This is a genomic window from Achromobacter sp. HNDS-1, assembly GCF_040084795.1.
GTDB lineage: Bacteria > Pseudomonadota > Gammaproteobacteria > Burkholderiales > Burkholderiaceae_B > Achromobacter > Achromobacter ruhlandii.
On the sequence record NZ_CP157584.1, the window covers coordinates 1,922,227 to 2,033,284 of the forward strand.

109 protein-coding genes, 6 tRNA genes and 1 pseudogene (2 of these 116 running past the window's edge) are annotated in these 111,058 nt (G+C 69.0%); 70 read left to right on the top strand and 46 right to left on the bottom strand.

Going from position 1 to position 111,058, the window contains the following annotated elements; all coding sequences use genetic code 11:
- Positions 1-161: the 5' end (the start) of a phosphonate C-P lyase system protein PhnH gene (phnH, locus tag ABFG95_RS08815; RefSeq protein ID WP_059272366.1), read on the bottom strand. It extends 457 nt beyond the left edge of the window; only the first 161 of its 618 coding nucleotides appear in the window; it begins with the start codon at positions 159-161; its stop codon lies off the left edge, out of view.
- 1 nt (position 162) lies between these two features.
- Entirely contained in the window at positions 163-633 is a 471-nt protein-coding gene (gene phnG / locus ABFG95_RS08820) for a phosphonate C-P lyase system protein PhnG (protein WP_348995769.1), read from the bottom strand.
- A gap of 184 nt (positions 634-817) precedes the next feature.
- Here phnG and phnF point away from each other — a divergent pair, with 184 nt between their 5' ends.
- From phnF to phnN, 4 genes are all read left to right on the top strand, one after another.
- Entirely contained in the window at positions 818-1,540 is a 723-nt protein-coding gene (gene phnF / locus ABFG95_RS08825) for a phosphonate metabolism transcriptional regulator PhnF (RefSeq protein ID WP_049075519.1), read from the top strand.
- Positions 1,541-1,638: 98 nt separating this feature from the next.
- Positions 1,639-2,835: an alpha-D-ribose 1-methylphosphonate 5-triphosphate diphosphatase gene (locus ABFG95_RS08830; RefSeq protein WP_059272368.1), complete on the top strand. Its 1,197-nt coding sequence runs from the start codon at positions 1,639-1,641 to the stop codon at positions 2,833-2,835.
- Between the two features lie 2 nt (positions 2,836-2,837).
- Positions 2,838-3,581 (top strand): DUF1045 domain-containing protein, encoded by a 744-nt coding sequence (locus tag ABFG95_RS08835; protein ID WP_278993452.1) that lies wholly within the window; start codon positions 2,838-2,840, stop codon positions 3,579-3,581.
- A complete protein-coding gene (gene phnN, locus ABFG95_RS08840) occupies positions 3,578-4,156 on the top strand; it encodes a phosphonate metabolism protein/1,5-bisphosphokinase (PRPP-forming) PhnN (protein WP_348995770.1) in 579 nt (192 codons plus the stop codon). The genes ABFG95_RS08835 and phnN overlap by 4 nt, the downstream gene beginning before the upstream one ends.
- Before the next feature lie 61 nt (positions 4,157-4,217).
- On the opposite strand, the gene ABFG95_RS08845 is transcribed toward phnN, so the two are convergent.
- Entirely contained in the window at positions 4,218-5,177 is a 960-nt protein-coding gene (locus ABFG95_RS08845; protein WP_054417153.1) for a LysR substrate-binding domain-containing protein, read from the bottom strand.
- A 106-nt stretch (positions 5,178-5,283) separates the two neighbouring features.
- On the opposite strand from ABFG95_RS08845, the gene ABFG95_RS08850 reads away from it, so the two are divergent.
- From ABFG95_RS08850 to ABFG95_RS08860, 3 genes are read left to right on the top strand one after another with little or no spacing between them, the layout of a single operon-like run.
- Positions 5,284-7,116 carry a gamma-glutamyltransferase family protein gene (locus ABFG95_RS08850; protein ID WP_348995771.1) on the top strand — a complete coding sequence of 611 codons (1,833 nt, stop codon included), beginning with the start codon at positions 5,284-5,286 and terminating at the stop codon, positions 7,114-7,116.
- Between the two features lie 56 nt (positions 7,117-7,172).
- Positions 7,173-8,144: a tripartite tricarboxylate transporter substrate binding protein gene (locus ABFG95_RS08855; RefSeq protein ID WP_059272371.1), complete on the top strand. Its 972-nt coding sequence runs from the start codon at positions 7,173-7,175 to the stop codon at positions 8,142-8,144.
- A complete protein-coding gene (locus ABFG95_RS08860) occupies positions 8,141-8,632 on the top strand; it encodes a GAF domain-containing protein (RefSeq protein ID WP_348995772.1) in 492 nt (163 codons plus the stop codon). The genes ABFG95_RS08855 and ABFG95_RS08860 overlap by 4 nt, the downstream gene beginning before the upstream one ends.
- A 31-nt stretch (positions 8,633-8,663) precedes the next feature.
- Here the strand turns inward: ABFG95_RS08860 and phnE are convergent, their stop codons facing one another.
- The 3 genes from phnE to phnC form a co-directional block, all read right to left on the bottom strand.
- Complete coding sequence (gene phnE / locus ABFG95_RS08865; protein WP_020926712.1) at positions 8,664-9,458, bottom strand: phosphonate ABC transporter, permease protein PhnE; 795 nt, start codon at positions 9,456-9,458, stop codon at positions 8,664-8,666.
- Positions 9,459-9,535: 77 nt separating this feature from the next.
- On the bottom strand, positions 9,536-10,516 hold the full coding sequence (gene phnD / locus ABFG95_RS08870; protein WP_049075533.1) for a phosphonate ABC transporter substrate-binding protein: 981 nt from the start codon (positions 10,514-10,516) through the stop codon (positions 9,536-9,538).
- Positions 10,517-10,545: 29 nt separating this feature from the next.
- Positions 10,546-11,388, bottom strand: a complete 843-nt coding sequence (gene phnC, locus ABFG95_RS08875) for a phosphonate ABC transporter ATP-binding protein (protein WP_063585256.1) — start codon at positions 11,386-11,388, stop codon at positions 10,546-10,548.
- 197 nt (positions 11,389-11,585) lie between these two features.
- On the opposite strand from phnC, the gene ABFG95_RS08880 reads away from it, so the two are divergent.
- The 5 genes from ABFG95_RS08880 to ABFG95_RS08900 all read left to right on the top strand — a co-directional run bounded on the left by ABFG95_RS08880 (position 11,586) and on the right by ABFG95_RS08900 (position 14,323).
- Positions 11,586-12,017 carry a GFA family protein gene (locus ABFG95_RS08880; protein ID WP_049075536.1) on the top strand — a complete coding sequence of 144 codons (432 nt, stop codon included), beginning with the start codon at positions 11,586-11,588 and terminating at the stop codon, positions 12,015-12,017.
- A 65-nt stretch (positions 12,018-12,082) separates the two neighbouring features.
- Positions 12,083-12,448 carry a metalloregulator ArsR/SmtB family transcription factor gene (locus ABFG95_RS08885; protein ID WP_348995773.1) on the top strand — a complete coding sequence of 122 codons (366 nt, stop codon included), beginning with the start codon at positions 12,083-12,085 and terminating at the stop codon, positions 12,446-12,448.
- On the top strand, positions 12,441-12,980 hold the full coding sequence (locus ABFG95_RS08890; RefSeq protein WP_049075540.1) for an SRPBCC family protein: 540 nt from the start codon (positions 12,441-12,443) through the stop codon (positions 12,978-12,980). The genes ABFG95_RS08885 and ABFG95_RS08890 overlap by 8 nt, the downstream gene beginning before the upstream one ends.
- Before the next feature lie 614 nt (positions 12,981-13,594).
- On the top strand, positions 13,595-13,858 hold the full coding sequence (gene infA, locus ABFG95_RS08895) for a translation initiation factor IF-1 (RefSeq protein ID WP_049075541.1): 264 nt from the start codon (positions 13,595-13,597) through the stop codon (positions 13,856-13,858).
- A gap of 162 nt (positions 13,859-14,020) precedes the next feature.
- Positions 14,021-14,323, top strand: coding sequence for a hypothetical protein (locus ABFG95_RS08900; RefSeq protein ID WP_049075544.1), 303 nt, complete (start codon positions 14,021-14,023; stop codon positions 14,321-14,323).
- 13 nt (positions 14,324-14,336) lie between these two features.
- Here the strand turns inward: ABFG95_RS08900 and ABFG95_RS08905 are convergent, their stop codons facing one another.
- Genes ABFG95_RS08905 through mog form a run of 3 tightly spaced genes read right to left on the bottom strand, consistent with a single transcriptional unit; the run spans position 14,337 to position 16,255 of the window.
- Positions 14,337-15,221 (bottom strand): peptidoglycan DD-metalloendopeptidase family protein, encoded by an 885-nt coding sequence (locus tag ABFG95_RS08905; RefSeq protein ID WP_348995774.1) that lies wholly within the window; start codon positions 15,219-15,221, stop codon positions 14,337-14,339.
- On the bottom strand, positions 15,221-15,568 hold the full coding sequence (locus ABFG95_RS08910; protein WP_049075546.1) for a hypothetical protein: 348 nt from the start codon (positions 15,566-15,568) through the stop codon (positions 15,221-15,223). Before ABFG95_RS08910 ends, ABFG95_RS08905 begins: the two co-directional genes overlap by 1 nt.
- 39 nt (positions 15,569-15,607) lie before the next feature.
- Entirely contained in the window at positions 15,608-16,255 is a 648-nt protein-coding gene (gene mog / locus ABFG95_RS08915) for a molybdopterin adenylyltransferase (protein WP_054417215.1), read from the bottom strand.
- 201 nt (positions 16,256-16,456) lie between these two features.
- Here mog and ABFG95_RS08920 point away from each other — a divergent pair, with 201 nt between their 5' ends.
- The 4 genes from ABFG95_RS08920 (at position 16,457) to ABFG95_RS08935 (ending at position 20,109) form a co-directional block, all read left to right on the top strand.
- Positions 16,457-17,581: a D-alanyl-lipoteichoic acid biosynthesis protein DltD gene (locus tag ABFG95_RS08920; RefSeq protein WP_348995775.1), complete on the top strand. Its 1,125-nt coding sequence runs from the start codon at positions 16,457-16,459 to the stop codon at positions 17,579-17,581.
- 37 nt (positions 17,582-17,618) lie between these two features.
- Positions 17,619-17,744 (top strand): hypothetical protein, encoded by a 126-nt coding sequence (locus ABFG95_RS08925; protein ID WP_020926707.1) that lies wholly within the window; start codon positions 17,619-17,621, stop codon positions 17,742-17,744.
- Positions 17,745-17,887: 143 nt separating this feature from the next.
- A complete protein-coding gene (locus tag ABFG95_RS08930; protein ID WP_049075550.1) occupies positions 17,888-19,363 on the top strand; it encodes an inorganic phosphate transporter in 1,476 nt (491 codons plus the stop codon).
- A gap of 98 nt (positions 19,364-19,461) precedes the next feature.
- Positions 19,462-20,109: a DsbA family protein gene (locus ABFG95_RS08935; protein WP_348995776.1), complete on the top strand. Its 648-nt coding sequence runs from the start codon at positions 19,462-19,464 to the stop codon at positions 20,107-20,109.
- On the opposite strand, the gene ABFG95_RS08940 is transcribed toward ABFG95_RS08935, so the two are convergent.
- From ABFG95_RS08940 to ABFG95_RS08950, 3 genes are all read right to left on the bottom strand, one after another.
- Positions 20,110-20,724: a glutathione S-transferase family protein gene (locus ABFG95_RS08940; RefSeq protein ID WP_049075555.1), complete on the bottom strand. Its 615-nt coding sequence runs from the start codon at positions 20,722-20,724 to the stop codon at positions 20,110-20,112.
- 95 nt (positions 20,725-20,819) lie between these two features.
- On the bottom strand, positions 20,820-21,134 hold the full coding sequence (locus ABFG95_RS08945; protein WP_049075556.1) for a chaperone modulator CbpM: 315 nt from the start codon (positions 21,132-21,134) through the stop codon (positions 20,820-20,822).
- A gap of 2 nt (positions 21,135-21,136) precedes the next feature.
- A complete protein-coding gene (locus ABFG95_RS08950; protein WP_049078012.1) occupies positions 21,137-22,084 on the bottom strand; it encodes a DnaJ C-terminal domain-containing protein in 948 nt (315 codons plus the stop codon).
- Positions 22,085-22,273: 189 nt separating this feature from the next.
- On the opposite strand from ABFG95_RS08950, the gene ABFG95_RS08955 reads away from it, so the two are divergent.
- The 8 genes and pseudogenes from ABFG95_RS08955 (at position 22,274) to fabI (ending at position 30,021) form a co-directional block, all read left to right on the top strand.
- Positions 22,274-22,759 carry a GNAT family N-acetyltransferase gene (locus ABFG95_RS08955; protein WP_049078014.1) on the top strand — a complete coding sequence of 162 codons (486 nt, stop codon included), beginning with the start codon at positions 22,274-22,276 and terminating at the stop codon, positions 22,757-22,759.
- A 62-nt stretch (positions 22,760-22,821) separates the two neighbouring features.
- On the top strand, positions 22,822-23,151 hold the full coding sequence (locus ABFG95_RS08960; protein WP_049075557.1) for a DHCW motif cupin fold protein: 330 nt from the start codon (positions 22,822-22,824) through the stop codon (positions 23,149-23,151).
- Between the two features lie 172 nt (positions 23,152-23,323).
- Positions 23,324-23,959, top strand: a complete 636-nt coding sequence (yfcF, locus tag ABFG95_RS08965) for a glutathione transferase (RefSeq protein WP_081330442.1) — start codon at positions 23,324-23,326, stop codon at positions 23,957-23,959.
- A gap of 20 nt (positions 23,960-23,979) precedes the next feature.
- On the top strand, positions 23,980-24,381 hold the full coding sequence (locus tag ABFG95_RS08970) for a VOC family protein (RefSeq protein WP_063585260.1): 402 nt from the start codon (positions 23,980-23,982) through the stop codon (positions 24,379-24,381).
- 186 nt (positions 24,382-24,567) lie between these two features.
- Positions 24,568-27,048, top strand: coding sequence for a DUF3141 domain-containing protein (locus tag ABFG95_RS08975; RefSeq protein WP_348995777.1), 2,481 nt, complete (start codon positions 24,568-24,570; stop codon positions 27,046-27,048).
- A pseudogene (locus ABFG95_RS08980) lies at positions 27,039-27,989 on the top strand (phosphate acetyltransferase); the annotation flags it as partial. The gene ABFG95_RS08975 and the pseudogene ABFG95_RS08980, both read left to right, overlap by 10 nt.
- A gap of 77 nt (positions 27,990-28,066) precedes the next feature.
- Positions 28,067-29,251: an acetate kinase gene (locus ABFG95_RS08985; protein WP_068952082.1), complete on the top strand. Its 1,185-nt coding sequence runs from the start codon at positions 28,067-28,069 to the stop codon at positions 29,249-29,251.
- Positions 29,248-30,021, top strand: coding sequence for an enoyl-ACP reductase FabI (gene fabI, locus ABFG95_RS08990; protein ID WP_175203779.1), 774 nt, complete (start codon positions 29,248-29,250; stop codon positions 30,019-30,021). The genes ABFG95_RS08985 and fabI overlap by 4 nt, the downstream gene beginning before the upstream one ends.
- 103 nt (positions 30,022-30,124) lie before the next feature.
- Here fabI and ABFG95_RS08995 read toward each other — a convergent pair whose 3' ends face one another.
- Positions 30,125-31,816: a SulP family inorganic anion transporter gene (locus tag ABFG95_RS08995; RefSeq protein ID WP_080977469.1), complete on the bottom strand. Its 1,692-nt coding sequence runs from the start codon at positions 31,814-31,816 to the stop codon at positions 30,125-30,127.
- A gap of 304 nt (positions 31,817-32,120) precedes the next feature.
- Here ABFG95_RS08995 and ABFG95_RS09000 point away from each other — a divergent pair, with 304 nt between their 5' ends.
- Positions 32,121-33,101 (top strand): tripartite tricarboxylate transporter substrate binding protein, encoded by a 981-nt coding sequence (locus ABFG95_RS09000; RefSeq protein WP_278992812.1) that lies wholly within the window; start codon positions 32,121-32,123, stop codon positions 33,099-33,101.
- A 170-nt stretch (positions 33,102-33,271) separates the two neighbouring features.
- On the opposite strand, the gene ABFG95_RS09005 is transcribed toward ABFG95_RS09000, so the two are convergent.
- The 3 genes from ABFG95_RS09005 to tkt all read right to left on the bottom strand — a co-directional run bounded on the left by ABFG95_RS09005 (position 33,272) and on the right by tkt (position 37,626).
- The gene (locus tag ABFG95_RS09005; RefSeq protein ID WP_049075572.1) at positions 33,272-34,465 is read right to left on the bottom strand and encodes a phosphoglycerate kinase; all 1,194 of its coding nucleotides are present in this window, start codon (positions 34,463-34,465) and stop codon (positions 33,272-33,274) included.
- 98 nt (positions 34,466-34,563) lie between these two features.
- Positions 34,564-35,574, bottom strand: a complete 1,011-nt coding sequence (gap, locus tag ABFG95_RS09010; RefSeq protein WP_348995778.1) for a type I glyceraldehyde-3-phosphate dehydrogenase — start codon at positions 35,572-35,574, stop codon at positions 34,564-34,566.
- Between the two features lie 15 nt (positions 35,575-35,589).
- A complete protein-coding gene (gene tkt, locus ABFG95_RS09015) occupies positions 35,590-37,626 on the bottom strand; it encodes a transketolase (protein ID WP_278992038.1) in 2,037 nt (678 codons plus the stop codon).
- Between the two features lie 261 nt (positions 37,627-37,887).
- On the opposite strand from tkt, the gene ABFG95_RS09020 reads away from it, so the two are divergent.
- Both ABFG95_RS09020 and ABFG95_RS09025 read left to right on the top strand, forming a co-directional pair.
- On the top strand, positions 37,888-38,361 hold the full coding sequence (locus ABFG95_RS09020) for a hypothetical protein (RefSeq protein WP_278992036.1): 474 nt from the start codon (positions 37,888-37,890) through the stop codon (positions 38,359-38,361).
- Between the two features lie 104 nt (positions 38,362-38,465).
- Complete coding sequence (locus ABFG95_RS09025; protein ID WP_278992034.1) at positions 38,466-39,197, top strand: 16S rRNA (uracil(1498)-N(3))-methyltransferase; 732 nt, start codon at positions 38,466-38,468, stop codon at positions 39,195-39,197.
- Between the two features lie 73 nt (positions 39,198-39,270).
- Here the strand turns inward: ABFG95_RS09025 and ABFG95_RS09030 are convergent, their stop codons facing one another.
- The 4 genes from ABFG95_RS09030 to ABFG95_RS09045 all read right to left on the bottom strand — a co-directional run bounded on the left by ABFG95_RS09030 (position 39,271) and on the right by ABFG95_RS09045 (position 44,286).
- Entirely contained in the window at positions 39,271-39,738 is a 468-nt protein-coding gene (locus ABFG95_RS09030) for a barstar family protein (protein WP_006385613.1), read from the bottom strand.
- Positions 39,735-40,970 (bottom strand): patatin-like phospholipase family protein, encoded by a 1,236-nt coding sequence (locus ABFG95_RS09035; protein WP_278992031.1) that lies wholly within the window; start codon positions 40,968-40,970, stop codon positions 39,735-39,737. The genes ABFG95_RS09030 and ABFG95_RS09035 overlap by 4 nt, the downstream gene beginning before the upstream one ends.
- Complete coding sequence (locus ABFG95_RS09040) at positions 40,951-43,239, bottom strand: NADP-dependent malic enzyme (protein ID WP_059272390.1); 2,289 nt, start codon at positions 43,237-43,239, stop codon at positions 40,951-40,953. The genes ABFG95_RS09035 and ABFG95_RS09040 overlap by 20 nt, the downstream gene beginning before the upstream one ends.
- A 141-nt stretch (positions 43,240-43,380) precedes the next feature.
- Positions 43,381-44,286: an FAD-binding protein gene (locus ABFG95_RS09045; RefSeq protein WP_278992029.1), complete on the bottom strand. Its 906-nt coding sequence runs from the start codon at positions 44,284-44,286 to the stop codon at positions 43,381-43,383.
- A 44-nt stretch (positions 44,287-44,330) separates the two neighbouring features.
- On the opposite strand from ABFG95_RS09045, the gene ABFG95_RS09050 reads away from it, so the two are divergent.
- Entirely contained in the window at positions 44,331-45,491 is a 1,161-nt protein-coding gene (locus ABFG95_RS09050) for a pyridoxal phosphate-dependent aminotransferase (protein WP_175145831.1), read from the top strand.
- A 218-nt stretch (positions 45,492-45,709) separates the two neighbouring features.
- On the top strand, positions 45,710-46,102 hold the full coding sequence (locus ABFG95_RS09055; RefSeq protein WP_175145832.1) for a hypothetical protein: 393 nt from the start codon (positions 45,710-45,712) through the stop codon (positions 46,100-46,102).
- Positions 46,103-46,131: 29 nt separating this feature from the next.
- Here ABFG95_RS09055 and ABFG95_RS09060 read toward each other — a convergent pair whose 3' ends face one another.
- On the bottom strand, positions 46,132-46,950 hold the full coding sequence (locus ABFG95_RS09060; protein WP_175145833.1) for a lytic transglycosylase domain-containing protein: 819 nt from the start codon (positions 46,948-46,950) through the stop codon (positions 46,132-46,134).
- Positions 46,951-47,033: 83 nt separating this feature from the next.
- Here ABFG95_RS09060 and ubiD point away from each other — a divergent pair, with 83 nt between their 5' ends.
- Entirely contained in the window at positions 47,034-48,578 is a 1,545-nt protein-coding gene (gene ubiD, locus ABFG95_RS09065; RefSeq protein WP_049075588.1) for a 4-hydroxy-3-polyprenylbenzoate decarboxylase, read from the top strand.
- A gap of 102 nt (positions 48,579-48,680) precedes the next feature.
- On the opposite strand, the gene ABFG95_RS09070 is transcribed toward ubiD, so the two are convergent.
- The 7 genes from ABFG95_RS09070 to ABFG95_RS09100 all read right to left on the bottom strand — a co-directional run bounded on the left by ABFG95_RS09070 (position 48,681) and on the right by ABFG95_RS09100 (position 53,877).
- Positions 48,681-49,028, bottom strand: a complete 348-nt coding sequence (locus tag ABFG95_RS09070) for a hypothetical protein (RefSeq protein ID WP_049075590.1) — start codon at positions 49,026-49,028, stop codon at positions 48,681-48,683.
- Complete coding sequence (locus ABFG95_RS09075; RefSeq protein ID WP_049075592.1) at positions 49,025-49,441, bottom strand: phage holin family protein; 417 nt, start codon at positions 49,439-49,441, stop codon at positions 49,025-49,027. The genes ABFG95_RS09070 and ABFG95_RS09075 overlap by 4 nt, the downstream gene beginning before the upstream one ends.
- A gap of 68 nt (positions 49,442-49,509) precedes the next feature.
- Positions 49,510-49,827 (bottom strand): DUF883 family protein, encoded by a 318-nt coding sequence (locus tag ABFG95_RS09080; protein ID WP_049075594.1) that lies wholly within the window; start codon positions 49,825-49,827, stop codon positions 49,510-49,512.
- Between the two features lie 83 nt (positions 49,828-49,910).
- Positions 49,911-50,636, bottom strand: a complete 726-nt coding sequence (locus ABFG95_RS09085; protein WP_049078020.1) for a hypothetical protein — start codon at positions 50,634-50,636, stop codon at positions 49,911-49,913.
- 170 nt (positions 50,637-50,806) lie between these two features.
- On the bottom strand, positions 50,807-51,679 hold the full coding sequence (locus tag ABFG95_RS09090) for an ABC transporter ATP-binding protein (RefSeq protein ID WP_049075596.1): 873 nt from the start codon (positions 51,677-51,679) through the stop codon (positions 50,807-50,809).
- A gap of 4 nt (positions 51,680-51,683) precedes the next feature.
- Entirely contained in the window at positions 51,684-52,553 is an 870-nt protein-coding gene (gene ntrB, locus ABFG95_RS09095) for a nitrate ABC transporter permease (protein WP_054518824.1), read from the bottom strand.
- A 28-nt stretch (positions 52,554-52,581) separates the two neighbouring features.
- Positions 52,582-53,877 carry a CmpA/NrtA family ABC transporter substrate-binding protein gene (locus ABFG95_RS09100; RefSeq protein WP_104010679.1) on the bottom strand — a complete coding sequence of 432 codons (1,296 nt, stop codon included), beginning with the start codon at positions 53,875-53,877 and terminating at the stop codon, positions 52,582-52,584.
- Between the two features lie 609 nt (positions 53,878-54,486).
- On the opposite strand from ABFG95_RS09100, the gene cysG reads away from it, so the two are divergent.
- Positions 54,487-55,902, top strand: coding sequence for a siroheme synthase CysG (cysG, locus tag ABFG95_RS09105; RefSeq protein ID WP_063582298.1), 1,416 nt, complete (start codon positions 54,487-54,489; stop codon positions 55,900-55,902).
- 50 nt (positions 55,903-55,952) lie between these two features.
- Here cysG and upp read toward each other — a convergent pair whose 3' ends face one another.
- The 5 genes from upp to ABFG95_RS09130 all read right to left on the bottom strand — a co-directional run bounded on the left by upp (position 55,953) and on the right by ABFG95_RS09130 (position 61,034).
- Positions 55,953-56,591: a uracil phosphoribosyltransferase gene (upp, locus tag ABFG95_RS09110; protein ID WP_020926674.1), complete on the bottom strand. Its 639-nt coding sequence runs from the start codon at positions 56,589-56,591 to the stop codon at positions 55,953-55,955.
- A 123-nt stretch (positions 56,592-56,714) separates the two neighbouring features.
- Positions 56,715-58,163, bottom strand: a complete 1,449-nt coding sequence (gene dacB / locus ABFG95_RS09115) for a D-alanyl-D-alanine carboxypeptidase/D-alanyl-D-alanine-endopeptidase (RefSeq protein ID WP_049075599.1) — start codon at positions 58,161-58,163, stop codon at positions 56,715-56,717.
- Positions 58,164-58,273: 110 nt separating this feature from the next.
- Entirely contained in the window at positions 58,274-59,428 is a 1,155-nt protein-coding gene (locus ABFG95_RS09120) for an ABC transporter substrate-binding protein (RefSeq protein WP_348995779.1), read from the bottom strand.
- A gap of 65 nt (positions 59,429-59,493) precedes the next feature.
- Entirely contained in the window at positions 59,494-59,997 is a 504-nt protein-coding gene (locus ABFG95_RS09125) for a flavin reductase family protein (RefSeq protein ID WP_348995780.1), read from the bottom strand.
- Positions 59,998-60,020: 23 nt separating this feature from the next.
- The gene (locus ABFG95_RS09130; RefSeq protein WP_068980567.1) at positions 60,021-61,034 is read right to left on the bottom strand and encodes an LLM class flavin-dependent oxidoreductase; all 1,014 of its coding nucleotides are present in this window, start codon (positions 61,032-61,034) and stop codon (positions 60,021-60,023) included.
- Positions 61,035-61,154: 120 nt separating this feature from the next.
- On the opposite strand from ABFG95_RS09130, the gene ABFG95_RS09135 reads away from it, so the two are divergent.
- From ABFG95_RS09135 to ABFG95_RS09170, 8 genes are all read left to right on the top strand, one after another.
- Positions 61,155-61,988, top strand: a complete 834-nt coding sequence (locus tag ABFG95_RS09135) for an IclR family transcriptional regulator (protein WP_049075607.1) — start codon at positions 61,155-61,157, stop codon at positions 61,986-61,988.
- Between the two features lie 234 nt (positions 61,989-62,222).
- Positions 62,223-63,278, top strand: a complete 1,056-nt coding sequence (gene queA, locus ABFG95_RS09140; RefSeq protein ID WP_054417125.1) for a tRNA preQ1(34) S-adenosylmethionine ribosyltransferase-isomerase QueA — start codon at positions 62,223-62,225, stop codon at positions 63,276-63,278.
- Positions 63,275-64,411, top strand: coding sequence for a tRNA guanosine(34) transglycosylase Tgt (tgt, locus tag ABFG95_RS09145; protein WP_175167508.1), 1,137 nt, complete (start codon positions 63,275-63,277; stop codon positions 64,409-64,411). The genes queA and tgt overlap by 4 nt, the downstream gene beginning before the upstream one ends.
- 229 nt (positions 64,412-64,640) lie before the next feature.
- Positions 64,641-64,982: a preprotein translocase subunit YajC gene (gene yajC, locus ABFG95_RS09150; protein ID WP_006390891.1), complete on the top strand. Its 342-nt coding sequence runs from the start codon at positions 64,641-64,643 to the stop codon at positions 64,980-64,982.
- A 114-nt stretch (positions 64,983-65,096) separates the two neighbouring features.
- Positions 65,097-66,977 carry a protein translocase subunit SecD gene (gene secD, locus ABFG95_RS09155; RefSeq protein ID WP_063569226.1) on the top strand — a complete coding sequence of 627 codons (1,881 nt, stop codon included), beginning with the start codon at positions 65,097-65,099 and terminating at the stop codon, positions 66,975-66,977.
- Between the two features lie 51 nt (positions 66,978-67,028).
- Complete coding sequence (gene secF / locus ABFG95_RS09160) at positions 67,029-67,964, top strand: protein translocase subunit SecF (protein ID WP_049075617.1); 936 nt, start codon at positions 67,029-67,031, stop codon at positions 67,962-67,964.
- A gap of 129 nt (positions 67,965-68,093) precedes the next feature.
- Positions 68,094-68,771: a VOC family protein gene (locus tag ABFG95_RS09165; protein ID WP_278992013.1), complete on the top strand. Its 678-nt coding sequence runs from the start codon at positions 68,094-68,096 to the stop codon at positions 68,769-68,771.
- Positions 68,772-68,807: 36 nt separating this feature from the next.
- The gene (locus ABFG95_RS09170) at positions 68,808-69,521 is read left to right on the top strand and encodes an alanyl-tRNA editing protein (protein WP_049075621.1); all 714 of its coding nucleotides are present in this window, start codon (positions 68,808-68,810) and stop codon (positions 69,519-69,521) included.
- A 78-nt stretch (positions 69,522-69,599) separates the two neighbouring features.
- On the opposite strand, the gene ABFG95_RS09175 is transcribed toward ABFG95_RS09170, so the two are convergent.
- Complete coding sequence (locus tag ABFG95_RS09175) at positions 69,600-70,361, bottom strand: phosphatase PAP2 family protein (RefSeq protein ID WP_080977472.1); 762 nt, start codon at positions 70,359-70,361, stop codon at positions 69,600-69,602.
- Between the two features lie 165 nt (positions 70,362-70,526).
- On the opposite strand from ABFG95_RS09175, the gene miaB reads away from it, so the two are divergent.
- The 5 genes from miaB (at position 70,527) to lnt (ending at position 76,119) form a co-directional block, all read left to right on the top strand.
- Positions 70,527-71,960, top strand: a complete 1,434-nt coding sequence (miaB, locus tag ABFG95_RS09180; protein WP_054500977.1) for a tRNA (N6-isopentenyl adenosine(37)-C2)-methylthiotransferase MiaB — start codon at positions 70,527-70,529, stop codon at positions 71,958-71,960.
- Positions 71,957-72,982: a PhoH family protein gene (locus tag ABFG95_RS09185; RefSeq protein WP_049075624.1), complete on the top strand. Its 1,026-nt coding sequence runs from the start codon at positions 71,957-71,959 to the stop codon at positions 72,980-72,982. Before miaB ends, ABFG95_RS09185 begins: the two co-directional genes overlap by 4 nt.
- Positions 72,972-73,445 (top strand): rRNA maturation RNase YbeY, encoded by a 474-nt coding sequence (gene ybeY, locus ABFG95_RS09190; RefSeq protein WP_068959424.1) that lies wholly within the window; start codon positions 72,972-72,974, stop codon positions 73,443-73,445. The genes ABFG95_RS09185 and ybeY overlap by 11 nt, the downstream gene beginning before the upstream one ends.
- A gap of 155 nt (positions 73,446-73,600) precedes the next feature.
- Positions 73,601-74,491: a transporter associated domain-containing protein gene (locus tag ABFG95_RS09195; protein ID WP_049075628.1), complete on the top strand. Its 891-nt coding sequence runs from the start codon at positions 73,601-73,603 to the stop codon at positions 74,489-74,491.
- Positions 74,488-76,119, top strand: coding sequence for an apolipoprotein N-acyltransferase (gene lnt, locus ABFG95_RS09200; RefSeq protein ID WP_059272403.1), 1,632 nt, complete (start codon positions 74,488-74,490; stop codon positions 76,117-76,119). The genes ABFG95_RS09195 and lnt overlap by 4 nt, the downstream gene beginning before the upstream one ends.
- Before the next feature lie 84 nt (positions 76,120-76,203).
- Here lnt and ABFG95_RS09205 read toward each other — a convergent pair whose 3' ends face one another.
- A complete protein-coding gene (locus tag ABFG95_RS09205; RefSeq protein ID WP_278992008.1) occupies positions 76,204-77,259 on the bottom strand; it encodes an aldo/keto reductase in 1,056 nt (351 codons plus the stop codon).
- Between the two features lie 428 nt (positions 77,260-77,687).
- On the opposite strand from ABFG95_RS09205, the gene ABFG95_RS09210 reads away from it, so the two are divergent.
- From ABFG95_RS09210 to ABFG95_RS09250, 9 genes are all read left to right on the top strand, one after another.
- Positions 77,688-77,763, top strand: a tRNA-Ala gene (locus ABFG95_RS09210).
- Positions 77,764-77,832: 69 nt separating this feature from the next.
- Positions 77,833-77,908 (top strand) — tRNA-Glu (locus ABFG95_RS09215).
- A gap of 60 nt (positions 77,909-77,968) precedes the next feature.
- Positions 77,969-78,045: transfer RNA gene (locus ABFG95_RS09220), tRNA-Asp, on the top strand.
- Between the two features lie 103 nt (positions 78,046-78,148).
- Positions 78,149-78,224 (top strand) — tRNA-Ala (locus ABFG95_RS09225).
- 45 nt (positions 78,225-78,269) lie between these two features.
- Positions 78,270-78,345, top strand: a tRNA-Glu gene (locus ABFG95_RS09230).
- Between the two features lie 76 nt (positions 78,346-78,421).
- Positions 78,422-78,498 (top strand) — tRNA-Asp (locus ABFG95_RS09235).
- 228 nt (positions 78,499-78,726) lie between these two features.
- Positions 78,727-80,217, top strand: coding sequence for a helix-turn-helix transcriptional regulator (locus tag ABFG95_RS09240; protein WP_049075632.1), 1,491 nt, complete (start codon positions 78,727-78,729; stop codon positions 80,215-80,217).
- Positions 80,218-80,467: 250 nt separating this feature from the next.
- Entirely contained in the window at positions 80,468-81,493 is a 1,026-nt protein-coding gene (gene bioB, locus ABFG95_RS09245; RefSeq protein WP_348995781.1) for a biotin synthase BioB, read from the top strand.
- Entirely contained in the window at positions 81,490-82,368 is an 879-nt protein-coding gene (locus ABFG95_RS09250) for an EamA/RhaT family transporter (RefSeq protein ID WP_175183325.1), read from the top strand. Before bioB ends, ABFG95_RS09250 begins: the two co-directional genes overlap by 4 nt.
- A 16-nt stretch (positions 82,369-82,384) precedes the next feature.
- Here the strand turns inward: ABFG95_RS09250 and ABFG95_RS09255 are convergent, their stop codons facing one another.
- Both ABFG95_RS09255 and ABFG95_RS09260 read right to left on the bottom strand, forming a co-directional pair.
- The gene (locus tag ABFG95_RS09255) at positions 82,385-83,815 is read right to left on the bottom strand and encodes an MFS transporter (RefSeq protein ID WP_059272405.1); all 1,431 of its coding nucleotides are present in this window, start codon (positions 83,813-83,815) and stop codon (positions 82,385-82,387) included.
- Positions 83,816-83,904: 89 nt separating this feature from the next.
- Positions 83,905-84,408: a peroxiredoxin gene (locus tag ABFG95_RS09260; protein ID WP_049075637.1), complete on the bottom strand. Its 504-nt coding sequence runs from the start codon at positions 84,406-84,408 to the stop codon at positions 83,905-83,907.
- A gap of 230 nt (positions 84,409-84,638) precedes the next feature.
- Between ABFG95_RS09260 and ABFG95_RS09265 the strand changes: the two genes are divergently transcribed.
- On the top strand, positions 84,639-85,064 hold the full coding sequence (locus tag ABFG95_RS09265) for a hypothetical protein (protein WP_278992004.1): 426 nt from the start codon (positions 84,639-84,641) through the stop codon (positions 85,062-85,064).
- An 877-nt stretch (positions 85,065-85,941) separates the two neighbouring features.
- Here the strand turns inward: ABFG95_RS09265 and ABFG95_RS09270 are convergent.
- Positions 85,942-86,826 carry a dienelactone hydrolase family protein gene (locus tag ABFG95_RS09270; protein ID WP_059272407.1) on the bottom strand — a complete coding sequence of 295 codons (885 nt, stop codon included), beginning with the start codon at positions 86,824-86,826 and terminating at the stop codon, positions 85,942-85,944.
- Between the two features lie 62 nt (positions 86,827-86,888).
- Positions 86,889-90,659 carry a DUF748 domain-containing protein gene (locus ABFG95_RS09275; protein WP_348995782.1) on the bottom strand — a complete coding sequence of 1,257 codons (3,771 nt, stop codon included), beginning with the start codon at positions 90,657-90,659 and terminating at the stop codon, positions 86,889-86,891.
- A gap of 328 nt (positions 90,660-90,987) precedes the next feature.
- On the opposite strand from ABFG95_RS09275, the gene moaC reads away from it, so the two are divergent.
- Genes moaC through glp form a run of 5 tightly spaced genes read left to right on the top strand, consistent with a single transcriptional unit; the run spans position 90,988 to position 93,928 of the window.
- Complete coding sequence (moaC, locus tag ABFG95_RS09280) at positions 90,988-91,476, top strand: cyclic pyranopterin monophosphate synthase MoaC (RefSeq protein WP_049075645.1); 489 nt, start codon at positions 90,988-90,990, stop codon at positions 91,474-91,476.
- On the top strand, positions 91,457-91,708 hold the full coding sequence (locus ABFG95_RS09285) for a MoaD/ThiS family protein (protein ID WP_020926652.1): 252 nt from the start codon (positions 91,457-91,459) through the stop codon (positions 91,706-91,708). Before moaC ends, ABFG95_RS09285 begins: the two co-directional genes overlap by 20 nt.
- A 5-nt stretch (positions 91,709-91,713) precedes the next feature.
- A complete protein-coding gene (locus tag ABFG95_RS09290; RefSeq protein WP_054417111.1) occupies positions 91,714-92,196 on the top strand; it encodes a molybdenum cofactor biosynthesis protein MoaE in 483 nt (160 codons plus the stop codon).
- Positions 92,193-92,717, top strand: coding sequence for a molybdenum cofactor biosynthesis protein B (gene moaB / locus ABFG95_RS09295; RefSeq protein ID WP_049075648.1), 525 nt, complete (start codon positions 92,193-92,195; stop codon positions 92,715-92,717). The genes ABFG95_RS09290 and moaB overlap by 4 nt, the downstream gene beginning before the upstream one ends.
- Positions 92,718-92,722: 5 nt before the next feature.
- On the top strand, positions 92,723-93,928 hold the full coding sequence (glp, locus tag ABFG95_RS09300) for a gephyrin-like molybdotransferase Glp (protein ID WP_049075650.1): 1,206 nt from the start codon (positions 92,723-92,725) through the stop codon (positions 93,926-93,928).
- Here glp and mobA read toward each other — a convergent pair.
- Genes mobA through ABFG95_RS09315 form a run of 3 tightly spaced genes read right to left on the bottom strand, consistent with a single transcriptional unit; the run spans position 93,913 to position 96,735 of the window.
- Positions 93,913-94,536: a molybdenum cofactor guanylyltransferase MobA gene (gene mobA / locus ABFG95_RS09305; protein WP_082889689.1), complete on the bottom strand. Its 624-nt coding sequence runs from the start codon at positions 94,534-94,536 to the stop codon at positions 93,913-93,915. The two genes, glp and mobA, sit on opposite strands and share 16 nt — an antisense overlap.
- On the bottom strand, positions 94,529-95,623 hold the full coding sequence (gene moaA, locus ABFG95_RS09310) for a GTP 3',8-cyclase MoaA (protein WP_054500964.1): 1,095 nt from the start codon (positions 95,621-95,623) through the stop codon (positions 94,529-94,531). Before moaA ends, mobA begins: the two co-directional genes overlap by 8 nt.
- 35 nt (positions 95,624-95,658) lie before the next feature.
- Positions 95,659-96,735: a substrate-binding domain-containing protein gene (locus ABFG95_RS09315; protein ID WP_348995783.1), complete on the bottom strand. Its 1,077-nt coding sequence runs from the start codon at positions 96,733-96,735 to the stop codon at positions 95,659-95,661.
- A 157-nt stretch (positions 96,736-96,892) separates the two neighbouring features.
- Between ABFG95_RS09315 and ABFG95_RS09320 the strand changes: the two genes are divergently transcribed.
- From ABFG95_RS09320 to ABFG95_RS09350, 7 genes are all read left to right on the top strand, one after another.
- Positions 96,893-97,450: a formate dehydrogenase subunit gamma gene (locus ABFG95_RS09320; protein ID WP_348995784.1), complete on the top strand. Its 558-nt coding sequence runs from the start codon at positions 96,893-96,895 to the stop codon at positions 97,448-97,450.
- A complete protein-coding gene (locus ABFG95_RS09325) occupies positions 97,447-99,018 on the top strand; it encodes an NADH-quinone oxidoreductase subunit NuoF (protein ID WP_343719781.1) in 1,572 nt (523 codons plus the stop codon). The genes ABFG95_RS09320 and ABFG95_RS09325 overlap by 4 nt, the downstream gene beginning before the upstream one ends.
- A 13-nt stretch (positions 99,019-99,031) precedes the next feature.
- Positions 99,032-101,908 carry a formate dehydrogenase subunit alpha gene (gene fdhF, locus ABFG95_RS09330; protein WP_348995785.1) on the top strand — a complete coding sequence of 959 codons (2,877 nt, stop codon included), beginning with the start codon at positions 99,032-99,034 and terminating at the stop codon, positions 101,906-101,908.
- Positions 101,909-101,932: 24 nt separating this feature from the next.
- Complete coding sequence (fdhD, locus tag ABFG95_RS09335; RefSeq protein ID WP_278992819.1) at positions 101,933-102,769, top strand: formate dehydrogenase accessory sulfurtransferase FdhD; 837 nt, start codon at positions 101,933-101,935, stop codon at positions 102,767-102,769.
- A 5-nt stretch (positions 102,770-102,774) separates the two neighbouring features.
- On the top strand, positions 102,775-103,032 hold the full coding sequence (locus tag ABFG95_RS09340; protein ID WP_006390923.1) for a formate dehydrogenase subunit delta: 258 nt from the start codon (positions 102,775-102,777) through the stop codon (positions 103,030-103,032).
- 146 nt (positions 103,033-103,178) lie between these two features.
- Positions 103,179-104,846, top strand: a complete 1,668-nt coding sequence (locus ABFG95_RS09345) for an OFA family MFS transporter (RefSeq protein ID WP_238907932.1) — start codon at positions 103,179-103,181, stop codon at positions 104,844-104,846.
- 155 nt (positions 104,847-105,001) lie between these two features.
- On the top strand, positions 105,002-106,132 hold the full coding sequence (locus ABFG95_RS09350; RefSeq protein WP_278992820.1) for a class I SAM-dependent methyltransferase: 1,131 nt from the start codon (positions 105,002-105,004) through the stop codon (positions 106,130-106,132).
- 57 nt (positions 106,133-106,189) lie between these two features.
- Here the strand turns inward: ABFG95_RS09350 and ABFG95_RS09355 are convergent, their stop codons facing one another.
- From ABFG95_RS09355 to ABFG95_RS09365, 3 genes are read right to left on the bottom strand one after another with little or no spacing between them, the layout of a single operon-like run.
- Positions 106,190-106,879, bottom strand: a complete 690-nt coding sequence (locus tag ABFG95_RS09355; RefSeq protein ID WP_278992821.1) for a DUF1345 domain-containing protein — start codon at positions 106,877-106,879, stop codon at positions 106,190-106,192.
- A gap of 32 nt (positions 106,880-106,911) precedes the next feature.
- Positions 106,912-107,436 carry a chromate transporter gene (locus tag ABFG95_RS09360; protein ID WP_175147260.1) on the bottom strand — a complete coding sequence of 175 codons (525 nt, stop codon included), beginning with the start codon at positions 107,434-107,436 and terminating at the stop codon, positions 106,912-106,914.
- Entirely contained in the window at positions 107,433-108,011 is a 579-nt protein-coding gene (locus tag ABFG95_RS09365; RefSeq protein WP_054417100.1) for a chromate transporter, read from the bottom strand. Before ABFG95_RS09365 ends, ABFG95_RS09360 begins: the two co-directional genes overlap by 4 nt.
- Positions 108,012-108,139: 128 nt before the next feature.
- On the opposite strand from ABFG95_RS09365, the gene ABFG95_RS09370 reads away from it, so the two are divergent.
- From ABFG95_RS09370 to ABFG95_RS09385, 4 genes are all read left to right on the top strand, one after another.
- On the top strand, positions 108,140-109,066 hold the full coding sequence (locus tag ABFG95_RS09370; RefSeq protein ID WP_059272416.1) for a LysR family transcriptional regulator: 927 nt from the start codon (positions 108,140-108,142) through the stop codon (positions 109,064-109,066).
- 38 nt (positions 109,067-109,104) lie between these two features.
- A complete protein-coding gene (gene murI, locus ABFG95_RS09375) occupies positions 109,105-109,908 on the top strand; it encodes a glutamate racemase (protein ID WP_059272417.1) in 804 nt (267 codons plus the stop codon).
- Positions 109,909-110,042: 134 nt separating this feature from the next.
- On the top strand, positions 110,043-110,468 hold the full coding sequence (locus tag ABFG95_RS09380) for a universal stress protein (RefSeq protein ID WP_063568619.1): 426 nt from the start codon (positions 110,043-110,045) through the stop codon (positions 110,466-110,468).
- A gap of 10 nt (positions 110,469-110,478) precedes the next feature.
- Positions 110,479-110,907, top strand: coding sequence for a universal stress protein (locus ABFG95_RS09385; RefSeq protein ID WP_049075675.1), 429 nt, complete (start codon positions 110,479-110,481; stop codon positions 110,905-110,907).
- Between the two features lie 90 nt (positions 110,908-110,997).
- Here the strand turns inward: ABFG95_RS09385 and ABFG95_RS09390 are convergent, their stop codons facing one another.
- Positions 110,998-111,058, bottom strand: partial view of a sensor histidine kinase gene (locus ABFG95_RS09390; protein ID WP_054417096.1) — the 3' end only. The gene runs 1,322 nt beyond the window's last position; the window shows 61 of its 1,383 coding nt (coding positions 1,323-1,383); its start codon lies beyond the right edge, outside the window; the stop codon is at positions 110,998-111,000.

A 111,058-nucleotide genomic window follows, 5' to 3' on the forward strand; every position in this document is an offset into this window, starting at 1 on the left:
GCCGGCACGCCGCTGGCGGCGGCCACTTCGTACACGCGGCCCGGATGCGCCATGGCGTTGAGCGCGGTGCGGAAGGTGGCCTGCGCGTCGTTCACCGGGTCCGCGAAGCCCGGCAGCAGCTTGCGGCTCGCGGCGGCCGCGCCAAGAAGTTCTTGATGCATGTCAGTCCTCGCCTCGCACCATCGTGAAGAATTCGACCTTGGTCTGCGCGGCGACGCGCGCCTGGCGCTCGACGCGCTCGGCGCGCTCGCGCGCCAGCGGCTGGATCAGCTGCGCCTGCACCGTGTCGTGCCAATCGGGCAGTTGCAGCAGCGCGTCGGCCACCGCGGCCTGCTCGGCATGGCGCAGCGAACGGCCCTGCACGTAGGCGATGCCGACCACGCCGTTGTCCAGGCTGACGGCGCAACGTGTCACCGTCATTTCGCCCAGGTTGAAACGCGCGCCAGTGCCGCCGCCCCGGGCCCGCACCATGGCCATGCCGGTCTGCGCCGGGCGCAGCATCTGATGCGGGGGCACCCCGCCGAGCGAGCCGAAGGCCCCTTCCAGCATGGCGGGGGCGGCCAGTGCCAACACCCGCATCCAGGCGGCCCGTTGCGCCTGGATTTCCCCCGGCGCGGTTTGTGGATGGTCCATTTTTTCCTCTAAACGTCTAGACGACTGGATGGAGTATGATCGCGTTCGGAAGCAAGTTCAACAGCCTGGCGTGAATTTTTGATGACAGTTGCGGCGGGGACGCATTGCCTATCCCGCGTCCGCCGCTTGGTGCACAATCACAGCCATTCTTGATGAAGCTGATATGACAGCACGAGCACATCCCATGGTCGAAAGAGGTTCCGGTATCGCCGTGTGGCGACAGATTGGCGAATCGCTGGCGGACGACATCCGCAACAAGCTGTACATGGCGGGCGAACAGTTGCCCTCCGAACCGGAGCTGGCCGCCAAGTTCTCCGTCAATCGCCACACCATCCGGCGCGCCATGGGCGAGTTGGAACAGAGCGGGCTGGTGCGCATCGAGCAGGGGCGCGGCACCTTCGTGCAGGAACACGCCATCGACTACGCCATCGGCAAGCGCACGCGCTTTTCCGAGAACCTGCGCAGCCAGGGCATGCTGGGGCACCTCGAAGCCCTGGGCAGCCAGACACTGCGCGCCGCCGACATCGCCAAACACCTGGGCCTGGCGCGCAATGCCCCGCTGCTGCGGGTGCAGATGGTGGGCAAGGCCGAGAACCGCCCCATCAGCACCTCCGAGCACTACTTCGATGAAAAGCGCTTCCCCGACTTCATCGAGCGCCTGAACGCGCTGCGCTCGGTCTCGAAGGTCTACGCCCACTATGACATCGGCGACTACACCCGAAAATGGTCGCGCATCACCGCCACCCTGCCGTCGCCGGAAGTGGCGCGCATCCTGGGGCAGCCCAAGACGCGCCCGATCCTGCAAGTGGAAGCCCTGAACGTGGACCAGGCCGGCGCGCCGTTGCAATACAGCATCACCCGTTTCGTCGGCGACCTGGTCCAGCTCATGGTGGCCGACGACAGTTGAGGACGATGCGCGGCGGCCGCGCGCGGCCGCTTGCGCCGCCCTGTGATTCCACTCATCTAGACATCTGGTTGTAATGCTACGCCGCTAACTTTCCATTCATGAACCCAGCACACGCCCCCTCGCCCCTGGCCGGTGTCACAGGCCAACGTATCCTGACCCCGCGCGGCATCGAACACGCCAGCCTGCGATTCCATGGAGGACTGATCGACGACGCCAGCAACGCGGCCGCGCGCGGCGCGGCCTGGTTCGACGCCGGCAATCTGCTGGTGCTGCCCGGCATCGTCGACCTGCATGGCGACGCCTTCGAACGCGCCATCATGCCGCGCCCCAGCGTCACTTTCCCCTACGACGGCGCCTTGTTCGACGTCGACCGCCAATTGCTGGCCAACGGCATCACCACCGAATTCCACGGCGTCACCCTGTCCTGGGAAGGCGGCCTGCGCGGCGAGGCCTACGCCGAACGCATGTTCGCGGCGCTCGAGCGCATGGGACCCATCATGGGCGCGCGCCACTATGTACACCTGCGGTTCGAGACCCACCACGTGGGCGGGGTCGAGACCGCGCAGCAATGGATCCGCGACGGCCGCGTACGCTTCCTGGCGCTCAACGACCACCTGCCCAGCATGGCGCGCCGCCTGGGCGACGACCGCAAGCTGCTGCAGTACGCCGACCGCGCCGAATGCGACCTGGACACCTTCCAGGAACGCATCCGCCGCGCCATGGGCGCGGCCGACTCCGTGGCCGACGCCATGCGCGAGCTGACCGCCAGCGCGCAGGCCGCCGGACTGCGGGTCGCCTCGCACGACGACCCCGACGCCGCCACCCGCCGCTATTACCACCAGCTCGGTTGCGGCGTGGCGGAGTTCCCGCTGACGCGCGACGCCGCCAGCGTGGCCCGCGACCTGGGCAACTCGGTCGTCTTCGGCGCGCCCAACGTGGTGCGCGGCGGCAGCCACACCAACGCCCCCAGCGCCACTGAAATGATCCGCGCCGGCCTGTGCGACATCCTGACCTCCGACTACTACTATCCCGCGCCGCTGGCCGCCGTGCTGCGTCTGGCCAACGACGGCGTGCTGCCGCTGGAACAAGCCTGGAACCTGGTGTCGCTGAACCCGGCCCGCGCCGCCGGCCTGCGGGATCGCGGCGCGCTGGCGCCCGGACTGATCGCCGACGCCATCGTGGTCGACGATCACGTGCCCGGCCTGCCGCGCGTCTGCGCCGCCATCGTCGGCGGCGAGCTGCGCTACGCCACCCGTGCCTTCGGCGACGACCACAATCAGCGCATGGCGGCCTGATCATGCCGTCGGCCCACCGCTATGCGCTATACCTGGCCCCCACCGGCCCCTGGCGTGAACTCGGCAGCCGCTGGCTGGGCCGCTGCGCCGACACCGGCGCGGCCCTGCCGCCGCTGCCCGGCCAGCCCGAGGCCGCGCGCGACTGGACCGAGGCGCCGCGCCATTACGGCCTGCACGCCACCCTGAAGCCGCCGTTCCGTCTGCGCGCCGGCGCCACGCCGCGGGACGTCGACGCCGCCGCGCGCCAACTCGCCGCCGGCGACAGCGCCTTCGCCATCCAGCTCGAATGCGAGCCGCTGCGCGGCTTCCTGGCCTGGCGCATCGCCGCCACCGACGCGGAGGGCCGCGCCCGCATCAACGCCCTGGCCGCCGCCGCCGTGCGCGGCCTGGACGACCTGCGCGCGCCCGCCACCGCCGACGAACTGGCCCGGCGCCAGGCGCACGCGCTGTCGTCCGAACAGCAAGCCATGCTGGCGCGCTGGGGCTACCCCTATGTGTTCGACACCTTCACCTTCCACATCACGCTGACCGGCAAGCTCGACGGCGCCGCGCTGGAGCAGGCGCGGGCCGGCATCGCGGCGTTCGCCGATCCGCTGCGCGGCCAGCCCATGGCGGTGCCCGGCGTCAGCGTCTATGTCCAGCCGCAAGCGGGCGCCGACTTCATCGTCGCGCGCCACTATCCCTTCGATGGCGGCCACGTCGACGCGGCGGGCGCGGCCTACCTGCAAGGACCGGCGACGGCATGAACCCGCCCGTTCCCGCCAGCGGCGAACGCCTGGTCTACCTGATGGGCGCCTCCGGCAGCGGCAAGGACACCCTGCTGCGGCGGCTGCGCGCCGGACTGCGCGACAACGAACCGGTGCTGGTGGCGCACCGCTACATCACGCGCGACAGCGGCGCCACCGAAGACGCACTGTGCCTGAGCGCCGAGGAATTCGCGCGCCGCGCGGCACTGGGCTGTTTCGCCCTGCACTGGGCCAGCCATGGCCTGCGCTACGGCATCGGCATCGAGGTCGACGCCTGGCTGGAGGGCGGCGCGGCCGTCATCATCAATGGTTCGCGCGCGCACCTGGCCGAGGCGCACCGGCGCTATCCGGCGCTGACCGCGGTCGAGATCACGGTCGACCCCGCGCAACTGGCGCGGCGGCTGGCGGCGCGCGGCCGCGAAACGCCCGAACAGATCGCCCTGCGCCTGCAACGCGCCGCGCAGGACTTCCCCGTCCCCGAGGGCTGCCGCCTGCTGCGTGTCGGCAACAACGGCGCGCCGGAAGCCGCCACCGCCGAACTGCTGGATATCGCCCGCGGCCGCCTGATCGCGTAGCCCGCGCCGGCATCGCCGCGAAACGCCCGCCGCGACGCCACGGCCGCTCCAGCCGGGCGCCTTACGCCCGCGGTCGAGCGTCCGGCCCCAGGTCGGCGCACAGCTCCAGCAGGATGTCGGAAAAGCATTCCTCCGCCGCCAGCGCCTGCTCGCGCCGGCGGCGGATCAGGTTGATCGGCGGCAACTCCCAGCCAAAGTCCCACGGCACCATGCCCAGCTTGCCGCGCTGGCACAGCTCGCGCGCGATGTCCTCGGGCACCACCGACATGAGCGCGGGGTTGGCGCTCAGCATGCCCTCGATCACATCGGTGGAATAGGCTTCCAGCACCGGCGCCGGCGAACGCAGGCCGGCGCGGATGAAGTGCTCGACGATCAGCTGGCGCGTCGGCGTGTTGACCGCCGGCAGCACCCAATCCATCCGCGCCACCGCCGGCCAATCCGCCTCGCGCCGCGCCAGGCGCTGCGCCAATCGGCTGTGCGCGATCAGGCGCGGCCGCTGGCGGTACAGCACGCGATGGGTCAGGTCATCCTGCGCCAGGGTCGAAGTCGCCCGGCTGATGATGCAATCGAGCTCGTGCCGCCGCAGCATCGGCACCAGGTGGTCGGTGGTGGCGCGGTGCAGCGTCAGGGTCACGCCGTGGCGCTGGTGCAGCCGGCCGATGGCGGCGGTCAGCAGCGCGCTGGACACGTACGGCACCACACCGACATGCAGATGCGCCGCGCGGCCGTCGTGCAGCGCCTCGACCTCGCGCGCCCACAGGTCCAGGTCGCCCTGCATGCGGCGGGCCCGCACCAGCGCCAGTTCGCCCAGCGGCGTGGGCTGCATGCCGCGCCCGGTGCGCAGGAATAGCGGCGCGCCGAAGATGTCCTCGAGCTCGGCCAGCGCCTTGGTGGCGGCGGGCTGGCTGATGCCGGTGGCGGCCGCCACGCGGGTCAGCGTGCCGTGCTTGGCGATATTCGCCAGCAACACCAGATGGCGGTGGCGCAGGCGGTTGGCGAGTCGGGCGGCGTCCCAGGTCAAGGCGGTCTACTCATAACTGATTGGTTATTCAATTATGCCAACAATGGGTACATCAGTTATTTCACAATCCTATACTGCGCCGTATCCCCATCCCGCCCGACCGCCCATGTCCGACTTCACCACCCGCCCCGAAATCCGCGGCACTTTCGGCGTCGCCTCATCCACCCACTGGCTGGCGTCGCAGGTCGCCATGGGCGTGCTGGAGCGCGGCGGCAACGCCTTCGACGCCGCCGTGGCCGGCGGCTTCACGCTGCAGATCGTCGAGCCGCACCTGAACGGCCCCGGCGGCGAAGTGCCGATCCTGCTGTGGAGCGAACGCGAAGGCCGCATGCGCGCGCTGTGCGGCCAGGGGCCCGCGCCGGCGCTGGCAACGCCGGCCTACTTCCGCGGACTCGGCGTAGACCTGGTGCCCGGCATCGGCCTGCTGCCCGCCACCGTGCCCGGCGCTTTCGGCGCCTGGTTGACGATGCTGCGCGACTACGGCACCTGGGAACTGGCCGACGTGCTGCGCCCGGCCATCGACTACGCCCGCAACGGCTTCCCGCTGGTGCCGCGCATCTCGCAGGCCATCCTGGCGGTGCAGGCCCTGTTCCGCGACGAATGGACCAGCTCGGCCGCCGTCTGGCTGCCCGACGGCAAGGTGCCCGCGCCCGGCGCGCTGCTGCGCACGCCGGCCATCGCCGCCACCTACACCCGCATCCTGGACGAGGCGCACGCGGCGGCGACCGACCGCAATGGCCGCATCGACGCCGCGCTGGCCGTCTGGTATCGCGGCTTCGTCGCCGACGAGATTGACGCCTACTACACCCATGAAGCCGTACGCGACACCACCGGCCAGCGCAATCGCGGCCTGCTGCGCAAGGCCGACCTGGCCGACTGGCGCGCCCGCTACGACGATCCGGTCACGCTGCAATACGGCCGCTACACGGTGGCCAAGTGCGGCGTCTGGTCCCAAGGCCCGGTGCACCTGCAGCAGCTGGCGCTGCTGCGCCACCTGCAAATGGACGGACTGGACCCGGCCTCGCCGCAATTCGTGCACCGCATCGCCGAGGCCGCCAAGCTGGCCTTCGCCGACCGCGCCGCCTGGTACGGCGATCCCGATTTCGTCGACGTGCCGTTGGCCGCGCTGTTGAGCGACGACTACGCCCGCGCGCGCGCCGCCGCCATCGGCCCGCGCGCCGCCACCACGCTGCAGCCCGGCTCCCCCGGGGGCCGCGCGCCGCGCCTGCCCGACCTGGAAGCCGCCGCCCGCACCCTGGCCGCGTCCGACACCCGCTTCGGCGTGGGCGAGCCGACCTTCGCGGCGCTGCCGCCGGTGGCGGAATGGGCCGCTCGCGAGATCTTCGTCGGCGACACCTGCCAGATCGACGTCATCGACCGCGACGGCAACATGGTCGCGGCCACGCCGTCCGGCGGCTGGCTGTCGTCAAGTCCGGTGGTGCCGGCGCTGGGCTTCCCGCTCACCACGCGATTGCAGATGACCTGGCTGGACGAGGGCGTGCCCGGCCAGCTGCAACCCGGCAAGCGGCCCTGCACCACGCTGTCGCCCGGCCTGGCGCTGCGCGACGGCCTGCCCTACATGGCCTTCGGCACGCCCGGCGGCGACCAGCAGGACCAGTGGACCGTGTCCTTCTTCCTGCGCCACGCCATGGGCCTGAACCTGCAGGCGGCGATCGACGCGCCGTCCTGGCACATCGACCATTTCCCGGGCTCGTTCTGGCCGCGTTCGCTGACGCTGAACCGCCTGACCGTCGAAGGCCGCCTGCCCGAGGCCACGCGGCAGGCGCTGCGCGAGGCCGGCCACGACGTGCGCGTCGGCCCCGACTGGTCCGAAGGCCGCATCAGCGCCTGCACCCGCGAACCGGCGGCCGGCGGCGGCCTGCTGCTGCGCGCCGCCGCCAACCCGCGCGGCATGCAGGGCTACGCGGTCGGCCGATGAACCATTTTTCCATCCAGCCGGCGCACAGACCGGCCACATCACAAGGGGTAAACACCATGAAGACCATCCGACGACTGTTGCGCGCCTGCGCCCTGACCCTGGCCTGCGCCGCGCCCGTGCTGGCGCACGCCGCCTGGCCCGAAAAGCCGATCACGCTGATCGTGCCGTGGGCCGCCGGCGGCTCCACCGACATCCTGGCGCGCGTGCTGTCCGAAGGCCTGACGCAGTCGCTGGGCCAGCCCGTCATCGTCGAGAACCGCTCGGGCGCCTCGGGCAACATCGGCAGCACCTTCGTGGCGCGCGCCAAGCCCGACGGTTATACGCTGCTGGTCGGCTCGATGAGCACCCACACCATGAACCAGGCGCTGTACGGCAACATGCCGTTCGACGGCGTCAAGGACTTCACGCCCATCGCCGAATTGGCGCTGGTCACCAATACGATGGTGGTGCATCCCTCGGTGCCGGCCAGCAACGTCAAGGAATTCATCGACTACGTCAAGGCCAATCCTGACAAGGTGGCCTACGCCTCGGCCGGCCAGGGCTCGACCAATCACCTGAGCGCCGCGCTGTTCGAGAAGGCCGCCGGCGTGAAGATGATGCACATCCCCTACCGCGGCGGCGCGCCGGCTGTGCTGGATACGGTGGCCGGCCGCACCCAGGTGCTGTTCAGCGCCGGCACCCAGACCCTGCCGCACGTGCAGACCGGCAAGCTCAAGCTGCTGGCCGTCACCGAGGAACAGCGTTCGCCGCTGCTGCCCGAGGTGCCGACCGTGGCCGAGACCCTGCCCGGCTATGAACTGTCGGTCTGGTACGGCGCCTTCGGCCCGGCCGGCATGCCGCCCGAACTGACCACGCGCCTGAACCAGGAGATCAACAAGATCCTCAAGCGGCCCGACGTGGTCAAGAAGATGGGCGACATGGGCGTGCTGCTGCTGGACACCACCCCGGAGCAGTTCGGCCAGGTGCTGGCGCGCGACGCCGACAAGTACGGCAAGCTGATCAAGGAACTGGGAATCACCGCCGAATGAGCCTCACGTCCGACCCCCTCGAACGCCTGGCGCTGGCCTATGACGGGGCCTCGGCCCCGGCCGCTTTCGCCGCGCTCGACGCGCATGCCCACGCCACGCTGGCGCACACGCTTTGCACCATCAACCGCCATGATGCCGAACGCATGCGGGTGGTGCGGCTGTACAGTTCGAACCCCGCCGCCTATCCGCCCGGCGGGAGCAAGGACAAGCGCGGCACGGCCTGGGGCCGCCACGTGCTGCTCGAACGCCAGGTCTTCATCGGCGAGGGCGTCGACGCGATCCGCGAATTCTTCGACGACCATGACGCGATCCAGGCGCTCGGCCTGCGATCGGTGATCAACGTGCCGGTGGTGTTCGACGGCGCCTGCCTGGGCACCGTCAACTTCCTGATGCCGCGCGCGGCGCTGACGCCGGCCGACATCGCCGCCGCCCGGCTGGCGGGCCTGCTGGCCCTGCCGGCCTTCCTGGCGCTGACGCCGGCCGGTTGAAATGCGGGGCGCGCCTCGGCGCGCCCCGGGCTCAGATCAGCGCGCGGCGGATGCGGGCCGAGGCCATGTCGATCACCACCACGAAGCCGACGATGATGATCATCACCGCGCAGGTCTCGGCGTAGCGGAAGCTGCGGATGATTTCCCACAGCACGGTGCCGATGCCGCCGGCGCCGACAATGCCCACCACCGAGGCCGAGCGCACGTTCGACTCGAAGCGGTACAGCGAGTACGAGATCCACAGCGGCAGCACCTGCGGGATCACGCCGTAGACGATCTCTTCGAGCGCATTGGCGCCGGTGGCGCGCACGCCTTCCACCGGACGCGGGTCGATGGCCTCGACCGCCTCGGAGAACAGCTTGGCCAGCACGCCGGTGGTGTGCACCCACAGCGCCAGCACGCCGGCGAAGGGCCCCAGGCCCACCGCCACGATGAACAACATCGCGAACACCATTTCATTGATGGCGCGGCAGGCGTCCATCAGGCGCCGCATCGGCTGGTAGACCCAGGCCGGCACCATGTTCGACGAGCACAGCAACCCCAGCGGCACCGCCACCACGATCGCCAGGAACGTGCCCCACACGGCGATCTGCACCGTCACGATCATCTCGTCCAGGTACATGCGCCAGTCGCGGAAATTGGGCGGAAAGAAGTCGGCAGCGAACTGGGCCATATTGCCCGAGTCCCGCAGCAGGTCCAGCGGCCGCATGTCGGCGCCACGCCACGACATGACCAGCAGCGCCAGCACAAAGGCCCATACGAGCAGGACCGGCAGCGACGAGCGCGGGGCGGCGGGGGAACGGGAAGAAGGCACGGCCAGGGTCATGGGGATTCCGGAATAGAAAAATCGGATGGACGCGGCGCCGGCGCTTGAGGGGCAAGCGCCAGCGCCGCGTGGCATCGTTACTGCTTGGCGGTCGGTTGGCCCAGGCTGGCCAGCTTGGCGTCCAGGTCGGCCAACTGCTTCTGCTTCTCGGCCTGGCCGATGGTGGCATCGGCCTCGATCTTGGCCTTTTCACGCGCCAGTTCGATCTGGCGGATCGGCACCAGCTGCTGGTTGTCCGAGGCACGGAAGCCCTGATAGGTCAGCGCCTTCAGGTTGGCCATTTCGCGCGCGGCGTCCTTGCCCTTGCCGTAGTTGACGAAGAAGTCGCGGATCTTGGCCTTCATGTCGGCCGGCAGATCGGTGCGCATGACCAGCGGGTCGGCCGGGATCAGCGGCGACTTCCACAGGATGCGCACGCTGTCGTTGGCGTCCTTGCCGGTGCTCAGGCGATAGCGCTCCAGCGCCTCGGTGTTGTTGACGGCCACGTCGACCTGCTTGTTGATGACCGACAGCAGATTGGTTTCGTGGTTGCTGACGCGCACGGCCTTGAAGAAGGTCTTGGGTTCGATCTTGTTGGCGGCCCACAGGTAGTAGCCCGGCACGGCGGTGCCCGAGGTCGAGTTGGGGTCGCCGGCGCCGTAGGTCAGCTGGCCGCGGCGCTTGAGCAGGTCGTCCAGGGACTTGATGTCGCTGTCCTTGTTGACGATCAGCAGCGACCAGTAGCCCGGGTTGCCATCCTTGTCGATGACGGACGCGAACACTTCGCCGCTGGCGCGGTCCACCGCCTCGATGGCCGACTTGTTGCCGTACCAGGCCAGCTGCACCTTGTTGAAGCGCATGCCTTCGATGATGCCGGCGTAGTCCGAAGCGAAGAACGGTTTGACCGGCACGCCGATGGCGCGGCTCAGGTCGTCGATGACCGGCTGCCAGACCGACTTCAGGTTGGTCGACGATTCCGTCGAGATGATGCCGAAGTTCAGCGTCTTGGCGTCTTGCGCATGGACTTGCGTGGACAAGGCGGCAGCGGCGATCAGGGCAACAAAGGTTCTGCGTAGCATGGAAAGCTCCGGGTAGGGAACGGGTAAGGTCAGGCCGCGTAGGCCTGTTGGGAAAGCGGCGCCAGGCCCGGCAGGGGCTGGGCTTGGGGCGTGTATTCGGGAAGCAGCTCGCTCAGTTCCGAGCCGTACAGGTCGCGCAGCATGGCCGGCGTCAGCTCGGCCGAGGGGCCGTCGTAGACCACCTTGCCGTGGCGCAGCGCCACCACGCGCGGGCAGTAGCGCAACGCCACATCAACCTGGTGCAGCGACACCACCACGGCCACCTTGCGGCTGCGGTTGATGTGCGCCAGCGTGTCCATCACGCGGCGCGAGGATTCCGGATCGAGCGAGGCGATCGGTTCATCGGCCAGGATCACGCGGGCGTTCTGCACCAGCGTGCGGGCGATGGCGGCGCGCTGCTGCTGGCCGCCGGACAGCGTCGAGGCGCGCTGAAATGCGTAGTCGTCTATACCAACCTGGGCAAGCGCGTCGAGCCCCTGGCGCACTTCGGCCCGCAGGAACACGCGCGTCAGGCTGCGCCACATCGGCACCCTCGGCAGCAGGCCGGTCAGCACGTTGGTGATGACCGGCAGGCGGCCCACCAGGTTGAATTGCTGGAACACGAAGCCGATGCCGGCGCGGGCCGCGCGCACATTCCGCGACAGGCGGCCATGGCGCTGGATCAACTGGCCGTTGACCGTGACGCTGCCCTGCCCGGCATCGCCGACCACGAAGCCGGCCAGGTGGCGCAGCAGGGTGGACTTGCCGGAGCCCGAGGCGCCCAGCAGCGCCACCATCTCGCCGTCGGCCACGCGCAGGTCGACGTTATCCAGCGCCCGGGCGCCGGGATGGAAGGACTTGCTCAGCCCCTGTACTTCGATGGCGTAGGTCATCGTTGAATCCCCTTGGAATGGTTCATTCGCGCATTCTGTTTTCGCGGCATGACAGCGCGATGACCCGGGAATCGAATCATTTGGCGGAAAATAGGGGCCATGGCAACCGACTGAAAGACATCCGTCACATAAGGCCGCGCCACCGTCGCGGGTGGCGGGTATATTCAAACAATCCCCCCTTTCGACAGGCGGTCATCATGCTCAACGGTTCCTGCCTTTGCGGCCGTGTTGCCTACCAGATCACCGGCCCGCTCACCGACGCGCTCAATTGCCATTGCGCCATGTGCCGCAAGTCGCATGGCGCCGCGTTCCGCAGCCGCGCCACCGTGCAGGCCAGCGACTTCGCCTGGACCAAGGGGGAAAGCCACGTCACCTGGTATTGCTCGTCGCCGGGCAACTACCGTGGCTTCTGCGAGGCCTGCGGCACGCCGCTGCTCAGCCGCTTCGACCAGACGCCCGACATCTACGGCCTGCCCCTGGGCGCCCTGGACGATGACCCCGGCATCAAGCCAGGCGCGCACTGTCATGTGGCGAACAAGGCGCCCTGGTTCGACATCACCGACACCCTGCCGCAATACCCGGACGCGTTCGAAGGCGCCGAAACGTCCCTGCCGCACGCGGTCACCTGAACGGTTACACAGAAATTCAACCAGACAGTTGAATTGAAACGGCAAGGCGGGATATATTCAACCTCATGGTTGAATCACTGCCTCCCCCGTCCCTGGATGCCGTCTTTCGCGCGCTGGCCGATCCCACGCGCCGCGACATGCTGCAGCGCCTGGCCGGCGGAGACCGGACCATCGGTGAACTGGCCGCGCCCCTGCGCATGAGTTTCGCCGGCGCCTCCAAGCACGTGCAGGCGCTGGAACGGGCCGGCCTGCTGCGGCGGACCGTCAACGGCCGCAGCCACGTGTGCAGCCTGAATCCGGCCCCGATGGCCGAAGCCATGCAATGGCTGCGCTTCTATGAACATTTCTGGTCGGGCCGGCTGGATGCGCTTGAAGCCGCGCTGGCCGCCCATGCGCCCCCGACCGCCTCCCAGGAGAGCCAACATGAGTGATTACGGTGTCGTCACCAGCCCCGCGTCCCTTTGCTTTACCCGCATCCTGCCCGCCAGCGTGGAACGGGTCTGGGCCTTCCTGACCGAACCCGACAAGCGCGGGCAATGGCTGGCAAGCGGCGACATGGAACTGCGCGAAGGCGGCGGCGTCACGCTGCGCTTCGTGCACGCCGACCTGTCGTCCGTGGCCGAGCCCACGCCCGAGCCCTACAAGCCCTATGAAAACGGTGTCACCACCCATGGCCTCATCACCCGTTGCGAGCCGCCGCGGCTGCTGGCGTTCACCTGGGGGGGCTCGCAGGGCCAGCCTTCGGAGGTGACGTTCGAGCTGTCGCCGGAAGGCGACGGCACCCGCCTGGTGCTGACCCATCGCAAGCTGGCCTCGCGCGCCGACATGATCGATGTCGCGGGCGGCTGGCATGCGCACCTGGGCGTGCTGTCCGCGCGCCTGGCGGGCCGCGAGCCGGGCCCGTTCTGGTCGGCGCTGCTGCGTTGGGAGAAGGACTACCAGGCGCGCATCCCCGCGCAATAAGGGACCATGCCCTCCGCCCCGCGCCCGCCGGCGCGGGGAAAGCGCCAGCCGCTACTGCCACGGCCGGATCCGCCGCCGGGCAGTCGTTCAATAGCAACTATCACGCCATCCCGGCAGATAAAAACTGGCTAATCATTGCGCTTTGCAGTAACATAAGTCCGTGATTTTTCCGCAAAAACCGGGCTTCGTTCACGACATTGAGTGCCAACCTTCGGTGGCAGTCTGAGTACCTGCCCGCAGTCGCGGGCCATGCCGGACTTTCGCCCGGCATTCCTGCAACGCTGCAACCGGTTTTCTTGGGTGAAACCTGCCCTTGCCCCGTGGCGCAACCGCGTCGCCCGGTATCGCAGCAGACACTCCAACCCGCTTCTTCCGGCGACGCGCCACAAGCGCCGATCCGCGACCAAGCTGCGCATCACGCGCACACAGCCCTCGCGGCGCGAGTATCCGTCATTTCAGACATCCACTTGGGATGCCGTGGCCCATACCCGCGCTTGCCCGGACGTTTTACGTTCAACCGCTGGACCTGGCCAACAGAGTCCGACGCGCTCGCCATCCCCGGGTGGCGCGCCATGCCGACGGCATGGCGGCGCGTATTGATCAAGGAGTAGAGAATGGCTAAAGAAGAACTCATCGAACTGGACGGCATCGTCGACGAAGTGCTGCCCGATAGCCGCTACCGCGTCACCCTGGACAACGGCATCGAAGTGGGCGCCTACGCCTCCGGCCGCATCCGCAAGCACCGCATCCGCATCCTGGCCGGTGACCGCGTCACCCTGGAAATGTCGCCGTACGACCTGACCAAGGGCCGCATCAACTTCCGCCACAAGGACGAACGCGGTCCCGCCCCGAGCCGTCCCCCGCAGCACCGCCGCTGATCGGCGACGGCCGGCGCCCGCCGGCCTGTCGCCCCCCACGGCGGGCGCCTCGCGGGCTTAAACTCGCGCGCGCCATGCCGTAGTAATGCGCAAGACCCCGGTTCGTGAAAGAATGGCGCTCCTCCGGCGCCACGCCCGGCGGAACACGCATGACGCAGCAAGATGGATCTGACACAGGAACTGAAAGACGCGGCCGACCAGCTTTCCCTGACGCGAAGACGCTTCGCCAAGGGGGAGGAAGGCCTGCGCCTGCTGCATCAATCGCGTGAAGCGTTCATCAACAGCCTGCGCAACACCGGCCTGACCTACGCGGAAGCCAAGATCAAGTACGACAACTGCCTGGACGAACAGGAAGTGCAGTTGCACGACATGCTGGAAAAGATGCGCTACGCCGAGCGCATGCACCAGTACATCCTGCACCGCATCGCGCTGCAGCAGCCGGCCCAGGCCGCCACGCCCGCCTGAGGGCCGTGCCCGCTCAGGGTTTGAACGCGCCGATGAAGATGGCGGGATCGACCCGCGCATCGTTCAGGCTGACATTCCAGTGCAGGTGCGGACCGGTGGCCCGGCCCGTGGCGCCAACCTTGCCCACCACCCCGCCCCGGGCGACCGTGTCGCCCACCTTCACGTCGATCGCCGACATGTGGCAGAACATGCTGACGAAGCCCTGTCCATGGTCCAGGAACACGGTTTTGCCGTTGAAGAAATAATCCCCCACCAGCGACACCACGCCCGCGGCCGGCGCCTTGATCGGCGTGCCAGCCGGCACCGCGAAATCCAGGCCGGAGTGCGGATTGCGCTCTTCGCCGTTGAAGAAGCGGCGCAGCCCGAACGGACTGGACAGCCGGCCGCCGCTGACGGGCCGGTCCAGCAACAGATTGCTGGGCGTGACGCCGGCGCGATAGGCGCGGTTGGCGGCGCTCTGTTCGGCCATTTCGCGCTCGATGCGCTTCATGTCGTCGGGATCGGGGTTGACCTGGCGCGGGTTTTTCAGCGTGATGTGTTGCGCCACGTACTCCTTGGCGCGCACGGTGAACGGCAACTGGCGCGTGCCCGCGCCATCGCGCACGGCTATTTCCTGCTGGCCGGGCTTGACCGCCAGCGGAATGCCGACCACGGCGATCCATTGCCTGCCATCCTCGCGCACCACCAGCACGCGGCGGTCGCGGTAGGTGACCTCGGGCGCCGTCGCGGCGTCGCCCAGCGCCAGCACGGCAACGCCGCCCGGCACCGGCGCATTGAGCTTGCGGCTGACGAAGCCGCCCGGCTGCGGGGCCGGCGCCTGCTTGGCGCGCGCCGGCAGGGCCAGGCACACGGCCGCCGCGGCCAGGCCCAGCCGCAGTATGTCTCGGCGTTGCGGCATCACTGTTGCAGACACAGGTTGGCGGGTTCGATCAGGCTCTGGTCGCGCCGCGCAATACGAGTCGACAGGCGGGCCTCGGTCTTGCCCTTCCAGGTGGTGGTGGTCAGCACCGCCTCGACGCCCAGGCTGTCCGACTGGATCAGCTCGAAGCCATTGCGCACCGGCTTGCGCTCGAAATTCACGTTCAGGCTTTTCCAGGCGTCGGCCACGCAGTTGGTGTAGTCCTCGGCCGTGCGCTGGGTCGACCCGTAGAACACCGGATCACGGTCGCGGACGTCTTTGACGTTGGCGCAAGCCGACACGGCGAGCACGACGGTGGCAAGGGACAAGGCGGTGCGGACCTTCATATCTGGACTCTCTGGCAATCAATGGAAAGAGGCGGCCAACTATACCGCAGCGTCCGGCGACGGTTGCGGCCGGCGCGCCGACTTGGGGCGGAAAGCGGCGATGACCTCGGGACGGGTCTCGGCATACGGACCGCCGATCAGGTCGATGCAATAGGGAATGGCGGCGAAGATGCCCGGCACCAGCACCGAGCCGTCGTCGGCGCGCAGGCCTTCGAGAGTCTCGCGGATCGCCTTGGGCTGGCCCGGCAGGTTGACGATCAGCGCGGCATGCGATGGCCGTTCGCGGATGACGGCGACCTGCCGCGACAGGATCGCCGTGGGCACGAAGCGCAGGCTGATCTGGCGCATCTGCTCGCCGAAGCCCGGCATTTCCTTGGTGCCCACCGCCAGCGTGGCCTCGGGCGTCACGTCGCGCCGCGACGGGCCGGTGCCGCCGGTGGTCAGGACCAGGTCGCAGGCGCAGGTGTCGACCAGCTCGATGAGCGTCTCGGAAATGCGCGCGGCCTCGTCCGGGATCAGCCGGTCCACCGCCTGCCAGGGCGAGGCCAGCGCCCCGTCCAGCCATTCACGCAGGGCGGGCAGCCCCTGATCCTGGTAGGCGCCGGCCGAGGCGCGGTCGGAGATCGACACCAGGCCGATGATCAGTTCGTCGGGATGGCGGCGGGCGATGCGGGCGGGAGCGGTCATGGGATACGGGCGCAAAGGAAGTCGGACAAGGGATGCTATCGCATTCTCCGCCGGCCGGCCTGGCGGCGGCCGGCCCCGCTCTTGTGGCAAAAAGGGGAATCCCCGGGTTTGCGCGCTTGTCGCGCTCATGGCGGCTGGCTAACATCCGCTCACATTCTCTTCTTCCACCCCGACCCGCGCGCCGCGCCTTCCTGGTTTCTCATGTTCACACGCACCCTCGGGCAGCATGCGCTGGCGGCGGCGCTGGCCCTGGCGGTCGCGCTGGCCGCGGGCTGGGGCGCCTGGCATACGCTGGCGCTGCGCACCGGCCCGGCGCCGGCCGCGGCCACCGGCGTCTATATCCACAACCTCGGCAACACCCTGCAGGACCAGACCCGCAACCTGTCGCGCCTGAGCCAGGCGCTGCGCACCGGCGACCGCCTGGTGGTGCTGGGCTCGTCCGAGCTGACCAGCACCGATCTGCGCTTCGTGCCCTACCGCTTCCTGGCCGACGAACTGCGCATGCCGGTCATGGCCTACGGCCATTCGGGCTTCCAGTCGCTCGGCATGCAACTGGTGCTGGCGGCGCTGGCGGATGACCTGTCACCGGCCTCGCGCGTGGTGGTCATGGTGTCGCCCGGCTGGTTCGATGGCGACGGCGGCCTGGGGCCGGATGAATTCCGCGAACACGCCAACCCGCTGCTGCCGCGCCTGGTGCGCCAGCCCGAAGGCCGCGAACAACTGGCGCGCTGGCTGCGCGACAAGGGCGACGCCCGGGTGGCGTGGTCGATGGCGGCCGAACAGGCCTATGTGTTCCGCCAGCGGCTGGTCGACCTGTGGACGCCTGCCCATGCGGCGCCCGCGCCCGAGGCGGAAGCCGAGGGCCCGACGGCCGCGGCCCGGGTGGTCGACTGGGACGCCCTGGCGCGCGAGGCGCAGGAGGCCGAGCAGACGCAGATGACGCGCAACCGCTACGCCGTGCGCGACGAATTCTTCGATAAGTACCTGCAGGCGGTGCCGGCCGGCGGCAAGACCGCCTTCCTGCCGCGGCCGCTGACCGGCAAGGACGAATTGCGCGAGCTGGAGGCGCTGATGCGGCTGCTGCGCAACCACGGTGTCGACGCGCTGTTCGTGATGCAGCCGCTGCACCCGCTGGTGTTCAAGGACCTGGACCGCTTCGGCCCCATCCAGCGCCAGGTCGACGCGCTGTGCGCGCGCTACGCCATGGCCTGCATGAACATGTACGACGCGCCCTACGAAATCGGCACCCTGCGCGACGTGCAGCACCTGGGCGAACTGGGCTGGCTGCGGGTCAACCAGCGCATCGCCGAGGTCTTTCGCCCATGAGCCCGGCTCCCCTATCCCCGAACAAGGACACCGCGCGATGAGAAAAACCCTGTGGCTGTGCCTGCTCTACCTGGGCCTGCTGGCGGTCATGATGATCCAGGCCGACACCTCGGCCAACCTGGGCAAACCGCTGGAAATCGAGTTCCAGTACCAGAAGTTCTAGCTTGCCGCGCCGGCGGCGCTGGCCGCCGGGGGCGGGCGGTCGGTTTGCCGGACACGGGGAACGGCGAAAGTTGCCTGAAGCAACCGGGGACAGGTCACAAATCTGTAATAATCTGGGCCTCCGCCGGAACCTCCCCCGCCTCCATGTCCACCCTCTTTCATGGCCTCGACCTCTGGGTTGGCCTCAGCCTTGCACTGGCCCTGACGTTCGTCCTGGCTTTCGAATTCATCAATGGCTTCCACGACACGGCGAACGCCGTCGCGACGGTCATCTACACCAAGGCCATGCCCCCGCACCTGGCGGTGGTGCTCTCCGGCATTTTCAACTTCCTCGGCGTGCTGCTGGGCGGCGTGGGCGTGGCCTACGCCATCGTCCACCTGCTGCCGGTGGAACTGCTGATCAACGTCGATACCGGACGCGGGCTGGCCATGGTGTTCGCCATGCTGGCCGCGGCCATCGCCTGGAACCTGGGCACCTGGTATTTCGGCATCCCCGCCTCCAGCTCGCACACGCTGATCGGCTCGATACTGGGCGTGGGCCTGGCCAATGCGCTGATCACCGACCTGCCGCTGGCCGACGGCGTGAACTGGGGCAAGGCGATCGACATCGGCGCCTCCCTGGTGGTGTCGCCGGTGGCCGGCTTCCTGGTGGCCGGCGGCCTGCTGCTGGCGCTCAAGCGCTGGCTGCCGCTGTCGAAAATGCACAAGACGCCCGAGCAGCGCCGCGCCATCGACAACAAGAAGCACCCGCCGTTCTGGAACCGCCTGGTGCTTGTGCTGTCGGCCATGGGCGTGAGCTTCGTGCACGGGTCGAACGACGGCCAGAAAGGCATCGGCCTGATCATGCTGGTGCTGATCGGCATCGTGCCCGCCAACTTCGTGCTCGACACCAATAGCACCACCTACCAGATCGAGCGCACGCGCGACGCCGCCACCCACCTGAGCGCGTTCTACCAGCGCAACGAAGCCATGCTGGGCGACTTCCTGGCGCTCAAGCGCGCCGGCTCCGCCTCGGACCTGCCGCGCAATTTCCGCTGCGATCCGGAATTGACCCTGCCCACCATCGACGCGCTGCAGGCCGACCTGCACGGCGTCAGCAACTACGCCGACCTGCCCGCCGCCAAGCGCATCGATGTGCGCCGCTACCTGCTGTGCCTGGACGACACCGCCAAGAAGGTGGCCCGCATCGAGGGCCTGCCGGCACGCGAGCGCACCGACCTGCAACGCCTGCGCGCCGACCTGACCGCCACCACCGAGTACGCGCCCTTCTGGGTGATCGTGGCGGTGGCCCTGGCGCTGGGCGCCGGCACCATGGTCGGCTGGCGCCGCGTGGTGCTGACGGTGGGCGAAAAAATCGGCAAGCAGGGCATGACCTACGCCCAGGGCATGTCGGCGCAGCTGACCGCTGTCGGCGCCATCGGCCTGGCCAACGTCTTCAGCCTGCCGGTGTCCACCACCCACGTGCTGTCGTCCGGCGTGGCAGGCACCATGATCGCCAACAAGAGCGGCCTGCAGGGCGGCACGGTGCGCAACATCCTGCTGGCCTGGATCCTGACCCTGCCCGCCTCGATGCTGCTGGCGGCCGGCCTGTTCTGGGTCGGCGTGCAGATCGCCGGCTGACCCTGGTCCGGCCGGGCGGACCATCTGCCCGGCCGGCGCAACACTGTGGCTACCGCGCGGGGCTATGCCCGGCGCGCAGGCGCCTCTACGATGGCGCCATGGCTACCCCTTCCCCCATCCTGCATTACATCTACGACCCGCTCTGCGGCTGGTGCTATGGCGCCGCGCCGCTGGTGCAGGCCGCCCGCGGCATCAGCGGCCTGACGATCGAGGCCCATGGCGGCGGCATGATGACCGGCGGCAACCGCCAGCCCGTCACCGAGGCGTTGCGCCGTTACGTCATGCCGCACGACGAACGCATCGCCAGCCTCACTGGCCAGGTGTTCGGCCCGGACTATTTCGACGGCCTGCTGCGCGACAGCGGCGCGGTGTTCGACTCGGCGCCGCCGACCACCGCCATCCTGGCCGCGCAGGCGCTGGCGGGCCGCGGCCTGGACCTGCTGCACCGGCTGCAGCAGGCCCATTACATCGAAGGCCGGCGCATCGCCGATCCCGCCGAGCTGCGCCGCCTGGCGGTGGAGATCGGGCTGGACGAGGCGGCCTTCCAGGCCGCCTATGCCGCCACCGAGGGCGCGGCCACCGAGCGCCACATCGCGCAGAGCCGCGAATGGCTCGCGCGGGTTCGGGGCTCGGGCTTCCCGACGCTGGCGCTGGAACGGAACGGCGTCTTTGAGCTGCTGGAACCCGCCCGCTTCCTGGGCCGCCCGTTGCAATGGCAGGCGGACCTGCGCCAGCGCCTGACGTGATCAGGCCTCGCCGATGTCGCCGTCGCGCTGCAGCGCGCGGTGCATTGCCGGACGCGCCGCCAGCCGTTCGGCATAGGCCGAGAACACCGGATTCTCGGCGATCAGCTTCACCTGCATCATGAACTGCAGGGCGCCGCCCAGCACGATGTCGACGGCGCTGAAATGCTCGCCCAGGAAATACGCGCGCGACTGCAGCACGCGGGTCACGACCTGCTCGACCTCGTCGGCCGAGCCCCATCCCATCGAGCCCTGCTGGTGCGCCGTCTTGAAGGCGCGTTCCGTCATGGCCGGCTCGAACACGCCGGTGGAATAGGCCAGCCAGGTCAGGTAGGGGCCGCGCTGCGGATCGCCCACCACGGGGCCCAGGCCCGCCTGCGGATACAGGTCGGTCAGGTAGAGCGCGATGGCGGGGGTCTCGAACACAGGCACCCCATCGTGCACCAGCGCCGGCACCTTGCCATGCGGATGGATGTCGATGTAATCGGGCGGGATGTGGCCGGAACCGTCGCGGCGGCGGATCGACACCATCTCGGTGTCGTAGGGCACGCCCAGCTCTTCCAGCAGCCAGAGGATGCGGAACGAGCGCGAGCGCGGCGCGTGATAGAGGGTCAGCATGGGCGGTCTCCTGGGGCCGGGGCGCGGCCCTGGCGATCATTGTGCCGCAGGCCGCCCCACCGGGGCCAGCACTGTCCCCGACCGCCGCGCGTGTCCTATTCGTCGGCGCCCAGCGCGCGCAGTTGCGCTTTCAGGCGGCGCACTTCCTGGCTCAGGTCCAGGATCAGGGCAACCGCGTCCAGGCCGGCGCCGAAGTCTCGCTCCAGGCGGCGCGCGTGCAGCGCGCGCTGCAGGTCGACACTGTAGAAGCGCCACTCGGCCGGGCGCTGACCGCTGGCGTCGACAATGCCGACCTCGACCAATTGCGCGACCCATTCGACCTCGGCGCCGCAGGCGCGGGCCAGTTCGTCGGCGCTGAGCGGTTGCGACTTGCCCACCACGGTGGCGCTGCTGATGACGACTTTCTTCATGATCAGACCCCCAGGTGGCGCCGCGGGTTGAACGGCAGATCTTGCTGCATCTTGCGGTAGGCCTCCTTGGCCGCTTCGGTGTCGGCCGGCGGCAACGCCAGTTCAAGCACCAGGTACAGGTCGCCGGGCGGATCGCCCGGGATGCCGCGGCCGCGCAGCCGCAGCTTGCGGCCGTTGCCGGACCCGGCGGGCACCGACACCTCGACCGTGCCGCCCGGCGTCGGCGCATTGACCTTGGCGCCCAGCGCCGCTTCCCAGGGCGCTACCGGCAGCGTCATGTACAGGTCGCGGCCTTCGGCGCGGTAGCGGGGATGCGGCTTGAAGCGCACCTCCAGGTAGAGGTCGCCGTTCTCGCCGCCGCCGTAACCCGGCATGCCCTGCCCGGCCAGGCGGATGAACTGGCCTTCGCGCACGCCCGGCGGAATCCGCACGCTGAGCGTGCGGGTCTGCATCTGCGGGCGACCGTGGTCGTCGACCTGCATGGAGCGCAGGCTGATGTCGCGGGTGGCGCCTTTCAGCGCGTCTTCCAGGTCGACCTCGATCGCGGCGTGATGGTCGTCGCCGCGCGCGCGGAATTCCTGCTCGTGGCCCGAGGCCGGCCCGCGGCGGCCGCGGCCGCCGAACAGCGACGAGAAGAACTCGCTGAACTGGGCCTCTTCGCCCGACGCCGGGCCGCGGTGGAACTCGAAGCCCTCATCCCAGCCCGGCGGCGGCTGGAACCCTCCGCCCGGCGACACGCCGGCCGCAAGATTGTCATAGGCCTCGCGCTTTTCCTTGTCGCGCAGCACATCGTAGGCTTCGTTGACGTCGCGCATGCGCGCCTCGGCGTCGCTTTCCTTGCTGACGTCGGGGTGGTATTTGCGGGCGAGCTTGCGGTAGGAGCGCCGGATTTCGTCTTCGGAGGCGCCGCGCTCCACACCAAGAATGCTGTAGTAGTCCTTGAACTCCATTTCCCAGCCCATGGTAAGGGTTGCAGCCAAAGGCGGCTCGCGCCGGATTCGGCCCTGAATGGAAAGAAGATAGGGGTTGCGGTGCGATTTTTCAATGCGTTTCGTCAGTCGCGCGGCTTCGCGCATAATGGACGGTTGCCGCGTCCGCCGCCAGGCGGGGCAGGCATCGCCAACGAACAGGAACCGATCGTGCTGGAAATCATCGACGTCGACTTCAACAACCCGGAACACGGCCAGCAGGTGCTGGCCATGCTCAACGAATACGCCAACGGCCCCATGGGCGGCAACACGCCGCTGCCCGAGCACGCCCAGCGCAACCTGATCGCGGAACTGGCCAAGCGGCCGACGGCGCGCGCCCTGCTGGCGCGGATCGACGGCGCGGTGGCGGGCGTGGCCGTCTATATGGAAGGCTTCTCGACCTTCGCCTGCCGCCCGCTGGTGAATCTGCATGACCTGGCCGTGTCGCCGCGGTTCCAGGGCCAGGGCGTGGGCAAGCAGCTGCTGGCCGCGCTGGAAGACCGCGCCCGCCAGCTGGACTGCTGCAAGATCACGCTGGAAGTGCTGGAGGGCAACGCCGTGGCCCAGGGCCTGTATCGCAAGCTGGGCTACGAAGGGTATTCGCTGGACGAGGAGACCGGCCGCGCCATGTTCTGGCAGAAGAAGCTGGCCGCCTGAGCCGCGCCGGCGAGCGTTTCGCGGCGCGCTGGGGCGCGCCGCCCCCAAGGGAACAAGACACCATGAAGATGAGCAACATCCCCTTCGGCACCACCGACTGGTCCGAGGTCGAAACCACCGAACATCCCGGCGACACCGGCATGGCCTACTGGCGCACCCGCCAGTTCGGCGACCTGCGCGTGCGCATGGTCGAGTACACGCCCGGCTACCTGGCGGACCACTGGTGCAGCAAGGGTCACATCCTGCTCTGCCTGGAAGGCGAGCTGCACACAGAGCTGGAAGACGGCCGCACCTTCGTGCTAACGCCGGGCATGAGCTACCAGGTGGCCGACCAGGCCGAACCGCACCGCTCGTCCACCGCCACCGGCGCCAGGCTGTTCATCGTCGACTGACGCGCCGGCGCGACACGCGAAATTTCGATTGCGTTACGCTTTGCGCTACGCACCCCATTTTCATCGCCAGCCGCCCCAGGATGACGGCGCCCGATGACACGCTCCCCGCGAGGAGCGGCCCGCCGAAGACGCGGCGTGGGGGCATTGTCCAACCGCCTGACCGGAGATGCACTTGGGCGCCCCGTTTACGCTGTACGTAGATTCCCAGTTCCTCAGCCCCTACGCCATGTCGGCCTATGTGGCGCTGGCCGAGAAACAACTGCCCTTCGAGGTGCGCCTGATCGACCTGGACGCGGGCGAACAGCGCATGCAACCGTACCAATGCCGCGCCTTGACCGCGCGCGTGCCGGCCCTGACCCACGGTGACTTCAACCTGACCGAATCCACCGCCATCGCCGAGTACCTGGAAGACCTGCATCCGGCGCCGGGCTGTACCGCGCTGTACCCGGCCGAGCCGCGCGAGCGCGCCCGCGCCCGCCAACTGCAGGCCTGGCTGCGCAGCGACCTGGGCGCCCTGCGCCAGGAGCGGCCGACCGAATCGGTGTTCTACGGCGATGCCGGCCAACCGCTGTCCGACGCCGGCCATGCGGCCGCGGCCAAGCTGATCCACGTGGCCGGCGCCCTGATCGGCGCGGGCCAGGCCACCCTGTTCGACGACTGGTGCATCGCCGACCTGGATCTGGCGGTGGCGCTGCGGCGCCTGTGGCAGGACGGCCTGCCCGATCCGCTGCGCGACTACGTCCAGACCCAGTGGCAGCGGCCCTCGGTCCGCAAATGGCTGGAACACAACGCGGACGCCCGCGCCTGACACCTCGCCTTGGAGCCGCCATGCAATTGCTGGATCACGTCTCCATCAGCGTCGCCGGGCTCGACAGCGCCCGGCCGTTCTACGACGCCGTCATGGCCGCCCTGGGCGCGGTCAAGGTCTATGACCACGCCGACGCGCTGGGCTACGGCGAACGCTGCCGCGCCGGCGATGCCGGCCATACCTACCTGAGCGTGCAGGCCGATGCGGCGGCCTCGCCGACGGCGCCGGCGCGCCGCCACTGGTGCTTCAAGGCCGCCAGCCGCGCCGCCGTCGACGCGTTCCATGCCGCCGGCCTGGCCCACGGCGGGCGCGACGAGGGCGCGCCGGGATTGCGCCCGCACTACCACCCCCACTACTACGCCGCCTTCCTCTCGGACCCCTCCGGCAATCGCATCGAAGCTGTCTGCCACGACGCGCCGTGAGACGCGGCGCGGATCCCGCAAACAACAAGGGACAGTGAGTCCCGGGCATTTGACCTGCATCAACCGTCCCCATGTTGCGATGCAACATCCATTCAGGTGTAATGGGGGGGTCAAGTCAGCTGGTTCCACTTAAGGAACCGGTCCGGTAGCACCCGCTGCCGGGTGCTACCCCTATAGGAGATCGCCATGGCCGGATCCGGCAACGATCGCGTCCCCGCCCCGTCCTTCAACCCCTGGACGGCCGCCTATGAATATGCCGTGGACGCCTGGCAGCGCGGCGTGCTGTACGCCGACGTCATGCGCCAGCGCGGCAACCAGTACCACGACCACATGGCCAAGCGGGCCCCCAACGTGCTCAGCATGGAGTACGAACTGGTGCTGGACGGCCGCGAACTGCCGCGCCCGGTCAACTACGGCCTGCTGCGCATCAAGCCGCCGGAAGGCGTGGCGGTCGACCCGATCAAGCGCCCTTTCCTGGTGGTGGATCCGCGCGCCGGGCATGGACCCGGCATCGGCGGCTTCAAGCCCGAAAGCGAGATCGGCGTGGCGGTGCGCGCCGGCCATCCCTGCTACTTCGCCACCTTCCTGCCGCAGCCCGTGCCCACCCAGACCGTCGAAGACGTGATGAAGGCCGAGGCCCACTTCCTGGAAGAAATCATCGCGCGCCACCCCGACGCCGAGGGCAAGCCGGTGGTGGTGGCCAACTGCCAGGCCGGCTGGCAGATCATGATGACCGCCGCCGTGCGCCCCGAGCTGTTCGGCCCCATCATCATCGCCGGCGCGCCGCTGTCGTACTGGGCCGGCTGGCGCGGCATGAACCCGATGCGCTACGCCGGCGGGCTGCTCGGCGGCAGCTGGCTCACCGCCCTGACCAGCGACCTGGGCGACGGCAAGTTCGACGGCGCCTGGCTGGTGCAGAACTTCGAGAACCTCAACCCCGCCAACACGCTCTGGTCCAAGCAGTACAACCTGTACTCCAAGGTCGACACCGAGGCCGGCCGTTACCTCAGCTTCGAGAAATGGTGGGGCGGCCACGTGTTCCTGAACGGGCCGGAAATCCAGTACATCGTCGACAACCTGTTCGTCGGCAACCGCCTGTCGACCGCCGGGCTGGTCACGTCCGACGGCATCCGCATCGACCTGCGCAACATCCGCTCGCCGATCGTGGTGTTCTGCTCCAAGGGCGACAACATCACCCCGCCGCCGCAGGCGCTGGGCTGGATCCCGGACCTGTACCAGGACGACGCCGAGGTGCTGGCGCACGACCAGACCATCGTCTATGCCGTGCATGAGAGCATCGGCCACCTTGGTATCTTCGTGTCCGGCAGCGTGGCGCGCAAGGAACACCAGGAATTCACCTCCAACATCGACATGATCGATGTGCTGCCGCCCGGCATCTACCAGGCCGAGATCACCGACAAGACGCCGGACACGCCCAACGCCGACCTGGCCTACGGCAACTACGTGCTGTCGTTCGAGCAGCGCCGCATGGACGACGTGCGCGCCATCGTCGAGCGCAAGGAAGACGACGACCTGCGCTTTGCCGCCGTGGCCCGCATCTCCGACATCAACCTGGGCATGTACCGCAGCTTCGTGCAGCCGTGGGTGCGCGCCCTGGTGACGCCGCAATCGGCCGAATGGAGCCAGCGCCTGCATCCGCTGCGCCTGCCTTATGAACTGGTGTCCGACCGCAATCCGCTGATCGCGCCGATCGCGCAGGTGGCCGAGCAGGTGCGGGAGCATCGGCAGCCCGTATCGCCCGACAACCCGTTCCTGCTGGCCCAGGAGATGTTTTCGAAGCTGGTCGAGACCAGCCTGAACATCTTCCAGGAACTGCGCGATTCGGCCGACGAGCGCACCTTCATGAGCGTCTATGGCTCGCCGCTGGTGCAGGACCTGGCCGGCCTGGGCGGCAAGGACGGCCAGCCGCGCCGCCACCCCGGCGTGTCGCCGGAACACCGCCGCTTCATGGAAGAGCGCGCCGCCGAACTGCGCTCGCTGCTGCAGGAAGGCGGCCTGCGCGTGGCCGCCATCCGCATGCTGCTGTACGTGGCCGGCGCCGAGGGCGGCCTGGACGAGCGCAGCTTCGCGCTGATCCGCAAGATGCGCGCCGAGGCCGGCAACGCCATGACGCTGCAGGAATTCAAGGACATCACCCGCGACCAGGCCATGATGATGCGGCTGGACTCGGCCGCCGTGCTGCAGACGATGCCGAAGCTGCTGGAAGGCTCGTCGCCGGCCGCCATCCGCGAGGCGCTGGCAGCGATGAAGCACGTGCTGGAAGCGGCCGAGCCGCTGAGCCCCGCCGCGCGCGCCAGCCTGGCCGAGATGGAGCAGATCTTCGAGGCCGCCGCGCGCCGCGCGCAGAAACACGAGCCGGCGCCGGCCGCGCGCAAGGCCGTGCGTGCCGCGACCGCCAGCCTGGAGCCGTCCAGCGGGGGCAAGCCTGCCGCCAGGAAGCCGGCCGCGGCCAGACGCATTGCCGCGACCTCGGCCGGGGACGCAGCGCCCGCGACTTCCCCCCGCCGCGCCCCCGCTAACCTGGCCGCCGCCAAGTCCACGCCGCAGACCGCCGTCAAGGCTGCCACGGCTGGAAAAACGGCCGCCAGAAAGCCCGCGCCCGCGCGCGTCCGCAAACCCGCCACCGCCAAGGCCAAACCGGAATGAGCCTGCCCACCTCCACGCACTACGACAAACTGATCGCGCGCGCCCAGACCCTGGCGCCCGCGGCCTGCGCCATCGCCCATCCCTGCGACGAGCCGTCGCTGTCGGCCGCGCTGGAAGCGCGTGACCTGGGCCTGCTGCGTCCCATCCTGGTGGGCCCGGAACACAAGATCCGCGACACGGCCGCGCAGTACAGGCTGAACCTGGGCGATGCCCGCATCGTCGATGCGCCGCACAGCCACGCCGCGGCCGAGACCGCCGTGGCGCTGGTGCGCGGCGGCGAGGCCTCGCTGCTGATGAAGGGCAGCCTGCACACCGACGAGCTGATGCACGAAGTGGTGGCGCGCGCCACCGGGCTGCGCAGCGGCCGCCGCATCAGCCATGTGTTCATCATGGAAGTGCCGACCTACGCCGAGCCGCTGTTCATCACCGACGCGGCCATCAACATCTTCCCGGACCTGGAAACCAAGGCCGACATCATCCGCAACGTGATCGACCTGCACCACGGCCTGGGCCTGGGCGAGCCGCGCGTGGCGATCCTGTCGGCGGTCGAGCAGGTCACGCCCAGCATCCCCAGCACCATCGAGGCGGCCGCGCTGTGCAAGATGGCCGACCGCGGCCAGATCGCTGGCGGCGTGCTGGACGGCCCGTTGGCGCTGGACAACGCCATCAGCCCCGATGCCGCCCGCATCAAGGGCATCCGCTCGCTGGTGGCGGGCGTGGCCCAGGTGCTGGTGGTGCCCGATCTGGAAGCCGGCAACATGCTGGCCAAGAACCTGACCTTCCTGGCCAACGCCGAGGCTGCCGGCATCGTGCTGGGCGCGCGCGTGCCCATCATCCTGACCAGCCGCGCCGACAGCCCGCGCTCGCGCCTGGCGTCGTGCGCGGTGGCGGCGATCTACGCGCACCACCTGGCCACGCAGCAGGCGCGTCCGCTGGCCTAGGACCGGCCGACAGGCCGTGAATGAGCGGCGGGGCCCCGGCCCTGCCTTGTCCCTTGCATCAAGAGGCGATCGACTCCATGTCCGACACCATTCTCGTCATCAACGCCGGCAGTTCCAGCATCAAGTTCTACCTGTACGACATCGACGACAAACAGGCGCTGGCGCCGCGCCTGGGCGGCCAGCTCGAAGGCATCGGCACCCGCCATCCGCGCCTGCGGGTGCGCGACGCCGCCGGCCAGACGCTGGTGGAACGCGACATCGCGCCCAGCCACGCGCCCGATGTGCCCAACGGCCAGGAGGTGGTCGGCACCTGGCTCAGCGGCCACCTGGGCGGCGCGCCGCTGGCGGTGGGCCATCGCGTGGTGCACGGCGGCCCCGACCTGGCCGAGCCGGTGCTGATCGACGACGCCATCCTCGCCAAACTGGACACCTTCACGCCGCTGGCGCCGCTGCACCAGCCCAACAACCTGGCGCCGATCCGCGTGATCCGCGAGCGGCGCCCGTGGATTCCGCAGGTGGCCTGCTTCGACACCGCCTTCCACCGCAGCCATTCGGACGTGGCCGACCGCTACGCCCTGCCCGAGCATCTGTACCAGCAGGGCGTGCGGCGCTACGGCTTTCACGGCCTGTCGTACGAATACATCGCGCAGCGGCTGCGCCAGGCGCTCCCCGAGATCGCCATGGGCAGGATCATCGCGGCGCACCTGGGTTCGGGCGTGTCGGCCTGCGCCATGCACCAGGGCAAGAGCGTCGACAGCACCATGGGCTTCACCGCGCTCGAAGGCCTGCCGATGGGCACGCGGCCGGGCCGGCTGGATGCCGGCGTGGTGCTGTGGATGATGGAACAGGGCATGTCGCACGACGACATTGAACATGTGCTGTACCACGACTGCGGCATGAAGGGCCTGTCGGGCATCAGCAACGACATGCGCGAGCTGCTGGCCAGCGACGCGCCGTCGGCCAGGCTGGCGCTGAAGTACTTCGCCTGGCGCGTGGCCGAAGGCATGATCGGCCTGGGTTGCGCCATGAACGGCATCGACGCCATCGTCTTCACCGCCGGCGTCGGCGAAAACTCGGCCGAGATCCGCCAGGCCATCAGCGAGCATTGGGGCTGGCTCGGCATCAAGCTGGATCCCGAGCGCAATGCGCATCACGGGCCGCGCATTTCCAGCGACGACAGCCGCATCGGCGTGTACGTGGTGCGCACCAATGAAGAACTGATCATCGCGCAGCACACGCTGGCCCTGGTGAAACAACGATGAGCGCCGCCCTCCCTCTTGCCGGCAAGCGCGGCCTGGTCACGGGCATCGCCAACGCCGACTCCATCGCCTGGGGCTGCGCCAAGGCGTTCCGCGCCATGGGCGCGGAACTGGCCGTGACCTACCTGAACGACAAGGCCCGCCCGCACGTCGAGCCGCTGGCGCGCCAGGTGGACGCGTCCCTGCTGATGCCGCTGGACCTGCTGCGCGAGGGCGAGCTGGAGGCGGTGTTCGAGCGCATCGCCGCCGAATGGGGCGGCCTGGATTTCGTGCTGCATTCCATCGCCTTTGCCCCGCGCGACGACCTGCACGGCCGCGTCACGGACTGCTCGCGCGCCGGCTTCCTGACGGCCATGGATGTGTCGTGCTGGTCGTTCATCCGCATGGCCAAGCTGGCAGAGCCGCTGATGCCCGGCGGGGGCGCGCTGTTCTGCATGAGCTACTACGGCTCGCAGATGGTGGTCGAACACTACAACATGATGGGTCCGGTGAAGGCCGCGCTGGAATCGGCCACCCGCTACCTGGCGGCCGAACTCGGCCCGCAGGGCATCCGCGTGCATGCGATTTCACCCGGGCCGCTCAAGACCCGCGCGGCCTCGGGCATCGCCGAATTCGACGCGCTGCTCGACCGCGCCCAGGCCAAGGCGCCGGCGCGCAGCCTGGTCTCCATCGACGACGTCGGCGAGGCCACCGCCTGGCTCGCCACCGACGCCGCCCGCCGCATGACCGGGCAGACGCTGTACATCGACGGCGGCTATCACATCATCGATTGAGGCCGCGCCACGGCGCACGCGGTGGCGCGACGAGGCCGGGTGGCGCCCCCGGATCGGCGCGGGCGGCGGCCCAACGCGGCGGCGACCTCGCCCGCCAGAACGGTCAGGACAGCGTGGCCGGCGCCGGCCCCTGACGCCAGCGCTCGATCGCCTCGACCGCCTGTTCCGGCGAAGGGAAGATCTTGTCGCGGCCGATGCGCTCGGCCAGGCCCGAGCGCTCAAGCGCCATGCGGAACTGCCCGTGACCGCCGGCCACCAACAGCACCATGCCGCGGTCGCGCAGCTCGCGCCGCAGTTCGTACAACGCTTCGATGGCGTCGGCGTCGGCCTGCGTCATGGCCTCGGCGTCAAGCACGAACCAGGTGATGTCGCCAGCCTGCTCGATGATCTCGCGCGCGCGGCGCCGGAACGCATCCGCATTGAAGAACCACACCGATGACTCGAACAGCCAGATCACCGCGCCGGGCACCGGCTGCGCCTGCGGGTTCAGGTGCATCTTGCCCAGCACCGATTCGCCCGGCAGGCGGCCCAGCAGGGCATCGCGCGGGTTGCCGGAAACATACATGGCGTACAGCAGCGTGGCGCCGACCGACACCGCCACGCCCTGCAGCACGCCGAAACCCACCACGCCGACGGCCGCCAGGATGCCGAAGGCCAGCTCAATGCGTGAAATGCGCGCCAGCCGCATGAAGGCCTGGCCGTCGAACAGGCTGGCGGCCGCCAGCAGCAGGATCGCCGACAGCACCGCCTGCGGCAGCCAATAGAGCGGCGCGCTCAGCAGGCCCACCACGACGGCCAGCGCCACCGCCGCGCTCACGCCCACCAATGGCGACGAGCCGCCCGCGGCCAGGCCCACCGCCGTGCGCGAATCGGCCCCCGTCACCACGAAGCCCTGGAACAGTCCGGCCGCCACGTTGGCCGCGCCGAAGCCGACCAGTTCCCGGTTCGGATCGACGTGTTCGCCGGTGCGCGCGGCGAAGCTGCGCGCGGTCACGATGCCGCTGGAAAAACTCACCACCAGCACGCCCGCCGCGCCCAGCAGGATGTTGTCCACGCCGTCGAGCCGCACCGGCAGCCGCAGCGCCGGCAGGCCCGCCGGCACCTCCCCCACCACCGCGATGCCAAGGCTGGGAAAATCGAACAGCCACGACAGCAGACAGGCGCCCACCACCAGCATGATCGGCCCGGGCCAGGTCGGCCGCCAGCGCTTGATCGCCACCAGCAGCAGGCACGACGCCAGCCCCAGGCACAGCGTCGGAATGCGGATTTCCGACACGCGCCGCGACAGCTCCAGGAACGGATGCACCAGCCCGCTGTTGCGCAGGCCCACGCCGGTCAGGCCGCTCAGTTGCGACAACGCCAGCGTCACCGCCACGCCCGCCATGTAGCCGATCAGCACCGGCCGCGACAGCAGGTTGGCCAGCACGCCCAGGCGCAGCACCCGCGCAATCAGGCAGCCCGCCCCGACCGTCAGCGCGATGCTGGTCGCCGCCGCCAGGCGGTCCTCGGGCGTGGTCAGCGCCATGCCCGTCAGGGTGGCCGCGATCAGGGTGCAGGTGGCCGTGTCCGGCCCCACGATCAGCGTGCGCGACGACCCGAACAGTGCGTACCCCAGCATGCCCGCGATGGCCGCCCACAGCCCCGCCACGGGCGGCACGCCCATCATCGCGGCGTAGGCCAGTCCCACCGGCAGCGCCACCGCGGCCACGCTCAGGCCAGCGGCGATGTCGCGGCCGGCGGACTCCCGGGTGATGCCCCGGAAATTGTTCAGGCCAGGGAGAAATCGTAGATTCATGGGACTGCGGGGCAGAGGAACAAAGGGGAAGGAAACCGCGGCGCGGACGAGCGCCAAGCCTACACCAGTCTACGTTCCTGAAACCGCGGGTAAATCAAACGGTGCCGCTGTGCCGCCGTGCCTGGACTCGGACCATCATTCCAAAAAGGAATGAAATTCCTTAAATATTTATCCCTTTTTATCAAGAGAGGGATTGCGTAGAGTGCTCAACACAACAAACGCGGCCCCCAGCCGCCCCGAAGCCGCCCGCGCGGCCCTCGGACAACAGCGCGGCCGCTCGCCGGACCGCGCATCAGGAGACTCCATGCCCCACGCCTTCCTGCGCCGCGCCGCGAGCGCGCTCGCCCTGGCCGCGTTCGCCGCCGTTCCCGCCCTGTCGCACGCCCAGGCCTACCCTGACCGCCCCATCAAGCTGGTGGTGCCGTGGCCTCCCGGGGGCGCCACCGACGCCTTGGGCCGGATGCTGGCCCAGCGCCTGACCGAACGCCTGGGCCAGACCGTCATCGTCGACAACAAGGCCGGCGCCGGCGGCAACATCGGCACCGCCGCGTTCGTGCGCGAGAAACCCGATGGCTACACCCTGCTGGTCGCCACCAGTTCGACCAACGCCGCCAACCCGCACCTGTACGCGCGCCTGGGCTTCGATCCGGTCAAGGATTTCACGCCGGTGGCCTTCGTCGCCGAGATCCCCAACATCCTCGAAGTGCCCAAGCAGTCGCCCTACCAGTCCGTGCGGCAGCTGGTGGACGCCGCCAAGGCCGCGCCCGGCAAGCTCAACTACGGTTCGGGTGGCGTGGGATCGTCGCAGCACCTGGCCGGCGCCATGTTCAAGGCCCGCACCGGCGTCGACATCCTGCACATTCCGTACAAGGGCAGCGGCCCCGCGGTCTCCGACCTGCTCGCCGGCCAGGTCGACATGATGATCGACACCGGCTCGCTGGCCCAGGTCCAGGCCGGCGCCCTGCGCGCCCTCGCGGTCGCCTCGCGCCAGCGCCTGCCCGCCCTGCCGAACGTGCCCACCTTCGCCGAAGCCGGTGTCAGCGACATGTATGCCTCGGCCTGGTACGGCATCGTCGCCCCCGCCGGCACGCCCGATGACGTCGTCGCGCGCCTGAACCGCGACATCAACGCCATCACCGCCGACCCCGCCATGCGCCAGCGCATGGAATCCATGGGCGCCATCGTCCCCGCCGGCCAGACGCCCGCCGAGTTCGGCGCGTTCATGCGCGCCGAGATCGATCGCTACGCCGGCATCGTGAAACTGTCGGGCGCGAAGATGGAATAAGCGCCACCCGACCGCGCCGCTGCGCAACACGGCGGCCGCATTTCATGGCCGTGGCGATCCATACGCCCCATCGACCCATGTCCCCCCGGGCGACGGCAGCCAGTATGAGCCCGGGTCCACGAAAAAAGCCGCTCCAAAAGGAGCGGCTTTTCCTCGTGCGGGCGGAAAGACTACTTGGCCCGCTCTTGCAGCACGGCCACCGCCGGCAGGGTCTTGCCTTCCAGGAACTCCAGGAACGCGCCGCCGCCAGTCGAGATGTAGCCGACCTGCTCGCCGATGCCGTACTTGGCGATCGCGGCCAGCGTGTCGCCGCCGCCCGCGATCGAGAAGCCCTCGGAATCCGCGATCGCCTGCGCCACCACCTTGGTGCCGTTGGCGAACTGGTCGAACTCGAACACGCCGACCGGACCGTTCCAGACGATGGTGCCGGCCTGCTTGAGGATCTCGGCCAATTGCTGCGCGGTCTGCGGGCCGATGTCCAGGATCATGTCGTCGGCGGCGACTTCATCGGCCGCCTTCACGGTGGCCTCGGCGTCCGCGCCGAACGCCTTGGCGCACACCACGTCCACCGGGATCGGCACATCCGCGCCGCGCTGCTTCATCAGCTCGATCACGGCGCGCGCCTGCTCCACCTGGTCCGGCTCGGCCAGCGACTTGCCGATCGGCAACCCGGCGGCCAGCATGAAGGTGTTGGCGATGCCGCCGCCCACCACCAGCTGGTCGACCTTGTCGGCCAGCGATTGCAGGATCGACAGCTTGGTCGACACCTTGGAGCCGCCAACGATCGCCACCAGCGGACGCTTCGGCTCGTGCAGCGCGCGGCCCAGCGCGTCCAGCTCGGCTTCCAGCAGCGGGCCGGCGCAGGCCACCGGCGCGAAGCGCGCGATGCCGTGCGTGGTGGCCTCGGCGCGATGCGCCGTGCCGAAGGCGTCATTGACGTAGACGTCGCACAGCGCCGCCATCTTGCGCGACAGCGCCTCGTCGTCTTTTTTCTCGCCGACGTTGACGCGGCAGTTTTCCAGCAGCACCACCAGGCCCGGCTCGACCTTGACGCCGTCGACCCAGTCGCGCACCAGCGGCACGGGCATGCCCAGCAGCTCGGACAGGCGCTGGCCGACCTTGGCCAGCGAATCGGCCTCGGTCAGCACGCCCTCTTTCGGGCGGCCCAGGTGCGAGGTGACCATCACCGCGGCGCCGGCGTCCAGCGCCAGGCGGATGCCGGGCACCGAGGCGCGGATGCGGGTGTCTTCGGAAATGCGGCCGGCGTCATCGAACGGCACGTTCAGATCGGCGCGGATGAACACGCGCTTGCCGGACAGGGCGCCGGCCTTGGCCAGCGCGGACAGGGTATTGACCTTGGACATAATGCTTTGCGTCTCCTAGAGTTGGCGAACGAAGGGGACGAACCCGCTTTCCGCCGTGGCGGAAAACCTGTTCGTCCCCTTCGGTTCGACAGCGATGCTTACTTGGCCGACATCAGCGCGACGGTGGTGTCGAGCATGCGGTTCGAGAAGCCCCACTCGTTGTCGTACCAGGACGAAACCTTGACCAGGCGGCCCGAGACCTTGGTCAGCGACGCGTCAACGGTGCTGGAGGCCGGGTTGTGGTTGTAGTCCACCGAGACCAGGGGTTCGGTGTTGTAGTCCAGGATGCCCTTGAGCTCGCCTTCCGAGGCGGCCTTCAGGATGCTGTTCACTTCCTCGACGGTGGTGTCGCGCTTGGCCACGAAGGACAGGTCGACGATCGACACGTTGATGGTCGGGACGCGGATGGCGTAGCCGTCCAGCTTGCCGTTCAGCTCCGGCAGCACCAGGCCGACCGCGGCGGCGGCGCCGGTCTTGGTCGGGATCATGCTCATGGTGGCCGAACGGGCGCGGCGCAGGTCTTCGTGGTAGACGTCGGTCAGGACCTGGTCGTTGGTGTAGGCGTGGACGGTGGTCATCAGGCCGTTTTCCAGGCCCAGCTGGTCGTTCAGCGGCTTGACCAGCGGGGCCAGGCAGTTGGTGGTGCACGACGCGTTCGAGATGACGGTGTCGGTCGACTTCAGCACGCCGTGGTTGACGCCGTAGACGACGGTGGCGTCAACGTCCTTGCCGCCCGGGGCCGAGATGATGACCTTCTTGGCGCCGCCCTTGATGTGCGCGCCGGCCTTTTCCTTGGTGGTGAAAAAGCCCGTGCATTCCAGCACCACGTCGACCTTCAGCTCGCCCCACGGCAGTTCGGCCGGGTTGCGGTTGGCCAGCACGCGGATCTTGTCGCCGTTGACGACCATGTACTCGCCGTCGACTTCGACGGTGCCCGGGAACTTGCCGTGGGCGGTGTCGTAGCGGGTCAGGTGGGCGTTGGTCTTGGGATCGCCCAGGTCGTTGATGGCGACGATTTCGATATCGTGCTTCTTGCCACCTTCATAGTGGGCACGCAGGATGTTGCGGCCGATGCGACCGTAACCGTTGATGGCGACGCGAATGGTCATGACTAGGCTCCTTTTTTACAGAACTTGCTTGACGGTCTCGGCCACCTTGTCGGCGGTCAGCCCGAAGAACTTGAACAGCGCACCCGCCGGGGCCGATTCGCCGTAGCGGTCGATGCCGACCACGGCGCCTTCCAGGCCCACGTACTTGTGCCAGAAGGCGGTCACGCCGGCCTCGACGGCCACGCGCGGCAGCCCCTTGGGCAGCACCGATTGCTTCCAGGCGGCGTCCTGCTTGTCGAACACGTCGGTGCTCGGCATGGACACCACGCGCACCGCGATGCCTTCCTTGGCCAGCTGGGCTTGCGCGTCCAGGGCGATGGCGACTTCGGAACCGGTGGCGATGATCACGGCGCGGGCGCCGTCGGCGTCGCGCAGCACGTAGCCGCCGCGGGCGATGGCGTCCACGGTGGCGGCGTCGCGTTGCACGAACGGCAGGTTCTGGCGCGACAGCAACAGCGCCGTCGGGCCGCCGTCATGCACGTCCATGCCGATGCTGGCAGGGCGCGTCACGGCGGCGTTCCAGGCCACGGCGGTTTCGGCCGTGTCGCAGGGACGCCAGAGCGACAGGTTGGGGATCAGGCGCAGGCTGGCGGCGTGTTCGATCGACTGGTGGGTCGGGCCGTCTTCGCCCAGGCCGATGGAGTCGTGCGTGAACACGTGCACCACGCGCTGCTTCATCAGCGCGGCCATGCGGATGGCGTTGCGCGAGTAGTCGGAGAACGTCAGGAAGGTGCCGCCGAACGGCAGGTAGCCGCCATGCAGGGCCACGCCGTTCATGATGGCGGCCATGCCGAATTCGCGCACGCCGTAGTTGATGTGGCGGCCGAACTGGATGCCCTTGTCGCCGGCGCGCACCGCGCCCACGCCCTTCCAGTCGGTGAAATTGGAGCCGGTCAGGTCGGCCGAGCCGCCCAGCATTTCCGGCAGCGCGGCGGCCAGCGCCGTGATCGCGAACTGCGAGGCCTTGCGGGTGGCGACGGTTTCGGCCTTTTCCAGCGTGGCGTTCAGGAACGCCTTGAATTGGTCGGCGTAGCCGGCGGGCAGCTCGCCCTTCATGCGGCGCGTGAACTCGGCGGCCTCGGCCGGGAATTCGGCGGCGTAGGCGTCGAACGCCGACTGCCATTCGGCCTGCGCGGCGGCGCCGGTCTTGCGGCCGTCCCAGCCGTCGTAGATGTCCTGCGGAATCTGGAACGGCTCGGCCGACCAACCCAGCGCGGCGCGGGTGGCGGCGATCTCGTCCTTGCCCAGCGGGGCGCCGTGCACGTTGTGGGTGCCGGCCATGTTGGGCGAACCCTTGCCGATGACGGTGCGGCAGACGATCAGCGTGGGCTTTTCCGATTGCGCGCGGGCGGCCTTGATGGCGGCGTCCACGGCGGCGGCGTCGTGGCCGTCGATGCCGCGGATGACGTTCCAGCCGTAGCCCTCGAAGCGCTTGGCGGTGTCGTCGGCGAACCAGTGCTCGACGTGGCCGTCGATCGAGATGCCGTTGTCGTCATACAGCACCACCAGCTTGGACAGCTTGAGCGTGCCGGCCAGCGAGCACACTTCGTGCGAGATGCCTTCCATCAGGCAGCCGTCGCCGGTGAAGGCGTAGGTGTGGTGGTCGACGATGGTGTGGCCGGGCTTGTTGAACTCGGCGGCCAGCAGCGCTTCGGCCAGCGCCATGCCGACGGCATTGCCCAGACCCTGGCCCAGCGGGCCGGTGGTGGTTTCCACGCCCGGGGTGATGCCCACTTCGGGGTGGCCCGGCGTCTTGGAATGCAGTTGGCGGAAGTTCTTCAGTTCTTCGATCGGCAGGTCGTAGCCGGTCAGGTGCAGCAGCGCGTAGATCAGCATCGAGCCGTGGCCGTTGGACAGCACGAAGCGGTCGCGGTTGGCCCAGGCGGGATCCTTGGGGTTGTGGCGCAGGTTGCCGATCCAGAGGGCCTGGGCGATTTCCGCCATGCCCATGGGAGCGCCCGGGTGCCCGGAGTTCGCTTGTTGCACGGCATCCATCGCGAGGGCGCGGATGGCATCCGCCAAGGCAAGTTTAGGGGCGGTCGGATTGCTCATTCGGAAGGCTCTTTGAGGCTGGCGCGCCCACGCAGGAAATGGGGGCCAGTTGAGTAGGTTGCGAAGCAGACGATTTTAACACCTGGGGATGGCCGGGCCGGTGGCGGGTGGCGGGGTCCGCCAGATGGACGATGGCCCGCGGCGGAATCGCGGTAGCCCCCAGGGGGGAGACAGCCATGTCATGGCGTAGTTGCCACAATTGCGGCGGGGCGGTCCGAGATTCATGATGGCCTGGCACAGCCCTATGTCGGAATCCGTATCATGATTGCCATGTTGAGCTTCACCATTCCCGCCGCCGGCATCCTGGCCCTGCGCAACGCGCTCGGCGAGGAACGCGCCATCGCGGTGGCGCAGGCGCTGGAACAAGCCCGCCTGCAGGGCGAGGCCGATCTGCTCAAGCGCTCGCAGGACGAGGCCCGCGCCGAACTCCACGCCTATCCCCTGTCACGCGTCGACTACGCCCGCGAAAGGGCTGAACTCGAACGCGACATCGCCAGGCGCGCCGCCCAGGACCAATTCGACAGACTCGTCGAAGTCGTCGCGCAACTGCCCACCCGCGAGGAACTCAAGCGCTTCGCCACCCACGAAGACCTGGCCGAGGTGCGCCACGACCTCCTGCGCCTGGACAAGAAAATGACGGTCGGCTTCCTGACCCTGCTGACGCTGCAACTGGCGTCCAGCGCCCCCACCCTGATCGACTGGGGCATCAAGGTGGTAGGCTACGCGCTCAGGTGACCCGGCGACGAACCAGGCCCTGAACCGCCGGGGCGCCGCCCGGGCCGCGCCCCGGGTCTCCGCCCGGCCCCAATGTCCGCTTTCCGTCCGCCACCGCAACATCCATGTCCGCACCTCGCTTCTTCTGCGACGCTCCCCTGTCCGCCGGCGCCCGCATCGCCCTGCCGGAGGCCCTGGCGCACCACGCCATCCGGGTGCTGCGGCTGCGCGCGGGGGAAACCCTGGCACTGTTCAACGGCCAGGGCGGCGAGTACCCGGCGGTGCTGGAAATCGAGGGCAAGGCCGGCTTCGCCCAGCTGGGCGCGTTCGACCCGCGCGAAGCCGAGCTGGCCGGCCGCATCACCCTGGTACAGGGCCTGCCCGCCGGCGACAAGATGGACTGGGTGGTGGAAAAAGCCGTCGAGCTGGGCGCCGCCCGGGTCTGTCCCATCGCCGCGCAGCGCAGCGTGCTGCAACTGGCCGGCCCGCGGCTGGAAAAGCGGGTGGCCCACTGGCAGCGTATCGCGCAGTCGGCCGCCGAACAGTGTGGCCGCAACCGGCTGATGGCGGTCGACGCCCCCGTGACGCTGGCCGACTGGCTGGCCCTCCCGGCCGACGGCCTGCGCCTGCTGTGTCATCCGGACGCCGATGCCGACCTGGCCGGCCGGCTCGGCGCCACGCCGAACCTGCAATCGTTGACGCTGCTGGTCGGCCCCGAAGGGGGCTGGTCGGAAAAGGAACTGGCGCAGGCGCGCGAGGCGGGCGTCCAGGCCGTCAGGTTCGGCCCGCGCGTGCTGCGCACGGAAACGGCGGGATTGGCGTTGATTTCAGCGGCCGGCGCCTTGCTCGGCTGGTGATCGGCGTCCCGCCCCGGGACATGACAGGCAAATGACCCACGGGCCGGCGGCGCAAGCGCCCCTGCCAGGACCTTCAGTCGTTCTCGCCGTAGGGCGCGGCGGCCACGCCGGGTTCCGGGTCCGGGTGCTTGCCCGCGTGCTCCACCACATACGCAAACGTGCGGCCATTCTCGTGGGCGAATTCGGCGGCGTCGGCGCACACCGACTCGATACGGGCGGCGTCTTCCTCCAGCGCCGGGTCGCCGGAATGCAACTTGTACAGCCACAGCACCACGCCCGTCTTGTGATCCAGCACGGTATCGCACAGGCAGTCGTAGAGCGCGTCGAGGTTGCCGCCGAAATACTCGGGGAAGTCCACCGCCTTGACGATGGCGCGCAGCACCGCGGAGCGGCTGCGGGCCGGGTCGCAATTGGCCACAAACAGTGCCAGGCCGAGCTCATGCGCGGCGTCGACCACGGCCTTTTTGTCCAGCCCGTCATGGGCCAGCGCTCCACCTCGCTTCAATTGCTTGTGCAGGGTAGATTGGGCATTGCGCGTCATGCCTGTGCCTCCTTGAAAAAGGCGATCACTTCATCGTTACGCTGCATCGTATCGGCATAACCCAGTTCGATCAATCGCTTGGTGTAGCTGGACTCGAACAACAGGTAGGACATCAGCGCCCCGCCCCCCGGACGGCTTGGGTCGGACGATACACCGAGTACGCGGAAAAGCGCACGGGCCTGGGGCGGCATATCGTCCAGGTGCTCCAGCGCCAGGGAATCCAGGGAGCGGCTCGGGGTAATCGTCAGCACCTGGATGCGGCGCACGGCGACCGGCTCGCCGTCCTCCCGGGGAACGACCTGGTCGACCAGGTAGTTCATCCGTTCCAGGCGTTCGACGTCCATCGACAGTCCGTCCAGGAAAATGCTGGACAGGGCGTGGCCGCCGACCTGGGCCAGGGAGGGGTATGGCGGCGATTCCTCGCGATGCTCCGGATGGGTATCGTCGCGAAAACCGGTGCCGATCACCAGCACCCGGTGCGCGCCCAGGTGGATGGCGGGGCTGATCGGCGCCAGCTGCCGCATGGAGCCATCGCCACACCACTCCCCCTTGCCATGCACCGTGATCTGCCTGGCTGGAAAGACGAAGGGAATGGCGGACGACGCCATCAGGTGGTCGACCGTGATCGGCGTGGGGATGGCCAGCCGCAGGTAGCGGTGCCAGGGCTCGATCGGCGTATGTGCCTGGTAGAAAGTCAGGTGCTCGCCGCTGGTGTAGCCCGAGGCCGTGATCGCCAGCGCCGACAGGGCGCCGCTTTCCAGGCTGGACTGCAGGTGGTCGAAATCCAGTACCCGCGCCAGCAACGCCTGCATCGGGCTGTTGTCCAGCAGCGACTGCGGCCGCTTGCGCGTCAGGCCGGAGTACATCCACCCCAGCGACAGCAGCCCCAGCCAGCGCACGCCCGTGCGGATCAGGCCGGGCGCGTCGGCCCGGTAGATCATGTCGGTATTGAGCGACGACCACAGGCGGCGGATGCGGCGCACCCCCAGGTGCGGCCGCTCGGCCCGGCAGGCCAGCGCGGCGGCGTTGATGGCGCCGGCGGACGTGCCGCAGATGATGTCGAAGGGATTCTTGAAACGCGAATGCCAGTCGGGGTCCAGCAGCTCCATGATGGCGCTGAGCACGCCGACCTGGTAGGCGGCGCGGGCGCCGCCCCCGGTCAGGACCAGGCCGGTCGGCGTGCGCGGGCACGCCGGACCGCCATTGGTGACTTCAACGCGGGGTATTGGCATCGACCACCGTCATCGCGGTCATGTTGACGATGCGGCGCACGGTCGAGCTGGAGGTCAGGATGTGCACCGGCGCGTTGGCGCCCAGCAGGAACGGGCCCACCGCGACGTTGCCGCCGGCCGCCGTCTTGAGCAGGTTGTAGGCGATGTTGCCGGCGTCCACGTTCGGGCACACCAGCAGGTTGGCCTCGCCCTTGAGCGTCGAGGACGGCAGGATGCGCAGGCGCAGGGCTTCATCCAGCGCGCAGTCGCCATGCATCTCGCCGTCGATCTCCAGTTCGGGCTCGGCGGCGCGCACCAGTTCCAGCGCGCGGCGCATCTTGGCGCCCGAGGCCGAGCTGCCCGAGCCGAAATTCGAGCGCGACAGCAGCGCCACCTTGGGCGCCAGGAACATGCGCTGCATTTCCTTGGCGGCGGCGATGGTGAACTCGGCGATCTGCTCGGCAGTAGGTTCGTCGTTGACGTGCGTATCCACCAGCACCACCGTGCGCTCGTTGAGCAGCAGGATGTTCATGGCGGCGTAGACGTTGCGGCCCGGCCGGCGGCCGATCACTTCGTCGATGAAGCGCAGGTGGTCGTGATAGGCGCCGACCGAGCCGCAGACCATGCCGTCGGCATCGCCCAGGTGCACCATCATCGCGCCGATCAGGGTCATGCGGCGGCGCATTTCCACGCGCGCCATTTCCTTGGTGATGCCACGGCGGCACATGCGTTCCCAGTACGTGGTCCAGTACTGGTGGAAGCGCTCGTCGTATTCCGGGTTGGTGACCTCGACGTCTTCACCCAGACGCAGGCGCAGGCCCAGCTTCTCGATGCGGGTCAGCAGCACCGACGGGCGGCCCACCAGGATGGGACGGGCCAGGCCTTCGTCCACCACCACCTGCACCGCGCGCAGCACGCGCTCGTCCTCGCCTTCGGCGAACACGATGCGGGCCGGACCGCCCTCGCGCACGATGCGCTTGGCCGCCGAGAACAGCGGCTTCATGAACGCGCCGGAGTGGTAGACGAACTGCTGCAGTTGCTCTTCGTAGGCTTCCAGGTCGGCCAGCGGGCGCGTGGCCACGCCGCCTTCCATGGCGGCCTTGGCCACCGCCGGCGCGATGCGCACGATCAGGCGCGGATCGAAGGGCTTGGGAATCAGGTACTCGGGGCCGAACGAGATATCGAAGGTGCCGTAGGCGGCGGCCACCACTTCGTTCTGCTCTTCCTCGGCCAGTTCGGCGATGGCATAGACCGCCGCCTTTTCCATCTCGCGCGTGATGGTGGTGGCGCCCACGTCCAGCGCGCCGCGGAAGATGTACGGGAAGCACAGCACGTTGTTGACCTGGTTCGGGTAGTCCGAACGGCCCGTCGCCATCACCACGTCGTCGCGCACGGAATGGGCGAGTTCGGGCAGGATCTCGGGCGTGGGATTGGCCAGCGCCAGGATCAGCGGACGCGGCCCCATCTTGGCCACCATCTCGGGCTTGAGCACGCCGCCGGCCGACAGGCCCAGGAACACGTCCGCGCCCTCGATCACTTCGGCCAGCTTGCGGGCGTCGGTCTTTTGCGCGAAGCGCGCCTTGTCAGGGTCCATCAAGGTGGTGCGGCCTTCGTACACCACGCCCTCGATGTCGGTGACCCAGATGTTTTCCAGCGGCAGGCCCAGGTCCACCATCAGGTCCAGACAGGCCAGCGCGGCCGCGCCGGCGCCGGAGGTCACCACCTTGACCTTGTCGATGTCCTTGCCCACCACTTTCAGGCCGTTGATGAAGGCCGCCGACACACAGATGGCGGTGCCGTGCTGGTCGTCATGGAAGACGGGGATCTTCATGCGCTCGCGAAGCTTGCGCTCGACCGTGAAGCATTCCGGCGCCTTGATGTCTTCGAGGTTGATGCCGCCGAAGGTGGCTTCCAGGCCGGCGATGATCTCGACCAGCTTGTCCGGGTCGGTTTCGTTGATCTCGATGTCGAACACGTCCAGGCCGGCGAACTTCTTGAACAGCACCGCCTTGCCTTCCATCACCGGCTTGGAGGCCAGCGCGCCGATGTTGCCCAGGCCCAGCACCGCGGTGCCGTTGGTGATCACGCCCACCAGATTGCCGCGCGCGGTGTAGCGGAACACGTTGGCCGGGTCCGCCACGATTTCCTCACAGGCCGCCGCCACGCCGGGCGAGTACGCCAGGGCCAGATCGCGTTGGTTGGTGAGCTGCTTGGTCGGGGTGACCGAGATTTTGCCGGGACGGCCGTGCTCGTGGTATTCAAGGGCGGCTTTGCGGAGGTTGGCATCCATAGGGGCGGCTACTGGCTAGAGTGAGGAACACGAAAGGGGGCAATTCTATTCCGATGGCGGACGGGGCGAAACGTTCCCTGCGGGCGCCGCCGGGGCGCACCGCCCGCAAGCCCCGGGCGCGCCGCCCATCTTACCCCCGGCTTACAAATTGTCGCCATCCGGGCGCGCCGCCAATTCGGGAAAACGCCCATGGGGGTCGAACAGGGCCTTGATCCGCGCCTGCAAGGCGGCGGTCGACCGCCCGGCTGCGACCGGCGCGGCGCCGGCCTGAGCCGCCGTCGGCGCCGCGCCCACGCCCAGCGTCACCCCCTGGACCCAGGCCAGCGTGCCGCCATGTCCCAACAACAGGTGCGCCAGGTTGACGCTGGCCGGCGCTTGCGGCGCCAGGGCGTCGAGCCGATAGCGCGCGGCCCAGCGATCCGCGACGCGGCAGGCGGCGGCCAGTTCGCCCCCCGCCAACTGGAACAGCGCCGGCACCAGCCGCTGCACCGTGGCTGACCGCAGCGGCTGCACATCGTCGGCGCCAAAGGGCCCCAGGGTTTCCTCCACGCCGTCGGCCAGCAACAGATCGACGGCCAGCACACCCGAGTCGGCGCCGCGCCCCGCCGGCCAGATCGCGGGGGCCGCCAGCCATTGCGCCAGCGTCATGGCGCCGGGCAGCCCGTCGAACTGCCGCAGGCCAGCCTGGGCCAAGGCCGCCACCGGCACGCCCGGCTGGGCGCGCCAGCGCGGAACCGGGCCGGACAGGCGCGCCAGCGTCGCCAGTCGGCCGGGGTCGATCCACAGCAGCGGCCCGTTCACCGGCTCGAACGGGCCCGGCGCCTCGTCCAGCGCCATCACCACGCCGTACTCGGCGCACAGCGCGCGGGCGTGGACGACGTCGGCCTCGCGCTGCGGCGCCAGCACGGCACGCGGGCCCTCGCCCGGCGCCTCGACCTGGTCCCGCACCGCCCCGTGGCACAGCAGCGCCAGTCGTTGCAGGAAAGTGGCCCAGGGGGTCTGGACCGGCCGTCGGCCCAGGAGGAAAGCGCGCCGCGATGGCTGCATGACTACAATTCCTTTTTCCGCTTCAAGTAGCCTTCGAGATTCCGATGCCCCGCCTTGCCGCCCGTACCGACGATTTCCTGACCTTCCAGGTGGTTGAACTGTTCAAACAGGCGCAAGCGCTGCAGGCGGCGGGCAAGGACATCATCAGCCTGGGCATCGGCGAACCGGACTTTACCGCGCCGCCCCAGGTCGTGGAAGCGCTGCAGCGCGCGGCCCAGGCTGGCCAGAGCGGCTACAGCGCGCCCGCCGGCCTGATGCCGCTGCGCGAGGCCATCGCCCGGTTCTACCACGAACAGTTCGGCGCCGCGATCGATCCGCGCCGCGTCATCGTCACGGCCGGGGCCTCGGGCGCCCTGACCCTGGCCTGCGCCGCCCTGGTCAACCCGGGCGCGGAAGTGCTGATGCCGGACCCCTCGTATCCCGCCAACAGCAACTTCGTGCTCGCCGCCGGCGGCCGGCCGCGCCTGATCCCCAGTTCCGCGGACAAGCGCTTCCAGCTGTCCGCGCAGGACGTGGCCCGGCACTGGACCGAGGCCACCCAGGGCGTGCTGGTGGCCTCGCCCAGCAATCCCACCGGCACCTCCATCGACCACGGTGAACTGTCCAGGCTGCTGGCCGAGGTACGCGCCCGCCAGGGCTTCGCCATCGTCGACGAAATCTACCTGGGCCTGTCCTACGAAGGCCAGCCGCGCTCCGCGCTGACGCTGGACGACGACATCATCGTCATCAACAGCTTCTCGAAGTACTTCCACATGACCGGCTGGCGCCTGGGCTGGATGATCGTGCCCGAGGCCATGGTGGCGCCGGTCGAGAAGATCGCCGGCAGCCTGGCCATCTGCGCCCCCACGCTGGCGCAGCACGCCGCCCTGGCCTGCTTCACGCCGGACGCCCTGCGCACCTTCGAACACCGCCGCGAAGCCTTCAGGCAGCGCCGCGACTACCTGCTGCCCGAGTTCGAACGCCTGGGCCTGAAGGTGCCGGTCAAGCCGGACGGCGCCTTCTACATCTACGCCGACATCAGCGACTTCGACACCGACAGCGCCAGCTTCTCGCAGCGCCTGCTGCTGGAAGCCGGCATCGCCGCCGTGCCCGGCCTGGATTTCGGCCCCGCCCATGGCCATCACACCATGCGCTTCTCCTACGCCACCGGGCTGGACCGTCTGGAAGAAGCCGTGGCCCGCCTGGGCAAGCTGCTGGGCCGCTGACGCGCGGCTACGCCGCCCTGGCGGGGCCAGGCGCCGGGCCCGGCCAGGGACTGCCGGGCTTGCGCCCGGCCGCCTGAGGTTATGCCCGCCGGACGGGCTTGCGTCGCCCTCCCCCCGCCTGGCGAAGAATTAACGTCCAGATCATCATCGCCGGGCACACTCGCCGGCGCCACGCATTCCCGCGTTGAGCGCCGCTGTGAAGCCACAGGGCCTACAGCGTGGGCAATCTGCCGCTGCCGCCACCGACGCCATTCACCATCGTCGCGGATTTCGACGAAGCCTGCGATGGCGGCTTCCACATCGCCGACCTGGGCAATATGGTGGTTCCGCTGCAGATCAAGTTCCAGCCCGAAGGCAGCCCGGTGCTGACGTCCAACGGCCAGAACATCGAGTTGAAAAACACCGATGGCACGCCGAACGGGCTTGCACTGCAAGTCAAGGAAAACGGCGCCATTCCGATCGCCTTCAATGAATGGCGCCCGACCGAGTCACTGACCACCACGCTGCGTCCCAGGAGCCTGTACTACTCGGCGGAACTGATGAAGACCGGCGCGGCAGTGGTGCCGGGGACGTTCAGCCAGCAAATCACGATACTCGTGACCTTCCGCTGATCCCCGGTTCCGCCTATGGGTATGCAGGATCAATCGCGCGCCAGCGCGATCCCCGACGCCAGCGCCAGGCGCCGGCGCTCGGCCTGCACCTTGGCGCCGTAGCCGTTGTCGTCCGGCCCGGTCGAACCGACATAGCAGGCCAGGCCGCCATCGACCGAACCGCGCCGGTTGATGCAGTCCTTCAGGATGGTGGCGCCCACGGCGATATTGGCGCCGGGGTCCAGGGGGTTCTTGCCCACCGCGTCGAACTTGTCCTGGTGCACGCTGGTCATCACCTGCATCAGCCCCTGCGCGCCGACATGGCTCTCGGCCAGCGGGTTGTAGCGCGACTCGATGGCGATGACGGCCAGCAGCAGCAGCGGATCCAGCTGCTTCTCGCGGCCCACCTTGTACACAGTGTTCAAGAGCGGGCCGGTCGCGTCATAGGCGACCTTGTACTTGCGCGAGATATAGTTACGCAACGCCTCGGCCTGCGGGCCGGTGGCGACCATGGCGGGCTTCTTGGGCGACGCCGGCGCGGCGCGGGCAGGCCCCAGCATGCCGGTCGCATTGCTGGAAGGCGCGGTGGGCACGGCCATGGCAATCGCCGACGAGGAGTCGGCGCCGAACTCGGACCCGGCTTCGGTTTCGATGCCAGGCTGCATGGATGAAGGCGCGAGGGCGGTCAACAAGGCTTTGTGCACTTGCAATGCCTGGTCGCGCAAACCAGGCAGGGCGAATCCCATGCTTACCGTCACGATCACCGCGATGCCCAGGTAGACGGAGCAGATGCGCAGCGATTCGGCAAGATATTGGTGCACTCCTTGGGCCATGTTCCTGAACAGGCTGGCCACTGACGCATCGGGCATGAAAACCTCCTGCGTTAAAAAAGAGGGAGTCAATGTTAACCTCTCTTTCTCCCCAAGATGTAACCAAATAGCCGGGATCTGTAGTGAAATACCGCGACCTTAGAGACTTCCTCGCTCAACTCGAACGCATGGGCGAGCTCAAACGCATCGCCGCGCCGGTCTCGACGCGCCTGGAAATGACCGAGATTTCCGACCGCGTGCTGCGCGCCGAGGGCCCCGCCCTGCTGTTCGAAAAAGCGCGGCACGACGGCAAGCCGGCCGAGATGCCGGTGCTGGCCAACCTGTTCGGCACGCCCTCGCGGGTGGCGCGCGGCATGGGCGCCGACGACGTCAGCGCACTGCGCGACATCGGCGAACTACTGGCTTCGCTGCGCGAGCCCGAGGCGCCCAAGGGCCTGCGCGACGCGCTGGCCAAGGTGTCGATGCTGAAGTCGGCGCTTTGGGACATGAGCCCCAAGAACGTCAAGAGCCCGGCCTGCCAGGAGATCGTCTGGGAAGGCAAGGACGTGGACCTGACGCGCCTGCCGATCCAGACCTGCTGGCCGGGCGACGTGGCGCCGCTGTTGACCTGGGGCCTGGTGATCACGCGCGGCCCCAACGCCCGCCGCCAGAACCTGGGCATCTACCGCCAGCAGTTGCTGGGCCCGAACAAGCTCATCATGCGCTGGCTGTCGCACCGCGGCGGCGCGCTCGATTTCCGCGACCACGCGCTGGCGCATCCCGGCACGCCCTTCCCCATCGCCGTGGCGCTGGGCGCCGACCCGGCCACCACGCTGGGCGCGGTCACCCCGGTGCCGGACAGCCTGTCGGAATACCAGTTCGCCGGCCTGCTGCGCGGCTCGCGCACCGAGGTGGCACAGGCGCTGGGCAGCAACCTGTCGGTGCCGGCCTGGGCCGAGATCGTGCTGGAAGGCCACCTGCTGCCGTCGTCGGATCCGCGCGCCATCGCCCCGGTGGTGCCGGACGGCGTCAACCCGCCGCCCAACAGCGACTACGAGATGGCGCTGGAAGGCCCCTACGGCGACCACACCGGTTACTACAACGAGCAGGACTGGTTCCCGGTGTTCACGGTCGAGCGCATCACCATGCGCCGCAACCCCATCTACCACTCGACCTACACCGGCAAGCCGCCCGACGAGCCCGCCGTGCTGGGCGTGGCGCTCAACGAGGTGTTCGTGCCGCTGCTGCGGCGCCAGTTGCCCGAGATCGTCGACTTCTACCTGCCGCCCGAGGGCTGCAGCTACCGCCTGGCGGTGGTGTCGATCCGCAAGCAGTACGCCGGCCACGCCAAGCGCGTCATGTTCGGGCTGTGGAGCATCCTGCGCCAGTTCATGTACACCAAGTTCATCGTGGTCGTGGACGAGGACATCAATCCGCGCGACTGGAAGGAAGTGGTGTGGGCCATGACCACGCGCATGGACCCGGTGCGCGACACGCTGCTGGTCGAAAACACGCCCATCGACTACCTGGACTTCGCCTCGCCGGTGTCGGGCCTCGGCGGCAAGATGGGCCTGGACGCCACCAACAAATGGCCGGGCGAGACCCAGCGTGAATGGGGCACGCCCATCACCATGGACGCCGACGTCAAGAAGCGGGTGGACGACATCTGGGGGCAATTGGGGCTGTAGGCCGGCGGCGCGGACAGTCGCGCTGGCCGCGTTGCCCGCCCCCCAAAAAAAATCCCGCCGGAGACGGCGGGATTTTTTCTTGGGCGGGCGCGAAGACCGGAATCAGACGTCGTCGCGCGAATCGCGCCAGAGCTTGAACAGCTGCCAGCCCACCAGCGCGCCGCCGGCCAGCTTGAGCAGCTTGGACTTGCCGCCGCCCCGCATGAACATCGCCGACAACGACGAGCTGATGATGGGATAGCGCCGCGCCAGGCCGATAGCCTGCATGGCCCAGCGCGAGGCGCCGCCGGACGCGAGCCCTGGCAGGAAACTCTTGAGCAGCGCGGCCGGCTCGAGCCTGCGCCCGGTGGACACGATGCCCTGGGCCAGCGACTCGCGCTCGATCGCGGCGCGGGCGCGCAGCAGTTCGATGCGCACCGCGCGGTCGACGGTGGGAGACCTTTTCGTCATGACAAGTCCTCCTGGCGCCGCTGCGCGCGGTCATCGTCCTGCGCGTCGCGCACCCGTTCGAGCAGCTCGGCGTCACGGCCCAGTTCTTCCAGCGTGGCCGCGAACGGCGGCGGTCCGTAGACCAGGCCGTGGCGCACCACCAGCAGCAACACCACGCCGACCACCAGATAGAAGGCCGCCAGCAGGCCCAGGGCCAGGTAGCGGTCTTCGGTGGGCCAGAACGCCACCGCGATCGTGATGGTGAACACCAGCACCGCCAGCGTCAGGAACAGCAAGGCGGCGAACGCCATGCCCAGCAGCTTGAGCAGGCGCGCTTTTTCGCCCGCCGCTTCCAGTGCCAGCAGTTCCAGGCGCGTGCGCATCAGCCCGACCAGGCTGGACGCCACGCCAAACACAGATTTGCGTAGACCCATGGCAAGAAGGACACCGGGCGGGCGAGCCGGCATGACGCCGGCGCCGCCCGCCCGGAGGTCCCGCCTTGTCAGCGGCGGCTGATCAGCAAGCCGAGCAGCAGGCCGGTCACGCCTGCGATGCCGATGGCTTGCCAGGGATTGTCGTGCACGTAGTCATCGGTGGCGCGGGCAGCCTTGCGACCGCGTTCGAGCACCGCGTCCTGGGCTTCATACAGGGCTTCGCGGGTGCGCTTGAGCGAGGTCATGGCGCGTTCGCGCAATTCGGCGGCCTTGTCGCCGGTGCTGCCGGCGGCTTCGCGCAGCAGGCTCTCGGCGTCGTTCAGGCTGGTCTTGACACTGTCGATCAGTTTTTCTTTTGCGACGTCTTCGGATTTTCTCGTGGCCATTTTTTGAGCTCCTGTAGTGTGTCTATGACGAAACCATCATACCAGCCGTCCCGCGCGGGTCCAGGCCGGCTTGCTACCGTGTGCTACTTGATTTGCGTAATCTCAACGGCGGACTTGACGCCGCCCTGGTCGATATCCTGCTTCATGACCAGGTTGACCGCCGGACAATACCAATCGGTGACCGTGGTGTTCATGCCGGGAATGGGAATGGTCAAGCCCTGGAACGTGGCCATGGTGGGATCGGAATTGCGGGTGTAGGAAATGGGATGGCAGGACTGCTGGCCCAGCGCGGTGCTGATGCTGGCCGCGCGCCCCACGCTTTTCTCGCCGATGCGCACCGTGGTGCTGGGCTGGCCGCCGACCGGCGCTTCCTTGCCGATTTTCAGACGGAACGACGAACCGGGCAGCTTCTGGCCCGGATTGAGCTTGCCGTCGTACGCGAACAGCCCCAGCATGCGCAGGTCGAACTGGCCTTCGGAGGGGCGCGGCGCTTCGCCGGCGGTGGCGTACTTGAGGAAGGTGGCCTGGCCGCTCTTGACGGTCATCAGGTAATCGAGGCTGGACTTGCCCGGCGGCAGGCCGGCGTAGCTGAAGCGGGCCACGCCCTGCACCCGCGCGCGGCAGTTGTCGCCATTGCTTTTTGTAACCTCGGAAAAGTTCAGGTCGGCGCCCAGCGCGATGTTGCCGGACCCGGTGAGCTGGACCGCGCCGCCATCATGCATGAACTGCGCGTCGCAGACGCCGGCCTGCGCCACGCCGGCCGCGCCCAGCGCGCCGGCCACAAATACCAGGGATGCCCAATTTCGCAACGCCACAAGCCACTCCAGAAATCCAGAAAGCGCCGAGCGCTGTCCGCGCACGGCTGGCTTGATACTACACCGGTTGGCCCGCGCGGCGCATGACCGAACGTGTCAAGCCGATGACGGGCGCCGGCGCGCCGGCGAGGGCGCGCCGTGGCCCGGCGCCAGCCCCCCACGCGCTAGGCCACCGCGCGCGACCCGGCCGCCTGCGACGAGGCGTCCTCCACGTCGGGCACCGCCGCCAGGACCACGGGCGCCTGGGCCCGCTCGGGATTGCCGTGGCGCCGGTGCAGGAAATCCACCACCGCCGCGCGGCACGACAGATAGACCGGGTCGTTGGCCAATCGCACCCGGTCGCGCGGGCGCGGCAAAGGCACGGGCAGGATCTCGCCGATGGTCGCGGCCGGCCCATTGGTCAGCATGACGATGCGGTCGGACAACAGCACGGCTTCGTCCACGTCGTGCGTGACCATGATGGTGGTGGTGCGGGTCTTGGCGACGATCTTGAGCAGCTCGTCCTGCAGATGCGCGCGGGTCAGCGCGTCGAGCGCGCCGAACGGCTCGTCCATCAGCAGCACGCCCGGCTCGATCGCCAGCGCGCGAGCGATGCCGACGCGCTGCTTCATGCCGCCGGAGATCTCGCGCGGCAGTTTGTTCTGCGCCGGCAGCAGGCCCACCAGGTCGAGCGCGGCGCGGGTGCGCTCGGCCAGCTGGGCGCGCTTTTCCGACGCGCCGAAAACCCGCTCCACCGCCAGGTGCACGTTCTGGAAGCAGGTCAGCCAGGGCAGCAGCGAGTGGTTCTGGAACACCACGGCGCGGTCCGGGCCGGGCCCGGTGATTTCGCGCTCGGCGCACAGCAGCACGCCGCTGGTCGGGCGGGTCAGGCCGGCGATCAGGTTCAGCAGGGTGGACTTGCCGCAGCCGGAATGGCCGATCAGGGTGATGAACTCGCCCTGCTCCACCGTCAGGTCGATGTCGCGCAGCGCGACGAAGGCGCCCTTGCGGGTGGCGAAGGTCTGGCCCACGCGTTCGATGCGTACGAATTTCTTCATGGCGCTACTCCTCGGTGTAGGTGAAGCGGCGGGCCAGCGCGACCAGCAGCGTTTCCAGGATCAGCCCGACGATGCCGATCACGAAAATGGCGATGACGATGTGCTCGACCTTCAGGTTGTTCCACTCGTCCCACAGCCAGAAGCCGATGCCGGTGCCGCCGGTCAGCATCTCGGCCGCGACGATCACCAGCCAGGCGGTGCCGATGGACAGCCGCACGCCGGTCAGCATGTAGGGCAGCACGGCGGGCAGCAGCACTTTGGTGGTGACCTTCCATTCCGACAGGTTCAGCACCCGCGCCACGTTCAGGTAGTCCTGCGGCACGCGCGACACGCCGACCGCCGTGTTGATGATCATGGGCCAGATCGAACAGATGAAAATGGCCCAGATCGCGGCCGGGTTGGCGGCCTTGAACAACAGCAGCCCCAGCGGCAGCCACGCCAGTGGCGACACCGGCCGCAGCAGGCTGACGATGGGCGAGAACATTGCCCGCACCGGCGCGTAGCGGCCGATGGCGAAACCGATCGGAATCCCCACCAGCGCGGCCAGGCCGAAACCGATGCCGACCCGCTGCAGCGAGGCCAGCAGGTTCCAGCCGATGCCCTTGTCGTTGGGGCCGTTGTCGTAGAACGGGTCCGAGAACAACGCCACCGCCGCCTGCCAGGTCACGCCCGGCGTGGGGATCTCGGGGATGCGCATGGCCACCACCTGCCACACCAGCACGAACAGCGCGAAACCGGCCACCGGGCCGACCACGGCGCGCAGCGCCGCTTCCAGCCGTTCGCGCCAGGCATCGGTCCAGGGGGCGGCCCGCGGCGCCGGGGCGGGGGTGGCGGACACGGGCGCGGCCCGCTCCATACTCGTTACGGTAGACATCGCGAGCTTCTCCTATGCGTGGCGGCGCTCAGGCCTTGACCTTGAAACCATCGGCATAGGCCGCCGGGTTGCTGCCGTCCCAGACCACGCCGTCGACCAGTTTGGAACTGCGCATCTCGCTGCCTGGCACGGCGAGGCCGGCGGCCTGCGCGGCCTGCTTGTAGATGTCGATGCGGTTGACCTGGCGCGCGACGGCCAGGTAGTCGGGATGCTCCTTGAGCAGGCCCCAGCGCTTGTGCTGGGTCAGGAACCACATGCCGTCGCTCAGGTAGGGGAAGTTGGCCGCGCCGTCGCCCGAGAAGCGCATCGCGTGCGCGTCGCTCCAGCGCTTGCCCAGGCCATCGTCATACTGACCCTGCATGCGGTCGATGATGCCGCTGGCGTCGGTGTTGACGTACGACTTGGCGGCGATGGTCTCGGCGGTCTTGCGGCGGTTTTCGGGCGAGGCGTCGATCCATTTGCCCGCCTCCAGAATGGCGGCGGTGACGGCGCGCGCGGTGTTCGGATGGCGCGCCACGAAGTCGGCGCTGGTGCCCAGCACCTTTTCGGGATGGTCGGTCCAGATGGCCTGGGTGGTCACGGCGGTGAAGCCGATCTTGTCGAGGATGGCGCGCGCGCCCCACGGCTCGCCCACGCAGAAGCCGTCCATGTTGCCCACCCGCATGTTGGCCACCATCTGCGGCGGCGGCACGGTGATGACCTTGGCGTCCTTCATCGGGTCGATGCCGTAGGCGGCCAGCCAGTAGTACAGCCACATGGCGTGGGTGCCGGTCGGGAAGGTCTGGGCGAAGGTGTATTCGCGCTTCTCGGAGGCCATCACCCTGGCGAGCGATTCGCCGTCACGCGCACCGGCCTGCAGCAGCTTGTTCGACAGGGTGATGGCCTGGCCGTTCTGGTTCAGGCTCATCAGCACGGCCATGTCCTTCTTCGGCCCGCCCACGCCCAGTTGCACGCCATAGATCAGGCCGTAGAGCACGTGGGCCATGTCCAGTTCGCCGTTGAGCAGCTTGTCGCGCACGGCGGCCCAGGACGCTTCCTTGGACGGCGTGATGGTGACGCCGTACTTCTTGTCGATGCCCAGCACCGAGGCCATCACGACCGAGGCGCAGTCGGTCAGCGGAATGAAGCCGATCTTGACCTCGGCCTTCTCGGGCGCGTCGCTGCCCGCGGCCCAGGCGCCGGCGCGCACCAGCGGGTCGACCAGCGACAGCAGGCCGGCGCCGGCCACGGCGCGCGCGGTGCCGGCCAGCCACTTGCGGCGGCTGGCGTCGGTGGTCGAATCCGGCCCCGTGGCGGCGGGAAGGCGGGGTTTCACTGGCGTCATACGAGGCTCCTGGCAAAAAAAAACGTCCCGCGCGCCGATCGGGGGCAACCCGTTGGCGCTGCGGAACGTCGTTGTTCCCTGCCGCGGATCGCGGCGCTTGGCGTGGCCGGACCGCGCGCGGACCGTCCATCAACGGTTAAGCAATCGGCGTGCCAAGCGGCCGGGCGCGCTCGTCGCGGCCGGCGCGCACCCGCGCGCCCATTGGCTTTGCGGCGATCCGCAAGGCCGGGCCAGGCCGGCCGGGGCGCCCCGCCCCGATGATGGCCGGCGCGCCTGGCGATCCAACTTGGTGCGTAAACGAATGCGGCAACGCACCATCGATGTGCGGGCGGCGCCGGCGGCCTCGAATCCGGCGGCTTGCCCGCGCCCCGTCTCCCCTGCGGCCCGGCATCCTCGCCCACGCGGCCGCTGCCCGATGCGCGGCGTTTCTGGCTTGGCCGAGGCCTCTGCGCGGGCATGGAACTTGCATGGGTTGAGCCGGCGCGCCCCGCAAGCGGCCCGCGCCAAATAAGTTGTGGCTATATGGATTCAAGAAATCAGAAGTTGTGGGGATGAGACCCGGTCCCTATGATCGTTTGACCTACTGCCGGGTGCGCCCGAGGCCGCGTAATGAAGCTTTTCCCGATTTTTGCCGATCTGAAGGACAGGCCCGTGCTGGTCGTGGGCGGCGGCGCGGTGGCCGAGCGCAAGACGCTCGCCCTGCTCGAAGCCCATGCCGATGTCGCCGTGGGCGCGCCCGAGCTGACGCCGGCGCTGGCGGACCTGCTGGCGGCGGGCCGCATCCGCCACCTGGCGGGCCGCTTCGACCCCGCCTGGCTCGACGGCGCGTGGCTGGCCGTGGCCGCCACCGATGACCGCGGCGTGAACGCGGCGGTCTCCGACGCCGCGCGGGCCCGCCGCATCTTCAGCAACGTGGTGGACGATCCCGAACTGTCGTCGTTCCAGGTGCCGTCGATCGTCGACCGCTCGCCGGTCATCGTGGCCATTTCCTCGTCCGGCGTGGCGCCAGTGCTGGCGCGGCGCCTGCGCGAACGCATCGAATCCCTGTTCGACCACAGCCTGGGCCGCCTGGCGGGCCTGGCGGAACGCTACCGCGCGCGCATCCGCGCCGGCCACCCCGACCTGGGCGCGCGCCGCCGTTTCTATGACTGGCTGCTGGACGGGCCCGTGGCCGGCCTGCTCCGCCAACAACGTCCCGAGGCCGCGCAAGCCGCGCTGGAAGCCGCCCTGGCCCAGCCGCTGGCGCCGGCCGAAGGCAGCGTGGTGCTGGTCGGCGCCGGCCCCGGCGATCCGGGCCTGCTGACGCTGAAGGCGCTGCGCGCGCTGAACGAGGCCGACGTGATCCTGTACGACCGGCTGGTCAGCGACGACATCATGTCGCTGGCGCGCCGCGACGCCGAACGCATCTCGGTGGGCAAGCTGCCGGGCGAGGACCATCACGCCACCCAGGCGCGCATCCACGCCCTGCTGGTCGAGCACGCCCGCCTGGGCCGCCGCGTGGTGCGGCTCAAGGGCGGCGACGCTTTCATCTTCGGCCGCGGCGGCGAGGAACTGGAACACCTGCGCGCGCATGGCGTGCGTTATGAGGTGGTGCCCGGCATCACCGCCGCGCTGGCCTGTGCCGCCTACGCCGGCATCCCGCTGACGCATCGCGAGCACGCGCAATCGGTGCGCCTGGTGACCGCGCACTGCCGCGAAGACGAGGACAACCTGGACTGGCCGGCGCTGGCGCGCGAACGCCAGACGCTGGCGTTCTACATGGGCGTGGGCCAATTGGAACTGCTGGCGCAGCGCCTGATCCGCCATGGCCGCGCCGCGACCACGCCGTTCGCGCTGATCGAGAACGGCAGCCGGCCCGAGCAGCGGGTGCTGTCGGGCACGCTGGAAGACCTGCCGCGTCTGGCGCGGGCGCACGCCATCCGCTCCCCCGCCCTGCTGATCGTGGGCGAGGTGGCGGGACTGGCGCAATCATTGCATTGGTTCGGCGAGCACCTGGAAGGCGCGCCGCAAAGACTGGCGGCGTAGCGGCCGGCGACGGGTGCCGCGGGCGCCCGGCCACGCCGCCGGGGGACGACTCAATCGGTCTTCTGGGTGGTGCCGAAGATGCGGTCGCCGGCGTCGCCCAGGCCCGGCATGATGTAGCCATGCTCGTTCAGGCCGTCGTCGATGGACGCGGTGTAGATATGCACATCCGGGTGCTTGGACAGCACCGCGTCGATGCCGACCGGCGCGGCCACCAGCACCAGCGCGCGGATTTCCTTGCAGCCGGCGCGCTTGAGCAGATCGATCGCGGCGACCATGGAGCCGCCAGTGGCCAGCATCGGGTCGACGATCAGCGCCAGGCGCTGGTCCAGTTCGCCCACCAGGCGTTCCAGGTAGGTGTGGGCTTCGAGGGTCTCTTCGTTGCGGGCCACGCCCACCACGCTGACCTTGGCGCCCGGGATCAGGCTGAGCACGCCGTCCAGCATGCCGATGCCGGCGCGCAGGATGGGCACCACGGTGACCTTCTTGCCGGCGATCTTCTCGACCTGCACGGGGCCGCACCAGCCTTCGACGGTGGCGGGCGCGAGCGGCAGGTCCTTGGACGCTTCGTAGGTGAGCAGCGCGCCCACTTCCTGCGACAGTTCACGGAAGCTCTTGGTACTGAGGTCGGCGCGGCGCATGATCCCGAGCTTGTGGCGGATCAGCGGGTGGCGGATTTCGTGCACGGGCATGTGCGTAAATCTCCAGGATTATTGATAGGCAGGGTTGGTTCGCCTCAGGCGCCGCCGCAAACATGGCGCGCGCCCGAGAATCGTAATCGGTTTACCGGGTGGATGCAGGGGGCCGCGTCAACCTTATTGTTCGGCCAGCCAGGCGATCAGGGCGTCGTCGAAGGCCCGCACGGCGCCGGCCTGCTCGTGGTTGACGATGCTGACCACCACGTAGCGCTTGCCGCTGGCGCCCAGCACGTAGCCGGCGATCGCGCGCACGTCGCGCAGCGACCCGGTCTTCAGGTGGGCCATGCCGAGGGTGCCGTCGCCTTTCATGCGGCGGCGCACCGTGCCGTCGACGCCGGCGATCGCGAGGGATGAAATGTACTCCGGCATGACGGGGGAATTCCAGGCCAGGGTCAGCATCGAGGCCAGGCTGTCCGCCGAGACCCGCGCGTCGCGCGACAGGCCGGCGCCGTTGTCGATCACCAGTTCGGGCATGTCCAGGCCCTGGCGGGCCAGCAGGTCCTTGGCCACGCTGCCACTGCTGGCCACGGTGGCCGGCCGGCGACCCTTTTCCGCGCCCAGGGTCAGCAGCAGCGTGCGCGCCATGACGTTGTTGCTGCGCTTGTTGATCTGGCGGATAACCTCGGCCAGCGTCGGCGAATCGTGCGAGGCCAGCACCACGGCGTCGCCCGGCACCATGCCGGCGCGCACCTGGCCCTTGAAGGTGCCGCCCAGCTCCTTCCACAACAGGCGGAACAGCTCGGTGGCGTAGTCGGTCTGCGACAGCGCCAGCCGGTACAGGTCGAATTCGCCGCAGGAACCGGCCACCTTGCCGCTGACGCGCAGGGTCACGCCCTGCTGGGTGATGACCGGGTCGGTGTTGACGACGGGCGCGCCCGGGCAGCGGGCGTCGCTCCATTCGACCCGGCCCTCGATCTTCAGGCCGGGCAGCGGCGGGTCGATCAGCGGCACCCACTTGTTGGCGGCCGGATCGGGGGTGAACAGGATGCGCACGGCGCCAAAGCCCACCATCAGGGCGTCGGGGCTGGCGTTGTAGGCGCGGTCCGGCGCGCCGTCGAAGGCACCGGGGTCGGTGGCGACCTGACCGAAGATGCTGCGGTCGATCACCAGGTCGTTGATCTGCTTGACGCCGCGCAGGCGCAGTTCGCGCAGCAGCACCCACAGGTCCTGCATCAGGAATTGCGGATCGCCGCCGGCGCGCAGGTAGAGCGGCCCGGGCAGCGCGCCCTTGGCGTCGGGCCGGGCGCCCGGCTCGGTCATGAAGGCGGTGCGCCAGACGTAGTTGGGGCCCAGCTCGGACAGCGCCGCCCAGGTGGTGACCAGCTTCATCACCGACGCCGGGTTGCGCGCTTCCTTGGCATTCAGCGCCGCCAGCCGCGGGCCGCCGACCTCCTGCACCACCAGCGACAGCGAACTGTCGGGCAGCTTGCTGGCCTTCCAGGCGTTGACCACGCTGGGCGGCAGCCCCGGCACCTGGGCGCAGGCGGCACTGGCGGCCAGGGCCAGCAGTCCGCCGGCCAGCCATTGCCACGGCCCGCCCACCCGCTTTTTCCCTAGTCCCGTCATGCCCTGTCCATCCGGTTGCTCGTGCTGCAAAACCGTGAGCATACAAAACCTGGGACGGTTGCGGGCGGCCGGCGCGCGCCGAAAGCGCGCCGGCCGCCCCCGCGAGGGGTCTACTGTTGCAGTTTCCACTTGCCGCCGGCCACGGTGGCCATGACCAGCGCGCGCTCGTCCAGGCCGTTGTGGTCGGTCGGGCTCATGTTGACCACGCCGGTGGCGGTCGGCAGGTTCTTGACGTTCTCCAGCGCGTCCCGCAGCGCCGCGCGGAATTCCGCGGTGCCGGGCTTGGCTTTCTTGAGCGCCACCGGCACGGCCTGCTGCAGCAGCAGGCCGATGTCCCACGTGTAGGCGGCGAACAGCGACACGCTGCCCGGACCGTTGGCGGCCTCGTACTTTTTGGCGAAGGCCTGGGCCGTGGCCTTGACCGGATGGGTGTCCGGCAGCAGATCGGCCACCATCACCGGCCCCACCGGCACCCAGGCGCCGTCGCAGGCCGCGCCGCAGACGCGCAGGAAGTCGTTGTTGGCCACGCCGTGGTTGAAGTAGATCTTGCCCTTGAAGCCGCGTTCGCGCAGCGCCCGCGCCGGCATCGCCGCCGGCGTGCCGGAGGCGCCCACCACCACGGCGTCGGGGGCGGCGCCGACCAGCTTCAGCGTCTGCGCCACCGCCGAGGTGTCGGTGGGCGCGAAGCTTTCCTTGCCGACGATCTCGATGCCGTGCTGCTTGGCGGCCTTTTCCACTTCCACCCAGAAGGTTTCGCCCAGGGCGTTGTTGAAACCGATGAAGGCCAGCTTCTTGACGCCGTTGGCGGCAGCGTGGCGGGCGATGCCCTCGGCCATCAGGGAATCGGAGTGCGGCGTCTTGAAGACCCAGCGGCGCTTGTCATCCACCGGGTCGATCAGGCGCGCCGACGAGGCCAGCGTGATGACCGGGGTGGCGCCGCTGGCCACGGTGTCCAGCATGGCCATGGTGTTGGGGGTGGTGGAGGAGCCGATGATGAGGTCGGCCTGGTTTTCCGAGATCAGCTTGTGCGAATTGCTGACCGCGCGGGTGGTGTCGGAGGCGTCGTCCAGCACCACGTATTCGACCTTGGCGCCGCCGATCTCGGTGGGCAACAGGCTGATGGTGTTGCGTTCGGGAATGCCCAGCGAGGCCTGGGGACCGGTGGTGGACAGGGTGGCGCCGATCTTCACCTGCGCCAGCGCGGGCGCGGCGGCCGCGACCAGCAGGGCCGCCAGCGCGGCCGTCAGAGTGCTACGAGGGGTCATGCGGTGTCTCCTTTGGGGCGCGGATATCGTTATGCGTCTTGCCGATCCGCTACGGCGTAAAAACGTTATACGACGGGATCCCCCAGGTGCGACAGGAAGGCTCCATTATGGAAAACCAGGGCGCCGCCGTGGTCGTCCGGGGCGTGCAGGCGGCGCACCTCGCCGATCAGCACGGCGTGGTCGCCCACCTCCAGCACCTGGCGGGTGGCGCACTCGAAGCGGGCGGCGCACGCGTCGAACACGGGAATGCCGTCCTCGGTGGCGTACCAGTCGAGCCCGGCGTAGCGGTCGGCCACCGGCTGCGAGAACACCCGCGCCAGGTCGCGCTGCGGCGCCCCCAGCACATGGATGGCGAAGCCGCCGCGCACGGTGAAGTCGGCGTAGTGGATGCTGGCGCGGCGCAGGCTCCACAGCACCAGCGGCGGCTCCAGGGAGACCGGGGCGAAGGAATTGACGGTCAGGCCGATCGGCCCGTCGGCGCCGGCGGCGGTGACCACCGTGACGCCGGTGGCGTAGCGCCCCAGCGCCCGGCGCAAGCGGGCCGGGCTGAGATCGTGGCTGGCGCTCATGGCGGCTCCCGCGTGCCCCGCGATCAGGCCGGCACCGCGCGGACCGGGCGCACGCCCGACAGCGGCAGAGCCTCGGCCATCAGCCGCTGCATCGAGTCCAGCACCCGGTCCTGCGGCATCAGGCCGAAATTGTGCAGGCTCATGACGTGGTCCAGGCCCATGTCGGCCAGCCGCGCCAGCTTGTCGGCCACGGTGCGGGCCGAGCCGAACAGCGACAGGCCGCTGGCGATGATGTCGTCGTAGACCTGCTTGCGCGCATACAGGCGGGTCTCCACGTACAGGTCGAAGGCGCGGGCGGCGCGTTCACGGGCCTGCGCGTCGGTTTCCGCCACGTGGGTGTGCAGCGCCACCGCCGCCATGCCGCTGGCATCCTCGATGCCGGCCTCGGCCAGGCCGCGGCGGTAGTCCTGCATCATCAGGCCGATCTCTTCGAAGTTGTCCACCGCCGCATAGGGCACGAACAGCATGCGGCGGCCCTGGCGGCCGACGTGGTAGGCGGCCTCGCGGCGCAGGATCGCCACGTACACCGGCACCGGCTGCTGCACCGGCTGCACGTTCAGGCGCACCGCGTGGATGCGGTTGAACTTGCCCTCATGACTGACGCGCTCGCCGGCCAGCAGGCGCTCGACCAGCATCAGGTTCTCGTCGAAGCGCTCGCGCTTGGTGGCCGGATCGACGTCGTAGCCCTCGAACTCGTGCTTCAGATAGCCCGACCCCACGCCCAGCGACAGCCTGCCTTGCGAAAGCTGGTCCACCAGGGCATAGTTTTCGGCCACCGTCAGCGGGTTGTGGAAGGTCAGAATGGAGATCGCGGTGCCCAGCCGCAGCCGCGTCGTCTGCTGCGACAGCGCCGCCAGGAACACCGCCGGATTCGGCACCGCGCCGTATTCATGGAAGTGGTGCTCGGCCACCCAGAAGGTGTCGTAGCCCAGCTGTTCGGCGCGGCGCGCCTGCTCCAGCACCTGGCCGTAGAGCTGGCCCAGGCCGCGGGGCTGATCGGGGTAATGGTCCTGCACCGAGAAGATGGACATCTTCATTGCTTGTCTCCGTCTTTGTCCGTCCGCGCCCCGGGCCGGTCATCCAGCCCGGATGTTTGTCTGCCACGGCACGCTGATGTATTTTTTAGTGATACACGTATTCTAATAAGAGACGAACTGATGTCAACAGAAAGCAGCACCGGGATCCAGTCCGCCGAAATCGCCCTGGACGTCCTGACCCGCCTGGCCGAGCTGGGCGGCGCCGTGTCGGTGTCGGAACTGGGCCGCAGCCTGGACATGCCGCGCGCCAAGGCGCACCGCTACCTGGTGTCGCTGGAGCGGCGCGGCTACGTCGAGCAGGACCCGGCCAGCGCCCGCTACCGGCTCGGACCGCAGGCCCTGCACACTGGACTCGCGGCGCTGGCGGAAGTGGATTTCGTCAAGCTGGCGGCCGGCGGCCTGGAAGACCTGAGCGCGGCCATCGGCCAGACCGTCTTCATCTCGGTCTGGGGCCAGCACGGCCCCACCATCGTGCAGTGGCGCGACGCGCGGCTGCCGGTCACGGTCAACGTGCGCGTCGGCTCGGTGCTGCCGCTGCTCAACAGCGCCACTGGACGGGTCTTCGCGGCCTGGCTGCCGGAGGCGCTGGCGCTGCCGCGCGCGCTGGCCGAATGGGACACGGCGCGGCGCCAGGGGGGCGACGCCGCGGCGTTGCTGGACGACCCCGCCGCCGCCGGCCTGCCGCTCGACCCGGCCGACCCCGCCGCCGCGCTGCGGGCGCGCTGGCAGGCCACGCGCCAGCGCGGCTACGCCAGCGTCAGCGGCCACCTGCTGCACGGCATCGACTCGGCCGCGCTGCCAGTGCTGGACGCCCAGGGCCAGCTGGCCGGGGCCATCACCGGCCTGGGGCTGCACGGCGGCTTCGACCTGGCGCCGGACGGCGCGCCGCTGCGGGCCCTGATGGCGGCCGCGGCCGACTGCTCGCGCCGGCTCGGTTGGCGCGGCGGGCGCTAAGGCGCCGCGCCAGCCCCCGGCGCACCTTCCCCTGAAAATCGCCCGCCCTCGTCTTGCCATCCTCGCTGGCGCGGGCATGGCCATCGCCGGCCGCCCCGCCCTTTTCGCCAGCCCCTTTACAATAGACAGTTGCCCAGAGCCGAGCCGACAGGTCCGGCTCGCTTTTTTGCCGCCGCCCATCCGGCGGCCCGGCGGCCGGCCCAGGCCGCGCCCGCCCCTGATACCGATACCCGCGTGCAAGCCCTTACCGTTTCCGATTTCGACTACGAGCTGCCTCCCGAGCTCATCGCGCAGACGCCCGCCGCCCAGCGCACGGGCAGCCGCCTGCTGCACCTGGATGGCGCCAGCCAACTGCATGACCGCCAGTTCGCCGACCTGGAAAAACTGCTGCGCCCCGGCGACCTGCTGGTGTTCAACGACACCCGCGTCATCAAGGCGCGCCTGGCCGGCCACAAGATCACCGGCGGCAAGGTCGAGGTGCTGGTCGAGCGCATCATCGACACCGACCGCGCCCTGGCGCACGTGCGCGCCAGCAAGTCGCCCGGCGCCGGCATGGTGCTGCGGCTGGCCGACGCCTTCGACGCCACGGTGCTGGGCCGCGAGGGCGAGCTGTTCGACATCCGCTTCCCCGGGCCGGTGCTGGAATTGCTGGACGCGCACGGCGCCACGCCGCTGCCGCCCTACATCACGCACGCCGCCGACGCCGGCGACGACGACCGCTACCAGACCGTCTACGCCCGCGAGCCGGGCGCCGTGGCGGCCCCGACCGCCGGCCTGCACTTCGACCAGCCCACCCTGGACCGTCTGGCGGCGCTGGGCGTGGAACGCGCCTTCGTCACGCTGCACGTGGGCGCCGGCACCTTCCAGCCGGTGCGCGTGGACAACCTGGCCGACCACATCATGCACGCCGAATGGTTCACCGTGCCGCAGGCCACGGTGGACGCCATCGCCGCGGCCCGCGCACGAGGCGGCCGCGTGATCGCGGTCGGCACCACCAGCGTGCGCGCCCTGGAATCGGCCGCCGCCCAGACCGAGGGCCGCACCGCCCCCGGCCTGCCGCTGGCCGCCGCCCAAGGCGACACGCGCCTGTTCATCACCCCCGGCTACCAGTACCGCGTCATCGACGCGCTGGTCACCAACTTCCACCTGCCCCAGTCGACCCTGCTGATGCTGGTGTCGGCGCTGGCCGGCGTCGAGCCGATCCGCCGCGCCTACGCCCACGCCGTCGCCCAGCGCTACCGCTTCTTCAGCTACGGCGACGCCATGTTCATCGAATCCCCCGCCCCATGACCGGACTGAATTTCGAACTGCTCGCCACCGACGGCGGCGCCCGCCGCGGCCGCATCACGCTCAACCACGGTGTGGTGGAAACGCCCATCTTCATGCCCGTGGGCACCTACGGCAGCGTCAAGGCCATGATGCCGCACGAGCTCAAGGAGATCGGTTCGCAGATCGTGCTGGGCAACACCTTCCACCTGTGGCTGCGCCCGGGCACGGAGATCATGGAAAAGCATGGCGGCCTGCACGGCTTCATGCAGTGGGACAAGCCGATCCTGACCGACTCGGGCGGTTTCCAGGTGTTCAGCCTGCAGGGCATGCGCAAGATCACCGAGGAAGGCGTGAAGTTCGCCTCGCCCATCGACGGCGCCCGCCTGTTCCTGACGCCCGAGGAATCGATGCGCATCCAGCGCTCGCTGAACTCGGACATCGTCATGGTGTTCGACGAGTGCACGCCCTACGAGATCGACGGCCGCCCCGCGACCGTCGAGGAAGCGGCCCGCTCGATGCGCATGTCGCTGCGCTGGGCGCGCCGCTCGCGCGAGGAATTCGACCGGCTGCAGAACCCCAACGCGCTGTTCGGCATCGTGCAGGGCGGCATGTACGAATCGCTGCGCGACGAGTCCCTGGCCGGCCTGCAGGACATCGGTTTCCACGGCTACGCCATCGGCGGCCTGTCGGTGGGCGAGCCCAAGGAAGACATGATGCGCATCCTGGCGCACGTGACGCCCAAGCTGCCGGCCCAGGCGCCGCGCTACCTGATGGGCGTGGGCACGCCGGAAGACCTGGTCGAGGGCGTGAGCCGCGGCGTCGACATGTTCGACTGCGTCATGCCGACCCGCAACGCCCGCAACGGCTGGCTGTTCACCCGCTTCGGCGACGTCAAGATCCGCAACGCCAAGTACCGCGACGACACCCGCCCGCTGGACCCGAGCTGCGCCTGCCACACCTGCGCCAACTTCTCGCGCGCCTACCTGCATCACCTGCAGCGCGCCAACGAGATCACCGGCGCGCGCCTGAACACGCTGCACAACCTGCATTTCTACCTGACCATCATGAAGGAAATGCGGGAGGCCATCGCCGAGGGCCGCTTCGACGCCTGGCGCGCGCAGTTCGCGGCCGACCGGGCGCGCGGGGTGGAGTAGCGGGAGGAGCAAACGACGGCCGACTTAGTGAAAACCACGAGATCGTCGGGGCTTTTTATTTGGCGATCCGCCCCCATCACTGCGCACAGGCCGTGACTGGTAGCCCGGGATAACCTCGCTACAATAGTCGGCTTGCCCTATCCATGGCTCGCGCGGGGATGGGCGCAGAACAAGATCGTCGACAGCACGATACAAACAAACCCAAACAGACCAAACGCAGGAGAATTACATGTCCGCTATCGATACCGCCAGCCTCGTCGTGGCCCAGGCCGCTCCCGAAGGCAATGCGCTGATGGGCATGCTGCCCATCATCCTGATGTTCGTGATCCTCTATTTCCTGATGATCCGTCCCCAGATGAAGCGCCAGAAGGAACACCGCAACCTCATCGCCGCCCTGGCCAAGGGCGACGAAGTCGTGACCGCCGGCGGCATGCTGGGCAAGGTCACCAAGGTGAACGACAGCTACGTCACCGTCGAAGTCTCGGAACTGGCCGACAAGCCGGTCGAGATCATCATGCAGAAGTCGTCGGTGTCGACCGTTCTGCCCAAGGGAACCATCAAGGCCCTGTAAGCGTCCCATAGGAGCTCCGCCGCCGGGCCCCGGGCCCGACGGCAGCCGCCCCGCCGCCCGCCGCGCCAGCCGCCCGGGCGGCCTTTTCTCCACTCTTACATGACGTAGCCGGCAATGAACCGCTATCCCCTCTGGAAGTACATTACGGTCCTGATTGCGGTCCTTATCGGCCTGCTGTATACGCTTCCCAATTTCTACGGCGAGTCGCCCGCCGTCCAGGTTTCCAGCGCCAAGGCCACCATCAAGGTGGATCCGGCCATGCGTGACCGGGTCGAGCAGGTACTGGCCGACGCCAAGATCCCCAACGACGGGGTCTACTACGAACAGAACGGCACGCTCGGCACCGTGCGCGCCCGCTTCACGTCGACCGACCTGCAACTGCAGGCGCGCGACCTGATCGACAAATCCCTCAACACCGTCCAGGGCGACCCGCACTACACCGTGGCGCTGAACCTGCTGCCGGCCTCGCCGAGCTGGATGCGCGCGATGGGCTGGTTCGCCCCCAAGCCCATGTACCTGGGCCTGGACCTGCGCGGCGGCGTGCACTTCCTGCTGCAAGTGGACATGCAGGGTGCCCTGACCGCCCGCTACGACTCGCTGGCCGCCGACGTGCGCTCGGTGCTGCGCGACCAGAAGGTCAACGTGGCCGGCGTCGAGCGTTCCGGCATGAGCGTGGCCGCCAGCTTCGCCAACGCGCAGGACCGCGACCGCGCCATCTCGACGCTGCGCAGCCGCCTGCCCGACCTGGAATTCACCGAAAGCGAAGAGAACGGCAAGCTGCTGCTGCTGGGCGCGCTGAACCCGGCCGCGGTCACCCGCGTGCAGGACTCGGCCCTCAAGCAGAACATCAACACGCTGCACAACCGGATCAACGAACTGGGCGTGGCCGAACCGGTCATCCAGCAGCAGGGTTCGGACCGCATCGTGGTGCAGCTGCCCGGCGTGCAGGACGTGGCCAAGGCCAAGGAACTGCTGGGCCGCACCGCCACCCTCGAAATCCGCATGGTCGACGACTCGCCCGCCGCGCAGGCCGCGCTACTGGGCGGCTCGGTGCCGTTCGGCCTGGAGCGCTACTCCGACCGCGACGGCCGCCCGATCCTGGTGCGCCGCCAGGTGGTCCTGACCGGTGAGAACCTGCAGGACGCCCAGCCCGGCCGCGACTCGCAGACCCAGCAGGCCGCCGTCCACCTGACGCTGGACTCCAAGGGCGCGCGCATCTTCCGCGACGTCACCCGCGACAACATCGGCAAGCGCATGGCCATCCTGCTGTTCGAAAACGGCAAGGGCGAAGTGGTCACGGCCCCGGTCATCCGCAGTGAAATCGCCGGCGGCCAGGTGCAGATCTCGGGCAGCATGAGCTCCGAGGAAGCCGCCGACACCGCCCTGCTGCTGCGCGCCGGCGCGCTGGCCGCGCCGATGTCGATCATCGAGGAACGCACCATCGGCCCGAGCCTGGGCGCCGACAACATCTCGAAGGGCTTCCATTCGACGCTGTACGGCTTCCTGGCGATCGCCGTCTTCATCATCATCTACTACCACCTGTTCGGCGTGTTCTCGACCGTCGGCCTGACCCTGAACGTGCTGCTGCTGCTGGCCCTGCTGTCGATGCTGCAGGCCACGCTGACGCTGCCCGGCATCGCCGCCATCGCGCTGACTCTGGGCATGGCGATCGACTCGAACGTGCTGATCAACGAGCGGATACGGGAAGAATTGCGCAACGGGGCAACGCCACAGCAGGCCATCCACCATGGCTTCGAGCGCGCCTGGGGCACGATCCTTGACTCCAACCTCACCACGCTGATTGTCGGCCTGGCCCTGCTGGCCTTCGGTTCCGGCCCGATCCGCGGCTTCGCGGTGGTCCATTGCCTGGGCATCCTGACCTCGATGTTCTCGTCCGTCGTGGGCGTGCGCGCGCTGGCCAACCTCTGGTACGGCCGCAAGAAGAAGCTCACGTCGATCTCCATCGGCGAAGTCTGGAAGCCGAAGACCAACTGAACATGCGCGCGGGCGGCCACGCCGCCCGCCGCCGAATAGCCAGGGCAAAACATGGAATTTTTCCGGATTCACCGCACCATCCCGTTCATGCGCCACGCGCTGGTGCTGAACATCATCAGCCTCGTCACCTTCGTGGCGGCGGTCTTCTTCATCATTACGCGCGGCTTTCACCTGTCGATCGAATTCACCGGCGGCACGGTCATGGAAGTCAACTACGCCCAGACGGCGCAGCTTGAAAACGTGCGCGGCGTGGTCTCGAAGCTGGGCTACACCGACTTCCAGGTGCAGAACTTCGGCACCTCGCACGACGTCATGATCCGCCTGCCCCTGCAGGAAGGCCAGACGTCGGCCACCCAGAGCGAAACCGTCATGGCCGCGCTCAAGGCGGCCGACCAGGGCGTGGAACTGCGCCGCGTCGAGTTCGTCGGTCCGCAGGTCGGCCAGGAACTGCTGCACAACGGCCTGATGGCCCTGCTGGTGGTGGTCATCGGCATCATGGTCTACCTGGGCTTCCGCTTCGAATGGAAGTTCGCGGTGGCCGGCGTGATCGCCAACCTGCACGACGTGGTCATCATCCTGGGCTTCTTCGCCTTCTTCCAATGGGAGTTCTCGCTGTCGGTGCTGGCGGGCGTGCTGGCGGTGCTGGGCTACTCGGTGAACGAATCCGTGGTCATCATGGACCGGATCCGCGAGAACTTCCGCAAGTACCGCAAGGCGGACGTGCAGGAAGTCATCAACAGCGCCATCACGCAGACCATCTCGCGCACCATCATCACCCACGGTTCGACCCAGATGATGGTGCTGGCGATGCTGTTCTTCGGCGGCCCCACCCTGCACTACTTCGCCATGGCCCTGACCATCGGCATCTGGTTCGGCATCTACTCGTCGGTGTTCGTCGCCGCCGCGCTGGCCATGTGGATGGGCGTCAAGCGCGAAGACCTGATCAAGCCGGTCAAGAAGGAAGGCGAGGAAGGCGAAGTCGCCTGAGCCGTTTCCCTTTTTTGGAAAACCCGCCCGCGTGGCGGGTTTTTTTATGCTTGGCAAGGCCACTGTACAGACGCCTCGCCCACCCGCTGTACGGGTACGACCGCCCCCTTATTCGCTACCATAGGCCTCATGAAACTGGCTCTCGATCATCTCGTCGTCGCCGCCGCCGACCTGGACAGCGGCACGCGCCACGTGGCCGACCTGCTGGGCATCGCGCCCACGGGCGGCGGCGCGCATCCCCGCATGGGCACCCACAACCGCGTGCTGGGCATGGCGGGCGGCGTGTACCTGGAAGTGATCGCCATCGACCCGGACGCCCCCGCGCCACAGCGGCCGCGCTGGTTCGGGCTGGACCAGCCGGCCATGCGGGCGCGCCTGGTCGAAGGGCCGTTCCTGGCGCACTGGGCGGCGCGCGTCGAGGCGCCCGCAGACCTGAGCGCATGGCAGGCGCGGCACCCCGATCGCATCGCGCCTGCCATCCCCATGACCCGCGGCGACCTGCGCTGGCGGCTCACGGTGCCGGACGACGGCAGCCTGCCCGCCTGGCGCGAGGGCGGCCAGGCGGCCGGCGACGGCCTGCTGCCGACCCTGATCCAGTGGGACGTGCCAGCCTATCCCGGCGTCAGCCTGCCGCGCCAGCCGCTGACGCTGCGCGCCCTGACCGCCACCCATCCGCATGCCGCGCTACTGCGCCAGGGGCTGGCCTGGCTGGGCGCGGACGCGCTCATCGCCATCGAGCAGGCCGACGGCCCGCCACGCCTGCAGGCCGCCATCGAGACCGACCGGGGCATCCGGATCCTGGCCTGACCCCCACCATACTGAAGAACAACGGAGATATCCCCCATGAGCGTCACCCTCAAGCGCTTCGACGACGCGCCCTACGAGCAGCAGTGCGAGGCCACCGTCATCGCCGTCGGCGCCGACGGCGTCGAACTGGACCAGACCCTCTGCTACGCCCGCAGCGGCGGGCAGGCCGGCGACAGCGGCACGCTGACGCTGGCCGATGGCCGCGCGCTGCCGGTGGCCGACACCATCTACGCCGACGACCGCCGCCGCATCCTGCACGTGCTGGCCGAGGGCGCCGCGGCGCCGCAGGTCGGCGACCGCGTCACCGTGCGCATCGACTGGCCGCGCCGCCACCGGCTGATGCGCCTGCACACCTGTCTGCATCTGCTCGGTTCGCTGGTGCCGGCGCCCGTCACCGGCTGCAGCATTTCGCCCGACTCGGCCCGCATCGACTTCGACCTGCCCGAGTCGACGCTCGACAAGGCCGACCTGACCGAGCGCCTGAACACGCTGATCCAGGCCCGCACCGACGTCACCGTCAACACCATCACGCCCGAGGAACTGGCGGCGCAGCCCGACCTGGTGCGCACGGTCGGCGCCGCCCCGCCCGGCGGCGCGGCGCGCATCCGCATCATCGAGATCCCCGGCGTGGACCGCCAGCCCTGTGGCGGCACGCACGTGGCCAACACCGGCGAGATCGGCCCGGTCACGGTCACCAAGATCGAAAAGAAAAGCCGCACCAACCGCCGCGTGGTGGTGGCGTTCGCCTGAACCTTGCCGCCAACGAAAATGGCCGCCATGCAGGCGGCCATTTTCATTGAACTCCGTCGGCGGCGCCTCGCGGCGCGCTCAGCCCTTTTTCCACCAGCGCCACGGCGCGCGCAGCGGCCACTGGTACTTGCTACAGAGCACCCGCGGCGCCAGCAGATGGCCGACCGCGATGGCGATCGCTGCGGCGGTCAGCACGTCGGAGAGGTAGTGATCCAGGTTGACCAGGCGGCTGGCGGCGACCAGCGCGGCCAGCGACAGAAAGGCCCAGCGCCAGCGCGGCGCCAGGATGCCGAGCGTCACCGCCACCGCGAAGGCGGCGTAGGTGTGGCTGGAAGGAAAGGAATTGAACTGGTTGGCGCGCGAGAACGCTTCGCCCAGCCCGTAGATGCCCTTCTCGAAAAACAGCTCGGGGCGCGCCCGCGCCACCGAACGCTTGAGCACCAGCACCACCAGTCCACCCACGGCCATGGTCGACAGCATCAGCAGACTGCCGCGCGCCATGCTGGCGTAGCTCATGCGCACCGGATTGCGCCAGCCGCGCGCCAGGCCGATCAGGCCGACCACGTAGAAGGCCAGCGCCACGCCGATATAGCGGCCGCTTTCACCCAGTTCACCGATCCACTCGAAGGAGGTGTTGACGCCATCGCTGACCGATTGCCGGATCCAGATCGCCAGCGGCAGGTCGACCCACCGGGCACAGGCCGCCGCCACCACGGCCACGCCCAACCCGGCCAGCAGCCAGGCGGTGGTCGACAGGGGGTTGCGGAACTCGTCCGCCGCGGCGACCGCGGCGCCGGGCGCGAGCGTGGCGGCCGGCGGAAGGGAGGGGTTCGTCGTCATCGGACCGGTCGCGTAAAGATAATTGTTCTCGGAAAGGGAATCGGCGAGGGCCAGCTATCGTAACCCTGCATTGCACATCGATGAAGGAAATTTGCTGCAAGGGGTAAAATTCCGCTTTTACCCTCTCCACTGCCCCCGGGATCTACACCCGTCACGGCGACCGACATGCAAGAAACTTCCCTCAAGCGCGTGCCTCACGCGCAAGACGGCGCCGCCGCCGTCCCGCCCGCCCCCGCCACCGGCGCTCCCCGCAAGCTTTACATCCGCACCTTCGGCTGCCAGATGAACGAGTACGACTCGGACAAGATGGCCGACGTGCTGCGCGGCGACCAGGGGCTGGAACTGACCGACAATCCGGAAGAAGCCGACGTCATCCTGTTCAACACCTGTTCGGTGCGCGAAAAGGCCCAGGAAAAGGTCTTTTCCGACCTGGGCCGCGTGCAGCACCTGAAAAAGACCAACCCGAACCTGGTGATCGGCGTGGGCGGCTGTGTCGCCAGCCAGGAAGGCGAGGCCATCGTCAAGCGCGCGCCCTATGTGGACGTGGTGTTCGGCCCGCAGACCCTGCACCGCCTGCCCGACCTGATCCAGCGCCGCCGCGCCGAAGGCCGCTCGCAGGTCGACATCAGCTTCCCCGAGATCGAGAAGTTCGACAACATGCCGCCGCCGCGCGTCGACGGCGCCACCGCCTTCGTCTCGATCATGGAAGGCTGTAGCAAGTACTGCAGCTTCTGTGTCGTGCCCTACACGCGCGGCGAGGAAGTCTCGCGGCCGTTCGACGACGTGCTGGTCGAAGTGGCCGACCTGGCCGACCAGGGCGTCAAGGAAGTCACCCTGCTGGGCCAGAACGTCAACGCCTACCGCGGCCGCATGAGCGACAGCGACGAGATCGCCGATTTCGCCATGCTGCTGGAATACGTGCACGAGATTCCCGGCATCGAGCGCATCCGCTACACCACCTCGCACCCCAAGGAAATGACCCAGCGCATGGTGGACGCCTACGCCCGCCTGCCCAAGCTGGTGTCGTTCCTGCACCTGCCGGTGCAGGCCGGCAGCGACCGCGTGCTGGCGGCCATGAAGCGCGGCTACACCACGCTGGAATTCAAGTCGGTCGTGCGCCGCCTGCGCGCCGCGCGTCCCGACCTGACGCTGTCGTCGGACTTCATCGTCGGCTTCCCCGGCGAGACCGAGGAAGACTTCGAAAAGACCATGAAACTGATCGAGGACGTCGGTTTCGACACCTCGTTCTCGTTCGTCTATTCGCGCCGCCCCGGCACGCCGGCGGCCGACCTGCACGACGACACGCCGCAGGACGTCAAGCTGCGCCGCCTGCAGCGCCTGCAGGCGCTGATCAACGAGCAGGCCGCCGCCATCGCCCGCAACATGATCGGCACGCGCCAGCGCCTGCTGGTGGAAGGCCCGTCGCGGCGCGACCCGAACGAGCTGATGGGCCGCACCGAGAACAACCGCATCGTCAACTTCGCCGCGCCCGCGCGGCTCATCGGACAGATGGTCGACGTCATCATCACCGAGGCGCACACCAATTCGCTGCGCGCCCGGGTGGCCGACGTCGACCGCGACTCCCAAGAGGCCGAATGACCACTTCCCGCCCCCGCGCCCGCCGCAGCCTGCCCGCCGTCGTCATCCTGGACGGCGACAACACCCACCTGGCCAACCTGTGCGGCCCGCTGGACGAGAACCTGCGCCAGCTCGCCGACGGCATGGGCGTGAAGCTCTCGCGCCGCGGCAGCCGCGTCACCATCGAAGGCGACAAGGCCGAACTGGCCGGCCGCGTGCTGCGCCGTTTCCATGAGCAGGCCGTGCATCGCGCGCTCTCGGTCGACGACATCCAGCTCGGGCTGGTCGAGATTGGCGTCGGCCGCCAGGAAGAGAAAACGCAGGACGCGCCGGCCCGCGAGGCCGACCCGCTGCCGTCGCTGGACGACGACAGCGACGCCATCGCCCTGCGCACCAAGCGCAGCGACCTGCGTCCGCGCACGCCGCGCCAGCGCGACTACCTGAACAACATCCTCAAGCACGACATCACCTTCGGCGTGGGCCCGGCCGGCACCGGCAAGACCTGGCTGGCGGTGGCCTGCGCCATCGACGCGATGGAGCGCGACACGGTGCAGCGCCTGGTGCTGACGCGCCCGGCGGTCGAAGCCGGCGAACGGCTGGGCTTCCTGCCCGGCGATCTGGCGCAGAAGGTCGATCCGTACCTGCGCCCGCTGTACGACGCCCTCTACGACCTGATGGGCTTCGAGAAGGTGCAGCGCCTGTTCGAGAAGCAGACCATCGAGATCGCGCCGCTGGCCTACATGCGCGGCCGCACGCTGAACCACGCCTTCGTCATCCTGGACGAGGCGCAGAACACCACGCCCGAACAGATGAAGATGTTCCTGACGCGCATCGGCTTCGGCAGCAAGGCCGTCATCACCGGCGACCCGTCGCAGGTGGACCTGCCGCGCGGCCAGGAAAGCGGCCTGGCGCATGCCGTCAAGGTGCTGCACGACGTGCAGGGTATCGCCACCACCCGCTTCACCAGCCGCGACGTGGTGCGCCACCCGCTGGTGGCCCGCATCGTCGATGCCTACGACCGGGCCGCCGAACATGACGCCTGATCTGTCCCTGTCCGTCCAGTACGGGGTCGAGGAACCCCGCCTGCCGCGCTGGCGCCTGCGCCGCTGGGCCGAGCGGGCGCTGGCCGCCGCGGCCGAGGACGGGCTGGTGGACTTCAGCGCCGCCGAGCTCAGCCTGCGCCTGGTGGGCGCGGCCGAGGGGCGCCGCCTGAACCGCGATTTCCGCCAGCGCGACTACGCCACCAACGTGCTGACGTTCGAATACGGCGTCGACCCGCTGGGCGTGGCGCGCGGCGACATCGTGATGTGCGTGCCGGTGCTGGTGCGCGAGGCGCGCGAACAGCGCAAGGCGCTGCTCGACCACGCCGCCCACCTGACCCTGCACGGGGTGCTGCATTCGCTCGGCTACGACCACATCAAGGCGCGCGACGCCCGTCGCATGGAAGCGCTGGAGACCGCCACGCTGGCGCGCATGGGCATCGCCGACCCGTACATGGCGGCCTGATCCGGCCGTCCTCGGGTCAACCCTGAGCAATCGCCGCGAAATGGCGGCCTGCAAGGCGCAGATCGCGTCGGTTGGCCCCATTTTCGCGGGCCGCGTTACAAATTGCGCGCCAGATTCGGTTATGCTGACCCCTCCCTAACTTGTCCTCCCGGACGATGTCTGACCCCTACCCTGCTCCCGAAGCGACGCCCGCTCGCTCATCCAAACCCGCCACCAAATCCCTTCTAGACCGCCTGCTCTCCCTCGTGCGCCGCGAGCCCGAGGACCGTGAAGGCATCAAGGCCGTCCTGGAAGCCGCGCATGACCGCGACCTGCTGGACGCGGAGTCCTACAAGATGATCAAGGGCGCGCTGGCCGTGTCCGAAGGCACCGTCGGCGACATCATGGTTCCGCGTTCGCGCATGGACCTGCTCGACGTCACGCAGCCCATCCCCTACCTGGTGGCCAACGTGATCGAAACCGCGCACTCGCGGTTCCCGGTCTACGAAGGCGACCGCGACAACATCATCGGCATCCTGCTCGCCAAGGACCTGCTGCGCTGCATGCTGGAACCCGGCATCGAGGTGCGCACGCTGGTGCGTCCGGCCGTGTTCATCCCCGAATCCAAGCGCCTGAACGTGCTGCTGCACGAGTTCCGCGCCAGCCGCAACCACCAGGCCATCGTCATCGACGAGCATGGCGGCATCTCCGGCCTGGTGACGATGGAAGACGTGCTGGAACAGATCGTCGGCGACATCGAGGACGAATTCGACGAAACCGAGGAAGACTCGATCTTCCCCGAGGGCGAGAACCAGTGGCGCGTGCTGGCCGCCACCGACATCTCGCACTTCAACGACGTGTTCGGCTGCCAGTTGCCCGACGACGAGTACGACAGCGTCGGCGGCTGGATGGGCGGCCAGTTGGGACGCATCCCGCGCCGCGGCGACGTCGCCGAGTTCGACGGATTGAAGCTCGAAGTGGCGCGCGGCGACGCGCGCCGCGCCATCTGGCTGCGCGTCAAGCGCGTGGCGCCCTCCCGCGGCGTCCAGCCCGATACCGACGCATGAGCCGCGCCGCCCGCGGTCCGTTCCTGCTGGGCGCGGCCGGCCTGACGCTGGCCGGCGCCATCCACGCCCTGACCTTCGCGCCCGGTCCGCTGCCGGACTGGGCGCTGGCCATCACCCAGATCCTGGCGCTGGCGGTGGCCGCGCGCGTCACGCTATACGCGCCCTCGGCGCGCCAGGCCTGGCTGCGCGGCTGGCTGTTCAGCTTCGCCACCTACGCGCTGGGGCTGTACTGGATCTTCATCAGCCTGCATCGCTACGGTGACCTGGCCGCGCCGCTGGCCGTGGCCGCGGTGCTGGCGCTGTCGGCCTTCCTGGCGCTGTTCCCGGCCACGGCCGGCGCGCTGGCGCGGCGCTACGTCCCGCTGGCGGCCGACTCGGCGCCGGGACAGGTGCTGTCCGGCACGCTGGCCTGGGGCGCGCTGTGGGCCGGTTTCGAATGGGTCCGCGCGGTGCTGCTGACCGGCTTCCCCTGGCTCAACATCGGCTACGCGCAGGTCGACAGCCCCATCGCTGGCTGGGCCCCGCTGCTGGGCGTGCACGGCATGGCGCTGCTGTCGGCCTTCGCCGCCGCCGCGATCGCAAGCCTGTGGCGTCCCGCCAGCGACCGCAACGCTCCCCGGGACGGCCGCCGAGCGCTGGCCGCCGGCGTAGCGCTGGCGCTTGCGGCCGCCGGCTGGCCGCTGTCGCGCATCGACTGGTCCACGGCCAGCGGCGAGGCGCTGAATGTGCGGCTGGTCCAGGGCAACATCGAGCAATCGCAGAAATTCGACCCGGCGCTGCTGGACCAGAGCCTGCGCCGCCATCTCGAACTGGCGGCCCTGCCGCCGGCGCCGGGCGTGCCGCCGCCGCAAATGGTGATCCTGCCGGAAACCGTGCTGCCGATCTTCCAGGACCAGCTCGACCCGCGCGTCTGGGACGTCTGGCGCCAGGTGGCCGCGCGGCAGAATGCCGTGATCGCCATGGGCGTGCCGATCCACGACGTGCGCGACGGCCGTGACCGCTACACCAACAGCGTCATGGGTTTCGACGGCCAGACGCCGCTGGAACAGCTGACCGGCGGCAGCACGGCGATGCGCTACGACAAGCGCCACCTGGTGCCTTGGGGTGAATACGTGCCGCCGGGCTTTCACTGGTTCGTCGACATGTTGAACATCCCGCTGGGCGATTTCGACCGCGGCCCCGAACGCCAGACGCCGTTCGCGGTGGGCGGCCAGCACATCGCCTTCAACATCTGCTACGAAGACCTGTTCGGCCCCGACCTGCTGCCGGCGCTGCAGCCCGGCGCCAACGGCGAACCGGGCGCCACCATCCTGGTGAACGTCAGCAACCTGGGCTGGTTCGGCGACACCTGGGCGTTGCGCCAGCATCTGCAGATCGGGCGCCTGCGCACGATCGAGACCGCCCGCCCCATGCTGACCGCCACCAACACCGGCATCACCGCGGCCATCGACGCCAAGGGCCGGGTGGCGGCGCAACTGGCGCCGTTGCAGCCGGGCGTGCTGCCGGTGTCGGTGCAGGGCATGGCGGGCCTGACGCCCTACGCGCGCTTCGGCGACAAATCGGCGCTGGCGCTGATCGGCCTGGCGCTGATTGCCGCCTTCGGCGCCCGCCGCGCGCGCCGTTCCTGACCCTGAATCGGATCGGGCAGCGCCCGGTCCGACGCATGCGCCTTCGCCGACTACCTTCACTGGCGGCCGTCACTGGCCGAGGTCCTAGCGCAACAGGTCGACAGGCAGCGCGCCGCTGTCGTCGACCGGCCGTAGCGGCCCCACTCCCGCGCCCGTCAGCTCGATCGCGTCCGCGATGCGCGCCATGTCGTCGCTGTCCAGTTCCAGTTCCGCCGCGCCCAGCACGCCGTCGACCTGCGCCACGTTGCGCATGCCGACGATGGCGCCGGTGACGCCCGGCCACGCCAGCGTCCAGGCGATGGCCACCGCCGCCTGCGTCGTGCCGTGGCGTTCGGCGATGGGCTTGAGCGCCTCGGCCAACGCCAGGTTGCGCGCCAGGTTGGGGGCCTGGAATTCGGCATTGCGCGAACGCCAGTCATCCGCGCCCAGGGCCTGCGCCCGCGCGGCGGAAAAACCGCCGCTGAGCAGGCCCGACTGCATCGGGCTGTAGACGATGACGCCGGTGCCGTTCTGCGCGCACCACGGTATCAGGTCGTTGGCCGCGCCGCGCTGGATCGCGGAAAAGGGCGGCTGCAGCGACTCCACGTGGCCGAGCGCCTCGGCGTCCTGCAACTGCGCCAGGTTGTGGTTGGACAGCCCCACCGCCCGCACCTTGCCCGCCTGTTTCAGGTCGAGCAGTTCCTGCCAATAGACTTCCAGCGGCGTGCCGTCGCCGGCCGGCCAGTGCATCTGGTAGAGGTCGATCCGTTCCACGCCCAGGCGCCGCAACGAGCCCTCGATTTCACGGCGGATGCTGGCCGGCGCGCCAGTGCGCCGCGGCGTCGCCCGCGGCTGTTCGGGGGACCACGTCAGGCCGCACTTGGTGAAGACATAGGGCCGGTCGCCGGGGCTCATTTGCGCCAGCGCCCGCCCCACCACTTCCTCGGCATGGCCCAGCCCGTAGACGGCGGCGGTGTCGATCCAGTTGATGCCGCGGTCCACCGCCAACCGGATCGCGGCGATCGAATCGCCATCGTCCTGCGGCCCCCAGCCGATGGCCCAGGCGTTGCCGCCCATGGCCCAGGCGCCCAGGCCAATGCGCGTGATGGACATGTCGCTGCGCCCCAACTGGCGCGTCGGAAAAGAAGTGTTGGTGCTCATGCGAAAAAAATCTCCTGCCGGCAAAGACATCATGGCGGGACGCCTTGCGCGCGCCCGCGGCCCCGCCCCCCACGATAGCACTCGCGCAAGCCTTTGATTTTCCAGCGGCCGGGCGGCTTCGGACCGATCCCGCAGACGCGTTTGCGGACAGCCCGCAAACGCGTCTGCGCGGGCCTTGCCGGCCCCTCCCGCACACCGGATGGAGCACGGCCCCCAAGCCCGGCTTCCCCGCATATGTCCCCTTGAAAGCGATTTCAGCGCAACTTTTTCATTTTTTGCATCCAACCGACTTGCACGCCGAAATTAGTTCGTGCATAATCTCGTTTCTTCGCCAACGGCACTAAACAAAACCGGCAACGAGACACGAAAAGCGACCACGAAAGCGGTCGGAAAAACGTGGAACGGAAGCAGGAATTGATTAGAAGAACGGGGGTATAGCTCAGCTGGGAGAGCGCTTGCATGGCATGCAAGAGGTCAGCGGTTCGATCCCGCTTACCTCCACCAGTCCAAAGCGAAGAACGCAGTACAGCAGGAAAATCGCAGTAAAAATCGTAGTAAAGCCAGCAAGTCCAAGTCCCCTTCGTCTAGAGGCCTAGGACATCACCCTTTCACGGTGAGTACAGGGGTTCGAATCCCCTAGGGGACGCCAGTTCACTGGCAGCAGTACAAGATGCAGTTGAAGTGACACAGTAGTTGAGTATGCCGCTGCGGAGCGGTAGTTCAGTTGGTTAGAATACCGGCCTGTCACGCCGGGGGTCGCGGGTTCGAGCCCCGTCCGCTCCGCCAAAAGCGCTCTACGCAGTGCCTTTCAAGAGCTCCGTCCCTGGAGCTTTTTGCATTTATAGGGTGTAAGCCTTGTTGTTTGCAGGTTGGAACAGCAGGGATTCTGGGGGGTATAGCTCAGCTGGGAGAGCGCTTGCATGGCATGCAAGAGGTCAGCGGTTCGATCCCGCTTACCTCCACCAGTAAAGCAGTAAGTAGTACAGTAGTTGGAGCAGTTGCAGTTTCCGGTCCCCTTCGTCTAGAGGCCTAGGACATCACCCTTTCACGGTGAGTACAGGGGTTCGAATCCCCTAGGGGACGCCAGTTCGCTGGCTCGCCGACCGGACCTGCAAGATCGTCCTGACAAGACGGTATGCCCTGAAGTCCAGTAAGCCGCTGCGGAGCGGTAGTTCAGTTGGTTAGAATACCGGCCTGTCACGCCGGGGGTCGCGGGTTCGAGCCCCGTCCGCTCCGCCAAGCATCTTGCGTGCATCCCAGCAAGCCGCAAGACCAGTTGTTCCGCAGGAGTCTTCCTGCACTGCGCCAGAAGGCGCCCGCCAAAAGCTCCGGATTCCGGGGCTTTTTTGCTTTGCGCGCCAACACGCGCCGCGCCGCCCTTCCCCGGTCTCGTCCGTTTATCCTCTGGACAGGCCGCGCGTCGCAACGCATCCTGTGCGCTTGTGCCAGCCAAGCCAAGAGGCCCACGTGACCGCCAGCAACGCCGCTCCACATGCCCACCGCCAGCACCTGCAACGCATCATCGCTGGCTTGAACGAAGGTATCATCCTGCTCGAAGCCGACGGCGCCATCGCCTGGGCCAACGCCAGCGCGCTGGCGCTGCACGGGGCCGACACGCTGGACGCCCTGGGACAGACGCCCGCGGGCTACCGCAAGCGCTTCGCCCTGACCTACCGCAACCACCACCGCGTGCCGGCCAGGCAGTATCCGCTGGATCGGCTGGCCGCCGGCGTGGCGTTCGACGAGTTGCTGCTGGACCTGACGCGCAAGGACGACGCCGACTTCCTGCGCAACATCCGCGCGCGCGGCCTGTTGCTCGAAGACGACGGCGCGGACTACCGCGTGCTGATCCTGGACGACCAGACCGAGGCCTTCAACGCCGAACAGCGCTTCGAACGCACCTTCGCCGCCAATCCCGCGCCGGCGCTCATCTGCCGGCTGTCCGACCTGCGCTATGTGAAAGTGAACCAGGGCTTCCTGGACATGACGGGCCTGCCACGCGAAGCGGTGTTGGGCAAATCGGCGTACGAACTCGACGTGCTCGATGGCGGCGAGGACAAGGACGACGCAGTGGCCAAGCTGAACGCGGGCCTGACCATCAGCCAGCGCGAGGGCGTGCTGCGGCTGGGCGATGGAGCGCCCCGGTTCGTCATCGTCGCCGGCCAGCCCATCGACATGCAGGACGAGCCCTGCATGCTGTTCACCTTCATCGACCTCGAAAAACGCAAGCGCGCCGAAGAAGCCCTGCAACATAGCGAGGAACGCTTTTCCAAGGCATTCCGCCTGGCGCCGGTGCCCATGGCTTTGTGCGAGGGCGATTCGCTGCGCGCGCTGGATTTCAATGACGCCTTTGCGCAGGCGGTGGGCGTATCGTCCCGGGACGGCGTCGGCCAGGAACTGACGGCGCTGGGCCTGCGTCCGTCCGAGGGCATGGCCGAGCGCCTGGCGCGCGGCGAAAGCATGCGCAGCCGCGAGGCCGCGCTGGTCACGGCCGACGGCGGCCAGCTCGACTGCCTGGTGTCGGCCGAACCGGTCATGATTGGCGGCGAACGCCGCCTGCTTCTTGTGATGCAGGACATCAGCGAACGCAAGCGCAGCGAGACCGAACTGCTGACCGCGATCGAGGCGGTGATGCAGGACACCTCCTGGTTCAGCCGCGGCATCATTGAAAAACTGGCCCAATTGCGCGCCCCGGCGCCGGCGCCGCGCGACGTGGCCGAACTGGCGCAGCTGACCGCGCGCGAACGCGAGGTGCTGGGCCTGCTGTGCCAGGGCCACGATGACGACGGCATCGCGCGCCACCTGCGCCTATCGCGCAACACGGTGCGCAACCATGTGGCCACCATCTACAGCAAGATCGGGGTGCACCGGCGCAGCGCAGCCATCGTCTGGGCCCGCGACCGCGGCATCACCGGCCACGAGAAGCCGCGCGCGCGCGGCAAGTCCGACCCGGGCTGACGGCCAGCGCTCAGAATTTACAATTTGAATCAAAATAATCGGGGGTGGCGGCTGCGCGAAGATGCCGCCGCGTTAGATTCCGCCCGCCCCTAAAAAACGCCTTTTCCCGCGAAACCGGCGACAACACATCGCCAAAATCGCCTCCGGACACCAGATTGCGCAAACCCTGCGCAGCTTCATACGATCCGCCGATCAAGCCGCCCCCTCGGGCCGGCGGCGAGATCCCCGCAAGCCTTCCTGGAGTCCGTTCATGCAGACCGCCTACATTCCCGTTCCCAAGCCGCCCAAGCCGCAGCCCGCGTCCGCGTGGAGCAGCGCCGCCGTGATGGAACTCTACGACTTGCCGTTCATGGACCTGGTGTATCGCGCCCAGCAGACGCACCGGGCCCATTTCGATCCCAACGGCATCCAGCTGTCGAGCCTGCTGTCGATCAAGACCGGCGGCTGTCCCGAGGACTGCGGCTACTGCTCGCAGTCGTCGCGCTACGACACGGGCCTGGAAGCCGAAAAGCTGATGCCGCTGGACGAAGTGCTGGCCGCGGCCCGCGCCGCGCAGGCCGGCGGGGCGCAGCGCTTCTGCATGGGCGCGGCCTGGCGCAGTCCCAAGCCGCATCATCTGGAAGCCGTGGCGGAGATGGTCAGCGCGGTCAAGGCACTGGGCCTGGAAACCTGTGTCACCCTGGGCATGCTGCGCGAGGGCCAGGCCGAACAACTCAAGGACGCCGGCCTGGACTACTACAACCACAACCTGGACACCGCGCCCGAGTTCTACGGCAAGGTCGTCACCACCCGCACCTACCAGGACCGCCTGGACACCCTGGAACGGGTGCGCGGCGCCGGCATCAACGTCTGCTGCGGCGGCATCGTCGGCATGGGCGAATCGCGCCAGGAGCGCGCCGGCCTGATCGCGCAGTTGGCCAAAATGGAGCCCTACCCCGAATCGGTGCCGATCAACAACCTGATGCGGGTGGAAGGCACGCCGCTGGCCGATGCCGAGCCGCTCGATCCGTTCGAATTCGTGCGCACCATCGCGGTGGCGCGCATTACCATGCCGCGCGCCATGGTGCGTCTGTCGGCCGGGCGCGAAGCCATGGACGACGCCATGCAGGCCCTGTGCTTCATGGCCGGCGCCAATTCGATGTTCTATGGCGACGTGCTGCTGACCACCGGCAATCCGCGCATGGAGGCTGACCAGCGCCTGCTGCAACGCCTGGGCATGCGCATCGATGCGACCCAGCAGGCCCACGCCCACCAGGACGTGGCCGCATGCCGCTGACGCCCGGCCTGTCCTACCTGCTGGCCAGCGTCGCCTGCAGCGTCGCCGTGGCGGCGATGCTGAAGCTGGCGCGGCGCTGGCAGGTGGACGTGCGCCAGGCCATCATGGCCAACCATGCGGTGGCCGCCCTGCTCTGCTGGGCCGTGCTGCGGCCGGATCCAGCCGCGCTGCTGACCCCGCGGACGCCGTGGCTGGTGCTGGCTGCGCTAGCCGTGCTGCTGCCCAGCGGCTTCATGGCGATGGCGCTGGCTGTGCGCCATGCCGGCGTGGTGCGCAGCGACGCGGCGCAGCGGCTGTCGCTTTTCATCCCGCTGCTGGCGGCATTCCTGCTGTTCGGCGAGCCGGTCAGCGGCCGCAAGCTGGGCGCCATCGCCCTGGCCTTCGCCGCCCTGTTCTGCCTGCTGCGCCGCGCGGCGCCGGCCTCGGGCGCGGCCGATCCCGCCGATGCGGGGTCACGCCGTGCGCAGTGGCTGTGGCCGTTGGCGGTATGGGTGGCCTATGGGGTGGTGGACATCCTGTTCAAGCAGGTCGCGCGCGCCGGCACCGCGTTCGCGGGCGGGTTGCTGCTGGCGTTCGCGCTGGCGTGCGCGCTGATGCTGGCCTACCTGCTATGGCGCCGCGCGCGTTGGGCGCCGCGCCACCTGGCGGCCGGCGTGGCGCTGGGCGCGGTGAATTTCGGCAACATCATCACCTACATCCGCGCGCATCAGGCCTTGCCGGACCATCCCGCGCTGGTGTTCGCCGCCATGAACATGGGGGTGATCTCGCTGGGTACGCTGGTCGGCGCCCTGGCGTTCCGCGAACCGCTCAGCCGCGTCAACGGGCTGGGATTGGCGCTGGCGCTGGCGGCCATCCTGCTGATGGCGCCGTGGTGAACGGGCGCCTTCAACCTCAGGTGCCGGTGCGCGGCTCACGCGCCGGCTCGTCGGCCTGAAGCGCCTCGGCGGCATCCGGCTCGGCCGGCCGGGCGGCAACGCCCGACGCCGGGTCGACGGCGCCACCGGGCGGGTCGACGGCGCCAGCGCCTTCCACCGGCGCCGGAGCCGCCGCGGGATCAGGCTGGACCATCTCGATGCCGATGTCGTTCTCGACATCGACGCGGGGGTCGAGCACGGCGGCCGCCGGCGAGCTTTGCAGCGTGTCGGGCATGGGCACGAAGTGCACCGGCGCCTCGTCGACCTGGTGCGCGCCGGTGACGCGGGTGGGACGCACCTGCCACACCAGGATCAGGGCGCAGGCCGAGATGAACACGTAGTACATGCTGTGGCCGGCCACCGACATCAGCACCCCGGCGATCATGGGGCCGACGCAGGCGCCCACGCCGTAGGTCATGAGCAGCACGGCCGACAGGCTGACACGGCGTTCGGATTCGACGTGGTCGTTGGCGAAGGCGGCGCCCAGCGGATACAGGGTGAACTGCAGGATGCCGAAGGCGCACGACAGCAGCACCAGCGCCCAGAACGGCAGCGTCAGCCAGCCCCACATGACGACGGGCAGCAACACCAGCAGCATCGCATTGAAGCGGATCAGGCCGGCGCGGTTGATGCGATCGGACAGCCAGCCCATGGGCCATTGCGACAGCAGGCCCGCGGTGACGGCGGCGGCGACGAAGATGGCGGCCTGCGAGGTGCTCATGCCGTGCTTGGCGCCGTAGACGGCGGCCAGGCCGTAGAAGGCGCCGGACAGGTTGCCCGCCACGAACAGCACGGTCATGGACAGCGGCACGCGCCGCATGAAGAAGCGGATGTCGAGCGCGGCCGGCAGGGGCGTGGGCGGATGCGAGCGCGCCGTGACGGCGATCGGCACCAGGCACAGCACCAGGCACATGGCCACCAGCGTCAGCGGCCGCAGGTCGAGCGTGGCGTAGGCGGTCAGGGCCAGTTGCCCCAGCACCGTGCCCAGGCCGGACACCACCATATAGACGGAGAACACGCGTCCGCGCTGATGGTTTTCGGTCTGTTCATTGAGCCAGCTTTCGATGACCATGAATTCGGTCACCATGACGATGCCGGAGATGACGCGGAACACCAGCCACAGCGGCATGGAGTCGACCAGCGTCTGCGCCAGGATCATGCTGGTGGCGACGGCGGCACAGGCAACGAAGGCGCGGATGTGGCCGACGCGGATGATGAGCTTGTGCCCCAGCCGCGCGCCGCACACCAGGCCCAGGTAATAGCCGGCGATCAGGGCGCCGATCCAGATCTCGCTGACGGACTGCGCGGTCAGCCTCAACCCCATGTAGGTGTTGAACAGACCGGTGCCGATGAGCATCAGCAGGGTCGCGAAATACAGCGACGAGAAAGAAGAAATGGTTGCGAGCATGGCGTCTGGCTACCTCTGCCGGGAGGTAGCGGCGCGGACCGCCAGGGCGGCCCGCGCATTGAGCGATGAAACAGGAACTGCGCGGGAAATCAGAGTTGCGACAGCAGGGTCGCGGCGTCGCTGACTTCGAACTTGCCGGGGCCTTCGACGTTCAATTGCTTGACCACGCCGTCGACGATCAGGGCCGAATAGCGCTGCGAGCGCACGCCCATGCCGCGCTGGATCAGGTCCAGCTCCAGGCCCAGGGCCTTGGTCCAGAGGGCGGAACCGTCGGCCAGCATGCGCACCTTGCCGGCGGTCTTCTGTTCGCGGCCCCAGGCGCCCATGACGAAGGCGTCGTTGACGGACACGCACCAGATTTCATCGACGCCCTTGGCCTTCAGGGCGGCGGCCTGCTCGACGTAGCCGGGCAGGTGCTTGGCCGAGCAGGTCGGCGTGAAGGCGCCGGGCAGCGCGAACAGGGCGATGGTCTTGCCGCGGGTCAGGTCGGCGACCTGGAAGGCGTTGGGGCCGAGCGAGCAGCCTTCGCTTTCGGTTTCGATGAATTCGGTCAGGGTGCCATCGGGCACGCGATCGCCGACTTTGATGCTCATGGGGAAATCTCCAGTGTTGGGGGTGTTGCATTGGGGCGGACGTGCCCCACAGCCCTCATCATAGTTCGTGTCTGTTGCGCTTGCTGGCCCGGCGGACAGATCGGGAAAGAAACCCGCACAGTCTGAAACGACTCCACACGCGGGGCGGCGCGGGGTTCGTTGCCATAATGTGGGCGTGTTCAATGCCCGGGCGCGATGGCCGCGCGCGGGCGCTTTGCGGAGACAAACCGATGCGCAAGATGCTGATCGGCCTGGCCTATACGATGGCCGTGGCCGCCCCCGCCTGGGCCGCCCCCGACGCGGCCGAGCAGGCCCAGTTCGAATCGTTCGTGGTGGCGGCAGGCGCCTCCAACGGCGCGGCGCGTTCGTGCGGGGCGTCGGAACCCGACCTGGCGCAGCACCAGGCGACCTCGCGCAAGAACCTGGAGCGGTATGCGAAGGAATACGGGTTTTCGGCGGCGGGGTATGACGGGCTTTACGAGAAGGGGCTGGCGGATGGGACGCGGATGATGGAGGAGATGAAGCGGTCCGGCGTCGACGGGTGCCGGGGGGTGCTGGGGAGTTTTCAGAATGAGCGGGTGATTTCTTATGAGGATATGAAGGCGGCGTTGGCTGAGGTTAGTGATGGGTTGCCGGGGGAGAGCGCGGAGAAGTGAATTCTCTGCGGTTTTTTTTGGCTGGCGGGGGATTGAGTTCTTGAGCCGCCCGGCGGGACGGCGGCAGGCGGGGGCGGGGCTACGATTGCGGTCCGGAGCGTTCGCTCCGGACTGCCCCTGCCTCATCCTCGTCCTCGCCTTCGGCGACTCCTTCGGATTCCGTCGGGCGCATCTACACGCCCCACCCCCGCCTGCCGCCGTCCCGCCGGGCTCAAGATGTCTTGGTTTCCGCATCGCTGGGGAGGATGGGTGCTTGGCATGCTTGGCCACATCTACGGGGGCGGGAGGAGTTTGCAGGGCCCGCCAAAAGCCGGCCGCGCGGGCGGCCTTTTTTGGCTTACGCGGGGTCTTGCAGGTCAGGATGAACGCTGCGCGCGTGGGCAAGCTTGGTTTCGAAGCTCGTGGGCGACGTGGCTTTGGAGCTTGTGGAATTGGCTTTGGAGCTTTTGGGCGCCTGGCTTTGAAACTGCGTCGCGCGTTCACGTTCCCGTGTGACATGAAGGATCGCGGCGTTTGACCTGTATCTCCCTCGTGCCGCCCCCCCCCACTCGCGCGCAGCGCCGCTCTCACGACGCGCCGCTAAAGCGTATGCCAGGACCGGCTGCCCGCGCAGCCGGTCCTGGCGGGCGACGCAAACTCTCTCCCCTCCCTCCGCCCGAGCGGCCTCACCCATGCAGATGTCGGTAGCCCCTGGCGTCGGCCGGGCAGGCGGGGCGCAACCTCGATGCGCCCGAGGGAATCTGAAGGCCGTCGCCGAAGGCGACAACGAAGATGACGAAGGGGCAGTCCGGAGCGAACGCTCCGGACCGCAATCGTGGGCGCGCCCCGCCTGCCCGGCCGACGCCAGGGGCGGCCTACGAAGAACAACCGTAACGCCTCACCCACCCAACCCATTCTGCTTGAACCAGTCCAGCATCCTCTGCCAAGCCTGCTCCGCCTCGGCCTTGCGGTAACTCGGCCGATAGTCGGCGTGGAAGGCGTGGGGGGCTTCGGGGTAGACGTCGATGCGGGAGGCCTTGGCGGCGGCGGGGCCTTTGGCGAGTTCGATGCGCATCTTGTCGACGTCTGTCAGGGGAATGCCGGCGTCCTTGCCGCCATAGGCGCCCAGGACCGGGGCCTTGAGGTCGTTGACCAGGCTCAGGACCGACTTGGGCTTGAGTTCGCTCGGGTCGCCGCCCAACTGGCCGTACCAGGCGGCGCCGGCCTTGAGCTTGGGGTTGTGGGCGGCGTAGAGCCAGACCTGGCGGCCGCCCCAGCAGAAGCCGAGAATGCCAAGCTTGTCGTCGCTGCCGCCGTGGGCGGCGGCCCAGGCGACGGTGGCGTCGAGATCATCCCGCACCTGCTTGTCGGGCACCTTGCTGATGATCTCGGCCTGCAGCTTGGGGATGTCGGTGTATTTGGACGGATCGCCCTGGCGCGCGAACAGCTCGGGCGCGATGGCCAGGTAGCCCAGGTGGGCCAGGCGGCGGCAGACGTCCTGGATGTATTCGTGCACGCCGAAGATCTCGGACACCACCAGCAGCGTCGGCAGGTTCTTCTTGCCGGCGGGCGCGGCGCGGTAGGCGGGCATCTTGCCGTCGGCGGTGGGAATGTCCACCTTGCCGGCGGTCAGGCCGTTGGCGTCGGTCTTGATGGCGGTCTGCGCGACGGCGGGGCCGGCGGCCAGCGAGAAGCCGGCGGCGACCGTGGTGGCGATGAAGCCACGGCGGTCCAGCTTGAGGGGCGGCAGCAGGCTGTCGAAATGCGCGTCCTGGTCTTTCATCATGCATCTCCGGGCAAGGGACGGCCGCCGGACGCGGCCGCGTCCTGGCGAACCGCCGGGGTTCACTTCAGGGAGAAGTCCACGCGCGAGGGCAGGCCCTCGTCCTTGATGCCATCGGCGTCCAGTTGCGGGGCAACGATGAACACGCGATCCGCGAGTCCTTCCTGGGCTTGCAGCTTCTCGTACACCGCTTGCGCGCGCGCGTCGGCCAGTTGGCGCAACTGCTCGTCGCCCACCGGGGCCGCGGCGCGCAGCATCTCCTCCATCTGTTGCGGCGGCACGGACTTGGCCATGCCGATGAAATTGCGCGGCTTGTCCTTGAGGTCGGTGTCGTCGTAGACCTTTTCCAGGTACTTGGCGCGCTCGGCGCCCGAGACCTCGACGCCGGCCGGGTTCGGCTTCTTGCCGCGCGGGGCGACGTCGCGGGCCTTGGCCAGGCGGATCTGGGCGTCGACCCAGGCCTGGCGCAGGCCGTCCAGGTCGGTCTTGGGATCGGCGCGGCCGCTCAGGTCCATCTTGAGCGCGGGGCGGTCGACCAGCGCCTTGGTCAGGGTGTCGATGCGCTGCAAGGTGTCTTCGGTGAGCGCGGCGCTGCCGGGCGCGAATTCCACGTACGACAGTTCCTCGCCGCCGCCAAAGGCCGACGCCAGCAGGCTGAAGGGCGAGGTGACGGCCTTGACCACCAGGTTCAGCAGCACCCGCACGACGATGCCGCCGACCGAGAACTCGGGGTCGTCGAGCGAACCGGAGATCGGCAGGTTGATGTCGATGTTGCCGCGCGAGTCCTTCAGCAGGGCCACGGCCAGCAGCACCGGCAGCTTGGTGGCGTCGGGGCTGTTGGTCTTGTCGCCGAAGGTCAGCTGGTTCAGCACCACGTGGTTGGTGGCCAGCAGCGCGCGGTCCTTGATCTTGTATTCCAGGTCCACCGACAGCTTGCCGCGCTTGATCGGGTAGCCGACGTACTTGGCCGAGTAGGTGTTGAAGCGCGGCAGGTCCACGCCCTTGGCCGAGGCCTTCAGGTCAAGCGACAGGTACTTGGCGAACGGCTGCACCACGCCGCTGATCGACAGGGGCGCGGTGGTGTAGACGCGGCCGGTGACCTTGACCTTGGCGGGCTGCGGGTTGGTGGACGACACCGCCGTGATGGAACCGTCGATGCTGGACAGCTCGGCCACGTAGTTGGGCTTGACGAAGCGGTCGGTGAAGGTCATGCGGCCGCGCGTCAGCGTGACGCTGTTGAGCGAGATATCCGGCATGCCGCCGCCCTTGGCCGCCGGCGCCGGCGGTTCGGCGCGCCGACCGGGGGTCTGCGTGTCCTGGGTAATGGAGCCGCCGGCCTGCCCGGGCGCGGCCACCAGGTCCATGACGTTCAGGCGGCCCTGGGCATTGAGCAGGATGCGGCCGTAGAAGTCGTCAAGCGCGATGTCGCCCAGGCCGGCGACGATCTTCTCGCCCGCCACCGAGACGTTCATGCCGGACAGGCCCAGGCGCTTCCAGTTGAGGAAGTCGTCCTTGTTGACGCGGTCCTGCAGGTCGACGTCGGTGATATCGACCCCGCCCTTCCAGCCGGCCTTCATCGGCGCGCTGCCGTTGGCGGCCGCGAATTCGGCGTCGCCCTTGGCGCCCAGCGTGATGGCGCGCACGGTGGCGTTCAGGCTGGAGGCGAAGTACGGCGCGAACGAGGCGACGTTCAGGCCGGACAGGTCGACCGACGTCTTGACGCTGAGCGGCTGCGGCGTGAAGGCGCCCTTCAGGTCGAGCTTGCCGCCGCCCTGGATGCCGGCCGCGGCCAGCGTGAAATTGCTGGCGCCCGGGCCCATGGCCAGGCGGTCGGCGGTGACGACCAGCTGCTGCAGCGCGACGTCGAGCGCGGGATTCAGGGTTTCGTCGCGCGCCTTGAACTGGGCCAGCTCGGCGCGCACGCCCGTGGCGGACGCATCGATGACGCCGTTCTTGTCCAGCACGTGCACCTGCGCGGTCAGCCCGAGGCGGCCGTCCTGCAACAGGATCGGCGACAGGCTGCGCACGGCCGGCGCGAACGGCGCCAGCGCGACGTTGCCCATGCGCAGCGCCAGCTCCAGCGACAGCGGTTGCAGCACCAGCGGGCCCTTGGCGCGGATCCAGCCGCCATCGGTGCTGTTGTCCACGGTCAGCCAGAGATTGATGGGTTCGCCCTTGACCTGCGGCAGCGCCACGCCCTCGACGGTGACGGCCAGGCCGGTCAGGGTGTAGTCGAGCTTGCTGATGGCGTCGGTGACGTAGAGCTCGCCTTCGTGGATGTTGAAGGCGTCCAGCGTCACCTTCCATTCGGCCGGCGCGGCGGGCTTGGGCGTAGCGTCGGTGGCGGGCGGGGTGTCGGTGGCGGCTGCGGCGGTCGGCGCGCCGTTGGGCGCGGCTGCGGTGGGCGTGGCGGCCGAGGCGGGTTGGGCGGGTTGGGCCGCCGGGGTCGGATGGCCGGCCGCGGGCGTGGATGCCTGGACGGCGGGCGCTGCCGGGCCGGGCCTGGCGGCCTGGGCGGGATCGGCCGTTGCCACGGCCGCCGGATTTGCCGCGGGCGCGCCCTTCGGCGTCGCCGGCTTGGCGGCGGGATCCGGGGCGGCCGGGTTGGCCGCGCCGGGCCTGGCGGGGTCGCCGGCGCCGGCGGTTGCCGTGGCAGCCTCAGGACGACCCGCGACGGCGGTCGCGCCAGCCGCTGCCGGCCGGGCGGCGGCGTCCGGTTTCGCCGCCGGCGTCCCCGCGGCTTGGGCCGCCGGCGCCGGGCCGCCCAACTGCTTGAGCTTGTCGACCACGTCCTGCCAGTTCAGGTGCTGGTTGCTGTAACGGCGCGCATACACCTGCGGCGCCCACAGGTCGACGCTGCCCACGTACACCTGGCGCGCGATCGGTTCGAGTTCGAGGCGGGTGACGGTCAGCGCGCTCCAGGCCGCCAGGCTCTCGCCGGCGCTGTCGCGCAGGTCGAACTGGCGCAGGCCCAGGTCGCCGACCACGCGGATCTTGGGCGGCGCGTCCTTGGGCTGCTCGAACACGACCTGCAGGTTCGAGTCGAGCAACGCGCGTTCGAGCTTGAACGGCAGCGGCATGGGCCAGACGTCGGCCCATTTTTCCAGTTGCAGGCCGCTGAAGGCCACCCGCAGCGTCGACGACGGCACCTTGTCGAAAGGCCGCGCCACGCCGGTCAGGTCGAACGGGCTGCCGTTGATGCGCAGGTGCAGGCGCGGCTGCACGTCGATGTCGGTGGCATAGCCGAAGGTGGAGATGAACGGCACGCCGATGGCCAATTCGTCCACCACCTGCTTGCGGCCGGTGACTTTGTCATCGAGCGTGATGACGCCGCCCTCGATCACCATGTTGTTCAGCGAGAAGCGCGGCAGGCCTTCATCGGGCTTGGGCGGCTCGTCCGGCTTGGGGGCCGTCATCTCGGCCACGCGCTGCTGCACGTCGGAGAAGTTGAAGCGGGTGACATCCTCGCGCACGATCGACAGCGTCGGCGAGCGCAGGGTGAAGCGGTCGACCACCGGCGCGAACCAGAACAGCGAGGTCCAGGCGGCGCTGACGTCCAGTTCCGAGGCCGTGAACAGGGGCGTCTGCGAGCCGGGCTGCGCCACGGCGAGATCCTGCGCGCGCACGGTCAGGGTGAAGGGATTGAAGGTGATCTTGCCGACGGCGACGTCGCGGCCCAGCATCTTGGCCACGTCCTGGGTCAGCACGTTGTGCAGCACCTTGGGCACCTGCCAGGCGGCGATGCCACAGAGAATCAGCGCCGTGGCCACGACGCCCAAGAGGATCTTGCCTAAGCGGCGGGTGAACCGGAACTTGGGCATCCGCAAGGGCATTGTGCGTCTCCTGGTACGAATCGAAGGTCATTATCGCGTCCTTCGAGCAAATTGGGGGGGCTTTTTGCAACGCGCCATCGCGGCGGCGGCGCCACAAGCGCAAATGCCCCCGCAGGGGCACGAAAGCACGCAAGCCACGGCCAGCGCGGCATCCCTGCGCGGCCTGAAAGCAGGTCCACGGGCGCGGCGCCCAGGCCAAGAAGGCCGCGCTTATCTTTCCTCAAAGCGCGGCGGCTGGCGGCTCGTCTATCATAGGCGCATCAGCGGCCCGCCACGGCCTGCCGGGACCGCTCTTTTCAATCATTAACAATTCTCGATCCCGATTCCCATGTCCACGCCCGCCCCCACCTTGAGCCACCTGGATGAAGCCGGCCAGGTCCGCATGGTCGACGTCATCGGCAAGACCGACACCGAACGCGTCGCCATCGCCACCGCCAGCGTCCGCATGAACGCGGTGGCCTACGGCCTGCTGACGCAGCCCGGCCAGGGCAAGGGCGAAGTGCTCAACACCGCGCGCGTCGCCGCCATCCTGGCGGCCAAGCGCTGCGCCGAGCTCATCCCCTTGTGCCACAGCCTGCCGCTGTCGTTCGTCGGCGTCGAATTCGCGCTGGACGACGCGGCGCACCGCATCGACATCCTGGCCACCTGCCGCACCAGCTACAAGACCGGCGTCGAAATGGAAGCCATGACCGCGTGCAGCGTCGCCGCGCTGACCATCTACGACATGTGCAAGGCGGCCGACAAGGGCATCGTGATCGAACAAGTTCGCCTGAAGTACAAGGCGGGAGGTAAAAGCGGTGAATGGCGCAACGATTAACCTGCTGTATTTCGCCCGCGTCGCCGAACTGGTCGGCAAGCGCGCGGAGGCCTGGCCGCTGGACGGCGAGTCCACCGGCGCGCAGTTGCTGGCCGCGCTTGGCGAACGCTATCCGCAGCTGGCGCCGGCCGGTCGCCTGAAGCTGGCCATCAACCAGACCCACGCCAAGCCGTCGGCGCCGATCCGCGCGGGCGACGAGGTGGCGGTGTTCGAACCCGTCACCGGAGGCTGAGCGCCATGGTCATCGTGCAGGAAGCCGACTTCGACGGCGCCGCGCTCACCGCCGCCCTGCGCGCCAGCGCCGGGCCGGGCGTGGGCGGCATCGTCACCTTCGTGGGCTACGTGCGCGACTACGCGCCGGACACGCCCACCGACACGCTCTACCTCGAACACTACCCCGGCATGTGCGAGCGCGAGCTCGAAGACATCGCCGCCACCGCCCGCGCGCGCTGGAACCTGGACGGCACGGTGATCGTGCACCGGGTCGGCGCCCTGGCCCGCAATGCCCAGATCGTGTTCGTGGCCGCGGCCAGCGCCCATCGCGGCGACGCCTTTCGCGGCTGCGAATTCATCATCGACGCGCTCAAGACCCGCGCGCCCTTCTGGAAGCGCGAGACCCTGGCGGGTGGCGACAGCTTCTGGGTGGAACAGCGCCAATCCGACCAGGACCGCACGCAGTCCTGGGACGCCGACACCCCGACCCCCAAGGAGACTCCATGAACGACGCCTCCCCCGTCTCGCTGGCCTGCGCCGTGCTGACGGTCAGCGACACCCGCAGCGCCGGCGACGACACCTCCGGCAACCTGCTGGCCAACAGCCTGGCCCAGGCCGGCCACCAATGCGTGCGGCGCGACATCGCCAAGGACAACCTCTACCAGATCCGGCGCGTCATCAGCGACTGGATCGCCGACCCCGAGGTGCAGGTCATCCTGACCACCGGCGGCACCGGCTTCTCGCACGGCGACCACGTGCCGCAGGCCATCCTGCCGCTGCTGGACCGCGAGATTCCCGGCTTCGGCGAACTGTTCCGCCAGATCTCCTACGAGGAGATCGGCAGTTCCACCATCCAGTCGCGCGCCTTTGCCGGCGAGGCCAACCAGACCCTGCTGTTCTGCCTGCCCGGTTCGAACAACGCCTGCGAAACCGCCTGGAACCGCATCATCCGCGAGCAGCTCGACAGTGGCCACCGCCCCTGCAATTTCGCCACGCACTTCCAACCCCGCGACCAAGAAGACCACTGATACCCATGCTGGATTTCGACCAAGCCCAGACCCTGCTGGCCAACGCGGCCGCCCCCCTCGCGCGCCGCGAACACGTCGGCCTGGACGAAGCGCCCGGACGCGTGCTGGCGGCCGACCTTGACGCCACGGTGGACATTCCGCCGGCCGACAACAGCGCCATGGACGGCTACGCGCTGCGCCTGGCCGACTGGCAGCCGGGCGCGCGCCTGCCGATCCAGCAGCGCTGCTATGCCGGCGACACGCCCGAGCCGCTCAAGCCCGGCCACGCCATCCGCCTGTTCACCGGCAGCCTGATCCCCGCAGGCGCCGACGTGGTGGTGATGCAGGAAGACACGCACGAGGCCGACGAGCAGGTCGAGATCACGCGCCAGCCCCGTCCCGGCCAGCACATCCGCCTGCGCGGCGAAGACACCCTGGCCGGCGCCCCGCTGCTGCCCGCCGGCACGCAATTGCAGGCCGCCCACGTGGCGCTGCTGGCCTCGCAGGGCCTGGCCAGCGTGCCGGTCTACGGCCGCCTGCGGGTGGGCATCCTGACCACCGGCGACGAGCTGGTGGCGCCCGGCGGCGCGCGCGAACCAGCGCAGATCTACAACTCCAACGGCCCGATGCTGGCGGCGCTGGTGCGCGGCATGGCCGCCGAGCCGGCCTTGGTGCTGCATGCCCGCGACACCGAGGACGACCTGCGCGGCGCTTTCAAGACGCTGCTGGCCGAATGCGACCTCGTGCTGAGCGTCGGCGGCGTGTCGGTCGGCGAGCGCGACCTGGTCAAGCCGGCCCTGGCCGCGCTGGGCGGAGAACTGTCGCTGTGGAAGGTGCGCATGAAGCCGGGCAAGCCGGTGGCGCTGGCCATGATCGGCGACAAGCCGGTGGTCAGTCTGCCGGGCAATCCGGTGTCGGCCTACGCGGTGTTCGCGATGCTGGTGTCGCCGCTGGTGCGCCGCATGCAGGGCCGCGAGGAACTGTTCCCGCCGGTGAGCCGGCTGCCGCTGCGCACCGAGCATCCGCGCCTGGACAGCCGCGAGGAATTCCTGCGGGTGCAGCGCCGCGCCGCCGACGACGGCAACGCCGAGCTGGTGCCGTACGGCCACCAGGGGTCGGGGGTGATCAGTTCATTGCCGTGGTCGACCGGCCTGGCGCGCCTGCCGGCCGACGTGCAGGTGCAGGACCGCGACCGCGTGCCCTACTACGACCTGCGTCACTGGCTGGCGTAGCGCTCGGCCGCCGCCAGTTCCTCGGGCGTGTTCAGGTTCATGAACGCGCCGGGCGCGTCATCGAACGGCGCGCCCACGCCTCCCACACGCGACTGCCACAGGCCGACCTTGCGTTCGCCGGCCGCGAGATAATCGCGCAGCGCCGGCAACAGCGACGCGCGCAGCGCCATGCAGGCCGGGTGGCGCTGGCCGCCGGCCACCGCATAGGCCAGCGGCGCCCCCGCCGCTTGCGCCGCCGCGATCAGGCGCTGGGCCAGGTCGGCCGGCAGGAACGGGGTGTCGCATGGCGTCACCACCAGCCACTCGCACGGCGCGGCCGCCGCCAGGCCGGCGGCCAGGCCCGCCAGCGGCCCCTGCCAGGCGCCCAATTCATCGGTATCGTCGGCCACCACCCGCCCATAGCGCGCGTAGCTGTCGGCATTGCGGTTGGCGCTGAGAAGCAGCGGCCCGACCTGCGGCGCCAGGCGCCGCGCCACGTGCGCCACCAGCGGCTCGCCACGCAGCAGGACCAATCCCTTGTCGCTGCCCCGCATGCGCGAGCCCTGGCCGCCGGCCAGGATCAGGCCGGCCACCTGTTGCCGGTCGAAAACGGGCGCTGGGTCAACCACCGATGTAGCTCATCTCGACCTTGCGGGCCGGGTCGGCCATGTTGCGGCCACGCTGTTCGGAATAGTTGTCGCCGCGGGCGGCCCAGATTCCAGTGAGGATGGCGGCCAGTTCGTCGTCGCTGGCGCCGTCGCGCAGCGGCGCGCGCAGGTCGTGGCCTTCGTGGCCGAACAGGCACAGGAACAGCTTGCCTTCCGGCGACAGGCGCGCGCGCGTACAGCCGCCACAGAAGGCATGGGTGACGCTGGAAATGACGCCGATCTCGCCGCCGCCGTCGCGATAGCGCCAGCGCTCGGCGACGCGGCCCATGTCGTCGGTGGAGATCGGTTCCAGCGGGTGAATCGCGCCGATGCGCGCCAGCACTTCCTCGCTGGGCACCACTTCAGTCAGGTTCCAGCCGTTGGTGTTGCCCACGTCCATGTATTCGATGAAACGCAGGATGTGGCCGCTGCCGCGGAAGCGCTCGGCCATTGGCAGGATCTGCGCGTCGTTCAGGCCGCGCCGCACCACCATGTTGACCTTGACGGGCGCCAGCCCGGCCGCGGCGGCGGCGTCGATGCCGCGCAGCACGTCGTCGGGCGTGAAACCGCTGTCGCTCATGTCCTGGAACATGCTGGCGTCCAGCGCGTCCAGGCTGACCGTGACGCGCTTCAGGCCCGCGTCCTTGAGCACCGCGGCCTTGCGTTCGAGCAGGCTGCCGTTGGTGGTGAGCGTCAGTTCCAGCGGGTGGCCGGCGGGCGTGCGCAGCCCCGACAACAGGCCCACCAGGTTTTCCACATGCTTGCGCAGCAGCGGCTCGCCGCCGGTCAGGCGGATCTTCTCGACCCCCAGCCGGGTGAAGACGCCGGCCAGCCGCGCGATTTCCTCGAACGACAGCAGGTCCGCATGCCGCATGAAGACGTAGTTGGTGTCGAACACCTCGCGCGGCATGCAGTAGGTGCAGCGGAAATTGCAGCGGTCAGTGACCGAGATGCGCAGGTCGCGCAGCGGCCGCGCGCGCCGGTCGAGCGCGGGCTGGCCCGCGGGCGGCGGCGCCAGGGGCGCCGGACGCTCGGTGCGGCGATCAGCCAGGAGGATCACTTTGCTCATGGGAACATCATAGCCCGGCGCACACGACGGCGCGCCTAGGAAAATGCCTCTTCAAGGGTCTGCAGGCGGCCGGTATCGCGCGCGTCGTAGCCGACCAGCTGGCCGACGTAGCCGACGTAGTCGGGGCTGCGCATGATGGACAGCAGGTCGCGCATGGCGGGCGTCTCCAGCGCGTTCTTGCGGATGGCGAAGAAGTAGCGCTCGCGCACCAGCGGAATGAAATCCAGGCCGAAGCGGCAGGCGGCGGTCTCCACGCCCACGCCGGTGTCGGCCATGCCGCTGGCGATGTGGGCGGCGATCGCCATGTGCGTGAATTCGTTGGTTTCGTAACCCTGCACTTCACTGATCGAGACGCCGGCGCGTTGCAGCATCAGGCCGATCAGGTAACGGGTGCTGGAACCGATCTGGCGATTGACGAAGCGCACGTCCTGGCGCGCCAGGTCGGCGATGCCGTGGATCCGCTTGGGGTTGCCGCCGACGACGAACAGCCCGGTATTGCGCACCGCCAGATGAATCAGCAGGTACTCGTCGGCGTGCAGCCACTGGGCGTAGCGTTCCATGATCGGCGTCTCGAAGTCGCCCAGCGGCACCTGGAAGCCCGCCAGGTCGCATTCGCCGCGCTCGAGCGAAGCCAGCGCCTCGATCGCGGTGCGATAGCGCAGTTCCAGGCCGGGCTTGCGCCCGCCCATGTGTTCCATCAGCGATTCCACCGCGAACCCGTGGCTGGCGTGCAGCCGCAGGTGCGGACCGTTTTCCGGCAGCAGCCGCGCCAGTTCTTCCTGCAGTTCGGAGGCCAGGCTGTCGAGCGTGGGCATCAGCCGCGCCTCGATGCGGCGATTGGCCCACAGCAGGCGCTGCGCGAACGGCGACAGTTGCGTGCCCTGGCGCCGGTTGGTGATCAGCAGCTGGGTGCCGAAGATGCCCTCGAACCGCCGCAGCACGCCCCAGGCGTGCCGGTACGACAAATCACAGGCGCGGCAGGCGCCGGCGATGTTGCCGGTGGCGTCGATGGCGGCCAGCAGCGCCAGCATGTCCTGCAGCGGCACGGGGGCGCCGTCGTCTCCACCCAAGGTCCATTGCGGCCGCAGGCCGATTCGGAACTTATATGTCATTTATTTCTTATTGAAGGCGATTAATTACCTGTTTAGAGTACACAAATAACGCGAGGCAGGGGAAATTTATATGTTTTTCATTGCATATAAATCAACCTGACCTCCCATCACAACAGCCCCCACCCTACGGGGCCCAGCACTCCTGGAGGAGACCGCCATGCGCCAGCGCGAGGCAAAATCCGATCTGGCTTCCACCGGCGGCGCCCGTGGCGGCGCCATGGCCCTGGACGCCGCCCAGGCCTCCGCCGGCCCCGCGGTGGCGGCCACCGCCCGCATCCTGGCCCGCCTGAAAGACCAGCCCGGCCCCTTGCTGCCGGTGCTGCACGCGGTCCAGCACGAACTGGGCTGTATCCCGGCCGAGGCGGTGCAGACCATCGCCGAGGCCCTGAACCTGTCCCGCGCCGAAGTCCATGGCGTCATCACCTTCTATCCCCACTTCCGCAGCGAACCCGCCGGGCGCCACACGCTGGAAGTGTGCCGCGCCGAGTCCTGCCAGGCGATGGGCGGCGAACGGCTGGCCGCCCATGCGCGCCAGGCGCTGGGCTGTGATTTCCATGCCAGCACGCGCGACGGCGACTTCACGCTGGAACCGGTGTACTGCCTGGGCCTGTGCGCCCAGTCGCCGGCGGTGATGCTGGACGGCCAGCCGCACGCCCGCGTCACGCCGGCCAAGCTCGACCGCCTGCTGCATCGCGCGCGGGAGGCCGGCCAATGAGCGCCCCCACCCTGATCTACGTGCCGCGCGACGCCGCGGCGCTGGCCATGGACGCCGACGCCGTGGCCGCCGCCATCGAACTGGCCGCCGACGAACGCGGCCTGGCCGTGCAGGTGGTGCGCAATGGTTCGCGCGGCCTGCTGTGGCTGGAGCCGCTGGTGGAGATAGGCACGCCCGCGGGCCGCGTGGCCTACGGGCCGGTGCAGCCCGAGGACGTGCCGGCGCTGTTCGACGCCGGCTGGCTGACGGGCGGCGCGCATCCGCTGGGGCTGGGCCTGACCGAGGAAATTCCGTATCTCAAGCAGCAGGAACGCCTGACCTTCGCCCGCGTCGGCGTGATCGATCCGTTGTCCCTGCAGGATTACGCCGCCCACGGCGGCCTGCAGGGCCTGAAGCGCGCGCTGGCCATGGAGCCGGCCGCCATCGTCGACGAGATGGTCACCTCCGGCCTGCGCGGACGCGGCGGCGCGGCCTTTCCCACCGGCATCAAGTGGAAAACGGTGCTGGGCTCGCCGGCCGACCGCAAGTACATCGTCTGCAACGCCGACGAGGGCGATTCGGGCACCTTCGCCGACCGCCTGCTGATGGAAGGCGACCCCTACGTGCTGATCGAGGGCATGACCATCGCCGGCCTGGCGGTGGGCGCGACCTACGGCTACATCTACGTGCGTTCCGAATACCCGCACGCCATCGCCACGCTGGAGGCCGCCATCGAACGGGCGCGCAGCGTCGGCTGGCTGGGCGACGACGTGCACGGCAGCGGCCGCCGCTTCGACCTGGAAGTGCGCAAGGGCGCCGGCGCCTATATCTGCGGCGAGGAGACCTCGCTGCTGGAAAGCATAGAGGGCAAGCGCGGCGTGGTGCGCGCCAAGCCGCCGCTGCCAGCGATCTCGGGCCTGTTCGGCAAGCCCACGGTCATCAACAATGTGATCTCGCTGGCCACGGTGCCGATCATCCTGGCCAAGGGCGCGGCCTATTACCGCGACTACGGCGTGGGCCGCTCGCACGGCACCCTGCCCTTCCAGCTGGCCGGCAACCTCAAGCAGGGCGGGCTGGTGGAAAAGGCCTTCGGCCTGAGCCTGCGAGACCTGCTGTATACCTTCGGCGGCGGCAGCGCCTCGGGCCGGCCGCTGCGCGCGGTGCAGGTCGGCGGCCCGCTCGGCGCCTACCTGCCCGAATCGCAGTGGGACGTGCCGCTGGACTACGAAGCCTATGTCCAGATCTCGGCCATGATCGGCCACGGCGGCCTGGTGGCATTCGACGACACGGTCGACATGATGCGCATGGCGCGCTATGCCATGGAGTTCTGCGCCATCGAATCCTGTGGCAAGTGCACGCCCTGTCGCATCGGTTCCACCCGTGGAGTGGAGACCCTGGACAAGATCGCCGCCGGCGGTCCGGGGCGCGAACAGCAGGTGCACCTGCTGCGCGACCTGTGCGACACCATGCTGGGCGGATCGCTGTGCGCGCTGGGGGGCATGGCGCCCTATCCGGTGCTGTCCGCGCTGAACCACTTCCCGCAGGACTTCGGCATCGAGTCCTCGCAGTCCGCCGCCCATCCCGCCTGAAGCCGAGACCGCCATGCTAGAAACCGTCATCAAGCGCGACCGCGACCTGGGCACCCCGGCGCGGGTGTCCGAAAAAACCGTCACCCTGACCATCGACGGCCAGGAAATCACCGTGGCCGAAGGCACCTCGCTGATGCGCGCGGCCGCCGAGGCCGGCATCAACATCCCCAAGCTGTGCGCCACCGACAGCCTGGAGCCGTTCGGCTCGTGCCGCCTGTGCCTGGTGCAGATCGAGGGCCGCCGCGGCTATCCCGCCTCGTGCACCACGCCGGCCGAGAACGGCATGGTGGTGTTCACCGAAACGCCCAAGCTGCACGACCTGCGGCGCGGGGTGATGGAGCTGTACATCTCCGACCACCCGCTGGACTGCCTGACCTGTCCGGCCAATGGCGACTGCGAACTGCAGGACATGGCCGGCGTGGTGGGCCTGCGCAACGTGCGCTACGGCTACGACGGCGCCAACCACTTGAAGAGCGAGAAGGACGAGTCCAATCCGTACTTCACCTACGACGCCTCCAAGTGCATCGTCTGCAACCGCTGCGTGCGCGCCTGCGAGGAAACCCAGGGCACCTTCGCGCTGACGATCTCGGGCAAGGGCTTCGAATCGCGCGTGTCGCCGGGGCAGGACCAGCCGTTCCTGGAGAGCGAATGCGTGTCCTGCGGCGCCTGCGTGCAGGCCTGTCCAACCTCGACCCTGCAGGAAAAGACCGTCATCATGATGGGCCAGGCCGAGCATTCGGTGGTCACCACCTGCGCCTATTGCGGCGTGGGCTGCGGCTTCAAGGCCGAGATGAAGGGCCAGGAAGTGGTGCGCATGGTGCCGTGGAAGGACGGCCAGGCCAACCGCGGCCATTCCTGCGTCAAGGGCCGCTTCGCCTGGGGCTACGCCACCCACAAGGAACGCGTGCTCAAGCCGATGATCCGCAAGCGCATCACCGACTCCTGGCGCGAAGTGTCGTGGGAAGAGGCGATCGACTACGCGGCTTCCGAATTCCGCCGCATCCAGGGCCAGTACGGCCGCGACGCGGTCGGCGGCATCACCTCGTCGCGCTGCACCAACGAGGAAACCTGGCTGGTGCAGAAGCTGGTGCGCGCCGCGTTCGGCACCAACAACGTCGACACCTGCGCCCGCGTGTGCCATTCGCCCACGGGCTATGGCCTGAAGCAGACGCTGGGCGAATCCGCCGGCACCCAGACCTTCGACTCGGTGATGCACACCGACGTGGTCATCGTCATGGGCGCCAACCCGTCCAGCGGCCACCCGGTGTTCGCCTCGCGCCTGAAGCGCCGCCTGCGCCAGGGCGCGCGCCTGATCGTGATCGACCCGCGCCGCATCGAGCTGGTGAGTTCGCCGCACATCAAGGCCGACTTCCACCTGCAGGTGCGGCCCGGCACCAACACCGCGCTGCTGTCATCGATGGCGCACGTGATCGCCACCGAAGGGTTGATCGACGAAGCCTACGTGGCCGAGCGCTGCGAGGCCAAGGCGTTCCAGGAATGGCGCGACTTCGTCTCGCTGCCCGAGAATTCGCCCGAGGCCATGGCCGAGATCACCGGCGTGCCGGCGCAGGCCGTGCGCGGCGCGGCGCGCCTGTTCGCCACCGGCGGCAACGGCTCGATCTACTACGGCCTGGGCGTGACCGAGCACAGCCAGGGCTCGACCACCGTCATGGCCATCGCCAACCTGGCCATGGCCACCGGCAACGTCGGCCGCGAAGGCGTGGGCGTGAACCCGCTGCGCGGCCAGAACAACGTGCAGGGCTCCTGCGACATGGGATCGTTCCCGCACGAGCTGCCGGGCTACCGCCACATTTCCGACAACGTGGCGCGGGCGCAGTTCGAGCAGGACTGGGGCGTGACACTGCAACCCGAGCCGGGCCTGCGCATTCCCAATATGTTCGAGGCCGCGCTGGGCGGCACCTTCAAGGGCCTGTACTGCCAGGGCGAGGACATCGTGCAGTCCGATCCCAACACGCAGCACGTGGCGGCGTCGCTGGCGGCGATGGAATGCATCGTGGTGCAGGACCTGTTCCTGAACGAGACCGCCAAGTACGCGCACGTGTTCCTGCCGGGTTCGTCGTTCCTGGAAAAGGACGGCACCTTCACCAACGCCGAGCGCCGCATCTCGCGCGTGCGCAAGGTGATGGAGCCGAAAAACGGCAAGGCCGACTGGGAAGTGACCGTGGCGCTGTCGAACGCGCTGGGCTATCCCATGAACTACCGCCACCCGCGCGAGATCATGGAAGAGATCGCGCGCCTGACGCCGACCTTCAGCGGCGTCAGCTACGAGAAGCTGGACAAGCTGGGCAGCCTTCAATGGCCGTGCAACGACGACGCGCCCGAGGGCACGCCGATCATGCACATCGACAGCTTCGTGCGCGGCAAGGGCAAGTTCATGATCACCAAGTACGTGCCGACCGACGAGCGCAGCACGCGCCGCTTCCCGCTGCTGTTGACCACCGGCCGCATCCTGTCGCAATACAACGTGGGCGCGCAGACCCGCCGCACACCCAACGTCATGTGGCACAGCGAGGACGTGCTGGAGATCCATCCGCAGGATGCCGAGGACCGTGGCGTCGCCGAAGGCGACTGGGTCGGCATCCAGAGCCGCTCGGGCGAGACCGTGCTGCGCGCGACCCTGACCGACCGGGTGCAGCCGGGCGTGGTATACACCACCTTCCACTTCCCCGAGTCCGGCGCCAACGTCGTCACCACCGACAGTTCCGACTGGGCCACCAACTGCCCCGAGTACAAGGTCACGGCCGTACAGGTCACGCGCGTGTCCCAGCCGTCGGAATGGCAGCGGCAATGGTCGCGCTTCGCGGACATCCAGCAGAAGCTGCTGCGTGAACGCTCGCGCGAGAACGAGGCTACGCTGACGGGGAAATAACCCCGACAGTTGGCCGGAGCCCTCATGGACCATCGCCCTTCCTCCTCCGCAGACCGCCACGATTGCGTGGCGGCCCAGGTGACCCGCGTGCGGGCCGGCGCCATCGCGCCCGGCACCGAAGGCGACAACCTGGCCGAGGAAACGCCGGTGGCGCTGGAGTTCAACGGCATCAGCCACGCCACCATGCTGGCCACGCCCGCCGACCTGGAGGACTTCGCCGTCGGTTTTTCGCTGTCGGAGGGCATTATCGACAGCGTGACCGACGTGCGCGGCATCGACCTGCTGCCGCAATGCGACGGCGTCGTGGTGCAGATCGAGATATCCAGCGCCTGCGAGGCGCGGCTGAAATCGCGCCGCCGCGCCATGGCCGGGCGCACCGGCTGCGGGCTGTGCGGCGTCGAGACGTTGCCCGAGGTGCTGCGGCCGGTGGCGCCGGTGCCGGCCGGCGCGCCGCTGCCGGTGGGCGCGGTGCTGCGGGCGATGCGCGACATGCGCGCGCGCCAGGCGCTGCATGACCTGACCGGCGCCACCCACGCCGCCGGCTGGGCCGACGCCAGCGGCGCCGTGGCGCTGGTGCGCGAGGACGTGGGCCGCCACAACGCGCTCGACAAACTGGTCGGCGCGCTGGCGCGCCAGGCCCTGCCCGCCGCGCGCGGCGTGGTGCTGGTGTCCAGCCGCGCCAGCTTCGAGATGGTGCAGAAGACCGCCGCCGCCGGCGTCGGCATCCTGGCGGCGGTGTCTGCCCCCACCGCGTTGGCCGTGCGCCTGGCCGACAGCGCCGGCATCGCGCTGTTGGGCTTTCTGCGCAACGACGACGCGACCCTCTATTCCCACCCCGAACGCATCACTTCGCAGACCTGACACGCATGGAAATCGGCAACCTGATCCGCATGGCCAACCGCATCGGCCAATTCTTCGAAGCCATGCCGCTGCGCCCGGAAGCGGTGGAAGGCGTGGCCAACCATATCCACAAATTCTGGGAGCCCCGCATGCGCAACGAACTGCTGGACTTCCTGGCGCGGCAGCCAGACGGCGATGCCGGAGAACAGCAATTGCATCCGCTGGTGCTGGAGGCGGTGACGCAGAACCGCGAACGCTTGACACCGCTGGCGCGCGTGCCCTGACCGATTGACGCGTCCACACCGATCCGCGTGCCCATGACGGCGCGCGGGCGCAGCAAGCTTTACCGCAGCAAAGGGTTCAACAAGAGACGGCGGGACTGGATTTCTCCAGCCAACGCCGCTATAAAGCCGCACCCCGAGGAGACCTCATGGAAAGCACTGCAACGCTAGACCTGCCCGGCGCCAAGCCGGGCTTCCTGGACAAGGAACGCACCATCGCCGGACCGGGTTTTTCCCGCTGGCTGGTGCCCCCGGCCGCCCTGGCCATCCACCTGTGCATCGGCATGGCCTATGGCTTTTCGGTGTTCTGGCTGCCGCTGTCCAAAGCGGTCGGCGGCGCCCAGCCGCTGGCCTGCCCGGCCGACATGAGCCTGGTGGCCGAGCTGTTCACCACCCGTTGCGACTGGCGCATCTCCACCATGGGGTGGATGTACACGCTGTTCTTCGTGCTGCTGGGCTGCTCGGCGGCGCTGTGGGGCGGCTGGCTGGAGCGCGCCGGTCCGCGCAAGGCGGGCGTGGTGTCGGCGCTGTGCTGGTGCGGCGGCCTGGTGATCTCGGCGGCCGGCGTCTACCTGCACCAGATGTGGATGCTGTGGCTCGGCTCGGGCGTGATCGGCGGCATCGGCCTGGGGCTGGGCTACATCTCGCCGGTCAGCACGCTGATCAAGTGGTTCCCGGACCGCCGCGGCATGGCGACCGGCATGGCCATCATGGGCTTTGGCGGCGGCGCCATGATCGGCGCGCCGCTGGCCGACCTGCTGATGCGCCACTTCGCCACGCCGACCTCGCCGGGCGTGTGGCAGACCTTCCTGACCATGGCGCTGGTGTACTTCATCTTCATGATGTCGGGCGCGCTCGGCTACCGCGTGCCGCCCACCGGCTGGAAGCCGGCGGGCTGGACCGCACCCGCCAGGCACGCCAACAACGCCATGATCACCCAGGGCCACGTGCACGTGAAGCGGGTCTGGGGCGTGCCGCAGTTCTGGCTGGTGTGGCTGGTGCTGTGCCTGAACGTGACCGCCGGCATCGGCATCCTGGGCATGGCCTCGCCGCTGCTGCAGGAAGTGTTCGGCGGCGGCCTGATCAACAAGCCGGAACTGGGCTACGGCCAGCTCGACAAGACCCAGCTGGCGGCCATCGCCGCCATCGCCGCGGGCTTCACCGGGCTGCTGAGTCTGTTCAACATCGGCGGCCGCTTCTTCTGGGCCAGCCTGTCGGACAAGCTCGGCCGCAAGATGACCTACCTGATCTTCTTCGTGCTGGGCTTCGCGCTGTACGCGGCGATTCCCTGGACCGCGCACATGGGCGCGCTGGCGCTGTTCGTGGCGGCCTTCTGCGTCATCCTGTCGATGTATGGCGGCGGCTTCGCCACCGTGCCGGCCTACCTGGCGGACCTGTTCGGCACGCAGATGGTGGGCGCCATCCACGGCCGCCTGCTGACGGCGTGGTCGGCCGCGGGCATCTTCGGGCCGGTGCTGGTGAACTACATCCGCGAATACCAGCTGTCCATCGGCGTGCCGCGGGCGCAGGTGTATGACATCACCATGTACATCCTGGCCGGCATGCTGGTGCTGGGCTTCCTGTGCAACCTGGCGATCCGCCCGGTGAACCCCAAGTACTTCATGAGCGACGAGGAACTGGCGCGCGAAAAGGCCCTGGCGCATGAGCGCGCGGCGGCGGCCGAGACCCACGGCGTGGGCGCCTCGACCTTCCGCACGCCGGCGGCGCTGGTGCTGTTCGCCTGGGCCTGCGTCGGCGTCCCGCTGGCCTGGGGCATCTGGATCACGCTGCAGAAGGCCGTGGTGCTGTTCCACTGATACGGCCCCGACGGGCGGCGCCAGGCGCCGTCCGCCGCCCCCGAAGGCGCGAAGCTGCTACATTGGCAGCCCGCGCCTTGTTTTCTTTTCCCCCCTGGATTTCCCCGTTTCATGACCGTCCTGCCCCTGAAGCCCGCCTTGTCCGGAGCGTCCCGTTGACCCTGCCTGAACTGCATTGGACCGAGGGCGAAGCCCCGGACCAGACCCACCACACCGCCCGCTGGCGCTCGGAATCCGGCGCCACGCCGCCCAAGCGCGTGGTGCTGGCCGACGACCGCACCACGGCGGACATGGCCTATCGCCTGGCGTGCGAAGGCGTGGGCCTGCTGTGGCGCGGCGACTTCCAGAATGCGCGCCAGTTGTTGCAGGCGATCACGCGCCGCGTGGACAAACGCCCGCGCAAGCCGGTCGAAACCATGCTGGAGGCCTTCAACCAGCATCGCCAGATCCAGTCGCAGCGCGCCCGCATCCTCGGCATGCTGCTGATTCCGTTCGACGCCGGCCACGGCATTTCGCTGCGCCGCGCGCCGGACGCGCGGCAGGCCTGCGAGGCAGCCCACGGCCCCGCCGACGAACCCTACGTGGCGTCGCTGCGCGAACTGCTGGGCCTGATCGGCGCCTTCGAATGGCGCAAAAAGGGCGTGGAGATTCCCGCGCTGGACAACCGCATCCACCCGCACTACGGCGTGTTTTCGCCGCTGCGGGGCGAGTACATCGACCTGGTGGCGCGCACCCCGATGCCGCGCGGCAGCGTGGCCTTCGATATCGGCACCGGCACCGGCGTGCTGGCGGCGGTGCTGGCGCGCCGCGGCGGCAAGCGCGTCATCGCCACCGACATGGACCCGCGGGCGCTGGCCTGCGCCCGTGAAAACCTGGAGCGGCTGGGCCTGGCCAAACAGGTCGAGGTGGTCCAGGCCGACCTGTTCCCCGAAGGCCGGGTCTCGCTGGCCGTGTGCAACCCGCCGTGGCTGCCGGCCCGCCCCAGCTCGCCGGTCGAGCACGCGGTCTACGACCCCGACAGCCGCATGCTGCGCGGCTTCCTCAACGGGCTGACGGCGCACCTGACGCCCAACGGCGAGGGCTGGCTGATCCTGTCGGACCTGGCCGAACACCTGGGCCTGCGCACCCGCGAGCAATTGCTGGAGATGATCGAGCAGGCCGGCCTGCGCGTGGTGGAGCGCATCGACACCCGGCCCACGCACGGCCGCGCCAAGGATCCCGACGATCCCTTGTACGCGGCGCGCTCGAAGGAAGTCACGTCGCTGTGGCGGCTGGCGGCGGCCTGAGCGCGCGCCGCCCGTCGTTCGGGACATGCAGAAGCCCGGCCCCCCGGCCGGGCTTTTTCATGCCCGCCCCGCCGCGACGTTGACGCTGATGGCGATGATGAAGACGTTGAAGAAAAACGCGATGACGCTGTGCACCAGCGCCGTGCGCCGCATCCGCCGGCTGACGATCTGCACGTCGGAAACCTGGAAGGTCATGCCCAGCACCAGGGCGAAATAGGCGAAGTCCCAGTAGTCGGGATCTTCCTTGCCCGGGAAGTTCAGGCCCTTGTGCATGGCATTGCGATGACTGTAGTAGCCATGCGCGTAATGCAGCGCGAAGATCATGTTCATGTAGAGCCACGACAGCACGATGCTGATGGCGGCCGCCACCAGATCGGCCACGCCCTCGGCGCCGCCGGCCGCGCGCATTTCGGTCCACAACGCCGCCATCACCAGACACGACAGCGCCACGCTGCTCCAGAGCACCGCGCCGCGGCCGACGTCGACCTGCTGCGCCCGCACCCGCATCATGGCCGGGGTGGCCTTGCCGAAGGCGGCGGCGGTCAGCAGCAGGAACACCAGCGCCGCCACGTCGAAAGCCAGCAGCCCCGCGCGGCTGGGCGTCAGGCCGACCCGCCACAGCGCGCCCGCCAGGGCGGCAAACAGCAGGCCGCACAGCACCAGCCGCCGGTGCGCATGGAAGAAGGGCAGCGGCTCGACCTCGGTCGAGGGCGATTCGATCTGCGGATCCTTGGCCGGCGGCGACATGGCGGACTCCCAGTGTGGCAGGAGCCTAAACGCTAACCCATAGCGAGCAATCCGACCAGCGCCCCGCCGAACAGCAGCCACAGCGGATGGATGCGGGTAAAGCTGCCCAGCAGCGCGGCCACGGCGGTGATCGCGCCGAGCAGCCAGGTATGGGCCGAGGCCTCGGTGATGAGCGCGGCGCTGGCGGCCACCAGCCCGACCGTCATGGGGAAGATGCCGGCCTGGATCACGCCGCGCCAGGGGCGGTCCTTGAAACGTTCCCACAAGCCGAGCGCGAGAATGGTGATAAGGGACGAGGGTCCGAACTTGGCCAGGGTGGTGACCAGCATGCCGGCCCAGCCCGCCACGTGCCAGCCCACCAGCGTCACGACCATCAGGTTGGGGCCGGGCGCCGCCTGGCCCAACGCGAACAGCGCGGAGAAGTCGGCGGCCGTCATCCAGCCGTGCACTTCCACGACCTGGCGCTGCATTTCCGGCAGGATGGTGTTGCCGCCGCCAAAGGCCAGCACCGACAGTTGCGAAAAGATGATGGCCAGGGCGATCAGGGTCTGCATCATCGACGTTGCCTCCAGACCAGCAGGATGCTCAACGGTGTCAGCACCGCCATGGTCGGCAGCAGCGGAATGCGCAGCACCGCGATGGCGATGAAACAGGCGGTGGCCACCACGCCGGCCAGCCAGTCGCGGCGCTTGAGCACCGGCAGGCCGATCTTGACCGCCATCGAGATCAGCAAGCCCGCCGCGGCGGCGGCCAGGCCGGCGAACAGGTGCTGGATGTGCGGGTCGTTCTGGAAGCGGTCGTAGACCATGCCCAGCAGCACCACGATGGCCGAGGGCGCGAGGATCAGGCCCATCAGCGCCGCGAAGGCGCCGCGCGGGCCGCGAAACTTCATGCCCAGCGCCACCGACAGGTTGATGATGTTGCCGCCCGGCAGGAACTGGCACAGGCCCAGCAGGTCGGTGAATTCGGCGCCGGACAGCCAGCGGTGCTTTTCGACCACCATGCGGCGCGCCAATGGCAGCGCGCCGCCGAAGGCGGTCAGGCCGAGCATGAGGAATCCGTGGAACAGTTGCCCGCAGGTGGGCGGCGGCCGCGTGGCGGCGTCGGGGGAATCAGGTGCTGCTGCGTTCATTGTCGTGTGGGCGCGGTGGCCGCCAGGCGCCGGCGCCAGCGCCGGGTGTGAAGAGATAGCTCGCAGCCTACTCCCGGGCCTGGATAATGTCTAATATATGACCTGTTAAACATTCATATCCATTACATATGGCTTCCGTCGACCTGCGGCTGTTGCGCTATTTCCTGGCAGTGGCCGAGGAATCCCACCTGACCAAGGCCGCCGCCCGGCTGGGCATCCGCCAGCCCCCACTCAGCCAGCAGATCCGCGCGCTGGAACAGGAACTGGGCGTCACGCTGTTCCACCGCCTGCCGCGCGGCATGGAGCTGACCGAAAGCGGCCGCGCCCTGCTGGCCGACGCGCGCAGCATCCTGGCGCTGGTCGACCAGGCGGTCGATGGCGTGCGGCGCGTATCCCTGGGCGAGGCGGGCCGGCTGACCGTCGGCTTCACCGGCTCGGCCGCGTTCCACCCCTTCGTGCCGTCCGTGATCCGGCGGTTTCGCGAAAGCGCGCCGCAGGTGCGGCTGGTGCTGGAGGAAAGCAGCACCGGCGAACTGATGGAGGACGTGCGCGACGGCCGCGTCGATGTCGCCTTCATCCGCGGCGCCCACGGCGTCGACCGGGGCGTGGCGGTCGAGACGGTGCTGGAGGAAAGCATGCTGGCCGCCTTTCCGGCCGACCATCCCATGGTCAAGGGACGCGCGCGCAAGCGCATCGCGCTGTCGGAGCTGGCCGAGGAATCGCTGATCCTCTACCGCCGCCACAGCGGCCCGGGGCTGTACGACGCCATCATCTCGGCCTGCCGCGCCGCCGGCTTCAGCCCGCGCGTGGCGCAGGAGGCGCCGCGCATGCTGTCGACCCTGAGCCTGGTGGCGGCCGGGCTGGGCGTGTCGCTGGTGCCGGCCTCGCTGCGCCGGGTCAACATCGAGGGCGTGGTGTACGTCAACGTCAGCGGTCCGGCCGAAATGCGCGCCCCGCTCACGCTGATCTGGCGCGACGCGCCGCTGACCGGCGCCATCCGCCGCCTGATCGAGGAAGTGCGGGCGCACCGCGAAGCCGAGGTCCCGCCGCGATAGCGCTACACTGGCCTCCCCCCAGTCCCAGCCGCATCCACATGCCCGCCCCCCCTCCCATCGGCGTATACGACTCCGGCGTCGGCGGATTGAGCGTGCTGCGCGCCATCCGCGAGGCCCTGCCGCGCGAGCACCTGCTGTACGTGGCGGATTCCGCCCACGTGCCCTACGGCGAGAAGACGCAGGAATACGTCCAGCAAAGGGCCCTGGCCATCGCCGACTACCTGGTGTCGCGCCAGGCCAAGGCGATGGTGGTGGCCTGCAACACCGCCACCGCCGCCGCCATCGCCACGTTGCGCGCCCGCCATCCGGACCTGGTCATCATCGGCGTGGAGCCGGCCATCAAGCCGGCCGCGCACCTGACGCGCAGCGGCGTGGTGGGTGTCTTCGCCACCACCGGCACGCTGGCCAGTCCCAAATTCGCCGCCCTGGTGCAGCGCGAGGCGCCCGAGATCCGCATCCTGTTCCGCCCCTGCCCCGAATGGGTGCTGCAGGTGGAACGCGGCGAGATCCAGGGCGAAGCCGCCGCCCGGGTCGTGGCCGCGCCGGTGCGCGAACTGCTGGCCCAGGGCGCCGATGCGCTGGTGCTGGGCTGCACCCATTTCCCGTTCCTGCATGACGCGATCCAGGCCGCGGCGGGCCCCGCGGTGCCCTTGCTGGAGACCGGCGGGCCGGTGGCGCGGCGCCTGCGGCACCAGTTGCAGGAACGCGGACTGCTGGCGGCCGCCGGCCCCGGCGCGCTGGAACTGGCGACCACGGGCGAGGCCGCCGCGCTGGGCCGCCTGGCCACGCAATTGCTCGGCCAGCCGGCGACCGCGGCGCGGGTGCCCCCGGGCTGGTGCTGACGGCGCGTTCGCGTTTCCTTTGATTGCGCGCATCCCGCCGCCGCCCGCGCGGCGGAATAATTGCGTAAAGTGGAGTTGTCGCGGCGCCGCCATAAAGTGGCCGCCGCGGGCTCGCGGACAACAAGGAGACGTCGATGAAACGCATTCTGATCCCGGTGGACGGCTCGCGGCATGCCGTCCACGCCGTGCGCGCTATGCTCGATGCGCGCGCCTATGACCCCGTCGAACGCGTGGAGCTGCTGACCGTGCAGGTTCCACTACAGGCCGGCAAGATGGGCCGCGGCCTGTCGCAAGCCGATATCGACGCCTACCACCAGGAGGAAGGCGAAGCGGCGCTGCGCGACGCCAGCGCGCTGCTGGCCGAGGCCGGCGTGGCGTTCGGCGAGCGCATCGAGATCGGCGCGGCGGCCGAGACCATCGCCCGCGTCGCCGCCGAGATCGACGCCGACGAGATCTACATGGGCACGCGCGGCCTGGGCTCGGTGGCCGCGCTGTTCATGGGCTCGGTCGCCACCAAGGTCCTGCACCTGACGGAATTGCCCGTCACCCTGGTCAAGTAAAGGAGCCGCCATGCTGAACATCCTCGTCCCGGTCGACGGTTCCGACAATGCCAACCGCGCCGTGCTGCACGCGCGCCAGCTGGCCCAGGGCGCGGCCGACGCGCGCATCCACCTGCTCAACATCCAGACGCCGCCGCAGGGCCGCGCCGGCCTGTCGCGGCTGGTCACGCAGGAAATGATCGACGAATACTACGTGCGCGAGGGCCAGGAAGCCGCCGATGAGGCGCGCAAGCTGCTCGATGTCACCGGCACCGACTACACCAGCCACGTCGAATTCGGCCGGCCGGCCGTCGAGATCCACGCGTATGCGCAGGAACACCGCTGCACGCGCATCGTCATGGGCACGCGCGGCCATGGCGCGCTGGCCGGCATGCTGATCGGCTCGGTCGCCAACCAGGTGGTGCAACTGGCCGAGGTGCCGGTGACGCTGGTGCGCTGAGCGCCAACGACGGCGACAGGCGTCGGGCCACAGGCGACAATGCCGGCCGGCCAGCTGCGCCGGCCGCCCGGCCCGGCGCCGGCGGTTCAGCTAGGCGCCGGTCGGCAGCGCCGGCAGGATCAGCGTCACGCGCAACCCGCCCAGCGGCGAT

Bases quoted from the DNA above. Each gene is read 5' to 3' on its own strand.
- phnG (WP_348995769.1), bottom strand. From the start codon at position 633: ATGGACCATCCACAAACCGCGCCGGGGGAAATCCAGGCGCAACGGGCC.
- phnF (WP_049075519.1), top strand. From the start codon at position 818: ATGGTCGAAAGAGGTTCCGGTATCGCCGTGTGGCGACAGATTGGCGAA.
- ABFG95_RS08830 (WP_059272368.1), top strand. From the start codon at position 1,639: ATGAACCCAGCACACGCCCCCTCGCCCCTGGCCGGTGTCACAGGCCAA.
- ABFG95_RS08835 (WP_278993452.1), top strand. From the start codon at position 2,838: ATGCCGTCGGCCCACCGCTATGCGCTATACCTGGCCCCCACCGGCCCC.
- phnN (WP_348995770.1), top strand. From the start codon at position 3,578: ATGAACCCGCCCGTTCCCGCCAGCGGCGAACGCCTGGTCTACCTGATG.
- ABFG95_RS08850 (WP_348995771.1), top strand. From the start codon at position 5,284: ATGTCCGACTTCACCACCCGCCCCGAAATCCGCGGCACTTTCGGCGTC.
- ABFG95_RS08855 (WP_059272371.1), top strand. From the start codon at position 7,173: ATGAAGACCATCCGACGACTGTTGCGCGCCTGCGCCCTGACCCTGGCC.
- ABFG95_RS08860 (WP_348995772.1), top strand. From the start codon at position 8,141: ATGAGCCTCACGTCCGACCCCCTCGAACGCCTGGCGCTGGCCTATGAC.
- phnE (WP_020926712.1), bottom strand. From the start codon at position 9,458: ATGACCCTGGCCGTGCCTTCTTCCCGTTCCCCCGCCGCCCCGCGCTCG.
- phnD (WP_049075533.1), bottom strand. From the start codon at position 10,516: ATGCTACGCAGAACCTTTGTTGCCCTGATCGCCGCTGCCGCCTTGTCC.
- phnC (WP_063585256.1), bottom strand. From the start codon at position 11,388: ATGACCTACGCCATCGAAGTACAGGGGCTGAGCAAGTCCTTCCATCCC.
- ABFG95_RS08880 (WP_049075536.1), top strand. From the start codon at position 11,586: ATGCTCAACGGTTCCTGCCTTTGCGGCCGTGTTGCCTACCAGATCACC.
- ABFG95_RS08885 (WP_348995773.1), top strand. From the start codon at position 12,083: ATGGTTGAATCACTGCCTCCCCCGTCCCTGGATGCCGTCTTTCGCGCG.
- ABFG95_RS08890 (WP_049075540.1), top strand. From the start codon at position 12,441: ATGAGTGATTACGGTGTCGTCACCAGCCCCGCGTCCCTTTGCTTTACC.
- infA (WP_049075541.1), top strand. From the start codon at position 13,595: ATGGCTAAAGAAGAACTCATCGAACTGGACGGCATCGTCGACGAAGTG.
- ABFG95_RS08900 (WP_049075544.1), top strand. From the start codon at position 14,021: ATGGATCTGACACAGGAACTGAAAGACGCGGCCGACCAGCTTTCCCTG.
- ABFG95_RS08905 (WP_348995774.1), bottom strand. From the start codon at position 15,221: ATGCCGCAACGCCGAGACATACTGCGGCTGGGCCTGGCCGCGGCGGCC.
- ABFG95_RS08910 (WP_049075546.1), bottom strand. From the start codon at position 15,568: ATGAAGGTCCGCACCGCCTTGTCCCTTGCCACCGTCGTGCTCGCCGTG.
- mog (WP_054417215.1), bottom strand. From the start codon at position 16,255: ATGACCGCTCCCGCCCGCATCGCCCGCCGCCATCCCGACGAACTGATC.
- ABFG95_RS08920 (WP_348995775.1), top strand. From the start codon at position 16,457: ATGTTCACACGCACCCTCGGGCAGCATGCGCTGGCGGCGGCGCTGGCC.
- ABFG95_RS08925 (WP_020926707.1), top strand. From the start codon at position 17,619: ATGAGAAAAACCCTGTGGCTGTGCCTGCTCTACCTGGGCCTGCTGGCG.
- ABFG95_RS08930 (WP_049075550.1), top strand. From the start codon at position 17,888: ATGTCCACCCTCTTTCATGGCCTCGACCTCTGGGTTGGCCTCAGCCTT.
- ABFG95_RS08935 (WP_348995776.1), top strand. From the start codon at position 19,462: ATGGCTACCCCTTCCCCCATCCTGCATTACATCTACGACCCGCTCTGC.
- ABFG95_RS08940 (WP_049075555.1), bottom strand. From the start codon at position 20,724: ATGCTGACCCTCTATCACGCGCCGCGCTCGCGCTCGTTCCGCATCCTC.
- ABFG95_RS08945 (WP_049075556.1), bottom strand. From the start codon at position 21,134: ATGAAGAAAGTCGTCATCAGCAGCGCCACCGTGGTGGGCAAGTCGCAA.
- ABFG95_RS08950 (WP_049078012.1), bottom strand. From the start codon at position 22,084: ATGGAGTTCAAGGACTACTACAGCATTCTTGGTGTGGAGCGCGGCGCC.
- ABFG95_RS08960 (WP_049075557.1), top strand. From the start codon at position 22,822: ATGAAGATGAGCAACATCCCCTTCGGCACCACCGACTGGTCCGAGGTC.
- ABFG95_RS08970 (WP_063585260.1), top strand. From the start codon at position 23,980: ATGCAATTGCTGGATCACGTCTCCATCAGCGTCGCCGGGCTCGACAGC.
- ABFG95_RS08975 (WP_348995777.1), top strand. From the start codon at position 24,568: ATGGCCGGATCCGGCAACGATCGCGTCCCCGCCCCGTCCTTCAACCCC.
- ABFG95_RS08985 (WP_068952082.1), top strand. From the start codon at position 28,067: ATGTCCGACACCATTCTCGTCATCAACGCCGGCAGTTCCAGCATCAAG.
- fabI (WP_175203779.1), top strand. From the start codon at position 29,248: ATGAGCGCCGCCCTCCCTCTTGCCGGCAAGCGCGGCCTGGTCACGGGC.
- ABFG95_RS08995 (WP_080977469.1), bottom strand. From the start codon at position 31,816: ATGAATCTACGATTTCTCCCTGGCCTGAACAATTTCCGGGGCATCACC.
- ABFG95_RS09000 (WP_278992812.1), top strand. From the start codon at position 32,121: ATGCCCCACGCCTTCCTGCGCCGCGCCGCGAGCGCGCTCGCCCTGGCC.
- ABFG95_RS09005 (WP_049075572.1), bottom strand. From the start codon at position 34,465: ATGTCCAAGGTCAATACCCTGTCCGCGCTGGCCAAGGCCGGCGCCCTG.
- gap (WP_348995778.1), bottom strand. From the start codon at position 35,574: ATGACCATTCGCGTCGCCATCAACGGTTACGGTCGCATCGGCCGCAAC.
- tkt (WP_278992038.1), bottom strand. From the start codon at position 37,626: ATGAGCAATCCGACCGCCCCTAAACTTGCCTTGGCGGATGCCATCCGC.
- ABFG95_RS09020 (WP_278992036.1), top strand. From the start codon at position 37,888: ATGATTGCCATGTTGAGCTTCACCATTCCCGCCGCCGGCATCCTGGCC.
- ABFG95_RS09025 (WP_278992034.1), top strand. From the start codon at position 38,466: ATGTCCGCACCTCGCTTCTTCTGCGACGCTCCCCTGTCCGCCGGCGCC.
- ABFG95_RS09030 (WP_006385613.1), bottom strand. From the start codon at position 39,738: ATGACGCGCAATGCCCAATCTACCCTGCACAAGCAATTGAAGCGAGGT.
- ABFG95_RS09035 (WP_278992031.1), bottom strand. From the start codon at position 40,970: ATGCCAATACCCCGCGTTGAAGTCACCAATGGCGGTCCGGCGTGCCCG.
- ABFG95_RS09040 (WP_059272390.1), bottom strand. From the start codon at position 43,239: ATGGATGCCAACCTCCGCAAAGCCGCCCTTGAATACCACGAGCACGGC.
- ABFG95_RS09045 (WP_278992029.1), bottom strand. From the start codon at position 44,286: ATGCAGCCATCGCGGCGCGCTTTCCTCCTGGGCCGACGGCCGGTCCAG.
- ABFG95_RS09050 (WP_175145831.1), top strand. From the start codon at position 44,331: ATGCCCCGCCTTGCCGCCCGTACCGACGATTTCCTGACCTTCCAGGTG.
- ABFG95_RS09060 (WP_175145833.1), bottom strand. From the start codon at position 46,950: ATGCCCGATGCGTCAGTGGCCAGCCTGTTCAGGAACATGGCCCAAGGA.
- ABFG95_RS09070 (WP_049075590.1), bottom strand. From the start codon at position 49,028: ATGACGAAAAGGTCTCCCACCGTCGACCGCGCGGTGCGCATCGAACTG.
- ABFG95_RS09075 (WP_049075592.1), bottom strand. From the start codon at position 49,441: ATGGGTCTACGCAAATCTGTGTTTGGCGTGGCGTCCAGCCTGGTCGGG.
- ABFG95_RS09080 (WP_049075594.1), bottom strand. From the start codon at position 49,827: ATGGCCACGAGAAAATCCGAAGACGTCGCAAAAGAAAAACTGATCGAC.
- ABFG95_RS09090 (WP_049075596.1), bottom strand. From the start codon at position 51,679: ATGAAGAAATTCGTACGCATCGAACGCGTGGGCCAGACCTTCGCCACC.
- ntrB (WP_054518824.1), bottom strand. From the start codon at position 52,553: ATGTCTACCGTAACGAGTATGGAGCGGGCCGCGCCCGTGTCCGCCACC.
- ABFG95_RS09100 (WP_104010679.1), bottom strand. From the start codon at position 53,877: ATGACGCCAGTGAAACCCCGCCTTCCCGCCGCCACGGGGCCGGATTCG.
- cysG (WP_063582298.1), top strand. From the start codon at position 54,487: ATGAAGCTTTTCCCGATTTTTGCCGATCTGAAGGACAGGCCCGTGCTG.
- upp (WP_020926674.1), bottom strand. From the start codon at position 56,591: ATGCCCGTGCACGAAATCCGCCACCCGCTGATCCGCCACAAGCTCGGG.
- dacB (WP_049075599.1), bottom strand. From the start codon at position 58,163: ATGACGGGACTAGGGAAAAAGCGGGTGGGCGGGCCGTGGCAATGGCTG.
- ABFG95_RS09120 (WP_348995779.1), bottom strand. From the start codon at position 59,428: ATGACCCCTCGTAGCACTCTGACGGCCGCGCTGGCGGCCCTGCTGGTC.
- ABFG95_RS09125 (WP_348995780.1), bottom strand. From the start codon at position 59,997: ATGAGCGCCAGCCACGATCTCAGCCCGGCCCGCTTGCGCCGGGCGCTG.
- ABFG95_RS09130 (WP_068980567.1), bottom strand. From the start codon at position 61,034: ATGAAGATGTCCATCTTCTCGGTGCAGGACCATTACCCCGATCAGCCC.
- ABFG95_RS09135 (WP_049075607.1), top strand. From the start codon at position 61,155: ATGTCAACAGAAAGCAGCACCGGGATCCAGTCCGCCGAAATCGCCCTG.
- tgt (WP_175167508.1), top strand. From the start codon at position 63,275: ATGACCGGACTGAATTTCGAACTGCTCGCCACCGACGGCGGCGCCCGC.
- yajC (WP_006390891.1), top strand. From the start codon at position 64,641: ATGTCCGCTATCGATACCGCCAGCCTCGTCGTGGCCCAGGCCGCTCCC.
- secD (WP_063569226.1), top strand. From the start codon at position 65,097: ATGAACCGCTATCCCCTCTGGAAGTACATTACGGTCCTGATTGCGGTC.
- secF (WP_049075617.1), top strand. From the start codon at position 67,029: ATGGAATTTTTCCGGATTCACCGCACCATCCCGTTCATGCGCCACGCG.
- ABFG95_RS09165 (WP_278992013.1), top strand. From the start codon at position 68,094: ATGAAACTGGCTCTCGATCATCTCGTCGTCGCCGCCGCCGACCTGGAC.
- ABFG95_RS09170 (WP_049075621.1), top strand. From the start codon at position 68,808: ATGAGCGTCACCCTCAAGCGCTTCGACGACGCGCCCTACGAGCAGCAG.
- ABFG95_RS09175 (WP_080977472.1), bottom strand. From the start codon at position 70,361: ATGACGACGAACCCCTCCCTTCCGCCGGCCGCCACGCTCGCGCCCGGC.
- miaB (WP_054500977.1), top strand. From the start codon at position 70,527: ATGCAAGAAACTTCCCTCAAGCGCGTGCCTCACGCGCAAGACGGCGCC.
- ABFG95_RS09185 (WP_049075624.1), top strand. From the start codon at position 71,957: ATGACCACTTCCCGCCCCCGCGCCCGCCGCAGCCTGCCCGCCGTCGTC.
- ybeY (WP_068959424.1), top strand. From the start codon at position 72,972: ATGACGCCTGATCTGTCCCTGTCCGTCCAGTACGGGGTCGAGGAACCC.
- ABFG95_RS09195 (WP_049075628.1), top strand. From the start codon at position 73,601: ATGTCTGACCCCTACCCTGCTCCCGAAGCGACGCCCGCTCGCTCATCC.
- lnt (WP_059272403.1), top strand. From the start codon at position 74,488: ATGAGCCGCGCCGCCCGCGGTCCGTTCCTGCTGGGCGCGGCCGGCCTG.
- ABFG95_RS09205 (WP_278992008.1), bottom strand. From the start codon at position 77,259: ATGAGCACCAACACTTCTTTTCCGACGCGCCAGTTGGGGCGCAGCGAC.
- bioB (WP_348995781.1), top strand. From the start codon at position 80,468: ATGCAGACCGCCTACATTCCCGTTCCCAAGCCGCCCAAGCCGCAGCCC.
- ABFG95_RS09255 (WP_059272405.1), bottom strand. From the start codon at position 83,815: ATGCTCGCAACCATTTCTTCTTTCTCGTCGCTGTATTTCGCGACCCTG.
- ABFG95_RS09260 (WP_049075637.1), bottom strand. From the start codon at position 84,408: ATGAGCATCAAAGTCGGCGATCGCGTGCCCGATGGCACCCTGACCGAA.
- ABFG95_RS09265 (WP_278992004.1), top strand. From the start codon at position 84,639: ATGCGCAAGATGCTGATCGGCCTGGCCTATACGATGGCCGTGGCCGCC.
- ABFG95_RS09270 (WP_059272407.1), bottom strand. From the start codon at position 86,826: ATGAAAGACCAGGACGCGCATTTCGACAGCCTGCTGCCGCCCCTCAAG.
- ABFG95_RS09275 (WP_348995782.1), bottom strand. From the start codon at position 90,659: ATGCCCTTGCGGATGCCCAAGTTCCGGTTCACCCGCCGCTTAGGCAAG.
- moaC (WP_049075645.1), top strand. From the start codon at position 90,988: ATGTCCACGCCCGCCCCCACCTTGAGCCACCTGGATGAAGCCGGCCAG.
- ABFG95_RS09290 (WP_054417111.1), top strand. From the start codon at position 91,714: ATGGTCATCGTGCAGGAAGCCGACTTCGACGGCGCCGCGCTCACCGCC.
- moaB (WP_049075648.1), top strand. From the start codon at position 92,193: ATGAACGACGCCTCCCCCGTCTCGCTGGCCTGCGCCGTGCTGACGGTC.
- glp (WP_049075650.1), top strand. From the start codon at position 92,723: ATGCTGGATTTCGACCAAGCCCAGACCCTGCTGGCCAACGCGGCCGCC.
- moaA (WP_054500964.1), bottom strand. From the start codon at position 95,623: ATGAGCAAAGTGATCCTCCTGGCTGATCGCCGCACCGAGCGTCCGGCG.
- ABFG95_RS09315 (WP_348995783.1), bottom strand. From the start codon at position 96,735: ATGACATATAAGTTCCGAATCGGCCTGCGGCCGCAATGGACCTTGGGT.
- ABFG95_RS09320 (WP_348995784.1), top strand. From the start codon at position 96,893: ATGCGCCAGCGCGAGGCAAAATCCGATCTGGCTTCCACCGGCGGCGCC.
- ABFG95_RS09325 (WP_343719781.1), top strand. From the start codon at position 97,447: ATGAGCGCCCCCACCCTGATCTACGTGCCGCGCGACGCCGCGGCGCTG.
- fdhF (WP_348995785.1), top strand. From the start codon at position 99,032: ATGCTAGAAACCGTCATCAAGCGCGACCGCGACCTGGGCACCCCGGCG.
- fdhD (WP_278992819.1), top strand. From the start codon at position 101,933: ATGGACCATCGCCCTTCCTCCTCCGCAGACCGCCACGATTGCGTGGCG.
- ABFG95_RS09340 (WP_006390923.1), top strand. From the start codon at position 102,775: ATGGAAATCGGCAACCTGATCCGCATGGCCAACCGCATCGGCCAATTC.
- ABFG95_RS09345 (WP_238907932.1), top strand. From the start codon at position 103,179: ATGGAAAGCACTGCAACGCTAGACCTGCCCGGCGCCAAGCCGGGCTTC.
- ABFG95_RS09355 (WP_278992821.1), bottom strand. From the start codon at position 106,879: ATGTCGCCGCCGGCCAAGGATCCGCAGATCGAATCGCCCTCGACCGAG.
- ABFG95_RS09360 (WP_175147260.1), bottom strand. From the start codon at position 107,436: ATGATGCAGACCCTGATCGCCCTGGCCATCATCTTTTCGCAACTGTCG.
- ABFG95_RS09365 (WP_054417100.1), bottom strand. From the start codon at position 108,011: ATGAACGCAGCAGCACCTGATTCCCCCGACGCCGCCACGCGGCCGCCG.
- ABFG95_RS09370 (WP_059272416.1), top strand. From the start codon at position 108,140: ATGGCTTCCGTCGACCTGCGGCTGTTGCGCTATTTCCTGGCAGTGGCC.
- murI (WP_059272417.1), top strand. From the start codon at position 109,105: ATGCCCGCCCCCCCTCCCATCGGCGTATACGACTCCGGCGTCGGCGGA.
- ABFG95_RS09380 (WP_063568619.1), top strand. From the start codon at position 110,043: ATGAAACGCATTCTGATCCCGGTGGACGGCTCGCGGCATGCCGTCCAC.
- ABFG95_RS09385 (WP_049075675.1), top strand. From the start codon at position 110,479: ATGCTGAACATCCTCGTCCCGGTCGACGGTTCCGACAATGCCAACCGC.